Raw genomic sequence first — 114280 nt, 5'->3', positions numbered from 1 at the left:
TCAAATCAGATCGGGCGGCCACCGTCTCGTGGATGCCGACGTTCACCGAACTCGGACGGGCGGCGTACTGCCCGCGGCAACTGTACTACGCCCGTCGGGACGGCGACGACGGGCCGCCCGCGGCGGCGCGCGCTCGCCAGCGACTCGCGTTTCGCTACGCCGAACTGCGCGACGCGAGCGATGCTGCGCTCCGTGCCGAACCCATCGAGCCGTCGCCCGCGGCGTACCGGGACGCGCTCGACCGACTGGCCGACCGGGACGACTGGGCCGCGCTCACCGACCCACGCGCCACGGACGTCCCGCTCACCGGGAAGGACTGCCGGGGGCGCGTCCACAAGCTCCTCGCGACCGACGAGGGGCCGACGCCGAGCCTGGTCTCGCCTGGGAGCCCGCCCGAACGGGGGGTGTGGGAGCCCCAGCGGGTCAAGGCGGTCGCGGCCGCGAAAGCGCTGTCGTGGGAGCGGAGCGAGCCGATCCCGACGGCGCGAGTCGAGTATCCGGCCCACGGGGTCGTCCGAACCGTGCGGTTGACGACGCGTGCCAAGGCGGCGTACCGACGCGCGCTCCGGGCCGTCCGGTCGCTCGACGGGCCGCCGCCGCGGCTCCGCGACACGGCGAAGTGTCGCGAGTGCGCCTACCGGGAACGCTGCGGCGTCCGAACGCGGTCGATGCGCTCGCTGCTCGGGCTGTGACTGTCCTACTCGCCGGCGGCGTCCTCGGCCAGCCACGCCTCGACCACGTCGCCCAGCGCGCCCCGGCGGTGGATCACCCCTCGTTCGGGGTCGACGACGGTGCTCCCGCCCCCGGGCGTCTCGCCGCCGTCGACGACGACGGCACACGCGTCGCGAACGCGTGCGGAGAGGTCCGCGACGCGGCGGACGCTCCCGGTCCCAGAGACGTTCGCGCTCGTCGCCGTCACGGGCGTCGGTGCGACCCGGCGCAGGAGGGCGAGCGCGAGGTCGTGATCGGGGATCCGGACGCCGACGCGGTCGCGGCCCGCGGTGAGGGCGTCGGGAAGCGACGGGTCGGCGGCGACGACGACCGTCACCGGCCCGGGGAGGAAGGCACGCATGAACCGCTCGTCGCGCGGCGTCAAGCGCGTGTACCGACGAGCGGTGTCTATGTCGGGGACACCGAGAGAGAGCGGCTTGTCGCGGTCGCGCCCCTTGCAGTCGAAGACGCGCTCGATCGCGTCGGCGCTCGACGCATCCGCGCCGAGGCCGTAGACGGTTTCGGTGGGGTAGACGACGAGGTCGCCGGCGGCGATGGCGCTCGCCGCGGCGTTGAGTCGGTCGGTGTCGTCGGCGTGGGTGTCGGTCACGGGTGTCTCCTCGGCGTCGGGCCGGCTCAGACGAGCGCCTCGATGGCGTCCTCGACCGCGTCGTAGTCGGGGAAGTCGGGCCACTCGCTGGCGACCCAGGCGTACGTCACGGTGCGGTCGCCGTCGAGGAGGAACACCGCCGGGCGTGGCTCTTCGACGCCCGTCATTCCGTCGAGCGGGTTGGGGATGCCGTACTCCCCGCCCACGCCGTTGGCGGGGTCGGAGAAGAGCCGGTAGTCCATCCCGCGTTCGTGGATGAACGTCTTGTGTTCGTACGGCGTGGAGATGGAGACGCCGACGACCGTCAGCGAATCGCCCCACGCGCGGTCGCGGATCTCGTTCCAGATGTACGTCGCCGGGAACGCGCCGTCCATCGGGTAGAAGACGAGACAGACCGGTCCCTCCTCGGTGAGGTCGGCGAGGGAGACGTCCTCCCAGTACTCGTCGGTCACCAGCGGCCGGGTGAAGTCGGGCGCGACCTCGCCCACGCCGACGTGGTCCGTCTCGGGGAGTGAGACGACCTCGAAGTCGACCATCCTACGATCCCTCCCCGTACGTCTTCTCGATGTAGTCGACGATGTTGGCGGACTCGGACATCGTCACGCCGGTGTTCTCGTCGACGAGGGCGGGAACGGTGCGCTTGCCCGAGATCCGTTTGACGACGTTCCGGTCGGCGTGCATCGGCTCGACGAACCGCGAGCGGTAGTCCAGGCCGTGTTCGTCGAGCGTGCGGACGACGCGCTCGCAGAACGGACACGCCTGCAGTCGGTACAGGGTGAGTGCCGGGTCGGTCATGCCCTCCGGTTGGACCGTCGCCGGCCTAAGCGTGTCGCCACCGGACGGTGTTGGGACGGCCGCGACACGACCGTCGATGGACAACTCTTAATTTCGCGCCCAGACAATGGGAGGTGTTGTATGGGTTTGTCGCTGCTCCAAACACCCACCGTCGTCCAGACCGCTCTCGGACAGTTGACCGACGTGGTGCCGCTCACCGACACGACCGTCACGGTCGCCGGAGCAGTGGCTATCGTCGTCCTGATCGGTCTCTCCGCGTTCTTCTCCTCCTCGGAGATCGCCATGTTCTCGCTCGCCAAACACCGCGTCGACAACATGGTCGAAGAGGGGGTTCCGGGTGCCGCGGCAGTCAAACAGCTGAAGGAGGACCCACACCGCCTCCTGGTGACGATCCTCGTCGGCAACAACCTCGTCAACATCGCGATGACCTCGATCGCCACGGGGCTGTTGGCGGTCCTCCTCGACAACCAGGGGCTGGCCGTCATCGCCTCGACGTTCGGGATCACCGCACTCGTCCTGCTGTTCGGTGAGAGCGCGCCCAAGTCGTACGCCGTCGAGAACACCGAGTCGTGGGCGCTCCGCATCGCGCGCCCCCTGAAGCTCTCGGAGTACCTCCTCTTTCCGCTCATCGTCGTCTTCGACTATCTCACCCGGCTCATCAACCGTGTCACCGGCGGGCGCTCCGCCATCGAGACGACGTACGTCACGCGGGACGAGATCCAGAACATGATCGAGACCGGGGAACGGGAGGGCGTCATCGAGGAGGACGAGCGCGAGATGCTCGACCGCATCTTCCGGTTCAACAACACCATCGCCAAGGAGGTGATGACGCCCAGACTCGACATGACCGCGGTCCCGAAGGACGCCACGCTCGACGAGGCCATCGAGACGTGCGTCCAGTCCGACCACGAGCGCGTGCCGGTGTACGACGGAAACCTCGACAACGTCATCGGCATCGTCAACATCCGCGACCTGGTCCGCGAGAAACATTACGGCGAGGGGACCGCGCGCCTGACCGACCTCGTCCACCCGACGCTGCACGTCCCCGAGTCGAAGAACGTCGACGAACTGCTCCAGGAGATCCAGAACGAGCGGATGCAGATGGTCGTCGTGATCGACGAGTTCGGCACGACCGAGGGGCTGATCACCATGGAGGACATGGTCGAGGAGATCGTCGGCGACATCCTGGAGGGCGACGAGGAGGAGCCGTTCGACTTCCGCGATGACGGCACGTGTCTCGTCCGCGGCGAGGTGAACATCGACGAGGTGAACGAGGTGCTCGACCTCGAACTCCCCGAGGGTGAGGAGTTCGAGACGCTCGCGGGCTTCATCTTCAACCGCGCCGGCCGCCTCGTCGAGGAGGGCGAGGAGATCGAGTACGACGGCGTCGTCATCCGCATCGAGCAGGTCGACAACACCCGCATCATGAAAGCGCGGGTCACGCAACTGCCCAACGACGACCCGGTCGAACGCGGTGACGACGAGACCGAAGCGGAAGTCGAGAGCTGAGCGCCGACCGAACGCGAACCGTTTTTGTGAGACCGCCGAGAGCCCCGAAGCGATGTCCGAGCCCTCCACCGACCCCGACGACCGCACCGAGCGACGGCTGAAACTCGCCGTCGTCGTGGTCGGGGCGTTCGTCCTCCTCTACGGCGTCGTCGTCACACAGCAGATACTCGCGGCGATCGTCCTCCTCGTCTGGCTGTTCGTCGTCTATCTCGTCTGGCGGTTCGTCCGCGCCCACGAACGGCTCGCCGACGCCGCCACCCGGGTGGCCGACGCCGAGACGGCGGACGCGCTGTCGACGAGGGGAGAGCGCGAGGAGACAGTCACGGCGGGGGACCCGACGGACGAGAGCGTCGACTCAGCCGAGGAGTGAGTCGATCGCGGTGAACGCACCGTAGCCGAGTCCGAACGCGAGCGCGAGCGAGCCGAGCCACGCCAAGACTGTGTACCCCATCTTCGACGCGCTGACGCCACCGCCGCCCTCGTTCGCGGCGGCGTAGCCCGATCCGATGATCGCGCTGACGATGATCTCGTTGAACGAGACGGGGATACCGAACGCGACGGCGGTCTGTGCGATCGCGAACGAGGGGATCATGGCGGCGATGGAGCGTCTGGGACCGAGCGAGGAGTAGTCCTGCGCGAGCGCCTTGATCATGCGCGGCGCGCCCGTCCACGATCCCGCGAGGAGGCCGAGCCCGCCACCGGCGAGCACCGCAGGAAGGGGAACAGCGAACTCGCCCAGCAGGGGGACGAGCGGCCCGATGGCGAGGCCGACCTGTGACCCCCCCGCCGAGAAGGCGACCAGCCCACCGAGCACGAGGAGGAACCGGCGCTGGCCGCGTGCGGCGTTGTTCCGCATCTCCGCGGCGAGCGCGGCCACGACGACCGCCGACAGCGCGACCGTCACGGCGAGTCGGGCGGCGAGCGGAGACGCCGGAACGACGCCGGTCCGGGCGACCGCGCCGGCGATCGACCCGCTCCCGTCGGGGCCCGGGAGAACCGCGAACTCGATGTTGGTGACGATCCCGCCGACGATGCCGGCGAGGAGGGGGACGGCGACCCGCTCGGGGACGCCCTCGTTCCGCAGGAGCCGGGCCGTGGCGTAGGCGATGCCGCCGCCGACGAACGGCGTGAGCACCCAGAGCGTCCCGATCTCGCGGTATTTCGCCCACGCGGGGTCGCCGCCGAGCGCGAGGCCGACGCCGACGACCGCGCCGGTGACGGTGAAGGCGGTCGCGATCGGATAACCGGCGAAGACGCCGATGGCGACCAGGACGGCGGCGACCAGTAGCGCGACGATGGCGGCGGTCGCCGTGAGCGTCGCGCCCGCGATGAGTTCGGTCCCGACCGCTTCGGTGACGTTTGCTCCCTGCAGGACGGCCCCGAGAAAGCCCAGCACGCCGACGACGAAGCCCGCCCGCATCACGGAGATGGCGTTCGCCCCGACCGCCGCGGCGAACGGTGTCGACCCCGACGAGCCCGCGCCGATGGACCACGCCATGAACAGCGAGGCGAGCGCGGCGACGACGAACGTCGCGATGGTCGCTGTCGCGACCATCTACTTCCCGCGGTAGGCGTCTTCGTAGCCGTCGCGAAGGTTCATGAGCGTCCGGCGGACGTAGAGGTAACCGAAGAACACGGTGAGGAGTAGCCCGAGCACGAGCGCGACCAGGATCGGGTCGTTCGTGAGCGTGTCGACGACTCCGATCGCGGGTGCGACGGGGAGCATGCACGGCGCTATCCGCGGCGCGGGTAAAGCCGTTTCGGGGTCGGCGTCCGGACGGCGCGGTGCGTCGGACGACGAGCGCGTCCACCAGTCCGCTAGCCGTGGAACACTCGTCAAAACTAACAGATGTAAATATATAACAGAATTCGTATTATTGGTCGTGGGGTGTGATCTCCCCGGCGTTCCGACACGGAGGAGTCGCACGCGATGGCCGGCGCGACGACGACAAGCCGGCGGCGGCGTCGGGAACCGATCCGCGGCGGTTCGGAGATCCACTCGTCCGTACCCTGTCGACCGTGATCCGGACCGAGGCGGCGACGCCCGATACTGGCGTCTCGGGGAGGGGAGACCGGCGACCGCCCGACCCGATCGCCATCCGACTCGGGAGACGGGACCGGATCACGTATTCCGACGGGACTTTAGTAATATTTCTTATATATTTTCATAAATAGCAGAAAAAATATATTTTTGGCGCTCGGCCGCACCGGGTGAGTGGGATCGTCGACCAGCGAGCCACGGAGGCGACCGGTGAGCGCCGTCGCTGACCCGCGCGTGAGAGCGGACGCAGGTCGGCGGGAGCAGGTCACCGTCGTCCGACAGCGACAGCGCGGTCAGTCGTTCGACTCGGGTTCGGCGATCGGGGACTCGCCGGCGGTCGGGTCGCCGAGGAGCGCGTGCGTCAGGACCGTCGTCGCGTCGCGGATGGCGTCGTCGGGCGTCGCCTCGTTCGGGTTGTGGCTGACGCCGTCGACGCTCGGCACGAACAGCATACCCGTCGGGATCCCCCGGTGCTGGAAGTTCATCGCGTCGTGGCCGCCCCCGCTGGGGAGCCGCCGGTACGGCACCGCGAGGTCGTCGGCGACGGACGCGAGCGTCCCGGTCGTCGACGGGTCCAGTTCCACCGGATCGGACCGATCGACGAGCGACAGGTCGAGGTCGAGGTCGCGGCGGTCGGCGACGGCTTCGAGCCGGTCGAGCAGGGTCGCTTCGACCTCGTCGCGGTGCGATCGGTCGGTGCTCCTGACGTCGATCGGAAAGGTGACCCGGCCACAGACCTTGTTGATCGCCCCGCCGTCGGCGGTGATGTCACCCACGGTCGCGACGAGGTCGCCCGACCCGGCGGCGGTGTCCCCGACGCGCTCGACGGTCGTGATCATCTCGGCCGCGCCGGCGATGGCGTCGCGGCGCATCCCCATCGGCGTTGCGCCCGAGTGGTCGGAGTCACCCTCGACGGTCACCCGGTAGCGGACCGGCGCCCGGATGCTCGTGACGACCCCGACGTGCTCGTCCTGTTCGTCGAGGACCCGTCCCTGTTCGATGTGCGTCTCGAGGAAACACGCGATCCGGTCGAGGTCGATCGTCGGCCGGTCGAGGTCCCGCGGCTGGAGGTTCTGGTCCTGCATCGCCTGCCACAGCGGGACGCTGCTCTGGTCGGTCGCCGAGAAGTCCTCGACCGTGAGTTGACCCAGCGCCCCCCGGCTCCCGATGGCCCACTGCCCGAACCGGGTCGACTCCTCCGCCCGGAGGACCGCGAGCGTCGGCGACACGGGCGGCTCGCCGACCGCCAGGGCGACCTCGATCGCTTCGAGCGCCATCACGACGCCGAGCGCGCCGTCGAGACGGCCGCCGTTGAACACGGAGTCGAGGTGGCTGCCGAGGTAGACGGCGCGGTCGGCCGCCGGGTCGGTGTCGGCGAAGACGTTCCCGATCGAGTCCGTCCGGACGGTGAACCGCTCGTCGAGTTCGCCCAGCACGTACTCGATGGCGGCGGTCTCCTCGTCGCTGTACGCGAGCCGTGTGACACCGCCGTCGTCGGTGCGGCCGATCTCCCAGATCGCGTCCAGGCGTCGCTGGATCCGGTCGAGACTCACCTCGGCGGCGACGTCCGCGTCACTCATGACCCCTCGCGGGCCCGGACCGTGATCTCGGCGCTGTGTGTACTGGTGGCACGATCATACGCACCGAACGACCCGGGGGTACAAAAACGATACGACGGCTCCGGATGCCGGAACGGCAAGCGCCCCGCCGGTGAAGCCACGTGCGCGCACCAGAACACTTTTTTGTTCCTGCCGGGTCGTAACCGCAATGTCCGACATCGCGACGCTCATCCAAGAGGTCGGGGCGGTAAAGAAGGGGAAGTTCAAGCTCTCGAACGGGTCGCTGACCGACTACTACGTCGACAAGTACGTCTTCGAGACCCATCCCGAGGTGCTGGACGTGATCGCCGAGGAGATCGCCGACCGACTCTCCTCGTCCGACATCGACGTGATCGCGGGCCCCGAACTCGGTGCCGTCCCGCTGGTGACGGCGGTGTCGCTCCGGACCGGGATCCCGAGTGCGTACATCCGAAAGGGCGAGAAACACTACGGGACACAGGCCCGGATCGAGGGAGACATCCAGAAGGGGATGACCGTCGCCGTCATCGAGGACGTCACCACGACCGGGGCGACCTGCCTCGAGACGATGTCGCTCATCGAGGAGGTCGGCGGCGTCGTCGAGCGGATCATCGTCGTGGTCGACCGCAACGCCGAGGCGATCGCGAACGTCGCCGACGCCGGCTACGAACTCGAGTACCTCACCCAGGTCGGCGAGGACCTCGACATCGGCTCCCCCTGAGCGACGTCACCCGGTCGGTCGTCGGCCCGTCGGTCGTCGCCAAGAGCGTCGTGTCGCCCCGACGATGCACACACCTTTTTATTCGCGCCCCCGACCGAACGGGCATGCCTGCGATCGATCTCCGCGTCGAAGGCGGCCGCGTCGTCCTCGACGGCGCGGTCCGCGCGGTAACGCTCGGCGTGACTGACGGCCGCGTGAGCCACGTCGTCGATCCGACCGCCGACCTGCCGGCCGAATCGGTGTGCTCGCTCGACGGCGAACTCGTCCTCCCGGGGCTCGTCGACGGCCACGTCCACTTCCGCGAACCGGGCTACGTCGAGAAGGAAGGGATCGCCTCCGGCACCGCGGCGGCCGTGGCCGGCGGCGTGACGACCGTCGTCGAGATGCCGAACACGACGCCCCCCGTACTGACCGTCGACGAGTACGAACGGAAGGCGGCGCTGTTCGACGAGAAGTCGCGGGTCGACTACGCGCTCTTCGGGGCGATCACGGACGAAAACCTCGGGACGGGCGACATCGCCGCGCTGGCTGATGCGGGCGTCACCGCGTTCAAGACGTTCATGGCGACGAGCTTCGGCCCGCTCCTCGTCGACGACAAGGGCGACCTCTACCGGGCGCTCGAGGAAGTCGCCGACACCGGCCTCCCGATCTACCTCCACGCCGAAGACCAGGAGTATCTCGACCTGTTCGGTCCCCGGGCGCCCGAGCGGAGCGAGGGGATGGCGGCCTTCTTCCACTCCCGGCCGCCGATCACGGAGACGACTGCCGTCGCCGACGTGGTCGACGTCGTCCGGGAGACGGGAGCCGAGACGGTCGTCGCGCACACGACGACTGCCGCGTCGCTCGACCGGATCGCCGCCGCGCGCGCCGATGGCCTCCCGATCCACGCGGAGGTGACCCCGTACCACCTCGCGTTCGACCGCGCGATCGTCGAGGAACTGGGGACCCACGCCATCGGGACTCCGCCGGTGAGAGACGCCGCGACCCGCGAAGCACTATGGGACCGGGTGGCCGCCGGCGACGTCCACCTGTTCGGGAGCGACCACGCGCCCCATCGGCTCGAAGAGAAGGACCGCGCGCCGCTCGACGTCGCCCCTGGCATGCCACAGCTCGAAACGGCGCTCCCCTCGTTGCTCGACGCGGTCGCCCGGGGGCGGCTCTCCCTGCCGCGGCTCGTCGACCGCTACGCCTCCCGGCCGGCGAAGATCCACGGTCTCTACCCCCGCAAGGGGACGCTACAGGTCGGTGCAGACGCCGACTTCGTCGTCGTCGACCCCGACGCGGAGTGGACAGTCGAGGCGGCGGCGTTCGAGTCGAGAGGGGCGTACAGTCCCTTCGACGGCCGAACCCTCCGCGGCCGGCCGGTCGCGACGTACCAGCGTGGCGTCCAGGTCGCCGCCGACGGCCGGGCGCTCGCCGACCCCGGCGACGGCCGGGGGTACGGACCCGCCGACGGGGACGCGTGACGGAGACGGAACCGTCGACCGTCCGCTCCTGTGAGAGACGGAGTCGTTCCGAGCGCACCCTGCCAGAACCTACCAAAGTTTGATAACTACGGGGGTGCAAGGAAGAGTCTCCATGGAAACGACGCTCACCGCGCGCGCGATCGACCGGCTGACCGAGGACGACCCCTCGTACCGAGAGCTCCTCGAACTCTACCGGAGCCTCCGGACGGAGCCGGGGACGACCCATCACGAGGACGTCGCACAGTTCGCCCTCGCACAGCTCGTCGGGGAGTTCGTCGACTACCTGGACCTCGTGGGGTCGGAGTTCGAGAAGACGATCGGACTCACCCGGGGCCAAGAGCGGAAACGTCTGCTCGGTGAGCTGTCCCCGCCGACCGGTGAGGAGCCGCTCGAACGCGTCGCCGACCTCGTCCAGCAGTGGCGAGAGGTCGAACGGTACACGCACGAAGAGATCGTCGAGAGCCTCGCGGTCGAGGTCCCGGAGTCACAGCTCGACGCCTGACGCGCGACTCGGGTCGCCTACGCGACGAGGTCGACGTCGAGGACGCCGACGCCGTCGGTGACGGTGATCGACGTGCCGAAGGGTTCCGACGCCGCCTCGATCTCGTCGATGATCTCGGCCGCCTCCGTGCCCGTCGCGACCACCGGGACGCCGCGCTGGGACCGGGGCTGGTTGCGCTGGAGGGTGACCGGGTGGAGTTCGACCCGGTCGAGGTCGCCGCCCGCGAACACGCACCGGGGGACGATCGTCTGCCAGAACCGGCGGTTGGCGAGGTCGCCGGTGGGCTGGCCCTGGTCGTCGTACAGCCGCTGGTCGAACACGTCCGAGACGCGCGTCGGGTCGTCGAGCCCGTAGCGCCGGTAGCTCTCGGGGGGGAGTCGGGAGACGGTCTCGTTCTGCACGACGAAGTTCCCCAGCGAATAAAACACCGGGGCGCCGCGGTACAGTTCGACGCCGCGGCAGACGTGTGGGCCGTGGCCGACGACGACGTCCGCTCCCGCGTCGACACACCGATGGGCGACGTCGACCAGGAAGTCGGGGGTTTCGACGGTCGTCTGCCGGCCGCCAGCACCTTGATGGGTGTGGATCGACGCGACGACCCAGTCGGCGTTCGCGTCCGCCTCGGCCACGTCAGCGGTCAACGACTCGACGTCGGCGTCGGAGACGACGTACGTCGGCCCTTCCGCCTCCCTGGAGCCGTCCGCCTCATCGGCGGGGACGAACTTCATATCGCCGAAGTGGAAGTAGGAGGGGTCGTTCCAGTCGTGGTTGTAGTAGATGCCGCGGTCGAGCCAGGCGCGCTTGATCGCCTCGATCCCGGCGGCCTCGCTCACCTCGCGTAGCGCGTCAAGGCGGTCGGGCGCGAGCCGATAGATACGCTCGACCCCCAGCGGGTTCAGCCCGGGGCGGCCGCGCATCGCGGCCGTCCGCTTGCCCGCGACGGCCGCCGGCTGGTAGCTGGTACAGACGCTCACCAGCCCCACCCGTCCACCCGGGGTGTCGAGATACCCCGGCTCGCGGGCCTCGAACCGGTTCCGTCCGATGCCGGCGTAGACCAGGTCCCGCTCTCTGAGCGCAGCGAGGGTCCGTTCGACCCCGCCCTCGCCGTAGTCGTAGGTGTGGTTCGTCGCCGCGGGAAAGAGGTCGACGCCAGCGGCGGCGAGGTCGTCCAGCACCGCCGGCGGCGCTCGCATGTACGTCCCGCCGCTCGCGGCCGCCGGTGCTGGCTCGTAGTCGTGGACGATGACTTCGAGGTTCGTCGCCGTCGCGTCCGCCTCCCGGAGCAGCGCGAGGAGGTCGTCGAACCGGTCCGTGGTCCCCTCGTAGGGTGCCAGTCGGCGGGTCAGGATGGCGTCGCCGGTCGCCACGAACGAGAAGGTGTCGTCGACGTGGACCGGTCGGCCCTCGTCGGGCGTCGCTGCGTCCGGCATCTCACTCGTTCTCCTCGAGCGCGAGGTACATCCGCATGAGGTCTTCCTCTCCCCGGAGGTCGCCCGGGGTGCCGTCGAAGACGGTCGTCCCGCCCTCGATGACGTACACGTAGTCGCAGTTGTCCAGCAACGCGCGAACCGACTGTTCGACGACGAGGAACGGCATGCCGGTGTCGCGGAGCCGTTTGATCTGTGCGAAGAGTTCGTCCACCAGATCGGGTGCCAGACCGGCAGAGGGTTCGTCGAGCAGGATGAGCTGTGGCTGGTTCGCCAGCGCCATCCCGAAGCTCAACATCGTCTGCTGGCCGCCGCTCAGCGTGCTCGCCTTCTGGTCCTGTTTCTCCTCCAAGACGGGGTAGAGGTCGTACACGTCGGCGAGTGCCTCCTGGAAGCGGTCGTCGTCGACGACGTAGCCGCCGACGCGGAGGTTGTCCTTGACCGTCATGTCCGGAAATACCCGGTCACCCTGGGGCATGTACGCGATCCCCCGTTCGATCAGGTTGTGCGGGGCGACCGCTTCGAGCGGGCCGCCGTCGTACCGGATCTCGCCGGCCTGCTTGTCGGCGATTCCGATGATCGTCTTGAGCAGCGTCGACTTGCCCGTCCCGTTCGGGCCGATGATGCCGACTATCTTCCCGGCCGGGACGTCGAGGTTGACGTCCTGCAGTACGTCGACCGGGCCGTAGCCCGCCGCCAGGCCTCTGACTTCGAGGACCGCGTCGGTCATGCGCCACCCCCGAGATACGCCTGTCTGACCTCCGGATCGTTCTTGATCTCGTTGATGTCGCCGTCGGCGATGAGCCGTCCCTCGTTCAGCACGAGCACCCGGTCGCAGAGCCGCGAGATAAGCGTGACGTCGTGCTCGACGATGACGAACGTCCGGTCGCCGCGACTCGTCTCGATGAGCGACGCGATCCGGTCGACGAGCTTCGGGTTGACCCCCGCCGCGGGTTCGTCGAGGAGGATGAGATCGGGGTCGAGCATCAGCACGCGCCCGATCTCCAGGAGCGTCTGCTGGCCGCCCGAGAGGTTCTCTCCCTCGGTGTCGCGCTGGTGCGTCAGATCGAGCAGGTCGAGCGTCTCGTCGACCCGCGCGGATCGCTCCTCCGCCGGGAGGTCGTAGTTGGCGACCAGCAGGTTCTCCTCGACGGTCATCTCGCCGAACGGTCGAGGGATCTGGAACGTCCGCCCGATGCCGCGCTTTGCGATCTCGTTCGCGGGGAGACCGGCGACGTCCTCGCCGTGGAGCCGGATCGACCCCTCCGTCGGGGTGTACGTGCCAGCGATGAGGTTGAACAGCGTCGTCTTCCCCGCGCCGTTCGGGCCGATGATCCCCGTGATCGGTCCGGCGTCGATGTCGACGCTGACGCCGTCGATCGCGACGATCCCACCGAACCGTTTCGTCACGTTGTCTATTTCGAGTAACATGGTGTATGAGAGTGCGTGCGTAGCCGTGGCACCCCGATAAGTTATCTGATCCGCTCGGTTCCTGCCGGCTTACTGCGTGTAGTCCGGGCGTGGGATCGACGTCGTCTCCGTGTAGCCGACTTTGGCCTCGTCCGGATAGACGCCGTACACGTCCAGCGTCCCGTCGCTCTGCTCGGGGTGGTGGGTGTCCTCGGTGAACGTGTCCGGCTGCCACTGCATCCCGGCGACGCGCACCCGCTCGTTGCGGTGGTACTCCTCGTCGTAGCTCGCGCCGAAGCCGTTTGCGAGTTCGCCGAAGGGGATGTCGAGATCGAGCACCGCCGACTCGACGTCCGCGGGCGAGAACGACGCGGTGTCCCGCGCGACCTCGGCCAGGATCTCCATACACGAGTACGTCGTGTTGGGGAGCTGTGAGATCGGGGTCTCGCCGTACTCGTCGGTGTACTGCGAGAGGATGTCGGCGACGCCGGGGGCGTACGACTCGTTGAGGTTGTAGTGGGGCTGGCTGGAGTTGATGATCCCCTCGGCGGTCGTCGAGCCGACGGCGTCAACGAAGCTTCCCAGCACGTACGCGGTCCCGTTGCCGAGACACGCCGGGACGTAGAAGTCGAGGTCCGCGGCCTGTTGCCAGAAGAGGTTCGTGTCCGCGTTGTAGCCCGAGTGGTAGACCACGTCGGGTTCGGCCTGTTTGAACCGTTCGATCGCCGACGAGAGGTCGCTCGTCTCGAACGCCGGGTAGCCGATCTCCTCGGCGACCTCGTAGCCGTACTCCTCCTGCTGGGCGTTCACTTCGTCGCGGGTCGCGCTCCCGAACTCGCCGTTCTCGTAGAGGATGACGAGCGAGAGGTCCTCGGTCGGCTTCTCCAGCGCGGGTGCGATCACGTTGTCGAGGAGTCGCCCGGCCAACTGCCCGTACGTCGTCGTCCGGGCGTTGCTGTGGAAGACGTTCTGGTAGCCCGGCTCGCTGATCGACGGCGCGAAGCCCGTGGTCTCCCAGTACACCTTGTCGTAGCGGGCCGCGGCCTCAGAGGAGGCCTTGGCGATACTGCTCGAGAACGAGCCGATGATCACGTCGACGTCGTCGGACGTGGCGAACGCCTGGACGTTGCTCACGCCCGCGTCGGAGTTCTGGGCGTCCCGCTTGATGATCTCGAACTCCCGACCGTTGACGCCACCGTTGGCGTTGATCGTCTGCACGGCCAGTTCGACGCCGCGCGCCGACTCGGTGCCCGACAGGGCGAGTCCGCCCGAGAGCGGGAAGTTCAGCCCGAGCGTGATCGGTCCCTCGCCTCCGGTAGAGCCCGTCGCGGTTCCCGTCGATTCGTCGGAGCCGCCGTCGGAGGAACCGCCGTCGGACGAGCCACCGTCCGACGAACCGCCGTCGCCACCGTCGCCACCGGCGCAGCCGGCGAGCCCGGCGACACCGCCTGCACCGATCGTCTGCAACACTCTCCTGCGGTTGATAGTATTTGTCATAGCTACGTAACACGTAATCTGTCACCCTTATTTAAATCTTTTCCTACGGCGGTCATCGAGAATGCATCGGATGAAAACTCCTTACCCACATAGGTTGTGTATGTAGATGCTAAGGGGCATAAGAGACTGAACTTCGGAACCCACTCGCGGTCGTCGTATCGGCATACCGAGGGTGACACTGGCCGTCGACAACAGCTTTAATTATCACGGGCATCCCTGACAAGGTATGATAGACCTCGGGTTATGGGCACAGCTCGTGACCAATGGCCTCCTTACCGGTGGTATCCTCGCACTGATGGCGATGGGGCTCACGCTGGTGTTCGGCGTGATGGACATCGTCAACGTCGCACACGGCACGTACGTGTTGCTCGCGATGTATCTCGCACACGTCCTGTGGGCCTTCTTCGGGATCGACCCGTTCGTGGCGACGCTCGTCGTCGGTCCGGTGTTCTTCCTGTTCGGTGTCGTCAGCGAGCAGGTAGTCATCAAGCGCGTCATCGACGAGTCGATCGCCGCACAGGTGTTCGCCACCCTCGGCCTGCTGTGGATCTTCCAGAACTTCGCGCAACTGCTGTTCGGCTCCGCACCGCGGAGCGCCGGTGCCGGCTACGGCGGGATCTCGGTGCTCGGTGTCGACATCCAGGAGGTCCGTCTCTACGGTTTCGTCGTCGCGATCGTCCTGACTGGGATCCTCTACCTGTTCTTGTACCGGACGAAGATCGGCCTGGCGATCCGGGCGACCGCGCAGTCCCCGACGCTCGCCCGGCCGTTCGGCGTCAACATCGACCGCATCTACACCCTCACGTTCGGGCTGGGGATCGGCCTCGCCGGCGTGGGCGGAAGCGTCCTCATCGCGACGCGCTCGGTCGTGCCGATCAGCGCGAACTTTCTCCTCCTCGTGGCGTTCGTCATCGTGACGCTCGGGGGGCTCGGGAGCATCACCGGCGCGCTCACCGCCGGACTCGGGATCGGCGTCATCGACTCGTTCATCAGCTACTACATCTCGCCGTCGCTCGCGCCGCCGATCTACTTCGCCCTCTTCATCGCCGTGTTGATCCTCCGGTCGACCGGTCGGGGGACGATGATCCGCTATCGGATCAATCAGCTGTTCGCCGGTCGAACCGGGGGGATGAGCCATTAGCACTCTGCAAGGTGGCGTGCGAGACGTCGCCTCGGCGCTGGCCCGGCCGCCCGTCTACCTGGGGATCGCGCTGGTGATCGCCGCGGCGTTCCTGCCCGGCGTCCTCGCCACGAAGTGGGTCCACCTCCTGATCCTGACGTACATCATCACGGTCGCGGCGATCTCGTGGAACCTCATCGGTGGGTTCGGCGGGCAAATCTCGCTCGGGAACTCGGTGTTCTTCGGGCTCACCGGCTACAGCATCGGGATCCTCATGGTGACGTTCGAGCTCCCGTACATCGTCGCGTTCGCCGTCGGGATGGTCCTGACCGTCATGGCGGCGCTCGTCATCGGCTACCCGTCGTTCAAGCTGACGGGCCACTACTTCGCGCTCGCGACGATCACGGTCGTCGAAGGGATGCGCTTTCTCGCCCGTTACTTCAGGGACTTCACTGGCGGTGAGCGGGGCTTCTCGCTGGTCCCCGCGACAGTCACCGGCGATCCCCTCCTGAACCTCTCGCAGACCGGCCACTACCGCCTCGCCCTCGGCCTTTTGGTCGTCGCGTTCTTGATGTCGGTCTGGTTCCGCTACTCGAAGATCGGCTACTACATGATGGCGATCCGCGACGACCAGGTGGCGGCCTCGTCGCTCGGGATCGACGTCCCACGGTACAAGATGTACACCTGGCTGCTCTGTGCGGTGCTCACGGGGCTGGCCGGTGCGATGTACGCGACGTACATCCAGTACCTCGACCCGCAGTACATGTTCTCCGTGAACCAGTCCGTGCTGTACGCCATCACCCCGGTGATCGGCGGCGCCGGGACGCTGCTCGGTCCGATCATCGGGACGTTCCTCGTCTTCCCGATGCAGCACATGGCGATCACCGAGTTCGGCGGGGCGTACGGGTCGGCGACCTACATGGTCTACGGGGCACTCCTCATCGTGCTCATCGTCTACGCGCCCGACGGCGTCCTCCCGAAGCTCCGGTTCATCGGCGAGTGGGTCAACCGCCACGCCCCCCGGCGTGCCCCCGCAGAGTCCGAGGCGAGTTCGACGGAGTCACCGCCCGACCCCTGACCGCCGCCCGTCCGTTCCTCCTCGCTTCCTTTTCACACGCTGATCCGACGCCCGGACCGACGACCGAGCCTCGCGTGCCTCCCTGACCGACGTGTCCGAGGGATTCCGCGGTGTTAAGTGGCGCGTCGGTCAACACCGCACCGGAGCCTGAAACAGTGGTTGACATACTCATACGTGGCGGGACCGTCGTCACGATGGATCCCAGTCGGACGGTAGTGAAAGACGGCGCGGTGGCGATCGACGGCGGCACGATTCGCGCCGTCGGGCCCGTCGACGAACTCACCGCGGCACACGACGCCGACCGCGTCGTCGACGCGCGTGGACACGTCGTGCTCCCGGGCTTTATCAACGCACACGTCCACGTGGCCGATATTCTGTCCCGCGGGTTCGGAAAGCGGAGACGGCTGTACGACTGGCTGTTCAACGCGAAGCGGCCGTTCGTGGCGGCAATGGACGCCGACGACCACGCGGTGGCCGCGGCGTTGTACTGCGCGGAGTCGCTGCAGGGCGGCATCACGACCTTCGTCGAGAACGCCGGGGGGACGGGAACGGGGTACGACGACGACGTCATCGCTCGGAAGCTGGCCGTCTACGAGGCGGCCGGCGTGCGCAACATCTACGCCCACGGCTTCCTCGACGAGGCGTCCGACGACGCGCTCGACGCGTACGTCCGGACGCAGCTCCGGAAAGAGTCGGACGTCGTCCACCCCGAGAGCGAGCCCGTCGATACCGACGAGGCGATCAGCCGAACCGAGTCCCTGATCGAGCGGTACCACGGCACGAGCGACGGGCGTCAATCGGTCTGGCCCGCGCCGTACCTCGCCTGGGGCGTCTCGGCGGAGGGTCTCGAACGGGCGTACGACCTCGCCGAGCGGTACGACGTGATGACGACGACCCACGCCGCGGAGACGCCGGAGCAGGAGCGACACCTCGCCTCGAGCATCGAGCACCTCGACGCCGCCGGCTACCTGGGCGAGCGGACGCTGCTCGGCCACTGCGTGCAGGTGTCCGAGCGTGACATCGGACTGCTCGCGCGGTCGAACACGAGCGTCTCACACAACATCGCGACGAACCTCGCGCTCGGCTCCGGCGTCGCACCGGTGCCGTCGCTCCTCTCCTCGGGAGTCGCGGTCGGTCTCGGCACCGACAACTCGTGTCAGAACGACACGACGAGCGTGATCGCCGACATGCGGCTGGCGGCACTGTCACACCAGGGGAAGACCGGGGACCCCGCCGCCGTGACCGCAGAACGGGTCCTCGAGATGGCGACGATCCGGGGAGCGCGGGCGATCGGCCGGGGCGACGACCTCGGCTCCCTGGAGGCCGGGAAGCGAGCGGACGTCGTCTGTCTCGACACGTCGTTCGCACACCTCCGCGCGGAGCCGAACCCCGCGGCGTGCGTCGTCTATCAGGCGCTCGGCCACGAGGTCGACACCGTCGTCTGTGACGGCCGCGTCGTCTACGAGGACGGACGGGCCCCGGGCGTCGTCGACCGCTACCCGGAGCTGGCGGCCGAAGCCGACCGCCGGGCGTCGACTATCGCCGACCGGGCCGGGCTCGACGCGCTCGGCGACGCGGAGTGGTCCCCCTCGCTCTCGCCCTCGGGGTCGTCGTAATCCGTCGGGCGAGCAGGCCACAGGAACGGGCGGCGAGAGCCGGGGACCCGCGTCGCCCCCGAAGGTTATAGTACTCCGCGGGGATGGTCCGGCATGGACGAACTCGACAGTCTGTTCGTAAACGGGAGAGTCATCACGCCCGATGGACCCCTCGACGGGGACGTCGCGGTCGGCGTCACCGATGGAACCATCGCGGCCATCGGCACACCGGCGTCCCTGCCGAGCGCCGATCGCGTCGTCGACCTCGACGGGCAGTATCTGCTCCCGGGGGTCGTCGACTGTCACGTGCACACCCGGTCGCCGGGCGACGAGCACAAGGAGGACTGGACGACCATCACGCGGGCGGCGGCCGCGGGTGGCGTCACGACGCTCATCGCGATGCCGAACACCGACCCGATCGTCTCGACGCCCGACCGACTCCGCCGGGTGTACGAGATTGCCGACCGGGACGCGCTCGTCGACTTCCAGTCGTACGGCGTGCTCACGGCGGAGAACACGGCCCAGGTGACGCCGCTGGCGGAGGCCGGCGCGGCCGGCTACAAGGTGTTCCTCGGGACGACGTTCGGCGAGATCGAGCCGCCGAACGACGGCCAGCTGTTCGACGCGATGAAGGAGATCGCCGAGACGGGCCTCCGGGTGGGCTTTCACGAGGAGAACGACGACATCCTCTCGTTTTACGAGGCCGAGACCAAGGCGGCGGGGCGGAACCGGGCGCTCGACCACGCGCGGTCGCGCCCCGTCGTCGCGGAGGCCGAGGCGGTCCAGCGCACCACGCTCTTCTCGGAGCACACGGGCTGTCCCGTCCACATGTTCCACCTCTCGTCGGGGACCGCCGCGGAGATCGTCGCCAGGGGGAAGGCCCGCGGCGTGAACGTCAGCGCGGAGACGTGCCCGCACTACCTCTGGTTCGACGAGGACGTCTACGCCGAGAAGGGCAACGCCGCCCGCGTCCAGCCGCCGATCCGGTCGACTGCGGAGCGCGACCGGCTCTGGGAGGTGGGAATCGACGGCGACGGTGTCGACTGCGTCGCGACCGACCACGCCCCCCACACCGACGAGGAGAAGGGGCTCTCCGACCCGTTCGGGAACACCTGGGAGTCCATCTCGGGGTTCGTGGGCGTCGAGACCGAGGTCCCGGCGATGGCGACGTTCGTCGACGAGGGGCGGCTCTCGCTCGGCGAGTGGATCCGGCTTCACTGTGTCCGCCCGGCCAAGCTCTGGGGGCTCTACCCGCAGAAAGGCTCGCTGCAAGTGGGAACCGACGCGGACTTCACCGTCGTCGATCCGGCGGTCGAGTGGACGCTCGATCGGCGGTCCCTGCACTCGAAGAGCACGGCGACGCCGTTCGACGGCGCACGGTTCCGCGGGCGGGCGACGATGACCGTCGTCCGCGGGTCGGTCGTCTACGCCGAGGGCGAGGTGCTGGCCAGCCCCGGCGACGGCGAGCGGGTGCCCGTCGGCGAGACCGTCGACGCGAGCGCCCTCGAGTAGTCCGTCGCCGTCGTGTCGAACGCGAGTCGGCCGCGGCGACACCGCGCCGGAACCCCTTTTAACTCCCCCGACGCAGGGGTGGACATGCGTGGCGCACTCTACCTCAGCAGCGAGGACGTCGCCGGACTGGCGACGACGACCGACTTCGTCGACGCGGTGAGACGGGCGTACCGCGAGCGGGGCGACGGCGCCCCGACGCACCCCCGGGTGACGCTCCGGCGCGACGAGCCGGCCGGGCTCCTCAACAGTTACACGGCGATCCTCCCCGACACCGGCGTCGCGGGCGGCTACGTCTACACGGCGGGCTTCGCCGACGGCGAGGCCCGCTTGACGACGCCCCTCTTCGACGCCGAGACGGGCGCGGTGCTCGCGATCGTCGACGGCGCGTACCTCAACACCTACAAGACGGGGGCGGCGGGTGCGGTCGCCGTCGACGCGCTCGCCCGGCCGGACGCCACGACGGTCGCCGTCGTCGGCAGCGGGGCGCAGGCGCGCGGCCAGCTGCGGGCCGTCGCGACGGTCCGGGAGTTCGAGGCGGCCCGGGTGTTCTCGCCGACGCCGGCCCACCGCGAGCAGTTCGCCGACGAGATGACCGACGTGACCGGGCTCCCGGTCGAGGCGTGCGACTCGGCGGCCGCCGCCGTCGACGGGGCCGACGTGGTCGTCACCGCGACGAACGCGAGCGAGCCGGTGGTCGCGAGCGACGACCTCGCCGACGGCGCACACGTCAACGCCATCGGACAGTACGACCCCGAAAAGCGCGAACTCGACGCCGAGACGATCCGTCGCGCGACGTACGTGCCGGACCTGCGCGAGCGGGTCTTCCAGGACGCCGGCGCGTTTCTCCAGGCGCGCGAGGCCGGTGTCGTCGACGACGATCACATCCACGCGGAACTGGGCGCGGTCGTCGCCGGGCACGCTCCCGGCCGAACGTCGCCGGACAAACTCACCGTCTTCGACAGCGGCGGGACGGCGCTGGAGACGCTCGCGGCCGCCGCGCTCTGTTACCGGAAGGCCGAGGCGGCCGGCCGTGGCCGCCGGATCGAGTTCGCCGACGCCTCCGAGGTGTACGAGGGCAAACACGGCGACACCTCCGAGGAGCTGTAGTCACGGCCCCGCGCCCACTCGCAGAGTCGGAGCCGAACGCAGCGGACAGTGAGAAAACCGCGTTAGGGTTACGCCAGCACGGGCGCGAGCAGCGTCGAGACGTCAGCGACCGAGCGAACGTCGAGGAGTCGGTCGCGGAGCCGGTCGACGTCCCGGTCGGGGAGAACGTCGCCCGCGAGGCGATCGAACTTCGCCAGCACCTCCTCGCGCGTGAACGGGCTGTCGCCGCCCCCGCGGGCGTCGCGGACGGTCTCGGTCAGCGTCGTCCCGTCCGCGAGGTCGATCGTGAGGCGGGCACCCCACTCGCCGTCGGCGCTGCGCGCCTCGAACGCCTCGTCCGCGACGACGTCGACCCGCTCGGCTAGCGACCGAACGCGGTCGTCGGCGACGAGCGCCTCGGTGAACGCGTCGACGCCCGATCCACCGGTGACGAGCGACGCGGCCAGGGCGTACGGCGTCGAGAACTTCGCCGCGAGGACGTTCTCCGGGCGCGTCGAGTCGAGACGGAGCCCGAGTTCGAACGTCTCAACCGCGATCCGCTCGACGTCGGCGGGGTCGACCGTCGTCCGCTGGCGGATCCGATCGAGCGCGTCGAGTGGGGCGTGGGCGTACCGGCAGGCCGCGTGCTGTTTCACGTAGCTGTCGGCGAGGTAGTAGCGTTCGCCGAGCGTTTCGAAGGGCGCGAGGAGCGCCGGCGTCACGGGTCGCGCGGCGGTGTAGGGCAGGAGACACCCCTCGATCGCCCCCTCGACGCCCGTGAGGCCGGCGTCGGCCAGGCCGGCCGCCGTGATCCCGTGGTGACAGCAGGCACCGGTGTAGACGTCGCGGACGGTCGCGCCGGTCAGCGCCGCGTCCCAGTGTCCGACGACGAAGGGCGTGACAGCCATCCGGATGGCCGCCGTCATCGCCCGTTCGTCCAGCCCGAGCAGTCGGCCCGCCGCGACCGTCCCGCTGACGGGTGCCCACCCCCCGTGTGGGTGGAGGCCGTCGCGCATCGGGCGGATAACGTCGCCGAGCCGAGCACCGACCTCGTAGCCGGCTACGAGCGCGCCGAACAGCGCGTCCCCCGAGGCACCGACCGACTCGGCGACCGCGAGCGCCGGCGGCACCGTGTGGATTCCCGGGTGGGCCGAGCGCTGGTTCCCCTCGTCGAGTTCGAGCGTCGTCCCGCCGGCGGCGTTGAGGTAGGCGGCGACCGCCGGGGACCGGCGGTCCGCGGTCGCGAACGTCGTCGCTCCGTCCGCCTGGGTGCCACCCCAGAGCCGCGCGAGCGCCCCCGCGGCGTCGACGACGTGCGGCGTCGTGCTCCCCCGGAGCGAGACGCCGACGGTGTCGAGCAATACCAGTGCGGCGCGGTCGCAGATCGCCTGTGGGGCGTCGTCGGGGTCGAACGAGACGGCGTACGCGGCGGCGCGTCGGGCGATATCCGGTCCGTCCTCGTCGGTCGTGGCTGTCGGTGACATGCCCCACCTTCCGGCCCGCGGTATATATACTGTCGGGGCGGGTCGATCCGACTCACGCGCCGGGCGACGCGAACAGCTCGTCGAGGGCCATCCCAGCGGCGAGCCCCACGAGGAGTTTGATCCGCGCCTTCGACGCCGAGAGCGCGCCGGCGAACAGCGCGCCGTGGTCGGCGAGCACCTGCCCGCCGCCGCCGCCGTACACCGGCGCGACCGACCCCGCGTGACACCGGCTCGCCACGACGACCGGGACGCCCGCGTCGACCGCGTCCGCGACCGCGTCCGCGACCGGTTCGGGCGCGTTCCCCAGCCCGGTGCACTCAAGGACGACCCCGTCGACGCCCGCGTCGACCGCCCGCCTGAGTTGGCGGTCGGTGACGCCGATGCCGGTCGAAACGACGGCGACGGTCCCGGTCGGTGGCTCCGCCAGCGGGACCGTGGGCGTCCGGCTTCCGAACGCGCGGTGTCGCTCGACGCCGGCGGGGCCGAACGAGGCGACCGGCCCCGCGTCGGGCGAGGCAAAGGCGTCCGGCCGCCAGGTGTGGGCTTTCACCACGTCGGCGGCGGCGTGGAGCTCGCCGTTGAGCAGCACGTAGCTCCCGCCGCCCGCGACGACGTCCGGCGTCGCGGCGGCCGCGACCGCGTCGCGAATGTTCGCCGGTCCGTCGGCACCCGGCTGGTCGGGCCGACGCTGGGCCCCCGTGAACACGACCGGCGGCCCGTCGTCGACGGTCAGGTCGAGGTAGTACGCGCTCTCCTCGACGGTGTCGGTGCCGTGGAGGACGACGACGCCCGACCCGCTCCCCCAGTCGCGGACGCGCCGGCGGACGCCGGCGAGCGTCTCGAACGTCATGTCCACGCTCGGGCACCGGGCGACGTCCTCGACCACGACCCGTCCGTCGAGCGCCGGCACCGCGGCGACGAGTTCGTCGCCCCTCTCCGTGGGGCGGGCACCCGCCCCGTCTCCGGCCGTGCTTGCGATCGTTCCGCCCGTCGCGAGAACCAGTACGCGGTCGTTCATACGCTGAGATACCCACGAGGGTACAAAACGTCTCCCCAGGGTTGGCTCGGCCGTCGAGGTCGGGCCGGCCGACAGGCCGGAGCGGCTGACAGGTGCAGGAAGGTTTAAGCCCTCCCCGTCCAGCGGTTCAGCCGTTCGAGACCTATGCGATCACACAGCTACGACGTCGTCGTCATCGGCTGCGGCATGGCCGGGCTCTCGGCCGGCCTCCGCGCGGCGGAGCTCGGTCGGTCGGTCGCCGTGTTGGAGAAGGCACCGAAGGAGGATCGTGGCGGGCAGACGGGGTACAGCGAGTCGTTCCGCGTCCCCTCGGCGGACTGTGACCTGTCGCCGTGGGGGTACGAGTTCGACGTCCCGGACTACACCGCCGACGAGTTCTACCAGGACATCATGGACCGGACGAGCGGCCACGCCGACCCGGAGTTGGCCCGGACGCTGGTCGACGACGCCGCGGAGACGGTCGAGTGGCTGACCGGCCACGGCGTCGACTGGGACATGGAGCCCCTGGCCGTCGGCTACACCGTCGGGCGGACCTGGTTCGACAACGATCAACTGCTCGCGGCGCTCCTCGACGCCATCGCGGACCACGGGGGCGACGTGTTCTACCGCACGGGAATGCGATCGATCGAACTCGCCGACGACGGGAGCGTCGCGGCCGTCGAGGCGAGGGACCCGAAGGGACGGCTCCGGTTCGACTGCGGCGCGGCGGTGTTGGCCTGCGGCGCGTACGAGTCCAGCCCCGAGAAGCGGACGCGGTACTACGGGCCCGGCTTCGACGACATGAAGGTCCGTGGGAGCGGCTACAACACCGGCGAGGCGATCGAGGCGGCGATCGACGCGGGGGCGAACGCGGTCGGACAGTGGAGCGGCGCGCACATGGCGATCATCGACGCGAACGCGCCCGACACCGGCGGCGGTGCCAACCGGGTCGACGGCTACCAGTACGGCGTCATCCTGAACGTGGACGGACGGCGGTTCGTCGACGAGGGGGAGAACGCCCGAGCACACACGTACGCGAAGTTCGGCCGGAAGATCTTCCAGCAGCCGGAGCATCTCGCGTACATCCTGCTGGACGCGAAGACACACGACCTCGTCCGGGCGACGGGGCCGTCGGAACCGCACGTCGCTGAGTCGCTGCCGGAGCTCTGTGCGACGATCGACGTCGACAAAGAGGTCGCACTGGAGACGCTCGTGGCGTTCAACGAGGCGTGTGATCCCGGCGAGTTCGACCCACACACCCTCGACGGGAACGACGCGGACTGTCGACCGCCGAAGTCGAACTGGGCGCTCCCGCTGGACGAGCCACCCTTCTACGCGTACGCGGTGACCGGCGGGATCACGTTCGGCTTCGGCGGCGTCGAGATCACGACCGACGCGGCGGTGATCGACGACCGTGGGGAGCCCATCCCGGGCTTCTTCGCCGCCGGAAACGCCACCGGGCAGTTGTTCTACGACAACTACCCGGGGGGCACCGGACTCACCAACGCCGCGGTGTACGGGCGGCGAGCCGCCGAGTCGGTCGACGACTACCTCGCGACGCCCCGTTCGGCCGAACAGTAGCCGCCGGCGTCGGGCCGGCCGCCGCCTCACTCGGCGAAGTGAGGCATGACTTCGTCGGCGATGATCCGCATCGACTTCGCGGCCTTGTCGGTGTCGAGCCCCGGGAAGTGCATCCGCAGGAGCACCTCGTCCATCTCGACTGCGTCCTCGTACCGTTCGAGTTCCTCGATGGCGGTTTCGGGCCCGCCGATGATGAACCGCCCGTCGGCGTGCTCGCGAAGCTCCTCGACGGCCTCCTCGCGGTTCTCGGGGTCGAACGAGTGGCCGATGTCCTCGTAGTCGCCGTAGACGTCGGCGTACTCGTACAGGAGCGCGTCGCCGACCTCCTCCCACGCCGTCTCGTCGTCCTCGGCGACGTACGCCTCCCGCCGGAGCGGCTTGCGGACCTCGTCGAACGAGCGGCCGGCGTCGTCGAGCGCTTCGCGGTAGACGTCGGTGCTATCGGCCAGTTCGGCGCGCGACTCGATCGGGCTCATGCTCCAGACGTCCGCCCGGTGGGCCGCCCGCTTGATCGCCAGTTCCGACTGCCCGCCGTACCACAGCGGGATCGGCTGCTGGACGGGCCGCGGCATCAGCGTCACGTCCTCGACGTCGAACACCTTGCCGTCGAACGTGACGGACTCCTCGGTGGTGAGCCGCCGGATGAGCTTCATTCCCTCGATCGTGCGACCCGCGCGCTCGCTCTTGTCGACCCCGAAGACGCGGAACTCCTCGTCCCGCCAGCCGACAGCGACCCCGAGTTTGAACCGCCCGCCGGAGAGGAGGTCGAGCACCACCGCCCGCTCGGCGACCTTCACCGGGTTGTGGAGCGGGAGGATGACGATGTTGGTCACCAGATCGACCTCGTCCGTGACCGCCGCGAGCCCGCCGAGCAAAACGAACGGCTCGGGAACCCACCCGTCGGGGAGGAAGTGGTGTTCGGCGACTGAGAGGGTGCTGTAGCCGAGGGATTCGGCCTCGGCCGCCTGGTTCAGCGTCTCTCGGTAGACCCGCTCCCACTCGCCCTCCGGGGATTGACAGCTGTAGTGAATACCGAATTCGAGCGCCATGTCACGGCAACGCGCCCGCCAGTCAAAAAACTCCCGACAGTAGCATGGGTTCCGTCGCCCGTCCGGAACCGGCGACGCGCGTCGGGATCGTCGGGGGGCGTCGTCCGCCCGAACCCACACGCCGACGGCGGCCACGGGATGTGAGCCATTCGAGAAACCCGAACGAAATCCGATCGGGTATCGTCGGCCTCGTGTCCCCCATTGACGGCCCGAATCCCGGGTCTAGATCGGGTGAAAGTCTTTCGGCAATACCGAATTATATACAAGAGCGGCCTAAAGGCGTGGTATGACACCCGGTACAGACGGCGACTCGCTCAAGACCCTCTCGACGGCGTTCGAGATCGTAGACGCCATCCAGGAACTCGACGGGGCGCGGGTCACCGAACTCGCCTCGCACCTCGACCTCCCGCCGAGCACCGTCCACGGCTACCTCTCGACGCTCCGTTACAACTCGTATCTGGTGAAGGAGGGCGACAGCTACTACGTCGGGCTGGAGTTCCTCAACAAGGGAGGGTACGCGCGCTCCCGGAAACAGGGGTACGCGCTCGTCGAGGACAAGGTGGAGCAGTTGGCCGAGCGGACGGGCGAGCGGGTCCAGTTCGTCGTCGAGGAGAACGGGCGCGGCTACTACATCTACACCGCGATCGGGGAGAACGCGGTCGAGGCGGACGCGCGGGCGGGCAAACGGATCTTCCTCCACGACAGCTCCGCCGGCAAGTCGATCCTCGCACACCTGCCCGAGGCGCGGGTCGACGAGATCATCGACCGCTGGGGGCTGCCCGAGTTCACCGCGGAGACGATCACGGACCGCGCGGAGCTGTACGACGAACTCGCCACCGTGCGCGAGCGCGGGTTCGCCCTCAACCGCGAGGAGTCACACGCCGGCCTCCGGGCGGTCGGTGCGCCGGTCCGACACCCCGCCAGACACGTCCTCGGCGCGTTCAGCCTCTCCGGACCCAGCAACCGCCTGAAAGGCGAGTACTTCGAACGGGAACTCCCCGACATGATCCTCGGGCTGACGAACGAGATCGAACTCAACATGAGCTACCTGTGAACTGACCGGCCAGGGTCTCCGCTTCGACGGCATCATATTACAGCAGTATGAGTGTAACAGCAGCCGGCCACAGTGTCTCGCCGTCGGGACGGTGTGTGCGTCGTGGCGCATCAAATAGTTCGATATTTTCGAACCGTATTGGTTCGATAAACGACACGTTTCGACGTATACAATTAAATCGTTGTTTTTGTGGCACTCAGTATTTCAACTTTATTTTTGTTTTTGTCCCTATTAACCATTTATATTCGTATTATATCTAGTATTTAAGATTGTTTTCTTCTTTTTACCTCGTATTATATTTGTTCCTCCTGGCAGTAGTGCAAATAGATATATTTGCTACGACGAGTGCCGGTCAACGGAACCACACCCAGCAGCGACCGGTCGGAACCGGGAAACGTCGGGAGTTCCGCGGTTTCGACGCTCACGGCGGCGACAAAGCGTATTGAACGAGCCCATGACTCCGTCGTCAAGCGCTCTTCGACATTGTCGAATAGGCCGACTGGGTGGTTCCAGGGGAACCGCGAATCGCGCGTGCAGCCACGCGACGGCGGTCCCGTGTGTCCTGCGCGGGGTTGCCGCGACGGTCGGTCGAGGACGACTCGTGAAGCAACACTGATACGCGCGGCGCGAAAACGCCCGACCGATGGCCGGTCTGCTGCCCTCCAAACCCGATATCGACCCGAGCGACGAACCGCGGGTCGTCGGCCTCGACTCGGACGCCGCCGACGAACTCATCGACGCCCTCTCGTCGACCACCACGCGAGAAGTGCTCGCCGCCCTCCACGAAGAGCCCGCTGCCGCCTCGGCGCTCGCCGAGCGCGTCGACACCTCGTTGCAGAACGTGCAGTACCACCTCCGCAAGCTAGAGGACGCGGGTCTCGTGGAGGTGGGCGACACGGTGTACTCCGAGAAGGGCCGGGAGATGAACGTCTACGTCCCCGCCGACCGCGCCCTCGTCGTCGTCGCCGGACGCGAGGAGGAGACGACGGGGGTGAAAGCGGCGCTCTCGCGCCTCCTCGGCGGGGTCGGCGTCCTCGGCGTCGCCAGCGTCCTCGTCGACCGGCTCGCCCGACGCGGCCTCTCGGTCGGCCTCGGTTCGGCCGGTGGCGGAGGTGGTGCCGACGGCGGTGCCGCACCAGCGCAAGCGCCCGAAACCGAAGCCGCAGGGGACGCGGGGACGAGCGCGAGCGTGGGTGACGCGGCGACGGAGACCGAGACGCCGACGGCGACCGAAATCACGACCCAGCCCCCGACCGACGGCGGCGGCTTCAACATCGCCGAGGCGACGACGACCACGACCGGGCCGACCGAGGCGTCGACTCCAGCGGGCACGGCCGCCGAGACGGTCTCGACCGCCGAGCCCGCGACGGCCGCGACCCAGACCCCGACCGAACTGGCGGGGACGGCAGGGACGACGACCCCGCTGCCGACCGCGGGATCGACGCCGACCCCGGCACCGATCGCGACGCGGACGGCCACCGAGATCCCGCAGGCCGATCTGACCACGACGGTCGAGACGGCCGCCGCGGCCCAGCCGTCAGTCGTCGACGGCCTCGCGGCGTCGCCCGGACTGGTCTTCTTTCTGGGCGGGGCGACCGTGCTGTTCGGGGGCTTCGCCCTCTGGTGGGTGACGCGATGAGATGACGCGGCTCGCGGCGCGTGGGAGATAGGTAAAACCGCTATTTGACTCTTAGGTGACCTCTTGAGTCCGAACGTCGTACGTCCGAGTGCGCCCGGTTCGGTCCCCCTGACGCATCGGCCCTCCATCCATCGCTGCCCTCCCACGCTCCCACCCAGACCGACCGGGTGCGGTTCAGTTCCTGTTCCTCACCGCCGACGCGTGAGCGTCGTCCGCTCGAACGCCTCGCCGTCGGGCGTCACCAGTCGACAGCGGACGCCGTCGGTGACGGCGTCGAGTTCGGCGTGTCCGGACCGGTTGCCCCGTGGCTGGGCGTGGCTTCCCGGATTGAGCAGCGCAACCGGACCGGATCGGTCGAGCATCGGCCGGTGGGAGTGCCCGAAAACGACCACGTCCGCGTCGCGCTCGCGGCCGAACAGCGATAGCGCCGTCGGTCCCCCTCGTCGGGTGTGAGTGACGGCAAACGTCAGCCCGCCGTATTCGAAGTTCCTCGCGCGCGGGAGCCGGTCGCGGACGGCGTCGTCGTCTGTGTTGCCGTAGACGCCGAGCAGCTCCGTCGAGACGTCGTGGAAGGCGTCGAGCACTGGTTCGCGGTTGAAGTCGCCCGCGTGGACGACCAGGTCGGCCTCGCGGACGGCGTCGAGCGTGCGGCCCGCGAGTCGATGGTCGGTTCGGGCGTGCGTGTCGGAGACGACGACGAGCATACCGGGGGGAAGCGGCGACGGTACAGGAAGGTACCGGCGCGGACCGGACGAAAGACCCAAACAGGTAACACGGGTCCGCGACTCCGGGGCGTATGGGCAGTAGTACCTCCGTCGTCCTCGCCGCGCTCGTGGCCAACGGGGCCATCGCGATCCTGAAGTTCGGCGGCTTCCTCCTCACCGGCAGTCCCTCGATGCTCTCGGAGACGTACCACTCGATCTCCGACACCGGCAACCAGGTGTTCCTGCTCGTCGGCATCCGCTACAGCGGCCGGAAAGCCGACCGCAAGCACCCGTTCGGCTACGGCAAGGCGCAGTTCTTCTACGCGTTTCTCGTCTCCGTCCTCCTGTTCGGCATCGCCGGCTGGGAGTCGCTGAAACACGGCTACGACGCCGTCCTCCACCCCGGTCACGGCGGTGGCGGAAGCACCTTCACCCTGTTCGGGACGACGATCGATCCCTTCTTCGTGAACGTCGTCGTCCTCGTCGGCGCGATCGCCTTCGAGACGTACGCGTTCGCGAAGGCGAACGCGGAGATGAACCGGCAGATCACGGCGTACGGCTGGTCGGGGATCGTCGAGGCGTTCAAGAAGACCAGCGACGTCACCACCCTGACGGCGTACACCGAGGACGCGATCGCCCTCGCCGGCGCGGCCATCGCCCTCGTCGGTATCGTCCTCACGCGGGTGACGGGCAACCCGATCTACGACTCGTTCGCCGCCGTGATCATCGGCCTCTTGCTGATGGGGTTCGCCGTGGCGCTCGCGTGGGAGAACAAGCGGCTCCTCCTCGGCGAGTCGCTCCCGAAGGACGTCGAAGACCGCCTCCGGGAGACCATCGCCGCCCACGACGGCGTCGTCCACATCGATCGCTTCCGGACCGTCTTCTTCGGCCCGGGGGACGTGCTTGTCGCCGCCGACGTGAGCTTCGACGGTGACCGCGACACGGGCGATATCGACGACGAGGTCACGGCGATCGAGGACGAACTCCGCGGGCTCGACGACCGGATCGGGATGGTCTACATCGAACCCGAGGTGTGAGCGACTCTCCCCCGTCGATCGGGGTGGCGGCCTTCCGAGTAGTGGTGAGGCCTCCCGTGTCAGAGGCTACGTACGGGACAGTGTACCATGTGTGTATGAGGAGTACATCAGTGGACTGCGGTGTGCTCTGATGAACCAGTTCGCTGTTGACGGCTACAACGACCTCAAAACTATTCTATATCTGAAAATATAATATGATGAACAGAAATAACTCGGTCGGCCGAAACCGTCGCGTGTGAGAGATTCACAGCGACTCACACGGTTCGGACGCCGGGGCTTTCTCGGCCTCTCCGGAAGTACTGCACTCGCACTGCTGGCCGCGCCGGCGGCCGCGGACAGCGACGTGACGGCGGCTGACGGACAGGCGGTGTTCCAGGCCGAAGGCGGTGCGGTCCCACAGCGCGGGACCGTCCGCCTCGAATCGATCGGCCGGTACGAGTCGGGGCTGTTCGACGAGGGCGGTGCCGAAATCGTCGACTACCACCCGCCCACGCAGCGACTGTTCGTGATCAACGCCGACCTCGGCGGCGTCGACGTGCTCGACGTCTCGGACCCGACGGACCCGGCGAAAGTCGCCGCGCTCGACGTGGCGGGCGAACTCGCCGGCGTGAGCAGCGCCAACAGCGTCTCGGTTTCTACCGACGCCGTCGCCGTCGCGATCGAGGCCGAGAACGCACAGGACCCGGGACAGGTCGGCTTCTACGACCCCAGCACGCTCGAACTGCTCGGGACGGCGACGGTCGGCGCGTTGCCCGACAAGGTGACGTTCACGCCCGACGGACAGACGGCGCTCGTCGCCAACGAAGGGGAACCGAGCGACGACTACTCCGTCGACCCCCAGGGATCGGTCAGCGTCATCGACGTCTCGGCGGGCGCGGACGCGGCCACCGTCAGTACGGCGGATTTCAGCCGGTTCGACGGCATGGAGGACGAACTGCGGGAGCGGGGGATCAGAGTATTCGGGCCGGGCGCGAGCGCCTCGCAGGACTTCGAGCCCGAGTACGTCACGGTGAGCGACGACTCGGCGACCGCGTGGGTCTCGCTGCAGGAGAACAACGCGATCGCCGAGATCGACGTCGAGAGCGCGACGGTGACAGAACTCCTGCCGCTTGGATTCAAAGACTACAGCCTCGCGGGGAACGAACTCGACGCCAGCAACGAGGACGGCGGCGTCAATATCCGGAACTGGCCGATCAACGGCATCCTCCAGCCCGACTCGATCGGCGCGTACAGTCCCGACGGGGAGACGTATCTCGTCACGGCCAACGAGGGCGACAGCCGCGACTACGACGGGTTCAGCGAAGAGAGCGAGGTCGCCGATCTCGACCTCGACCCCGACGCGTTCGACTTCGACGCGATCGAGGGGATCGACAGCGTCGAGGAACTCCAACGGCCAGAGAACCTCGGTGCGAAGGGCGTGACGACGACGCTCGGCGACACCGACGGCGACGGCCGCTACGAGGAGATCTACGTCTTCGGCGGACGCTCGTTCAGCATCTTCAGCACCGACGGCGAGCGGGTGTTCGACAGCGGGAGCGACTTCGAGCGCATCACCGCCGAACGGTTCCCCGAGCAGTTCAACAACGACAACAACGAGAGCGACCCCGACGGCCGCAGCGATAACAAGGGCCCCGAGCCCGAGGGGCTCACGCTCGGCCAGGTCGGCGACCACCACTACGCGTTCATCGGTCTCGAACGCATCGGCGGGGTGATGGTGTACGAGATCACCGATCCCGAGTCGCCCTCGTTCGTCCAGTACATCAACGAGCGGGACTTCTCAGTCGACATCGAGGCGGAGATCGAAGACGGTGACGCCCCCGCGGGTGCTGCCGGCGACCTCGGCCCGGAAGGGCTGGCCTTCGCGACCGCAGCGGAGAGCCCGATCGACGAGCCGCTCGTCTTCGTGGGCCACGAGATAAGCGGGACCACGGTGGTCTTCCGAGTGGCGACCAGCGTCCTCGGTGTCGGGTCGGTAGCTGTTCGGCCCGAGAAGGCCGCGACCGTCGACCTGGACCTCCTCTCCGCGCGCTCGGGCCTGTCCGGGGGGCGACTGAGCGTCACCGTCTACCACCCCGAAGTCGCCCGGATCAGGGGGGCGACGTACGGCGACGCGCTCGGCCTCACCGCCGAGCCCGAGGTCGCCGCCGACGGCGCGTCGGTCACGCTGGAACTGTCCGACGTCGACCGATCAATCGAGCCCGGGACCGACGGCGTCACCCTGGCGTCGATCACGCTCGAAGGCGTCAGCGCCGGGACGGCCGACATCGGCGTCGAGGTCGAGGCGTTCGACGACGACGCGGGCAACCGGATCGACCCGACCGTCGATCGGGGACTCGTCGTCACGGGCCCGCCGGTGGTCACGGGGACCGAACCGCCGGTCGACGTCGACGGCGACGGCGCGTACGAGGACGTCAACGGGAACGGCCGGCTGGACTACGACGACGTGGTCGCGCTGTTCGGAAACATCGAGAGCGACGCGGTACAGCTGAACAAGGAGGCGTACGACTTCAACGAGAACGGTCGGCTGGACTACGCCGACATCGTCACTCTCTACGACGAGGTCTGAAGGTCAGCAGCCGGCCGACCACGCATCGATTCTCCCGTCCGCAGCGGAACGCCGAGGTGTCTCCGCGGGCGACGTCTCCCGTCGGGGTCAGGCGCGTCGTTCCGAGACGGCCGCGGCGATCTGCTCGACCGCCTCGTCGACGTCGGCGCGGGAGACGTCGAGGTGGGTGCACAGCCGGGCCGAGTGCGCGTCCCGCGCATTGAACGCGACGCCGCGGTCCGCGGCCGCCTCGACGAGATCCGGGGCCGAGACCGATCCCGTCTCGACCGAGAGCATCACGATGTTCGTGTCCGGCTCGGGCGCCGCGAGCCCCGGGACGTCGTCGAGCCCCGCGGCGAGCGCGCGGGCGTTCGCGTGGTCGTCCGCGAGACGAGCGACGTTCTCCAACGCGAGCAGGCCCGGTGCGGCGATGATCCCCGCTTGCCGCATCCCCCCGCCGAACAGTTTGCGAACCCTGCGAGCGCGGTCGACGAACGCCTCGGAACCCGCGAGGATCGACCCGACGGGCGCGCCAAGGCCCTTCGACAGGCAGAAGTTGATCGTATCGACGGGTGCAGCCAGTTCCTCGGGGGGCGTGTCGAGCGCGACGCTCGCGTTGAAGAGGCGGGCTCCGTCGAGGTGGACGGGGACGCCGAGGTCGTGAGCGGCGTCGGCCGCGACCGCGGTCTCGTCGGCCGAGACGGCGACGCCGCCGCGGCTGTTGTGGGTGTTCTCCAAGCAGAGGAGCCCCGTCCCGGGGCGGTGCAGTGACTCCGCGACGTACGCGTCGTGGACCTGTTCGGCCGTCGGAACCGCGCGGGGGCCGCAGTCGGTCATCCGCGCCTGCACGCCGGAGAGATCCGCGACGCCGCCGAGTTCCCACTTGACCACGTGGGCCTCGTCGTCGACGACGATCTCCTGGCCGCGATCGGTGTGTGTGCGGACGGCGATCTGGTTCCCCATCGTCCCCGAGGGGACGAACAGCGCCGCGTCCATCCCGACCGCGTCCGCCGCGCGGCGTTCGAGTTCGGCCACGGTGGGGTCGTCGCGGTAGACGTCGTCGCCCACCTCGGCGTCGCGGGCGGCCGCGCGCATCTCCTCGGAGGGACGAGTGACGGTGTCCGAGCGGAGGTCGATCATGGCTGTCGGGAGTCGACCGAGCGTCAAAGCGGTGTTGGTCGGACGTCGAAGCGATGTGGTTCTCGGGTCGGAGGAGCCCCGACGCCACGCGGTACCGGGGTGCAGTGGCGGTTGGCGCGTGGGACAGTCCCCTGGCACGGTCCGATCCCGTCGGTCGGTGTCGGCCCCCGGTCTCGGTCCCGTCGCTCGATCCTGATTCGATTCGCCCCGTAGTCCGTAACCTTTTAAAAAAACCCACCACGGCCGCGACGGCGCGGCTGTCCCGGCTCAGAGCGCGTCGCAGACGTCGCGGTACTCGCCTTCGGTGAACGCCCGTAGCGTCTCCGTCCGGACGGCCCCGCCCTGTGCGATGGTGAGCATCGTCTTCGCGTACGACTCGTCGTCCGGAAACGTCGAGACGACGACGGCGTCGTACTCGCCCATCGTGAGGAAGAACTGGCTCAGTTCGCCGCCGTGTTCGGCGGCGATCTCCCGCGCCCGCTGGAGCCGCTCGGGGCTTTCGTTCATGTGTGCGATTCCCTGCTCCGTGTACTCGATCAGCGTGAGATACGTCGGCATGGTTTCTCCCCGATCGTGAGATGCGTGCTCGAGTGGCATGGTCTTTTTTCGACGGAGAGCGGAGTGTCAGGTCGACCGTAACGCGGATACCGGCAGCGTCCAAGCCGTACCCGTGGCGGGTCACGACTCACTGACACGGCGGGCGATGCTCGCGACCGGGGTGACGGCGCTCGTCGGCGTCGCCGGCTGTGGCGCGCAGTCGGGGACGACCGACAGCCCGACAGCGGCCGAGACCGACACCGCGACCGCGGCGGCGACCGACACACCGACCGACACGGCAACCGTGACCGACACGCCGGCCGACACCACGACGCCCGGTGCAGGAGCCGACGTCCTCGTTTCGGTGCCCGGCGAACGGGTCCCGGAGAATCTGGGGTTCGACGCCGACGGGAACCTCCTGTTCGGGATCACCGCCGGGGAGGTACGACGGCTCTCGAGTGAGCGTCTCGGCGAGACGGACCTGACGCTCGACGACACCGAACAGGTCGCGACGCTCCCGGGTGCGATCGGCGTGGAGGCCGGCCCGGCCGGGTCGGTGTACGTCGCCGTTCCGGGCGAGCAGAGCGGCGTCTGGCGCGTCCCCAGCGGGGGTGAGCCGTCGCTGCTCGGCGCGATCGACGGCTTCCCGAACGATCTGGTGTTCGACGCGGCCCGGGACCGCGTGCTCGTCACCGAGTCGCAGAACGGCACCGTCTCGGCAGTGTCGACCGGTGGGGAGGTGACGACGTGGCTCGACGACGACCGCCTCGACACCGAGGGGTTCGGCGCGAACGGGCTCACCGTGGGCGCGGACGGCAGCGTCTTCGTCGCGGTGACCCAGGCACCGGACGAGACCGGCCGGCTCGTCGAGGTCCCGACGAACGGCGACGGGACGGCGGGCGAGCCGACGACGTTCTACGAGGGCGGGGAGCTGTTCGGTGCCGACGGTATCACGGCCCGCGGCGACGACGTGTACGTCGCCGTCAACAGACAGAACCGGGTCGTGACGGTGTCGCCCGACGGGGCGGTCGAGGCGGTCGCTGACGCCGACGATGGGCTGGTCTTCCCCTCCGACGTGCTGTTCGGCACGACCGAGCCGTACGAGGAGACGCTGTTCGTCTGCAACTTCGCCAACCAGAGCCCCGAGGAGGGCGGGGTACTCCGGACGCGGCCCTGATCGAGAGCGTCAACCACCCGATGTGACGCCGAAAGACCGATGGGCCGGGGGCGGAACGGTGGAGTATGGACCCACGCGTTCGCGAACACGCGGAGATCATCGCCGACCACTCGACCGGCATCGAGGCGGGCGAGAACGTCGTCATCTCGATGCCGCGAGAGGCCGAAGCGCTCGCCGTCGCGCTCCACGAGATCGTCGGGGATCGGGGGGCGAACCCGATCTACCTGAACAACTCCGAGCGGGCCTCGCGGGCGTTCATGCGGGCACGCGCCGACGACGAGAGCGACGGCGGCGAGTTCGAGACACCCGCCCATCAGTTGGCGCTGTACGAGGAGAGCGACGTCGTCGTCGTGGCCCGTGGCGGGGCCAACGTGAGCGAACAGTCGGACGTCGCACCGGAGACGACGGCGGCGTACCGCCGGGCGATGCAGCCGGTGTTGAAAGAGCGGCTCTCGAAGCGGTGGTGTCTCACGCAGTTCCCCACTTCCGGCCACGCCCAGCTCGCGGGGATGAGCACCGAGGCGTACGAGAACTTCGTCTGGGACGCCGTCACGCTCGACTGGGACGCCCAGCGCGACCACCAAGCGGCGATGGTCGAACTCCTCGACGACGCCGACGAGGTGCGCATCAGGTCGGGTGAGGGGACGGATGTGACGATGTCGGTCGCGGGGAACACCACGCTGAACGACTACGGCGAGAAGAACCTCCCCGGAGGAGAGGTGTTCACCGCCCCCGTGCGCGACTCCGTCGAGGGCGAGGTCCACTTCGACATGCCGCTGTACCGCCAGGGGCGCGAGATCGAGGGCGTGCGCGTCAGGTTCGAGGACGGCCGCGTCGAGTCGTACTCGGCGGAACGGAACGAGGCAGTGCTCGACGGCGTCTTCGATACGGACGAGGGCGCGCGGTATCTCGGCGAGTTGGGCATCGGCATGAACCGGAACATCGACCAGTTCACCTACAACATGCTGTTCGACGAGAAGATGGGCGACACGGTCCACATGGCCGTCGGCGCGGCGTACGAGGAGTGCGTCGGCGACGAGAACGAGGCGAACGAGTCGGCCGAACACGTCGACATGATCGTCGACATGTCCGAGGATTCGATCATCGAAGTCGACGGGGAGGTCGTCCAGCGCAACGGTACGTTCGTGTTCGAAGACGGGTTCGAGTAGCCCGAGAGGGGTACTTTTGATCCTGGTTTTGCCGAGCGACCGAGTGGACGAGCGGCTCGTTTAAGTATAAACTTCAATATTCAAAGTAAAATCGACGAATAGCGACCGTGACCGTCCCGAACGGGGAAACCACCCGACAGTGGGCCGATTCGCGGCGAAGGTTTATGTCGGTACAGTGGTGTCTGTCGACCATGGCGAAGGTCACCTGTGCACGGTGCGGCCGCGACATCGCGATGCACGAACTCGAGGCGAAGACCGTCGCACGGCGCGGCGGCTTCGACACCCGATACCGGTGCCCGTTCTGTCACGAAGACGTCAAGGACGTCACTGACAGCTTGGCGTAACGTCGCGATCGGAGCGACGGACGTTACTCGTCTTGGATGTCCAACTCGAACTGTTCGTTTTCGACCACGGCGTTGAGGACGACCGACGTGTTCGACTCGCGGATATCCGCGTCGGTCAGCAGCGCCTTGATCTGTCTGTTCATGCCGTCCGTGTCGGTGAACTTGCCGATGGCGATGATGTCGTAGTCGCCCGTGACCTCGTAGACGGAGATCATCTGGCGCTGGTCCTTCAGCCGCTCCGTGATCTCGGGGAGCGCGCTTCCCTCCACTTTCAGTTGGATGATGGCGGTGACGTCGTAGCCGAGCGCGTCGTAGTTGACGATCGGTGTGTAGCCTTCGACGACCCCCTCGTCTTCGAGGTCGCGGAGGTGGTTCGAGACGGTCGTCACGGAGACGTCGAGATCTTCCGCGAGGCTTCGGAGGCTGGCGCGACCGTCGCCGAGCAGCGCGTTGATGAGCTTGGCGTCGAGGTTTTCGTACGTCATTACAGTTCAAAACACGTCGGGGGGTTTAGAACTTTACGAATGACCAGTTCTCTGAACGCCACTGGTGACCTTGCACTAAGCGACAAGGTCTTTATACTGGCTGTATAGGCGTAGAGTGTCCAGAAGATGACGGACGAACATACAGCACCAGACGGCGGTTTGACTGACGAAGCACAGGCTGTCCTGGACGAGATCGACGAGAAAGACGTCGACTTCCTTCGCCTCCAGTTCACGGACATCCTCGGAACGATCAAGAACGTTGCAGTACCTGCATCGCAGGCAGAGAAAGCGTTCACGGAGGGAATCTACTTCGACGGCTCCTCCATCGAAGGGTTCGTCCGTATCCAGGAGTCGGACATGCGGCTCAAGCCCGATCCGGAGACGTTCGCGGTTCTGCCGTGGCGCACCGACGAGTCGGGCTCCTCCGCGCGACTCATCTGTGACGTCATCGACACCTCGACCGGCGAGCCGTTCACGGGCGACCCGCGATACGTCCTGAAGCAGGCGCTCGCCCGGGCGGAGGAGATGGGCTACGAAGTGAACGCCGCGCCCGAACCGGAGTTCTTCCTCTTCGAGGAGGACGAAAACGGCCGTGCGACGACCAACACCGCGGACCAGGGCGGCTACTTCGACGTCGCCCCCAAGGACCTCGCGTCGGACGTTCGCCGTGACATCATCTACGGCCTCGAGAGCATGGGCTTCGAGATGGAGGCCAGCCACCACGAGGTCGCCCGTGGTCAGCACGAGATCAACTTCGAGTACGACGACGCGCTCACGACCGCGGACAACGTCGCGACCTTCCGGATGGTCGTCCGCGCCATCGCGGCCGAACACGACCTCCACGCGACGTTCATGCCGAAGCCCATCCCGCGTATCAACGGCTCCGGGATGCACACGCACATCTCGCTGTTCACGGACGGCGAGAACGCGTTCCACGACGACGACGACGAGTTCAACCTGAGCGAGACGGCCCACGCGTTCCTCGCGGGCATCCTCGAACACGCCCCGGCGCTCGCCGCCGTCACCAACCCGACGGTCAACAGCTACAAGCGACTCGTCCCCGGCTACGAGGCACCCGTCTACGTCGCGTGGTCCGACCGGAACCGCTCGGCGCTCATCCGCAAGCCGGCCGCACGCGTCCCGGCCGCCTCGCGTATCGAGGCACGCTTCCCCGACCCGTCGTGCAACCCGTACCTCGCGCTCGCCGCGCTCATCCACGCCGGCCTGGACGGCATCGAGCAGGACCTCGACGCCCCCGACCCGATCCGCGAGAACATCTACGAGTTCGACGAGGCCAAGCGCGAGGAGTACGGCATCACTACCCTGCCGTCGAACCTCGGCGAGGCGCTCGACGCGCTGGAGGCCGACGAGGTCGTCCAGAGCGCGCTCGGGTCGCACGTCACCGAGAAGTTCATCGAGGCCAAGACGCACGAGTACGACGAGTTCCGCGTCGACGTCTCCCAGTGGGAGCTCGACCAGTACCTCGAGAAGTTCTGACCGCGACGCCACACCCACGACCGCGTTTTTTATACTGACTACGGAGCCGACGGCGTCCGCGTCGGCCGTCCCCGGGGCGTGAACGCCGTGGCAGTCCCGAGAGTTCACTCGACGAGCCGTGCGGCTACGCGCGGTAGCACGAACAGCAGCCCGACGCACCCGCCGGCGAGCCCCATCGTCAGCAGGTCGGGGATGGCCGACGCCTCCGCGGCGGCACCGACCGAGAGGAGGCCCCCGAGGACGACCGGGAGGCCGACGGTCGCGACCGCCGTCCCGCGCGGGGAGAGCGACGGGCCGACGGACGCGACCGTCGGTTCGACGGCGCGCCAGCCGACCCACCCGCCGAGCGCTCCGCCGACGGTCAGGAGCGTGTTCACGGAGCCCGACAGGAAGAGGGCGACGAGGGCGGCAGCGGCGGCGATGGCGAACACCCGGTCGACGGCGGCGTGGGTGGGTGGCTGGCCGCGGTCGCGCCACGTGGCCGCGAGGACGACGCCGACGAGGGCGAGTCCCACGGCGGTGCCGACGACGACGTCGACGAGGTAGTGGACGCCGATGACGACGCGGGAGGCGGCGACGACGGGGACCACGCTCGCCGCGAGGGCGAGACGGCGGCGACGACGCCCGACGTCGAGCGCGACCGCGGCCGTCCCCCACACGACGGTCGCCCCGAGAGCGTGGCCGCTCGGGAAGCCGTAGCCGTCTTCGAGCGCGCCGGGGGGACGCGGGAGCGCGAAGGTGGACTTCAGCGCGAGCGTCACCCCGAGGGCGACGAAGGCGGTGGCGAAGACGAACCCGACGCGACGCCGGTCGAGCCCGATCCGGTCGGCGACGGCGTACAGCAGGGCGAGGCCGCCGAGGAGCGCCCACGGGTCGCCGAGGCGGGTGAGGAGGCCGAACAGTTCGACGACGACAGGGGGGAACTCAGCAACGACTGCGAGTTCACCGAGTCCGCGCATGGAAGAGAAGACGAGACAAGAGACATATACTGCGGTGGTTCCTACCCGGTGATGTGGTCACGGTCCAGGCGCTCACCGACGGGATCATCGCCTTCGTCGAGGCGTACGGCTACCTCGCGCTGTTCGTCTTCATCGTGCTCGAGACGGCGTGGATCATCCACTTCGCCCCCTCGGAGGTCGTCATCCCGTTCGCCGCGGCGTATCTGGTCTCGACCCCGACGGAGTTCGCGCTGTTCGTCGTCGTCGGGACCGTCGGGGCCGTGATCGGGAGCCTGCTGGCGTACTACCTCTTCGGCGTCAACGGCGACCGGATCCTCCAGCGGTACGGCCACGTTCTCAGAGTCCCCGAGTCGGAGGTCGAACGGAGCAAGGCGTGGTTCCGTCGCTGGGGCGAGGGACTCATGTTCTGGGGACGGGTCGTCCCCGTCCTCCGGACGCCGATCTCGGTGCCCGCCGGCTTCGCCCGCATGGACCTCCAGCGGTTCACCGTCTACTCCTTCGGTGGCTGGGCGATCTACAACGCGGCGCTGGTGTGGCTCGTCTACTCGGGCAGCGGCGAGCGCGCGCCCATCGACTACGTCCTCGGGCCGCTGTCGCGGACGGTGGAGTCGAACCCCGCGGTCGTCGCCGCCCTCGCGGTCGTCGCGAGCGCGGGCGCGGTCGCGTGGTGGCTCCGACGCGAGCGGGCCGTCTGAGACGGCGAGACGCCGGCCCGGCGGGTCGTGTCCGGCGGACTGTCGGGGATGACGGCGTCCGGACGGCCGCGCCCGCGCCGCGTGATCGGGCGTCCCCCTCGTCGGTTGTATCGTCGCCCCGGCGGTGGCGTCTGGCGGCCCGCCACGAGTCGTCGGTCACGGTCACCGGCGGGCTGCCTTCGCGCGGCGGGAACGACGAGAGCGTGTTCTTCGCGAGCGTCCGCCGCAACGGCTCCCGAGGGACGCGGGAGTCGAGTCGAATTTGGGAGAGAGTCCCCCCGAAGTCGAGGGTCATTGTATAAGAAGTTTGAAAAATTTTCATGCGGAGACGTCGCCACGTCCGGATCGTGAGTCAACGATGACCGACGACGGTACCAGTGCCCCGAACAGGCGACGCTTCTTACGACTCGGTGGCGGCGCGCTACTGGCCGGCCTGGCCGGCTGTGCCGGCGGGAGCGGTGGCGACACCACCCCGACGGAGTCGGCGATGACCGAGTCAGGAACGAGCGGCACCGAGATGAGCGACGGGCAGATGACCGAGTCGGAGATGACCGACGCCGACATGGACGGCGAGGGGATGACCGAGTCCGGGATGGACGACCAAGAGATGACCGAGTCGGAGATGACCGACGGGCCGATGGACGGCTCGGCCGTCCAGCGTTTCCGGGTTCGGATCGAGAACGTCTCGACGGGGAGTACGATCCGGACGATGGAGGCGAGCGTGGCCGTCCCCCTCTCGCCGGGGCTGTTCGCGGTCCACACGGAGCCGGGCGTCCTTTTCGAGCGAGGCGGGGCCGCGAGCGAGGGGCTCGAACGGCTCGCCGAGGACGGGATGCCCGGCAGGCTGGCCGAGTCGCTCGGCGGGATGGAGACGGCGGCGGCCAGCGCGGCGTTCGACACACCCGCGGGGGCCGCCTCGGCCGGTCCACTCGCACCCGGCGACGCCTACGAGTTCGAGATCGAGGGCGGGCACGACGCACGGCTCTCGTTCGCGACGATGTTCGTCCAGTCGAACGACCTCTTCTACGCGCCCGATCCGGCGGGGATCGCGCTCTTCGCGGACGGCGAGCCGATCGACGGCGACGTGACCGAGCGGGTGACGCTGTGGGACGCCGGAACGGAAGTCAACGAGGAGCCGGGGACGGGCCCGAACCAGGCACCGCGACAGTCCGGCCCCGACACGGGCGACGAGGAAATGGCCGGCGTCAGACCGATCGCCGAGGTGGACGACGGCTTCAGCTACCCCGCAGTCGCGGACGTGATCGACGTAACCGTGACGCCGCAGGGCTGAGACCGGGCCGGCCACGCCGGTCGGTCACGTCGATCGAACGAGACGAGGAAGCAGCGCCGCGGGGCGCGGGCGAGACGAGCGGTGATCGAAGGGGAGACTCAGCTCCGGCGGTCACGCACCGCGTCGGCGGCCTTGCCGGGGACAGAGAGGACGTTGAACCCGATCCCGACGATGAGAAAGAGGGTGTACAGTCCCAGCGTGGAGAGGAAGAGGACGAGCATGGCGACGATGGCCCAGACCCCGTCGAGGAAGAAGAAGGCCCCGAGCGTCATCACCGTTCCGTAGAGGAGCACGAGGTACGGCCCCCAACCGCGGGCCTTGCCGCGGCGCATCCGACGGCGGACGTAGCGTTTCAGCTCCGCCTCGACGTCCGCCTTCGGGAGCGTCCGGTCGTCGACGTCCCGTTCGAAGTCGTCGAGGTCGGCTCGCAACTCCTCGACCCGATCTTCGAGTTCGGAGATGTCGGGTGCGCCGCGCGGTTCGATGGTCTCGTGCCGTTCTGTCTCGCCCTCGCTCATTTCCGTCGATCTGTCACGTCGGTCTCCCGGGTGTTGTACCTGCCGGTCCCGGTTCTCGTCTCCCCCGCCCGTCCGGCCGCCCGTGACGGCGTTGATGACCGCACCGGTGAGGATGAGGATGCCCGAGAGATAAAACCACGTCATCAGGAGGAGCAGCGCGCCGAGCGCGCCGGCGACGCTCCCGCCGACCTCCTGGGCGTAGATGCCGAACCCCGTGCCGAGGACCGACCAGCCCACCGCGGCGAACACCGTCCCCGGGAGCACCTCACGGACGGTGACGTCGGCGTCCGGGAGGATGTAGTAGAGTGGGAGGAAGGCGACGACGAGCGTTCCCAGGAGGAGGAACGGCCCGAGCAGTCCGACGACGACGGAGTCGATCACCGCGATGAGGCTCCCCAGCACCAACACCCCGGCGACCCCGACCCCGATCGACGCGAGTGCGGCCGCGCCGTCTTTCAGCTGGTCGACGATCCCGCGCGCGGCGACGGCGTAGATCCGACCGAACGCCGTGTCGAGTCCGCGGAACACTTTGAGCGCCCCCCAGACGGTCAGCAGCAGGCTCAACAGACCGAGCCCACCCTGTGAGGTCTGGTTGCCGAGCGCCTGGGAGACGAGCCCCTCACCCGCCGGCAGGTTGGCGCGGACGAAGGCCATGACCCGTGCGCTGAACGTCTCCCCGCCGACGAGCGCGGCGGCGACGAGCGCCAACACCAACAGGGGGACGAGCGAGACGAGGATGTAGTAGGAGATGCTCGCCGCGAGGAACGTCACCTCCTTGTCGCGGACCGTGTTCACGACGGCCCGTGCGGTCTGCGTCCGAGAGAGCGTGGACATCGTCGGGCGAGCTTTCAATCCGCCGATACAAGAAGACGACGCCTCCGGCCACCGACGCACCGGGAGAGACGCCCGCCGCGCTCAGAACAGCTCCGCCGTCGCCGCGCGGATCTCGGCGACCGTCGCGGGCGTCTTCAGCGCCGTCCCGTGGTAGTGGGCTCGGGAGGCGTCGTGGCCGGCGTGGTGAAGCGCGCCGACGAACTCGTCCATCCCGGGGGCAGGGACGCCCCACTGCTTGCACAGGCGATGTTGGTCGTAGTGGGTCGGTGCGTCGACCTCCGAAGCGAGCGTGTCGAGCAGCGACCGGGCCGCCTTCGCCTCGCCCATGTCGTCGGTCACGCGCTCGCGGACCGCGCGGGTGAACGCGGCGTCGCGGACCGCTCCGAGCCAGATGGGGCCGGCGGTCCGGACCGACGACCCACAGGCCGGGCAGTCGACCGGTGGGTGAGCGACGAGCCCGAACTCGTGAGTGCGGTGGAGGCAGTCGTCACAGTGGTGGACGTAGCCCAGCTCTTCGACGGCGGCGTCGGCGCTCGTCGCGCGGTGGTCGAGTTCGAGATACGTCCGCGCGTAGTGGCGCGTCACGTGCGAGAGGACGGGGACGGCAGCGGTGTCGTACCGCGCCGCGGTACGGACCAGCGCCGACAGGAGGACACGCAGCCCCATCTCGGCGTGGTACTCCGTGTTCTGCGGCACCGTGGCGTACTTCCGAACCCCGGAGTTGCGGTGTGCGCCACAGAGCGGCGCGGTGTCGGTGGCGGTGACGCAGACGAGGTCGCGCGTGGTCGAGAAGGCGCTGTCGACGAACGGCATCGGCGTGCCGAACGGGTCGATGTCGACGACGTCGAACGGCCCCTCCTCGTGCATGAGCGCGTTGACGTCGCGGTTTGCGACCCGCCCGTCGACGCCGTTGCGCGCGAGGTTCGCGTCGGCGAGCGCGACCGCGTCGGCGTCGACGTCCGCGCAGGTGACGTCGTACCCCTCGACCCCGGCGCGGACCCCCCTGATCCCCGAGGCGGCCATCGCGTCGAGATACGACGTCGCCCGGGGGTCGCGCTCGCGGTAGGCGCGCAAGACGGCGACGGTGACGTCGCGGTTGAGTTCCTGCGTGGGGTTGAAGAAGACGCCGTCGCCGCTGCCCTCCGACGCGCCGTCGCGTGCCTCGGGCACGTCGATCTCGACGCCTCCCTCGGTGACGAGCATACCATCACTCCCGCAAGCGGGCCGGAAAGCGGTTCTGATCCGCGGCCGGGGAGACTCGGACCCCTCGCGACAGGGGAGGCGGCCGCCGCCCGTCGCACGACCGATCACGGCGGACCGGGAGCTTCAAACGCCGCCCCCGCACACGACCGAACATGACCGACCACGCCGACGAGAGAGAGACGTTTCAGGAGGACCCGATCGGTCACACGCGCGTCCGGGCGGGGATGACGGTCGGCGAGCTGGTCGCCGAGTACGGCGAGGCGGGCATCGGTGCCGCCGACGTCGAGCGCGCGGTCGACATCTACGCCGAGATGCTCGACGAGGACGTGACGAACTTCTTCGGCCTCGCCGGCGCGATGGTGCCGACGGGGATGCGGCAGGTCGTCACCGACCTGGTCCGCGACGGACACATCGACGCGCTGGTGACGACGGGGGCGAACCTCACCCACGACGCCATCGAGGCGGTGGGAGGCAAACACCACCACGGGAGCGTCGGTCCGCACGACCACCGCGTCGAGGAACGGACCGACGCTCCGACCGAACGGGACCACGACGAGCGGCTGCGCGACGAGGGCGTCGACCGCATCTACAACGTCTACCTCCCCCAGGAGCATTTCACGCTGTTCGAGAACCACCTCCGGGCGAACGTCTTCCCCGCGGTGGAGCGCACCGTCACCATCCAGGAGTTCACGCACGAACTCGGCCGAGCGAACCTCGAACAGAACCGCGAGCGAGACGTGGACGAGGACCCCGGCATCGCCGCCGCCGCATACGACTGCGACGTCCCGATCTACGTGCCCGCGATCCAGGACTCCGTGCTCGGTATTCAGGCGTGGATCTACGGCCAGACCTCGGAGTTCGCCCTCGACGCGCTCGGCGACATGACCCACCTCTCGGATCTCGCGTTCGCGGCCGACTCCGCGGGCGCGATGGTCGTCGGCGGCGGCGTCCCGAAGAACTACGTGCTCCAGACGATGCTCACCGTCCCCGACGCGTACGATTACGCCGTCCAGCTGACGATGGACGCCAGTAGTACAGGAGGGCTGTCGGGCGCGACACTCGACGAGGCGCGGTCGTGGGGGAAACTGGAGAAGTCCGCGCGCAACGTCACCGTCGTCGCGGACGCGACGATCACCCTCCCGCTCGTGGTGGCCGCCGCGCGCGAACGGACCGGAGAGTAGCCGCGACCCGACCGCTCAGAGCGCGTCCGCGACGACGGGGGCGACGCTGACCGCGCTGACGTCGCGTTCGAGGGTGTCGGTGCCGTACACCCGTTCGACGCCCGCGGCTTCGAGCCGCGTCCGCGCGCTGCGCGCCAACAGCGGGTGGACGCAGGCGGTGAAGATACGCGCCGCGTCGCGCTCGCGGAGGACGGCCACGGACTCCGCCATCGTCGACCCCGTCGCGACGATGTCGTCGGTGACCACGACGTCGCGGCCGGCGACGTCGGCGTCGGAGGGTTCGACGGTCACCTCGGTGCCCGAGTGACGGGTCTTCTCGAAGTAGTCGGTCTCGCCGCCGCCGTAGGCGTCGCGGACCGCGTCCGCGATCTCGGTCGCGCCGTCGTCGGGCGCGAGAAACAGCGGCTCGCGGAGCGCCGCGTCGAGCGCGTGCAGGGGGACAGCGAGGCGTCCAGCGGCCTCGACCACGTCACAGGGAACGTCGAAGAAGTCGCGGATCGACGCCTCGTGAGGCGTGACGAGGACGACCCGGTCGGTGCCGGTCGAGACGGCGCGGGCGACCGCCCGCGCGGAGACCGGGTGGCCCGGCTCGAACGCGCGGTCCTGCCGCCCGTACCCCATGTACGGGACGACGGTCACGACCTCGTCGACGCCGGCCTCGCGGAGGGCGTCCTGGAGCTGGAGCAGTTCGACGTACGCGTCGTTCGAGGGCGTCGCGGCGACGACCACCGCCCGGTCCGGCGATGCTTCGGCGACGGGGGGCACCGCGGCGAACGTCTCACCGTCCGGGAACCGGTCGAACTCCGGGACGGCGAGGGGTTCGTCGAGGAGGGTCGCGAGCGACGCCGAAAGCGCCTGCGACCACGAGCCTGGCACGATCATGTGCGTTGTGACTCCGCGGTGGCTTAAACCCGTTTTCGTCTCCCGGCCACCGGAGTCGGCCCGCTCGGAGGGTCAGGGGACGGCGACGCCGCCGACGTCGCGGAGCCCGAGCGCCTGCGTCCGCGGGCCGTCGCCGGCGTCGACGAAGAACTCCCCGTCGGCGGTCACGGCGCAGACGAAGCCGTCGCCGTAGGCGAAGCCCACCGGCTCGCCGTCGGGCGCGATATCGTCCTCGGCGGCCTCCCACGCCCCTCGGTCGGTGCCTACCTGCCGGAGGACACCCGAGACGCCGGCGGCGTGCGCGCGATCGCCGTCGACCGCGGCGTCGACGACGCTCCACGGGCCGTCGTCGATCGTCATCCAGCCGTTGCCGAGGTAGAACAGGCCGTCGTCCGTCGCGGCGAACGGTCCCGCGGCGGCCACGTCGGTGACCGCCGAGAGGCCGGCGGGGCGGAGGCCGTCGCCGCCGAGGCGGACGACGCCCCCGTCGGTCGCGACGAGGCGACCGTCGACGGCGCGGCCCCCCGCGACGGTTCCGACCGTGCGCCACGGCGTCGCGTCCCCGTCGAGGGGAGCTTCGAAGGAGAGCGTGCCGACGCGGCCGTCCTCGCCGAGGGCGACGACGCGGTCGTCGGTGAGGCCGACACACGCGGCGGGGCCGAACCCCGTCGGCTCGTATCCCGGCGCGAGCAGGACGTCCTCGTCGGTCGCGACGGCGATCCGCCCGTCCCGTCCCGCGACGTCCCGCGCGGTGCAGCGGTGGTCGATGCGGAACCCCCCGATGCGGTCCCCCGAGACGTCGACCGCCACGACGCCGACCCCGGTGGCGACGAACACCTCCGTCTTGCCGGCTTTCGATGAAAAGACGCGCTTTTCGTCGATGGAGATGTCGTCGTCGGTCATACCTGGGCATCGGCTGTCGGGTCTCAAAGGGTTTCCGCCCGGACCGCGCGGGCCTCGCGGTAACCGCGGCTCCCGTGGTCGGTCAGCCGAACCCCGCGGTTCGTTCCGGCGCGGCTTGCCGCCGACCGCGCCGGCTCACAGGAACTCCCGGACCTCCGAGTACCACATGTCGTGGTGGTCGACCCGCCCGACGCCCTCGGCGACGTCGACCGCGAGCGAGTGCCAGCAGCGCTGGTCGGGGTCGTCCGGCGCGAGGTTGTACTCGGCGTCCTTGCAGGTGCACTGGCCGTCCTCGACGATGTACTCGTCGTCGTGGCCGACGACGACCGTGAAGTCCTTGTACTGCTTGACGCGCCCCTCGGAGACGGCCTCGATGGCCTGCTGTCCGCGACTTCCGTGCGTGGAGACGATAGCGTCGACGATGGCGGGCGTGAGCCGCCCCGTCGCGGCGAGTGCAGCGCGCCAGTCCGTGGCCGGGTCGGGTGTGGCGTCGCTCTCGTCGCCGTCCCCACGGTCGTCGTCGACGCCTGTCACGGCACGCGGTTTGCCCGATGCGAACAAAAGGTGTTCGGTCAGTTCGACGTGAGAGGTGGCGTCGAGACACCGCGGCCCTCCGAAACGCGGCGAACCGACCACCCCCTGCGTTCAGGACGCGGCGCGAACAGACCGCCGGGTCCCGTTCAGTCGGCGTGGGACGTGCGTCCGTCGAGCCGAACGGCCTCCAGCGCGTCGAGCGCGCGGTCGCCGTTGACCGCCATGACGACGAAGCCGACCTTGCTGATGAAGTCGAGGTAGACGACGACGACGTTCTCGGTCGCCGGGAGGAGGAGTCCGAACCCCGACCCCGAGAGGAGCCAGACGACGGGGTAGAGGCTCCAGAGGACGACCGTGAGGTTCCGGAGTTTGGTGAACGTGACGACGCACTCCTCACGGAGTGCGACCCGTCGCGGGACCGTGACGAGCAGGAGGTAGACGAGCGCACAGAACGCGAGCGTCGCGACGCCGAAGGCGGCCGCCGCGGCCAAGCCGTCGAGGACGTCGGCCGCGACACCGCCGAGGATGACCACGACGTCCGCCCCGACGAGCGCCGCGTACAGCCGGGTCCCACACCGTCCCAGGAGGCCGAGGTACAGCACCATCAGCGGCGTCGTCAGGAGCCAGTCGACGTACCGGGCGGCGACCAGCTCCGTCCCGCCGACGCGCAGGCTCCCGAGGCCGAGCGCCATCACGACGTACGCGACGGCCGCGATCCCGGTAATGGCCGCCAGGAGCGCGTAGTACGAGCGGTTCTCCGGATCCGTGACGAGCCGCCACAGCGGCGGGAGCGTTCCGACCACCATGCCCACCGCACCGACCCAGAGCCAGATCGTGTGGTTCATCGCCCGTCACCCCCCGTCTCGCGGTCGTCCGTCCGGGACCAACCGACCCCGCTGTCGCCGTCGTCGGTCGTCGCCCCACCGTCGGCGGCCGCGACGGATCCCGGGTCGGCCCCGTCGCGAACCGGCAGCGCGGACGTGTCGGTGGTCGCGCCGTCGCTCACCGTGAAGTCGTCGAGGACGCTTCCGAGGGAGGTCGCCCGGCGGGCGAGATCCTCGGCAGCGTCGTTGACGGCCGTGAGCGTCGCCGTCTGTTGTTCGGCCGCGGCCGCCACCCGCTCGGCCTCGGCGGACGTCTGCTGACCGATGCCGGCCACCTCGTCGACCATCTCCGTGGCCGAACTCGCCGAACTGGCCTGCGAGTCGGTGGCGTGGTTGATCTCGCGGATGCTCGAATCCGTCTCGTCGACGTGTTCGACGATGCGTTCGAGCGCGTCGATCGCCTCCTCGACCGTCTCGACGCCCGCCGAGAGCCGTTCGGTCGTGTCGTGCATCCCCTCGACGGTCGCGGCGGTCCGCGCCTGGATCTCCTCGATCCGGCCTTCGATCTCCGTCGCCGACGCCTGCGTCTCCTCGGCGAGGTTCTTGATCTCGTCGGCGACCACGGCGAAGCCGTCGCCGCCCTCTCCCGTTCGTGCGGCCTCGATCGACGCGTTCAGCGCCAGCAGGTTCGTCTGCCTCGCGACGTTCGTGATCACCTCGACGATCTCGCCGATCGCCTCCATCTCGCGGTCGAGCGCCTCCAGTTCCGTTCGAGTCTGGGCGGTCTCGCGTTCGACCGCGTCCATCTCCTCGATAGCGTCCTCGGCGGCGTCGCGGCCGTCCGCGCCGGCGCTTGCGGCCCGTCTCGAGGTCTCGGCCGCGCTCTCGACCGTGGCGGCGATCTCCTCGGCGCTCGCAGACAGCGTGTTCATTTCCCCGGCGACCTCCTGTAAGCGGTCGGACTGCCGGGCGGTGCCGTCGGAGATCTCCGCGACGGAGTCGGTCACCTCGGCGCTGGCCTCGATCACCTCGTCGGCGCTGGCGTCGACCTCCTCGCTGGCGGTCGAGACGTGGGCGGCGAAGTGTTTGACGTCGCCGAGCGTCGCTTCGAGTTCGTCGAGCATCCCGTTGAACGCCGTGCCGATCTCCGTCATCGCCCGGTTCTCGCTCTCTGGGTCGACCCGGCGGGTCAGGTCCCCCTCTGCGACCGTCCGCATCACCGAGCCGTAGGCGGTCGCCTTCGACTCGATGTGGTCGTTTCTCGCCTGCGTCTCCTCGATCGTCTCCCGGAGCGAGTCGCGCATCTCCCCGAACGTCCGGTAGAGCGTCCCGAGTTCGTCGCGGCGGTCCGTCTCCATCGAGACGCTCAGATCGCCCTCCGCCATCGCCGTCGCCTTGCCGGAGAGTTCGCGCAGAGAGATGACCGTGTTCGACCCGACCGTGACGCCGACGAGCGCGAGCGAGACGACCGTCAGGAGGATGAGTCCGAGGATCTGTGAGGTGACCTGCGTCCCGAGCGCGAGCGCCTCGTCCTCGGGAGCCATCACCAACACGGTCCAGTCGACCGACTCCATCGGGGCCGCCGCGACCAGCGTGTCGCCGTGGTCGGCGTACGTCCGCTCCCCGACGACCTCGTCGGCGCGCCCGTACTCCGTCATGATCCGGTCGCCGTCGGGGTGGGCGATGAACTGTCCCTCCGGGTCGAGGACGACCGTGCGCCCGCCGTCAACGGCGGTGGTAAACGACTCGGTCCGCTGGGCGAAGTTCACCATGTAGACGACCGCCCGGTCCGGACGGTCGGGGACCGGCGAGACGACCGCGACCACGGGGAAATCGACGACGGGCACGCGGAACGGGGCCGAGACGAACGCGTCGTTCGGCCCGTCGAACGCCATCGCGCCCGCTCCCTGGGCGAACGGTGCGCCCATCTCACGGGGGCTGACCCCGATCAGTTGCTCGTTCGAGGACGTGACGATCCGGCCCGTGTCGACGTCGTAGTAGTGGATCGCCACGACGCCGTCGGGGGCCTTCCCTTCGCTCACGATGTCATCGACGTGCGACCGGATCCGGGCCTCGTCGCCGCTGCGGAACACCGGGTGGTCCGACGTCACCGCGGTCTGTTTCTTCACCGCGGACAGCCACGTGTCGAGGTCGGCGCTCCTGACTTCGGCGGTCGTCGTCAGTTCCCCCTCGACGTCTTCCCGTAGCTCTTCGGCCGTCTGGACGTGGACGATCGCCCCGAATCCGACGGTGAGCCCCACGACGGCGAGGAGCGCGACTGCGAGCTTCGCCGCGTAGCTCCCACGGATCCGGTCGACGAGTTCGGACGCTCCGTTCATTGAGTGCTGTCGGATCCAAGCGAACGGCTCGTATAACAGTTCACCCCCGAGTATCGGACGCGAGAATCGATGGCGGAGATGGACGGTCCGGCGGGGACGGCGACGGGGTCGGTCGTCCGTCACGGCTGCCGTCGGCCACGCTCGCCACCCGCAACGGCCGCGCCGGGCGGAGCCGACTACCGAGCGTGTCGACGCGGGGCGCTCACAGCCCGGTTGGGTGTTCGACGTACGTCGTCTCTAGCCCCCAGTCCGCGGCGAGCCCTTCCAGCGCCTGCACGCCGAACGTCTCCGTCGCGTAGTGGCCCGCGAGGAAGACGTTGCACTTCGCCTCGCGCGCCTGGTGGTACGCCTGCTGTTTCCCCTCGCCGGTGACGAGCGTGTCGACGCCGGCCGCGACCGCCTCGTCGAGGAAGTCGACGCCACTCCCGGTGACGATAGCGACCTCCTCGACCTCCGGGGGCCCGAACGACAGCAACCGGGTTTTCGTGCCCCCCTGTGGCAACTCGTCGAGGCGCGCTCGCAGGTCGGGCGCCGACGTCGGCGCCGAGAGAGTTCCCCGCTGACCGACCGGTTCACCGCCGATCGTCGCGAACGGCTCGCGGTCGGTCACGCCGAGGAAGTCCGCGAGGCCGGCCGCGTTGCCCAACTGCGGGTGGCCGTCGAGCGGGAGGTGCGAGACGTACAGCGCGAGATCGGCCTCGACGAGGCGGGCGATGCGGTCGTACGTCGGCCCGGTCACCCGTTCGATCCCGCCCCACGAGAGCCCGTGGTGAGTGACGAGCACGTCCGCACCCGCCTCGGCCGCGGCGTCGATCGTCGCCGTCGCCGCGTCGACCGCCACCGCGACGTGTTCGATCTCCCGTGCCGCGTCGGGGCCGACCTGCAGTCCGTTGGCGCTGGCGTCGACGTCGGCGTACGCGTCGGTCCGAAGCCGCTCGTCGTACCGCGCGACCAGTTCGGTGAGTTCCATACCTCGCCCGTCGGCGGGCAGGCGTTTGTATCTGTATCTCTCACGGGGAACCGATTCACACGCCGAGCAACCGCGCGAGGCCGCCGACGAGGGCCACGAGCGTGCCGCCGACGAACGTGCCGGGGATCGGGAGGGCGAACAGGACGACGCCGAGCGCGAGGACGAGTGTCGATGTGCGCATACGTTTCGTGAGGAACCAACGAAAGGGAAGGCTTCTGCTTGCAGTCGCGCCCGGCTCGCCGCCGCGGTCAGCCGTCGGCGGTCGCCCAGTCGCGCCCGGCCCGCCGCCGCGGTCAGTCGTCCGCGGTCGCCCCGTCGCGCGCGGCGTGCTCGTAGACGAACTCGCGGAGGAGCTTCCCGCCGAGCGCCGCGGCCTGGCCGTCGTCGCGGTCGTTCACCTCGACCACGTCGCAGCCGACGGCGAACGGGGCGACCGCTCGCACGACGTCGCGCATCGTCGTCGCGGAGAGCCCGAACGGCTCCATCGTTCCCGTTCCGGGGGCGACGCTCGGGTCCGCGCCGTCGATGTCGACGCTGAGGTACGCCGCGCCGTCGACGCCGTCGAAGTCGGCGACCCACGCGGGCACGTCCTCGGGCGGAACGACGGTCACGTCGTCGGCCTCGGCGCGCTCCCACTCCTCGGGGGAGCCGGTCCGTGCGCCGAGGATCACGGCCTCGTCGGCCACGTCGAGGACGTGCCGCGTGACGCAGGCGTGACTCCACTCGTTGCCGTCGTACTCGCGTCGGAGGTCGAGGTGGGCGTCGAGGCAGACGAAGACGTCGGGGTCGGTCGCCCGCACGCAGGCGTCGCTCACCGTGTGTTCGCCGCCGAGCAACAGCGGGACGGCGTCGTCGCGGACGACGTCGCCGAGTTCCCCCGAGAGGAAAGAGAGATACTCCTCGGCGTCGTCCCACGCGTGGACGTCGCCCGCGTCGGCGACCCCGAGCTCGGTGAAGCGCTGGCCCGTCCGGTGGTCGTAGTCGTCGTACGTCCGGGCGAACGTTCGCACGCGGTCGGGGCCGAACCGCGTCCCCGGCTGGAACGTCGTCGAGACGTCGAGCGGCGCGCCGACGACGACGTAGTCGGCGTCGTCCCGGGCCGTGGTTGCGCCGGGGAACATGCGTCTCGAACCGCTAGGACCGGACGATCTTCCGCTGTCCCTCGTACTCGAGGAACTCGATCTCGTCGTCGGAGCTGACACTGACGCCGTCGGGGATGCGCATCGTGAACGTGTCGTAGGTGTCGAGGTCCATCACCTGCATCTCGCCGCTCGAGACGGAGAGGACCTGGCCGCCCTTGCGCTCGATGATCGGCACCCACACCTTCGCGTCGACGGGCTGGGATAGCGATCGCTTCTTGCTGTCGAAGACGCCCTTGCCCTCGATTCGTGCCTTGGCGCTCCCGTGCTTGCCGGGCTTGGCGGTCGAGTACGCGTTGATCTTACAGGGCGAATCCTCCATCATCACGTAGCTTCCTTCCTGGAGTTCCCGGACCTGCTTCTGCTCTTTCGCCATACTCGTGCGTTCTTTCGAGGGCAGTATAAACCGTTTGGAACACCGCCGTGGCGTCGGTGTCGCTCGCGGCCCGGACCGAACAGGCTCCCGTCGGGTCGTTCGACGGTGTCCGTCCGGATCGCTCGCCAGTCACCTCGCGTTCTCGACGACCCGTCCGACGCGCGTGAGTCCCTCGCGGAGTTCCGCCGTGGGGAGGCCGAAACCGATGCGGAAGTAGCCGGGGAAACCGAAGGTGTTCCCGGGTGCGAGCACGACCGACGCCTCCTCGACGACGGCTCGACAGAACGCCTCGCCGTCCGCGAACGCCGCTGGAACCTCGACGAAGCCGTTGACGCCGACTGGGTCGTGCCACGACAGGCCGTGGTCGGCGAGCCAGTCGGCGACGATCGCGTGGTGCTCGCGGACGAGCGCGCGGTTCTCGCGGAGGATCGCCGCCTCGCGGCGGCCGAGCGCCTGCCGCGCGACGTGCTGGCCGAACGACGACGGCGAGATGGTCGTGTAATCCTTCCACCGCCAGGCGTCGTCGACCACCGTCTCCTCGCCCGCGAGCCAGCCGAACCGGGTGCCTGCGAGCCCGTACGCCTTCGTGAGCGACGTCGTCGACAGGCCGTGTGGCCCCATCGACGCGACGGGCGGGAGCGGCTCCTCGGCCAAGAGTCGGTACACCTCGTCACAGAGGAGGTACGCGTCGTTGTCGGCCGCGAGGTCGTACAGCGCGCGGACGGTCTCCGCGGAGTGGTACCGCCCCGTCGGGTTGTTCGGGTTGTTGAGCACGATCAGCCGGGTGTTCGGTTCGACGGCATCGGCGACGGCGTCGACGTCGAGTCGCCAGTGAGGCGGGTCGAGGTCGACCGTGGTCACGGAGCCGACCGCGCGCGGGACCGCGTGGAGCGCCTGGTACGTCGGCGTGACGCAGACCGCGTGGGAGTCCTCGTCCACGAGCGCGAGGAACGCGAGGAAGTTGGCCTCCTGGGTGCCACAGGTACAGAGCACCTCGTCGGCCGTGCGGTCGTAGCGTTCGGCGATGGTCTCGCGCAGCGCGGGGTCGCCGTTCGTCGGGATGACGTAGCCGAGGTCCCCGGGGTCGGTGTCGAACCGGTCGGCGGGAAGCGACCGGATGCCGGACTCGGCGAGCATGATGTCGGCGTCGTGTTCGTACTCGGCGAACCAGCGTTCGAGGGCGAAGGGCGCGATCTCCATGGCCCTGAGTCCGAGCGGGGCGTGCAAAACCCTTCGCGTGGCCGCGGACGCGACAGCGCCGGCCCGAGCACGGCGGGACGCCCGCGCGCCTCAGTCGCCCGTCGTGACTGCCTCGCCCGAGACGCTCGCGCGCCGCGAGCGCCAGTAGCCCTGGGCGTACGCGCCGAGGAACATCCCCGCGATGGCCCAGAGGATGGGGAGGTTGCCGATGCCGACGCTGGCGTACGCCGCGCCCGGACAGATCCCCGAGACGCCCCAGCCGACCCCGAAGACGACGCCGCCGACGGCGACGTTGCGGTCCATCGACTTCACCCGACGGCCGTACGTGTCGCCGGTCAGCGGCGCGCGGTCGAGGAAGCGCGTGGCGGCGAAGAAGGTGATCCCCGAGACGACGGCCGCACCGCCCATGACGAAGACGAGACCGAAGTCGTCGAACTGGAGGAAGTCGAGGACGACCTCGGGCCGGGCCATGCCGCTGTACGCGAGGCCGAACCCCTGGATCAGCCCCCCGAGGACGACGAGCGGCATGAACAGCGGGTGGCGGTCGGTCGAGTCGGCGCTCATGGGGTCACCCCCAGCGCCGCAACGACCGCTGCGGTGACGATCGCGACGCCGACGAACAGCACGACGTTCACGAGCGACGTGCGGGAGGCCGATCCGAGCCCGCAGACGCCGTGCCCGGCGGTACAGCCCTTCCCGATGCGCGTGCCGATCCCGACGAGGATGCCCCCGCCGAACAGCCGCCACGGCTGGACCTGGGTCGTGAAGACGCCGGGATCGAGGAGCAGCCCCCACACGGCCGCGCCCGCGACGATGCTGAGCGCGAAGACGACGCGCCAGTCGCGGGAGGCGACGAACCGGGGCTGGTTCAGCCGGGAGAGGTTCGAGACGTACGAGAGCGTCGTCTCGAGGAACGTGCTGTTGCCCGGGATGATGGCGGTCCCGAGGTAGATGACCGCGATCCCCGCCGCGACCATGACCCCGCCGACGAGGTACTGGGTTACGCCACGGGGGAACAGTTCGGCCGCCAACTGGAGGGCGAGCCCGTTCATCGTGGCCCCTCCTGGGTCGGCGTTCGGTACCCACCGGTTCGCGTCGACACGGCGTGCATCATTCGAGCAAGTCTTGTACACGTGTTACAATAAGAGTTCGGATGTCGGACGCACCGGTGGCGAGCCGTTCACCGCCCCTTTATCGGCCTTTTGACGCCTATGATGGCGTCTTTGTCGGCAGAGGTGGACCAGGCATCGGCTCTCTTCTCGTGTTTTCCAGGAATTAGTTGTGTATATATTGGGCACTACAAGCGATAGACTTTTTATCCTCGCTCCGGTACGAACGGTGAGGAACACTACAGATGAGCTCGAACATCGACGTGACCGAGACGCTCGACGTGACGGGACAGAACTGCCCGATGCCGGTGATCAAGACGAAACAGGCGGCGGACGAACTGGCCGCCGGCGACGTCCTCGAAGTGGTCGCGACCGACTCCGGGAGCATGAGCGACATCGCCGGGTGGGCCGGCTCGACCGACGGCGTCGAACTCGTCGACCAAGTCGAAGGCGACGGCGTCTACACGCACTACGTCCGCAAGACGGAGTGAGTGATCCGAGATGAGCACTGACACACCACCACAGGCGGACGACACCACGAACGCCGACCTTCGGGCGCGGATCGACGAGCTCGAAGGGGAGCTCGCGGAGCTCAAGACCGCGGTCGAAGAGGGCCCCAAGAAGATGGTCATCATCGCGACGAAAGGGACGCTCGACATGGCGTACCCGCCGCTCATCCTCGCGTCGACCGCGGCGGCGTTCGGCTACGACGTCACCGTCTTCCACACGTTCTGGGGGCTGGAGATCCTCCACGAAGAGCACGCCTCGAAGCTGAAGCTGAGTTCGGTCGGCAACCCCAACACCCCGATGCCGAACGCCATCGCGGCGCTCCCGGGGATGGACGAGGTGACGTCGCGGATGATGCGCAAGCGCATCGCCGACAACGACGTCGCCACCGTCGAGGAACTCGTCCAGCTGTCGCTCGACAGCGGCGTCGACCTGCAGGCGTGTCAGATGACCATCGACCTCCTCGACTACGACGAGGACGACTTCTTTAGCGGCGTCACCGTCGGCGTCGGCGCGGCCACCGCCTTCCAGGAGATGGTCGAAGCCGACATCCAACTGCTGGTCTGACCGCCGCTCCGGGAGTCGCTCACCGACGGTTTCGTCGGTCGTGAACACGCCGCACGCGGACCCGAAAACGGCCGTTTTCGCCCCACCAGCCGTCGCTTCCGCCGAGGAGCCGCAGGCCTTGCCGTAACTACGGGTTATAAGATAATCGAGAAATATGCGTACTATACATGACCCGTGGCTTCCACACCCGGAGCCTCCACGCCGGCCAGGATCCGGACCCGGCGACGGGTGCCCGCGCACCACCGATCTACCAGACCACCTCGTACGTCTTCGACGACGCCGACCACGCGGCCGACCTGTACGCGCTCGACGCGGAGGGATACGTCTACTCGCGCATCGCGAACCCGACGACGCGCGTCCTCGAACGCCGACTGGCCGCGCTCGAAGGCGGGAGCGACGCCGTCGCGACTTCGGCGGGAATGGCCGCGCTCGACTCGGCGACGAGCGTCCTCGCCGAGAGCGGTGACAACGTCGTCGCCTCCGCCGACATGTACGGCGGCACCGCCACGTACCTCTCGAAGATGGCCTCGCGGAGAGGGATCGAGACCCGCGTCGTCGACACGCTCGACGTCCGGGCGTACGAGGAAGCGATCGACGACGGCACCGCGTACGTCCACGTCGAGACGGTCGCAAACCCCTCGCTCCGGACGCCCGACTTCGAGGCCGTCGCCGACGTCGCCCACGACCACGAGACGCCGCTCGTCGTCGACAACACGTTCGCCACCCCCTATCTGTGCCGGCCGATCGAACACGGCGCGGACGTCGTCTGGGAGTCGACGACCAAGTGGCTCCACGGATCGGGCACGACCGTGGGAGGCGTCCTCGTCGACGGCGGCACGTTCCCGTGGGGGGCCACCGACAAATACCCCGAGCTCTCCGGGGAGAACCCCGCCTTCGGCATCGACTTCTCCGACCGGTTCGGCGACCGCGCGCTCGCCGCGTGTGCCCGCCAGCGCGCCGTCCGCTCGCTGGGGAACCAGCAGTCGCCGTTCGACGCCTGGATCACGCTGCAGGGAATCGAGACCCTCCCGCTGCGGATGGAACGGCACTGCGAGAACGCGGCGCAGGTCGCCGACTTCTTGACCACGTGCCCGGAGGTCGCGTGGGTGTCGTACCCCGGCCTGGAGAGCCACGAGACGCACGAACTGGCCTCGAAGTATCTCGACGGCGGCTACGGCGGGATGGTCACCTTCGGACTAGAGGGCGGGTTCGAGGCGGCCAAGACCCTCTGTGAGTCGGTCGATCTCGCGTCGTTCCTCGCGAACATCGGCGACGCGAAGACCCTGATCATCCACCCCGCGTCGACGACGCACGCCCAGTTGAGCGCCGACGAACAGCGCGCCGCGGGCGTCGCGCCCGACATGCTCCGGCTCTCGGTCGGCATCGAAGACGCCGAGGACATCGTCGCGGATCTCGAATGGGGGATCGACCGGGCGGTGACGGCCACGTGACCACCCGCGACCGCACCTCGGTCGGCCGATTCGAGTTCCAGTGCGGCGACGTCGTCGACGACCTCACGGTCGCCTACGAGACGTACGGGGATTTTTCCGGCTCGAACGCCGTGCTCGTCTGTCACGCGCTCACCGGGAGCCAGCACGTCTCCGGCCGCCACACCGCGGGGACCGCGGGCCAGGCCCGCGCGTGGTGGGACGACATCGTCGGCCCCGGCAAGGCCGTCGACACGAAGGAGTACTACGTGGTGTGTGCGAACGTCCCCGGCTCCTGCTACGGGACCGACGGCCCACCGAGCGGGGGCCCCGACGGCGAGCCGTGGGGCACCGATTTCCCCCCCGTGACCGTCAGGGATTGGACGCGAGCCCAGCGCGCGCTGCTGGACGAACTCGGCGTCGGCCGCCTGCACGCGGTCGTCGGGGGGTCGGTCGGCGGCATGAACGTCCTCGACTGGGCCGTGGCGTATCCCGACGACGTCGAGCGGATCGTCCCCGTCGCGGCCGCGGGGCGGCTCGACGCGCAGTGTCTCGCGCTCGATGCCATCGCGCGGCGGGCCATCACGACCGATCCGAACTGGAACGGCGGCGACTACTACGGGGGAGAACCCCCGCGGGATGGGCTCGCGCTCGCCCGACAGATCGGCCACGTGATGTATCTCTCGAAGGACTCCATGGCCCAGAAGTTCGATCGCCGGTCGGCGGGCAGGGACGCGATCCGCGACACGTTCCCCACCGACCCCGCCGCGGCCTTTTTTCCATACAGAGACGTCGAGTCGTACCTCGACTACCAGGCCGAGAAGTTCACCGAGCGGTTCGACGCGAACTCGTACCTCTACCTGACGCGCGCGATGGACGACTACGACCTCTCCGAGGGGTACGAGTCCGACGCCGCCGCCGTCGCCGCCTTCGAGGGCGAGGCGCTCTTGCTCTCGTTTACTGGCGACTGGCACTTCACCGTCGAACAGAGCGAGGACGTGGCGGCGGCGTTCCGCTCGGCAGACGTACCGGTCGCTCACCACGTCGTCGAGTCTGATCACGGCCACGACGCCTTCCTGGTGGAACCCGAGAAGGTCGGCCCGCCGGTTCGGGATTTCCTGAACGAGGGCGTCGACGGGACCGCGATCCACGACACCGTACCCGAAGAAGAAGACACCGGCGGGAACTACGCGCCCGTCCACAACTCGCTGTTCTCGGGATAAGCGCGAGTCGACCGGTGGTGGGCGCTTCCGCCGGATCAGGGCACGTACCAGATGCCGCGCTCTCTGTCGAGCACCGACCCCACGACGACGTGTGGCAGGGCGACGATGCTGATGAAGACGCTCCAGAACGCGACGGCACCGGGGAGGAGCGACGACCCGGCCAGTGGGTTCGGGAACGCCCAGTACACAACGGCCAGCACCGAGAACGTGGCCAGCGCGCCCGCGACGAGGACCAGCCACGCCCGGAGCGCGACGGTCGAAGCCTTCTCGCCGCCGAGGAGGTCCCAGCCATCGTCGCCCCCGTCGAACTCGTCGACCGTCCGCGTCCGAGCCACCTGTCGCGCCGAGTACCAGAACGGGAAGTAAAGCCCGACCGCGACGAGGACGGGCACGAGCGCGAAGAACGCGGTCAGGAGGAGGGACTCACCGGCGTCGATGAGCCACGACCGGCCGCCGCCTCGGAGGAGACCGAGGCCGACGTGCGCGAAGAGCGCGAGTCCGTACCCGCCAGCGACGAGCGAACGGGTCAACTCGAAGTACCGCGCGTATGGCGCGAGACCGCCGGGGTCGACGAGGCCAATCATCAGCACGCTGAAGGCGTGGAACGTCTCCGGCCAGAAGACGATGGGGACGAGCATCACCGCGCCACCCCGCACCGCGACCGCAAGCGTCCGCTGGAGTCGTGTCCGGAGGTGGTCGGTCCCCGTCGTCGCCTCCATGACGTGGAGGCCGCCGATGCCGCCTTTCGCCATCGCCACGGCGAGTGCGAGTCCGAGGCCGGCGACGGGTGCGACGAGAAACAGGCCGACGAACGCCGCGATACCGCCGAGGTAGGCGACGACGTACCGCCAGCGGACCGTCAGCCGACGCCGCCGGAGGTTCTCGAAGTGTTCGTAGCCGCCGTGCGGAAGGTTGAGCGCCACCATTCCGACGAGGTAGACGACCATCTGCGCCTTCAGCGGGACGGTGACCCCCGCGGCACCCGCGAGGCCGAAGCCGACTGCGAGCGCGAGCAGGGCCACCCTCGACAGCGCGAGGGACGGGTGCGTGTCGGCGCGCCGGTGCCACCGTCGGACGGAACCGAGGCCTGGCGTGTGCATCGTTCGGGGCTAGGGAAAAGTCGATAATAAACGACCGTCGGCGTTCCAAGGATCTGAAAACGTGTGTCCGACCCTTGTGTCACGGGTCACTAGCCCCGCCCATGCAAGCGGCCTTTGATGACGACACGCGGGTCACGGTCGTCGGCGGCGGGTTCGGCGGACTGTCGGCGGCAGCGTATCTGGCCCGCGCCGGGGCCGACGTTCGACTGCTCGAGCGGCACGACCGACTCGGCGGGCACGCGGGTATGCTCGAACGCGATGGGTTCCGGTTCGATACCGGGCCATCGTGGTATCTGATGCCGGACGTGTTCGAGCGGTTCTTCGGCCACTTCGGCCGCGAGCCGAGCGACTACTACCGCCTCGAACGGCTCGACCCGCAGTACCGGGTGTTCTGGAAGGACGGCGACCGGGTGACCGTCCAGCCCCGCCGGCGGAACGTCCACGACCTGTTCGAGTCGTACGAGGCGGGGGCCGGCGACGCCCTCTCGGAGTACCTCTCGCGGGCCGAACGCGACTACGAACTCGCGATGGATCGGGTGGTGTACGAGGACCGTGACCGCCTCCGTGACTACGTCGACACCGACCTGTTGCCGATGGCCACCCGCGCCCGCCTGTTCGGCACCATGGACGACTACGTCTCGCGGTACGTCGAGCACCCGAAGCTCCGGCAACTGCTCGAGTACACCCTCGTCTTCCTCGGCGGTGCGCCGCACAACACGCCGGCGCTGTACAGCATCATGAACCACGTCGACCTGACCCTGAACGTGTTCTACCCCGAGGGTGGCATCGCGGGCGTCGTCGACGCGCTCGGCGACCTCGCGCGCGAGCAGGGCGCGGAGATACGGACGGGTGTCGAGGTGCAGTCCATCCGTGGCGAGCGCAGGTCGTTCGAACTCGAGACGGAGGCGGGCGTCGAACGCGCCGACCTGATCGTCAGCAACGCCAACCCGGCCTACACCGAGCGCGAACTCCTCTCGTCCGCGGCGCGCGAACACGACCCGAGCGCATGGGACGACCGGACGTACGCGCCCTCGGCGTTCATGCTCTACCTCGGCGTCGAGGGCGACGTCGACCCCCTCGCGCACCACTCACTCGTGCTCCCGGTCGACTGGGACGGCCACTTCGAGCGCATATTCGACCGCCCGGAGTGGCCTGACGACCCCGCGTACTACCTCTCGGTCGCCTCGAAGACCGACGAGACCGTCGCCCCCGACGGCCACCAATCGGTAGTCGTCCTCGTGCCCATCGCCCCCGGCCTCGACGATGGCCCGGAGCGACGCGAAACGTATCGGGAGTTCGTCCTCTCCGACCTCGCCGAGCAGACGGGCGTCGATCTCCGTGACCGCATCGTGGTCAAGGAGTCCGCCTGTGTCAGCGAGTTCGCCGAGCGCTACGGCGACCCACAGGGAACGGCGCTCGGCCTCGCGCACACGCTCTCGCAGACCGGCCCGTTCCGTCCCGGTCGCCGGGACGGCCCCGACGGTCTCTACTACGCCGGCGCGTACACGACCCCCGGTATCGGGATGCCGATGTGTCTCGTCAGCGGCGAGCGCACCGCCCGGGCCGTCGTCGAGGACATGCCCAACGCTCGACTGGCCGACTGACGGGCAGCGCGCTCGCTCAGTGGTCCCCGAGCGCCGACGACTGGGCCCTCGTCCTCTCACTCACCGCCGGACAGCAGTTCACGGACGTCCGCGTCGGGTCGTCGAACGCGGTGTCCACCGTCTCCCGGTCGACCCCACCGACCGGTCCGATCGCGCCAGGATGGTGGACGAGGAACGCACCGGTCGAGTCGCCCCGGTTCGGTCCGCGTTGTCGATCTCCGAGCCCGTACTCGTACTCGGCGGATGCTGTCCGAACCCCGCGCTTCACCCTACCACCGCCGACTCCGGCTCCCGAAAGACGAACCGCGCGACCCGGTCGGACTCGCCCATCAACACGGTGCCGAGGGTGCTCATCACGAGCACGTACCCCACCGCGAACGCCGGGATGATCTCGGTCATCACGCGGCCCAAGACGACCGTGGCGTGCCGGTGCCACGCTCGACACAGGCGGTTGTACGGTGGCACATCGAACTGGAAAATATTTATAATTAGTTTCTCATTAGTTGAATCAATAACTTCCGTCCGGGCCACGGCGTCGCTTCGATCAGCGAGGACTGTACGCACGAGACCAGTCGGGCGTGACGCCGATTGGGTCGTGTATACGGTCCGACGGCGACGCAGTCCGGCGTTCGGCAGCGGCGGTCCGACGACGTTTGGCCGCCCTCTAGTCGGCGCACGCGATCAGACACTGGCAGCCCCAAACACCTCGTCTCCCGGCGGTCACCGACCATCTCGCACCGAAGTGTGCGTCAACGGCGGGAGTCCGGGCGACTCTCAGCGCTACCCGTGACGAGGACTCCTACGCGTTCGCGTCGTTCCGTCGTCGATGGCGGCTCGTCGTGGATTATCGTCCGTTGACCGCCACTCGACGCGGCCGCGGCGGGATCCGGTCGTACGGCACGGGGTCGGTCGGACGTCGTCTCGACGGGCGACGGCCGCCTCCCCTCACGTTCGGCGACGGATCTGCGGTCCTCGGCTGTGACCCCGTCAGTCTAAAGAATATTCCGTGTCACAGGCGTGCAAATATTTCTGATCAATTCTCGGGCCCAGCCACACGAATACGGTCGACCACGCGGCGTCCGGGACGGAGCCACCACTCGTCGAGGGGCAGCCACGAGACGGCCGGGCGGTCGGTGGACGCGCCCGGAGCGCGCGCCGGCGTGAGACCCGCGGTACGGGGCGTCGCGAGCGGAACGGCTCCGGTCACGTAAGCAACGAGACGCGCGTTGGCGGAGGCACTCGGCCACCCATTACATCTTTACTGTTGTCATCTACCGCATACCGTCACGCCGAACCGGCCGCGACCACGGCCACACCGGTCCCGGGGCTGCGGACGGAACCCCGACCGTCCGTGGCTGACTGGGAACAACGGACATCGTATCGCGTTTCCCACGGAGAAATATTAAATAGACCCCTGTTGATATGGGTGTATGGTCAGTATTTCCGACGATACCAAAACGATACGCGCCGTCGAGCGCTCGCTGGCAATCGTCGAGACGCTCCGTGAACTAGAGGCGGCGACCGTCGGCGAGGTCGCGGCGGAACTGGGGATCTCGAAGAGTTCGGCCCACAGCCACCTGGCGACGCTACAGCGGGAAGGGTACGTTGTCAGACGGGGCGACCGTCACGAGTTGAGCCTGACTTTCCTCTCTCACGGCGAGTTCGTTCGGGGCCAGGTCCCCCTGTTCGATGTCATTAAGCGATACGCGCGCATGCTGGCCGACGAGACCGGCGAGAACGTCTCGTTCATCGTCGAGGAGCAGGGCGAGTGCGTCTTCGTCTACTGCGACAACCGGAACCACGAACTGCCGGACGCCCGAGCGGGCACGCGCGTCCCGATCCACTGCATGTCGGCGGGGAAGGCGATTCTGGCGGAGCTTCCGGACGAGCGCATCCAGCAGATCCTGCGGGCCACCTCCCTGGACGAGTTCACCGACAACACGATCGTCGACGAGGCCGAGCTGTTCGACGAGATCAACGAGATCAGGGAGCGGGGCTTCGCCATCAACAGGGGAGAGCGTATCGAACGGCAGCAGTCGGTCGCCGTCGCAGTGACCGACGGTGACTCCCGGTTGATCGGCGCGCTCGCCGTCGTCGGCCCGAAACACCGGCTGAAGGAAGACCGGCTCTCCTCGGAGATACCGGACGCCCTCCTCGTGGCCGCGGAGAAGATCGAGCTGAAGTCGCTGTCCGGGTAGTCACGGGAAGTCAGTCCCGCGGACTCGGTTCGGTGTCTCTCTTTTTTCGGACGACGATATTCGTTTTTCATTGAGTTTCCCACTGCAAAACGCCAGGAAGATCAAATATTAATGGAAATACAAATGGTTGAACCGGAGAAAGATATTCGAAATTGTGAATCAGATTCTATAGGCGTCTCAGAACTGTAGGTGTTCAGAGGCACCGACCGATACAGAGCGCACTTTTGGCTCGATCTCGTTCGCTACCGAAGAACCGGTCCGATCGGGGAGCGCTCCCCCGTAGTCCGGTCATGCGTGGGTGGCGGGTGCGACATCTCGTCGATTGGGGAAGCGACCGGTCGACGGGCGCGTCACGCGAGTTCTCCAGCGACGAACGGTGTCTCGGACAGGACGACCACCGAGAGACGAGACGTGGCCTCTCTGCGCGGGTTCGGGACAGACCAGGGCCCGCTGGCGACGGCATCGGCAGGGCTCCCGCCTTCCTCACGAACGCCGACCCCATCGCTCCTTCGCGGGAAACAGTTTAGTCCGCGGCGGTCGCTCCTCAGACGTGGACGAAACTGCACATCTCGCCGCACACGCGGCCACCCTCGCGTTCGATTCGATCCCCGACGATGCGGTGGCGCACGCGAAGCGCTCGATCCGTGACTACGTCGGCCTCTGCCTGTACGGGTCACAGCATCCGGTCGGGGAGACGGCGACTCGATACGTCGATCTCTACTCGGATGGGTCCGACGCGACGATCCTCGGCCACGGTACGACGAGTGGCCCACACGCAGCGTTCGTCAACGGGGCCACCGGTCACGCCGTCGACTACGACGACACGTTCGAGGCGGTCGTCATTCACCCCTCCTGTACCGCGTTCCCCGCAGCTCTCGCAGCGGCGGAACTCGAAGGGAGGTCCGGCCGTGACCTCCTCTGTGGGTACGTGGCCGGCTTGGACGTGCTCTTCCGAGTCGGTGAGAGCCTCGCACCGTCGCACTGGCACCGCGGATGGCACAGCACGGCGACGGTCGGTGTCTTCGGCGCCGCCGCCGCCGCGGGATCCGTCCTCAAGTTGGCCCCGAGCACCCTCGAACAGGCGTTCGGGCTGGCCGCGTCGTTCGCATCGGGCCTGAAGAAGAACTCCGGAACCATGGGTAACCCGCTCCACTGTGCTCACGCAGCCCAGATGGGAACCGTCGCCGCACTGTTGGCGGCGAACGGGGCGACTGCCGACAGGGCGATCCTTGAGGGTCGCTTCGGGTACGGCGAACTCGTGACGACCGAAGGCGGGTACACACCGGAACGGATCACCGATCCGACGGTCGAATGGGCGGTCCTCGACAACGGATTCAAGCCGTATCCGTCCGGGGTCGTGACCCACTCCGCCATGGAGGCGCTCCGTCTCATCGTCGAGCGGAACACACTCGCCGCCGACGACGTCGTCTCCATCACCGTCACCGTCGACGAGGGGGTCACGGACACCATCGACGAATCCGATCCACAGACCGCGCTCGAAGCGATGGGTTCGTACGAGTTTTGTCTGGCGGCGATCCTCCGAGAAGGGACGGTCGGCGTCCGGGAGTTCTCCGACGAGTACGTCCGTGAGGAGCGGACGCGCGAACAGATGGCGAAAGTGTATGTCGAAGCCGAGACCGATCCGTTCGACTCCGCGACCGCCGAAGCGTCGTACGGGAGCCGGGTCGAAGTCGTCACGGCGGACGGCGCGTCGTTCGTCGAGTCGGTCTTAGACGCACCCGGGAGCCCGAGTAACCCGCTGAGCGAGGACAGACTCCGGCGCAAGTTCTTCGAGTGTGCCGAGTACCGGCTCGCGCGCGAGCGTGCCGAAGCGGTCGAGGCCGCCGTCCTGTCGCTCGAAGAACCGGGCATGCTCGATCGGTTGACCGAGTTGGCCGTCCCGACTGAATAGCTCCGGGCAGGCGCGTCGACTCCCCGCGAGTGCGATCCCGTGCCGCGTGGAACGATCGGTGGTGCTGTTCGGTGGAAGTGGCTCACTCGGCGGGGTGTCCAGACAGTGACGCTCTCACGAGAGGTAGTCGCGCCGTCTCGTCGACGGATGCGGCCGCGACGCCGCGTCGAACCCTGACGGAGTCCGATTCGATCGAGATACCGAGCACGACGCAAGAAGATTAAAACAAGGGCAGTGCGGGACCGTACAGCCCCTCGTACATCCGCAACGACAGGAGTTCGACGAACGCGACGTAGATGAAGACGGTCGCTACGACGGTGAACAGGAGCGCGTGTTCAGTCGACATGTCGGCCTCCGATTGCACGAAAGTAAAGATGAACACGGCGGTCGCGATGACGAACCCGAACAGGTAGATCAGGCTAACCGCGACGACGACCCATGCGAGCACTCGCACCTGTCGGGTCACGCTCACAGAGATCTCTTCGTCTCCGACGTCGAACGTTCCGGAGGTGTCGTCAAGCCGCTCGAAGACGTCCGTGTACTTACCGAGCAGGATGAACGCCAGTTTGAGCGCGATCAGTACGTTGAGCACGGCGATGACCATCAGCGGAACCCGTCTGACACGCGGTCGGTAGGTGAGTGTCTCGATCGTGAGCGCCCCGGCTACCAAGAGGAGACAGAAAAAAAAATCAGGTCGGTATCGACGAGCCGGTCTCTGTGATCGGTCATGAGGCCCTCAGTAGAGTTCGCTCAGCAGGTCTTCGTACTGTGACCACAGCTCGACGTTGTCCGAGACGATCTGTTCGGTCGCTTCCCGCCCCCGAAAGGTCAAGTTACGGTTGGCGTCCTCGGCGCGCTGTTGCATTTCCTCCGTCTGGAGCGCCTCTTCGACCGCCGTGACGAACGTATCGACGATGCTGTCGGGCGTTCCCGGCGGGAAGGAGTAGGGTCGGGCGAGCGCGAACGGCGCGACGACCTCCTCGCCATCGAATGGCGTCTCCCATTCCGTCAGCGCCGTATCCTCGTCGGACACCGGCTGGTTCGAGACCGACATCAGCTGCTGTATCCCGTCCGGTTCGACGAAGCCCGTGATCGACGAAGCGGTCGTCGTTCCGATGTCGACCTCCCCTCGATCCATCGCGGCCATCAGCTCGTTCGTGCCGCCGTAGTGCACGAAGTCGAGGTCCTCACGATTCCATGCACCAGTCTGGTCGCCGAGGACGATCGCGATGATCGTCGCGGTGTTCGTCGCGCCGGGTGTCCCGACCCGCGTGGACGTGACGGTGTCGGCGAACGTCTCCCAGTCGGTGATGGGATCGATGTTCTGGTTCTGCGCGAACCCGATCTTTGTCTCCGCGATCGTACACGCGTTGACGAACTCCGTGTTACTGAACTGGGCTGCGTCGGGTTGGACGATCTCCTGAATCACGTTCGAGGAGACGATCCGCAACAGGAACGTACTCCCGTCGGGCTCAGCGTTCCAGAGCCTGTTCGCGGCGTTCATTCCCGTCCCACCGGTCACGTTCTCAACGACGATCGTCGGGTCGTTCGGGAGGGTCTCTTCGATGAGTTCCGACGTGTTACGGACGTACCAGTCGTAGCCACCGCCCGTGGAAAACGGCACCCAGGCGCTCAGTTCCTGGCCGGAACTCGGCCAGGAGGCATCGCTGTCGCCATCGCCACTGCTCTCGGTACTGCCGCTGCCACCACTGCTCCCGCCACTATCGGAATCATCACTGCTTCCGCCACTCCCGCCGTCACCACTACCACCGTCACCACTGCCGCTGCAACCGGCGAGGCCAGCCACACCCACAGTGCCGAGGAGACCCATGCTCCGCAGGAACTTCCGTCTGGACTTTGCTTCCTTCACGCCTGGTATGTGGTCACGTATCTAATTTAAAACTTGGGTCAGCGGCGGGATTTAGATGAGAGACGGTGAGATTAAGACGGAATCAACAAACGTATATAACATAGTTCGAATTTTCTCGGCATATCTGTCGTTATTTCTCGCTCGGACATCGATACAACAGCTCGGGCAGGGACGACACCGCAAACCACGAGGTGTTCGTTTGTCTCCGTGCCGTGTGAAGAGTGGCAATATTTGGGAATGTCAGAGAACGAATTAAATAGTTATGGACAGAGATGACCATTAGATGGCAGATCTGTTAGTTAAGAACGGCATCGTACTGACTGTCAACGAGACGTTTGAGGTGATTCCCGACGGGGCGATCGCGATCACGGACGCTCGGATCGAGGCCGTCGGCGAGACCGACGAGGTCGTCGACCGAACCGACACCGACCGGATAGTCGACGCCGCGGGCAAGCTCGTCTTCCCCGGCCTCATCACGTCTCACGTCCACGTCTCGGACATCCTGCTCCGGGGCGTCTGTAGCGACCGTGACGACTGGCTCTACAACGTCAAGATCCCCGGCGTCGGCGCGATGGAACCCGACGATCACGCGCTCGGATCGGCCCTCTACTGCACCGAAGCCGTCCGCTCTGGAATCACCACGTTCGTCGAGAACGCCGTCGCGACCGGATCGGGGTACAGCGACGAGGTCATCGAGGCGAAACTGGACGTGTACGAGACGGCCGGGATCCGGAACGTCTACGCCCAGGCGTTCAGGGATCGGCTCCCGAGTCAGGCGTTCTTGGATTCGGTCGAGTCGGTCACGTCAAGGGCGCCGTCGGTCAACCACGTTCCGATCGAGACGACGGTCAAAGATACGGACGAGGCACTCTCGAACATCGAGGACCTCATCCGATCGTATCACGGGACTGCGGACGGTCGGCAGTCGATCTGGCCGACACCGTACATCACATGGTCGACGACCAAGGAGGGGTTCCGTGGGGCCTATGAACTCGCCGACAAGTACGACGTGATGACGACGACCCACGTCTCACAGGCCCCACAGGAGGACGAGGGGTATCTGACCAGCGTCGAGCACCTGCGAAACGTGGGATATCTCGGCGAGCGGACCCTGTTGGGGCACTGTATTCACCTGAGTGAACGAGACATCCGGATCCTTTCGGAGACGGACACACGGGTCGCGCACAACCCGTTGACGAATCTCTACATCGGTCGGGGATTTGCTCCCGTCCCGACGATGCTCCGCTACGGGGTGACCGTCGGACTCGGAACCGACAATACGAGCGCGAGTAACACGGTCAACATGATCAACGACCTCCGGTACGGTGCGTTGATCCACAAGGCGAGCTACGAGGATCCCGGTGCGACGACGGCCCGGAAGGCGCTGGAGATGGCAACGATCGACAACGCACGGGCGATCGGCCGCGAAGAGGATCTCGGGTCGATCGAACCGGGGAAACTGGCGGATATCGTCGTGATGGATCTCGACTACCCCCACCTCACCCCTCATCACCACGACGTCGTCTCGGCGCTCGTGTATCAGGCACAGGGGTTCGAGGTCGAAACCGTGATCTGTAACGGCGAAGTCGTTCTGGAACACGGCCGGATGGCCGGGCTCGACGACGAGTTCCCCGACCTGCGACCGGCCGCCGCTGCGTCCGCCGAGCGGGTCATCGACCGCGCGGGACTCGAGGAGTACCGTGCCGAGAGCCGACCCTACGACATCGACATCACACCCGCCGAGTGAGTGCTCTCTCGGGATCGTGAGGGTCCGCCAGTCATCCATCGGGGTCCGGCTTCCCGAGTAGCCCGGTAGTCAACCGATCCCATGAAGCGCTGTTGCGTTCATCAGGTGAGCACACGACTCGGACGGATTTGCCGACTCGGCATCGCGGAGGTGCGGTCCGCTACTCGTTCGGATCGAACGGTCTACGACGAGTGGTCTTCAGCGTGCTCTCTGACGTTCTCGAAGTAGGTGTCGATGTCGGACTTGACTTTGCGTTTGACGAGACGGGAGCCGAGAGTGGCTAGTTTCCCCGTGAACTCCACAGTCACACCGTACTGAAGGGTCAGCTCGTCGCCGTCGTCCCTGAGGTCCATCTCTGCCTGCGCGTCCATCTGGCTGTTCGTCTTCGAGTCCGTGCCACTCGCGATGGCCCGCATGGAGGTCGGCTCGTTCAGTTCGACGATCTCTACTTCGCCGTCCAACGTGATCGTGACGCCCGCAACCCCGCGCTCGATGAGGCCCGTGTACCTGGTCGCCGACTGCTTGTGGACCTCTTTTGCTCCAGGCACACACGTGACTAGCGCTTCGGGGTCTGAAATCAGCCGCCACAGGTCGGTCTTCGTGGTCTCGATCTCGACCTCGCCTTCGAACTCCATGCCCGGTATCCTCGGAGGTGGAATATATAACCCGCCGGTACAGGCTGTTCTGGGTGGTGAGCTGACACCCGGCTCGTCGCCGTCAAGATTCGAACGCCACTGCCTCTCGTCCGGGCCACGGGTCAGTGCTGATCCCTTCGTGGACCCTCGATCGCGGTCGTGACGACTCGCGTCGTGGCTCTGGCCGACACGTCCGTTTAGAGCCTATCGGCGTCGGGATGGGTGTCGGTGTCGTCCCTGGTCACGGCTTCGATGGCATCGACGATCTTCGCGTACCCGGTACAGCGGCAGACGTTCCCCTTGATCGCATCGCGCGTCGACATGCTGTCCCGCCTCGGCGAGTCGACGTACTCGACGGCAGCCATGACGAATCCAGGTGTGCAGTAGCCACACTGTGAGGCGAACTGATCGACGAACGCCTCCTGAACAGGGTGGGGGTCGTCTTCGTCTCCGACCCCTTCGATCGTCGTTACCTCGGCGCCGTCGACCTTCCCAGAGATGACGAGACAGGACTTCACCGCCCGTCCGTCCAGCAGGACCGTGCAGACGCCACACCGACCTGACGAACAGCCGGATTTCACGCCGGTCTTGTCGAACTCCTCGCGAAGGACGTCACGGAGCGGGGTCGTTGGTGAAACGTCAGCTTCGACCCGTTCACCGTCTAGCTCGAATTGGATCTTCATCGGGTGTCGCTCCTGAGTTCGTCGACGATGTCGGTCAGCGTCCGGCGGGTCAGCTCTTCGCTCAGCATCCGCTTGTACCGTTCGCTCCCGGAGACGTCGCTGACGGGATCGATCTCCTCTCGGACCGTCTCAGCCGCGAGATCGATTCGTTCTTCGGACGGGGGATGCCCGATCAACGTCGCTTCGGCGGCCGGGATCCGCACGGCACTGTCGTCGACCGCAGTGAGTGCGATGTGTGCGGTGTTGACCGACTCTCCGTCGTCCGAGAGAGACACACGGGCGGCGACGCCTACGATCGCCCAGCCACCCTTTATTTTCGAGTGCTTCCGGTAGCTCCCACGACCGGGCTGTGGGTGTTCCACTTCGATCGCCTCAACCAGTTCGCTGTCCCGTAGCTCAGTCTGCATGAAGCCGCTGAAGAAGTCACTTAAGCGGACCGTTCGCCTGCCGTCGATCCCCCCGATCTGCACGCTGGCGTCCAGACAGAGGAGCGGGGCGATGATGTCCAGTGCCGGATCGGCGTGGCTCACTGCCCCGCCGAGCGTCCCGAGGTTTCGCACCTGTGGATCGGCGATCAAGTCGATCGCCGCGCCGAGTTCCTCGTACATCTCGGCGATTTCGTGGTCGCGAACGGCCGCGTACGTGGTCGCCGCACCGATGCGGAGGGTTTCGCCGGCTCTGGACACGCCGGTTAGTTCTGCCGTGTCGGAGATGTCGACGACAACGTCCGGATCGACCAGCCCCTCCCGCAGCAACAGACTCAGCGACTGGCCCCCCGCGGTCAGTTTCACGTCGGCGTCGCGCGCCAGCAGGGCGTACACCTCTTCGAGCGTGGTCGGACGTTCGTACTCCGTTGGTGATGAGCTCATTATGTGTCAGCCTCTAATTTGAAACGTCGTTTATCCCGAAGTAGATGGCTTCGCTGTCGACCGGTGGCTCCGTGAACCGAATGCCGGTCGCGTCACGGATAGCGTTCAGGATGGCCGGTGCGACGGGTGGCAGCGACGGTGTTCCGACTCCCTTCGCACCGAAGGGCCCGGTACGCTCGTTCGACTCGATCAGTTCACAGGCGAGCGTGTCGGGCATCTCCCAGGGGGAGATGACGGGATAGTCGGCGAGGTTTGCGTTCTTCGGGACTCCCTGTTCGATCCGGAGTTCCGACGAGAGCGCGAACTCGATGCCGTGAGAGACCGCCCCCTCTAGCTGGCCCTCGACCAGCTTCGGATTGATCGCGAATCCGACGTCCTGTGCGGCGACGTAGGTGAGAACGTCTACGGCACCGGTCCGCCTGTCGACTTCGACCGCTGCGAAGTGGATCCCATAACCCGGCGGTGTGTGCGCTGTGGTCACCCGCTCGCGTGCGACCAGCCGGTCGTCCTCCGCTCGTCGGACCACTTCCGTCAGCGGAATCGACGCACCGGTCGCCGAAACCACCACGTCGTCCTGCAACTGGACGGAGCGTGGCTCTACCCCGAGCTCGACGGCGGCCCGTTCTTCCAGGAGGGCCCTCATCGATTTGGCCGTCTTCAGGGCGGCCATCCCGATCACGTACGTGGTACGAGACGCGACCGATCCCAGGTCGTCGTCGAACGCCGCATCCGGTGAAAACCGCTCACTGTGAATCCGAGCAGGTGGCACGTTCAACCCCTCGGCGACGATCTGTGTGAGCACCGTATCCGACCCTTGACCGAGATCAACCGCGGGTGTCTCCACGGTGAACCGGCCCGTCTCGTCGAGTTGGATCCGTGCCTCGGACGACTCCTTGTCGGCGGAACCTGACCCCGTCGTGTGAGCACCCGCCGCGATCCCGGTTCCCCGGAGGACGTCCCGGTCCGTCGAGGACCCCTCTCGAGCGTGGCTGAACGTCTTCATTCCACGAGCCAGACACTCTTCGAGGCCGCAGCTCTCGATCGGGACGCCGGTGTGTGGGCGTTCGTCTCCTTCGGAGACGAAGTTCTGCCGTCGGAACTGGTCTGGAGCCATGCCGATCTCCCGGGCGACTTCGTCGACGTGTGACTCAAGCGCGAAGGTCATCTGTGTCACTCCAATCCCTCGGTACTCCCCCGCTGGCGGGTTGTTCGTGTACACCGAAACTCCCTCGAACCGGTAGTTCGAGACGTCGTACAGGTCGAGCGGCCGCTCCATACTGTTCGTGAGCACGATATGGCCGACCCCGTTCGGATAGCCACCGGTGTCGGCTAGCATCTCGATCTCGAGAGCCTCGAGCTTCCCCTCGGCGGAGACGCCTGTCTTGATTCGACATCGGGTCCAGTGCCTCGACTCTCCGACAACGAACTCCTCTTCCCTGTCGAACTGTAGCTGAACGGGTCGCTCGGTCACCTTTGCGAGTGTCGCCGCGACCGGTTCTACCGTGAGCTTCGGGAGGGATCGACCGCCGAAACTCGACCCCGACGTCGCCGGCGTATCGACGCTGATCCGCTCCTCGTCCACGTCCAGAAGCTTCGACAGTTTTCGCTCCGCGGCCCGCGGGGCGCCGATAGTCTCGAACAGTTCGAGTGTCCCCTGGTTCCAAGTAGCGAGACAGAAGTGCGTGTCGAGGTTACAGTGGGCGACTCTCGGCGTCCGGTACTCCCCCTCGTGAACGAAGCTGGCGGCTTCGAAGCCTGCGTCGACGTCGCCGAGTTCCAGCCTGTGGTAGTCGTCGACGTTCCGTGCGTAGGCAGGGTTCTCCACGTTGACGGCGTGTCGGCGACCGAACTTGCTGAACCCGGTGTCCGATTGGTGTAGCTGTGGCGCTTCCTCGTCGAACGCCGTTTCGGGGTCGTGTATCGGATCGAGCCGCTCGACACGGTACTCGATCCGTCTGATCGCTTCCGCGGCCGCCTCCGGCGTTTTCGCGGCGATCGCGGCGACGACATCTCCGTGGTGTCTGATGAGTGGATCGAAGCCGCCGAGCAACTCCTCACGGCTGACAACGGCCTCAACCTCCGGCATGCTGCGGGCGCCTTCCGCACGGAACTCGACGAGACGGCCGTGGCTGACGTTCGACCGGAGGACCGCAGCGTGGAGTCGTTCTCCGTCATCGACATCAGACGGGTATTCGGCGAGACCTGCTACTTTTCTCCCCCCGTCCTTCCGTTTCGTACTCTCTCCGACCCGCATACCGTCCGTTTGGGGTCGAGTCGGCTCGGCTTGTTGACCGCTCATATACCTCGGGAGACTCCGCAGATATATATTATACGGGGCCTCCGGCAAGGCCGGGTCGGCGATCGTGGAGCCGCCCAGACGCGGGGTTTCATCATACCACCGCCGGTCGTCAAGTGTCACGGGTGGCCGTCGTTCAGGACGGGTTCACGGCTACCGGTGCTCGCCATACACCGGCGACCGAATCGCGTGAGACCGAGCGGACGTTGTGGTATCTCTGGCGTCTGATCAGCCCCCCGCCCGCCGTGTCCAGCGCGCAGACCGGATCGATTCGACCGCTGGTTCCGGTCGTTCAATTCGCGTTCGTCACTCGGCCGTGCCGCACATCTCCAGCGCGACGTACGCGTAGAGCTTCGCCGCCGCCGCGAGATCGTCGACGTGCATACAGCGGTGTTTCGTCCCCGAATACTCCTCGGTCGTCCTGGCCGGGCCGAACGTCACCGCGGGAACGCCGACTTCGTTGAACAGGTTGATGTCCCGCCACATGCTGACGACTGCCGAATCGGGCAGAGGCGTCGCGTCTCCTCGAACGGTCCCGTGTGCCGCGTCGATCGTGTCCACGAGGGGGGCGACGGCCTGGTCGTCCGCGACGTAGCCCCTGCCGAAGTTGTACAGTTCGATGTCGGGCTCGAACCCGGCGTTCGTGAGTAGTTCACGGACCTCGTCGCGAACGAACTCCGGCCGTCTGTTCGGGGGGAGGAACACCGTGAGATACACTGCTGCTTTCCCCGGCGCGTGTCCTGGACTGTACGGAACGCCAGAGCGCATCCCTCCCACGCCGGCACTCGGTCTGTTCACCCCATGGCCGAAATCTTGGCTGTTCGTCTGCCGGTAGTCGGCCGCCCATTCGTCCAAGAGGAGGACAGCACGACACGCGTCGTGGAGCGCCCCAGGGAACGTCCCGTTGTGGCCTCCGTCTTCGCCCTGGTTCTCGCTCTCGTCCCCCGACGGATACTCGAGGCGGGGCCAGTATTCGACGTCGTCAGTGAAGACGAGCTTGAACTGTGCGAGCCCGCACTCCATCCGTCCGATCGCGTAGTCCGTTGTCTCGGCAACGACGGCGTACTCCCCCGTGATCCCCCCCTGAGTGAGTAGGTGGCGCGTCCCGAACCCAGTCCCGAAGAACTCGGGTCCCTGAAACTCGTCGACCGGCGACGACTGGATCTCGCCGGCGACCGCCGTGAGGTGGAGTTCCTCACCGAGCTCGATCCCGCTCTCGCCGATAGCCAGTGCGGCCCACAGAAACGCGCTCATCGGGCCCTTGTCGTTCGCGATGTCGTCGCCGTACAGGTGGTCGCCATCCCGCCACGATTCGTAGTAGACGCGGTGGGGTTCAGCGGTAATCCACTCGTCTTTGGACTCGTTACCGAACGCGGTGTCGATGTGCGCGTTGTATATCAACGAGTGGCCCGCCGCCGGATCGTGGCCTCCGATGGAACCAACCACGTTCGCACGGTGCTCCGAGAGGAACTGCTGGCGGGCGCCGAACCGCTGGTCCATCCACTCGGCGAGGAAGTCGCTTGCATCCCGCTCGTGGCCGCTCGGGCTCTGTTTGTTCGCGAACTTCAACAGGAACTCGACTAACTCCTCCGTGGTCTCGTCGATATACTCACAGACGCTCCGCCACTCGGACTCGGTAACCGTGCTAGTCATCGGCTCACATCATACGAGAACTGTAATAAAATCCCGTGTTTCCGTGGATTTTGTGTCCCTACTGGGACGATCGCTGAACGATCACCGGACGGTCGAGGACCAACCGACACCGCAAAACTCGACTCGGTCACTGAATGGACCTCGCTCTCGCTTTCGCTCCCGTGCGGACGTGCGCTGTCTGGCACCGTCGGAATAGAAGTGACCGCTTCGCCACAAATAGATGGCTGAGTTGGATTGTGTCAACCATCTGTGTCTGTTCGGTTGAATCTCGTCCGCCAGCAAGGCATTAGAGTTATGTTTGTCGCTACTGTTCGGGCGCTCATGATAGTTGACGTGGCTGTATCGGCGTTCAAACTGTTCCTCGATCCGACTATCCTCCTTTTCGTCCTGTTCGGGACCGTCATGGGACTCGCGTTCGGTGCTCTCCCCGGGTTAGGAGGGGCGACAGCCATCGCGTTGCTGATCCCCTTGACGTTCAACATGGACCCGTTCTTGGCGTTTGCGGTGATGGTCTCCGCGCAGGGTGGCGCGACGTTCGGCGGGTCGCTCTCGGCGATTCTGATAAACGTCCCCGGCACCGCCCCGAACGCGGCCACGATCCTCGACGGGCACCCCTTGGCGAAACAAGGGAAAGCGAATGTCGCGATCGGCGCGAGCGCGGCCTCGAGCGCCATCGGTGCGCTGGTGGGCGTCGCGTTCCTTGTCGTGTCCCTCCCGGTCGTCCGACCGATGCTCCGCCTGTTCGGGTCGCCGGAGTTCTTTCTCATGGCCGTGTTCGGACTGGTCGTCCTCGCGGTCGTGACCCGGGGACCGCTCATCAACGGGCTGATCGCTGGGGGACTGGGGCTGATGCTGTCGTTCGTCGGTCAGAACCCGGTCGTCGGAGGGATCCGATACACGTACGATCTCCCGTACCTCCTCGACGGCGTCCCACTCATCCCTGTCATCATCGGCGTGTTCGCGATCGGCGAACTCCTCCGCCTGCTCGCAGAGGACCGCTCGATCACGCACGAAGCCGCCGAAAGCGGCGGGAGCATCATAGCCGGCATCAAAGAGGTGTTCGGGCACCCGGTGCTACTCATCAAGTCGTCGTTGATCGGCACGTTCATCGGACTCGTTCCCGCGGTCGGTGGGACCGTGGCGAACTTCGTCTCGTACATGAACGCCTCCCAGTCCGCAGAGAACAACGAGAAGTTCGGGAAGGGTGATATCCGGGGATTGATCGCGTCCGAAAGCGCGAACGACGCGAAAGACGGTGGTGCCATGATTCCCACGATCGCGTTCGGCATTCCGGGGAGTGCGGTCTGGGCCGTCATCTTGGGTGCGCTCATCGTCCACGGGTTGGTCCCGGGCCCACGGTTACTCGACGAGAACCTGGATCTGATCTTCGTCATGATCTTCGCGCTCATCATCTCGAACCTCGTCACGTCCCTCATCGGGATCTCCATCGCGGGGCAGATTTCACGGATCACGACGATGGACGTCGGAGTCATCGCACCGCCGATCATCCTCGTGTCGCTGTTGGGTGCGTACATCGTCAGGCTCCTGTTCGCTGACGTCGTTCTGGCGGCAGTCTTCGGTGTGCTCGGCTACCTGATGATCCAGTACTCGATCTCGCGCGTGTCGCTTCTAATCGGGATCGTCCTCGGGCCGATCGCCGAAACCTCGTACGCGCAATCGATGCAGCTCTCGGACGGCTCCTGGGGCATCTTCGTCAGCGACATCGTCTCGATCGTCTTGGTCGTCTCGATCGTCCTGGCGCTCCTGTACGCCGTCTCGGACCTCGTCTCCGACTGGAAGCATCTCCTCACCGATCGATGACCACCTGGCCGCGCACACGGCCCGTCTGGGCTCGCCGGCGATCGTCGCAAGCACGGCAAGCTTTAGTAACGCAAGTCGTCACTTCACGGTATGGAACACGGAGCGCTGGGTTCGTCTGTCTCTGAGACGGCTTTCCGGTTCGAGTTGACGCCGGAGACGGACCAGTCGTTCGAGAACGCTCTCTCGAAAGCCCGTAACGGCGATCGACTCACTGTCGACGACGGTGTCGAACTCCTCACGACCGGGACCGACCGGGAGGGGATCGACCCCCATCGCAAAGAGTCGGTGTTGGAGGCCGCCGACCGCCGACGCGCCGAGCGTGTCGGTGACGAGGTGACGTTCGTCGCGAACCTCAACAACAACGTCACCACCGCGTGTAACACGGGCTGTCTATTCTGCAACTTCAAGGACACCGCCGCGAGCTTCGAGCGATCGGCCGACACCGACCACGGTGGATTCACCAAACCCCCCGCGGAGTCACGACGGATCGTCCGGGACGCGCTCGCGCGTGGCATCTACGAGGTGACCTCGGTGTCGGGACTTCATCCCGCCTTCGCGCTTGACGCCGAACACCACGAGATACTGCTGAGCTACGAGAACCCTGCGAGCGACGTCAACTACAAACCACCGGCAGCGTACGACACCGACCCGGGGACCTACCTCGAACAGATGCGAGCAATGAGTGCGGACGGTGCGCATCTGCACTCGATGACTCCGGAAGAGGCGTATCATGCCCGTCGCGGCACTGAGTGGTCGTACGAGGAGGTCTATCGGCGGCTCAAACAGGCCGGACTCGCGAGCGTTCCCGGCACCGCGGCCGAGATCCTCGTCGACGAGGTGCGTGAGGTCATCTGTCCCGGCAAGATCGACACCGGTGAGTGGCTCGACGCGATGCGTGCCGTGGCCAGCGTCGGATTGCCGATGACTGCGACGATCATGTACGGTCACGTGGAAAACGAGATGCACCGGGTGATCCATCTCAAGCGGATCCGAGATCTCCAAGACCGGACCGGAAACATCACCGAGTTCGTTCCGCTGTCGTTCGTTCATCAGACGACGCCGCTGTACGAGCGTGGCCTCGTCGACGGTGGGGCCTCGCACGCAGAGGACGAACTGATGATCGCGGTCTCTCGGCTGTTCCTCGACAACGTCGAGCACATCCAGTCGTCGTGGGTGAAGTACGGCGACGAGCGAGGGCTGAAGCTGTTGTCGTGTGGTGCGGACGACTTCATGGGCACCGTCCTCTCCGAGGAGATAACCAAACGAGCCGGCGGCGGTCACGGGGAGTTCCGATCTTTCGACGACTACGTCGAGATGATCCGTTCGATCGGTCGGACTCCGGTGGAACGATCGACCGACTACGAGATGCGACGCGTCGTCGACGAGGAACCGCCCTGTGGGCCGACGCTCGGTCCACAGGCCGACGGAACGTCGTTGCTCGACGAACCGCTCTAGTCGACGTGACTACCGGACACGTGACGGATTAATAATAATAATTAAACGGTGCTGGACACCGTGATGCGGGTTCGTGCCAGCAGTAAACCGCGGCCCGTTGAGTCCGATCCCAGACCGAGTAACTCCTTGCTCGTTCAGTCGGAGCCGACCAGCACGGCGAGCAAGAGCGTCGCAACGACGAGACCCGCGAGGAGGCCGAACGCCACCTCGAACCGACCGCGGTTGGCGAACGCCCCGAAAACGAGCGGACCGGTCGCCCCGCCGAGGAAGTACACCGTTCGCAACAGTCCCAGCCCGGTTCCGTTCATATCGGCCGGGAGGCCGCGTACCAGCCGTGCCAGTGCGACGGGGGTTACCCCAAGCAGGGCTCCAGCGGCGAGCGTCAGCCCCGCGACTGGGTAGAGGCCGTCCACGAACGGAAACGCGACCATCGGGATGAGTCCGATTGCGAGCGCGACGCACATCACGCGGGTCGCGGAGAACCGATCCCCACCCGCGCCAGCCACGGGCTGGACGACCGTGCCCGACGCGTAGAACAGCCCGAACAGTGCTGCCGCCGTTGCGGGTCGGAATTCCTTGATTTCGGTGAGATACGTGGTGTAAAACCCGGTGAACGCCTGGATGACGAACATGACCAAGAGCAGCACCACGGTCAATCCCGCGACCCGTGGATCAACCAACTGTCTACAGACGTAGCGTGGGGACGGGAGAACGGCCTCGTCGGTTGCGTCCGCTCCCGTTCTCGTCGGGATAACGAGCCAGAGACCGACCGCCGTGAGCAAGAACGCAGGGATCGTGTAAACGAAGCCGGCACGCCACGAGACCGCCGCGGCGATCGTCCCGGCGACGACGGGCACCACGGCGTTACCCACGTGGCCGGCCGACTGTGTGAGACCCATGGCGACCCCGTCACGTCGGTCGTAGATGTCCGAGAGAATGGTGAACCGCGTCGGGCCGTACAGCGCGGTCGTCAGTCCCAATCCGACGATCGCGACCAGTACCGTCACCGGGGTCACCGCGGCGGCGACGACGACGGCAGCGACGGCACCGAGCGCGGTGCTAGTGACGAGGACGGTCCGTTCGCCCGCCCAGTCGGCGAGGATGCCGCCCGGAAACTGTCCGAGCGCGTACGCCGACCACAACAGGGTGAGGAGGAGTCCCGCCGTCGTGAGGTCGAAACCGAACTCCGCGCGGATGTACGGTAACAGCGCCGGCACGGTCACACGGATACCCATCGAGAGGAACCACCCGAACGCCAGTGTCACGAGAATCCGGCCTCGGCCCTCGCTCCACAGTTCGAGGCCGACGCTCCTCACACTACGTAGAGGCGAACTCATCACCAGCAGATCTGCGGTGGCGATGTATAAACAACCTCCGGAGTACGTTCCGACTCGGCTGGAAAAAACAGCGCGCGGTCGCGGTCGGAGGGGCGCTCGCCGGGACAGTCTCGTGCTCCGCCCTCAGACACGACCCAGGTCGTCGAGCGCTTCGTCGAGGATCGACCGGTCGAAGACGTCTTCGGTCGGCACCCGCGATTCGGTGACGCCGGAGGTCGCCGCGAGGTCGAGCATGAAGTCCATCGCCTCTTCGTCCAGCCCGCCGTTCACCGGGTAGAGTCCCTTCTCCTCGATGAACGAGTACGTCTCCCTGAGGTTCGACTCCTCGGGGCCGCCCCCAGGCGCGAACTTCTGGATGACGTCGACGTACAAGTCCTCGTTGCCCTCGCTCAGTTCGCGGGACGCCTGCACGAGCGCCTTCGCCCATCGAACGTACTTCTCCCGGTGCCGCTCGATGTTGTCCGGCGTGGCCATGAACTTGATCGTCCCCCACGCCGGGAGCGTGTCGATGAAGTACCCGAGGCTCGTGAGGTTCGGGTTGTCGTCCTTGATGCGGAGCCACTGCCCGTGGTGGAGCGCCCCAGCGGCGATGTCTCCCGTCTGAACAGCGGCGGTCCGGGCGCTGGAGTAGCCGATCTGGACGAGGTTCATCAGATCCGTATAGTCGTCGTCGGGCGAGAGGATCCCCTTGTCCAGTAGCGTTCCGACGATCTGGAGCACGTCGGTGTTCCGCGGGTTGTTCATCCCGATCTTCGGTCCGTTACCGTCCGCGGAGAGAAGGTCTTCCCACGTCTCGATCTGGGTACTGTCGACGACGAGGAGGTAGTCCGACCCGGAGTTGATCCCGAACAGCGATTTGAACGACTTCCCCTGCTCGATGATCGGAGCCGCGTTCATGAGCCCGGCCCGCGACAGTTCGGCCTCTCCCGCTACTTGTGACTGGAGCGAGATGTCGCTGCCGTCGGTGACGGTGATCGTCGCGTCGATGTCGAACTGGTTCAGCCCCACGTCTCTCGCGTGGTACGCGTTAGCCTCCTCGATACCGAACCCGGCCTCGTACGAGACCGACAGGTCCAATGGCCCGGTCGACGTGCTGGTAGCGGTGCTCGTGGCGGTCGATTCGCCACCGCCGGACCCGGCTGATCCGTCGTCGCTCGACTCAGTCGACCCGCCACCGCCCGAACCGCCGGTGCACCCGGCCAATCCGGCCAGCATGGCCACACCGCTTCCTTTCAGTACGTCTCTCCGTCCGAACGATCTCAGACCAGTCTCGTCTGGCATGAGCAAGGAATACAGCCAATATGGTATAGTATTTTCGAAGTAAACGGATATTTCCAGATATACGTCTTTCTACGCAGAGATAGAGTGGACATACGCGGTTCGTATGAACCGACCACGCGAGCGGGGCGAGATCCACTCCCCCGCCTGGGCCACCCCGTCTCCCTCTCGACGGGGTACACCAGAGGCTGACTTTCTCGATCGTGCCGAGATGATTCGGAGTATCTCCCGATAAACGACTCGTCGGTCCCGAGTCGTCAAGATAAATCGGCAGTCATACAAAGGTATTTCAATCTGGATCGAGACGTGACTATCGATGCCAGACACGACAGGGCTGGGCCCGATCAAAACGATCAGGCGCCGGCTCACGGGGTTTCGACTCGGCCACCTGGCCGACGAGTGGGGAATTCAGGCACTCTCGGTGGCTCTGGTCTTGGGCGCGTGGAACTTCGGCCTCTCGTCGATCGATTCGTTTCTGTTCCCGACGCCCGTCAGGGTGCTCGAGAGCATGATCCAGCACCTGTTCGTCGAACCCGTCCTCCTGTGGGCCATCGTCGACGCACTGCTCTTCGCCGGTGTCGGCTACCTCGCTGCCGCCGTCCTCGGCGTGTCGACGGGCGTCCTGATCGGGCTCTGGACGCCAGCACGGAACACGCTCAATCCGATTCTGGACGCGCTGTACATCACGCCCATCATCGCGTTGATCCCGCTCGTCATTCTGGTGTTCGGCCTCTCCATAGTCGCGAAGGTGTTCATCGTCTTCCTGATGTCGGTGTTCGTCATCGCGTTCAACACGATCACCGGAATCGAAGAGACGCCCGACGAACTCGTCGCGGCCGCGAGCGTGTTCGGTGCAAGCGACCTGCAAGTCTTCCGTGAAGTGTACATCAACGCCGCGCTCCCGAACATCCTGGCCGGTCTCCGACTCGGGTCCGGACGGGCGGTCAGAGGGATGGTGATCGCGGAACTGTTCATTTTCGCCGACGAACTCGGCGAGTTCCTCGTCGGTGCGGGACAGACGTTCAACATGCCGCGTCTCTACGCGACGATCTTCTCCCTGTCGCTCGCCGGGCTCGTCGTCGTGAAGCTCGCTCGAGCGATCGAACTGAGCCTGCTGTCGTACAGAGCGACCGAGGCGTAAGACGAGGGAGGTCTCCGTCTTCGTCCTCCGTTTCCTTCCGCGGCCGTCCATCTGAGCCGCTTGAGCGACTTCCTGGGGCGCGTCCGATCGTTCTGCACGCTGGCTCCCCGTTGCGACCGTCGGTCGCTCGACGAGCACGCCCGGACACGGTCGTCGGAGCGGACTGTCGGAGCCCTCTGCCATCGAGTCGGGAGATCGGATCAGCAGGTACCGGATTCCACTCCGACCACTGGCGGGGGAGCCACGGGCGCGTCGAGCGAGTCATCGCTCCACTCGGCGGGCACGACTCCCCGCGTGAATTCGACACGCGTACTCTTGACACGCTCCCGGTCGAGAGCACGCGGTCCATGTGACCCCGGCAGGTATCCCCCGGCGACGAACCGCGCCGCTTCGACGAGTCACAGGCTATGGCGAAGGCAACGAGTGAACACCGATCACGGGCCACTGTGACCGTGTGAGGACCGCGACAACGACGAATGGAGGAACGAAAAAGGAAAGAAGGAACAAGAGACTCGCCACAGCGCGAGGGGGACGACAGACGCGGTCGGTGGCCGTTCGGCGCTTAGCCCGCTCAGTGGTCGGATGCGCCACGCCACGGCGCGACCCGTTTCTCGACCCAGTAGAGTCCCTTGACGCTGAGGATCGCCAAGATCATGAGCGAGAGGATCGCCGCGAAGAGGCGGTCTACCTGCTGGTAGAGCTGGTAGGCGTTCAAGAGTTGCCCGACACCCGCCAGGATCCACAGCTCCGCGAGGACCATGCCTTTGAACGCGCGACCGATCCCGAGGCGCACCCCGGTGATGATCTCGGGGAGGGCCGCGGGGAAGATGACGTGTCGGAACATACCGACACCGTTCGCTTCGTACGCTCTGCCGGCCCTGATAAGTTCCACGTCGATGTCCTCAACGCCCGCCTGGAACGTGAGGAGCATGTGGAACACACAAAAGAGGAACACGACCGCGACACGAAAGTTCAGCTGGGTCCCGAAGACGATGATCAACAGCGGCAGCATGCTCGACACCGACGTGACGAACATGAAGTTGATGTACGGCTCGAACGCCTTCTTGGCCACCCTGCTCCGGGCGATCACCATCCCCAGCGGGAGCGACACGGCCAAGGCTAAAAAGAAGCCGAGCAGGAGCTGCTGGAGGCTGTTATACAGGGGCGCGAGAATCTCGCCAGAGGCGTAGATGTCAACGAACGCGAGGACGGTCGCCGAGAACGACGGCAGGAAGAAGTCACCGACCGAGCGCCCGACGAGTTCCCACACGCAGAGGATCCCTCCCCACACCACGAGTTGCTGGACCCGTGGGTGACGGAGAGGCTCGGCCGAGACGACGTCGAGTCCCGTACGGGTGCGCAGGCTCATGCCGTCTTGTTCCGCGGCTCGTTCTGCATCGTGTTCCAGATGTCGCGGCGCAGCCGGATAAACTCCGCTTGCTCTTCGATGTCGTGCCCGTAGCGTGGCCGGTCGAACGGCACGTCGACCTCGCGACGGACGTTGCTCGGGTCGTTGCCCATCACTAGAATGCGGTCCGACAGAAGGAGCGCCTCCTCGATGTCGTGAGTGACGAACAGGATCGTCTTTCGGTCCTGTTCCCAGATTCGGAGGAGTTCCGTCTGCATTACCTGTCTCGTCTGCGCGTCGAGAGCACCGAACGGCTCGTCCATCAGCAGTACCGTCGGGTCGACTGCCAGCGCCCGTGCGAGCCCAACTCGCTGTTGCATCCCGCCGGAGAGTTCACGCGGATAGCTCTCCTCAAACCCCTTTAGTCCGACCATCTCGATGTACTTCGCGGCTCGTTCCTTCCGGTCCGCCTTCGGGTGTCCCGTCATCTCCAAGCCGAACGCGACGTTCGAGAGCGTCGTCCGCCACGGAAAGAGGTTGAAGTGCTGAAACACTACGGCACGGTCGGTGCTCGGGCGTTCGATCGGCTCTCCCTGGTACAGCACGCGACCCTCGGTCTGGTTGGTCAGCCCGGCGAAGATGTGCAGTAGCGTCGTCTTCCCACACCCGCTCGGCCCGAGCAACGAGACGAACTCGTTCCGTTCGATCCGAAACGACGCGTGCTCGACCGCCCGCACCACCTCCTTCGACGGGTCGTCATCGTTGTACAGTTTGAGTACGTTGTCCGCTTCCAGAACGGGAGTCGATCGGCTCCTCCGGTGAGCGGTTGCCGTATCGGCCATGCCACCAACTCCAGCCATGATAGTAAGTAATTTGCTGTTCCACTCGTTTTCTCGGACGAGTGTTTGGTGATATTCGTTGAAGATCCGACATAGGGTTGACAAACCTCAATACAGTGCCGGACTTCGTCCAAGGGGACGGAGTTACGACTCGTGCCCCGACGTGACGTACCCATCCCGGATCCCCGTCAGGGTCAGGTCGTAGGTCGGGAGATCGATCCGTCCGCCCGTCACCGCAGGAGCGGAATGATCTCGTCGGCGGTCAGTTCCATCTGTAGCCCGATGTCGTCGAACGAGTGTCGGTAGTCGAAGATCACGTAGTCCATGCCGTTGTCGATGTATCCCTGCAACTGTTCTGCGCACTCAGTGGCCGTGCCCGCGATGAAGTAGCCGCGGATCTCCTCCTTGTCGGTGTATCCTCTGTTCGTGTACTTGTTGACGTCCTGAATGAGGAGCGGGAAGTTCAACCGGTCTTCGGCGGCCTCTGTCGTCTCGTCGACGCTGACAAGCGGGACGAACCCGACTGAGATGTCACTCCCGTGTTTCTCCTCTTCGTCCCGAAGGAGCCGCATCTTCTTTTTGAAGTCCTCCAGAAGCAGGCGTCCCGGGAGCCAGCCCTCGGCGATCCGCGCCGACCGTCGAACGGACGTCACCGATCCACCCCCGTACCAGAGCGGAACCTCCTCGGTGGGTCGTGGGTTGATCGTCACGTTCTCGAACTCGTAGAGTTCGCCCTCGTGGGAGACATCTACCTCCGTGAGCAGGCGGTGGACGACCTCGAAGTTCTCCTCGATCAACTGCGGGCGTTTCTCGTACGGGATATCGAGCGCGTCGAACTCGTGTTTGTGCCGGCCGGGTCCGAAGCCGATGTGAACCCGCCCGTCGGAGAGGTAGCTCAGCGTTCCGATGTTCTGCGCCAATTTGATCGGGTGACGACACGGCCAGAGGATCGCCGTCCCGAGATCTATCTCCTCGGTGACCGAGCTCAAGGCCGCGTGGGTCAACAGTGGCTCCAGGAACGTATCCTCCGTGATGCCGCCGTGTTCTTTGTCCTCCGGGGGGATGAACACGTGATCTCGAACCCACACCGAGTCGAACCCGAGTTGCTCTGCCTTGACCCCGACGTCCATCACTCGCTGTCGTGTACACTCACTGGAAAAATGGGGGAGAAGTACCCCAAATTTGGTATTGTCTGGCACAAACGTTGAATATGGTGACGTGCACTTAGCTATTCCGCACGCACTGAATCCCGCCGTGTGCCCGGACCCGACGCGAGGCAGCCGACGCCCGGCCAACCACGACGCTCGTCCGAACACCCGTGAGGCGTCGTGCAGCCGTCAACGGCCGACGTTGGTGGGATACGCATCCGAGTCGGCTCCGCACTCGGTCGTCCGCGATCCGTTCCCACCCGTCGTGTCCGTCGCCCCGTCCCCCCGCGCCGTCTCGCTCCCGACGGACAGACGGGGGGAGGGCGCGAAACATTGAAGCACACGCCGGATGAGCCACAGTCGATGGACAACGGCGACGGCTACGCGTTCGAAGCGCACATCGACGACGAGTATATGATCGAGACGCTAGTCGAACTCTTGCAGGAGGACACGGCGGTTCCACTCGGACCGGAGACGCTGATGGAACCGGACCACGAGAAACTCGTCCACTTCGTTCAGGAGGTGTTCCGGCCGAAGTTACGGGAGATTGGCGTTCACGAGATCATCGAGTTGCCGAAGAACCAGCTCGCGGTTCGGATGGGCTCCGGTGATACCGACGAGAGTCTGCTCGTCATGGCGTACACGCCCGCACAGCACCACAACTGGATGGAAAACCCCTTTTCGGGGAAGATCGGTATCCCGGACGATCCGGCGATCGACGAGCCCTGTGCGTTCGGGCAGGGTGCCGAGCAGAACAAAGCACACCTCGCGGCGATCCTCACCCTCCTGAAGGCGTTCGTCGACGGGGAGACGACGATCGACGGCACGGTGTACTTCGTGGTGAACAACGAGGCGCGGAGCACGCACGAGTGTTCACGGGCGATGCTCCCGGAGTTAGATCCCACCCCCGATCAGGGGCTCCTCCTCATCGGGGGCGGGAACGCAGTCCAGGTCGCGAACCGTGGTCGTGTGGACGTGCTCGTCCACGTCGAGGGGCAGGTCACGCACTCGAGCGATCCCGACGGGGGTCTGAACGCGATCATGGGGGCGACCGAGGTGATCGACCGCATCGACGCGATCGAGTTCACGGCCGAACACCCGACACTGGGACGGCCACACGCGCTTCCCTACCAACTCTCGTTCGACCCGGTGGCACCACACACACTCCCGGAGTACGCACGGCTCAAGATCGACCGTCGACTGCTCCCGGGCGAGGACGTCGACGCGGCTGTCGACGGGATTCGCGAGGCGATCGGCGACATGTCTCCCTACGAGGTGACCGTCGAGAAGGATGTCGTCATGGAACCGTCAGTGGTCGACCCCGACGAGCCGGTCGTGCGGCGACTCCAGCGATCGATCGAGTCGCTCGACAGCGAACCGGCCGAACTATACCACGCGAAGGGCGCGTTCGATGCCGGGGGGCTGACGAACCGGGGGATCCCGACAGTCATGTGGGGTCGCCCCGAGCGGGGGGAGACGATCATGGGCGACGACTACGTCACGCTCCGTGGCGTCCGTGAGGAGGTGCGGATCGTCGGACGGACGATCGTCGACGGACTCTCGTTACCGCCGTCGGCGAGCGACTGATCTCGTGGCGTGTGCGGAGTCGTCAGTGAACCTCTCGATCACACGAACGAGTTCAAGACATCCGCGTTGCTCAGGTAGTAGTCGATGGACTTCTCCATCTTGGCCTCGTCCCAGACGAACTCGACGTTCTGTTCGATGACGTGTTCGGGGAGATACCACGGTTCGCCGATGGCCGCCTGGTGGTAGATCAGCATGGCGTTGTACTCGAGCTTGATGCTCCCCAGCACGGCCTCCGTGACGGTCGCTCCCGCCACGACGGCACCATGGCCCTTCAGCATCAGTGCCCGGTCGTCGCCGAGCAACGCCGCCACGTCCTTCGCCTCGCTATCCGTCGTGATCAGCGTTCCGCCGCGTTCGTCGTACTCATCGTACACGGCGACGGAGTTCTTCTGGATCGTCCCGACCTGATGGACGGGTCGCAACTCCAGACCCGCGCTCGCGACGATGACTGCGTAGGGGGAGTGGTTGTGACAGATCGCCCCGACATCGTCACGTGCTCGATAGATCTGCGAGTGGATCGGCGTCTCGCCGGGGACCGAGTCAGGGTAGCCCGAGCGCGTCAGGTCGTACGTCTCGAACTCCTGTATCCCCGCCGTCCCGGGGCTCGTATTCCCGTTGATGCAGATCAGGTCGGATCCGTCTCCGACTCGACTGCTCAGGTGTCCCTGCTCGTCAAAGATCCCGAAGCTGTCCAGAACTCTACATCCGGTCATCAACTGTTTTTTCAGTTCGAGGGAATCTACAGACACAGCTCACAGACCCATTCGTTTGTCATAATATTTTCGACAGAGACCGACGTTCCGACAGAGCTGACGATCATCGAAGAGGACGTAACGCCGGCCGTGTGCTGTTCTCATGATATGATCGGTGGCGATGAACTGATACCGGATCAAGCGTCCGAAGAGATATATCTTTAATTCGCATCCATGTCCTTCCGGGGCAGAAGATTGTCGGCTCTCGTCGGGTGACCGAAGGGCCGCTCGACACCACCGGAAGCCCGCTCGTGACGGAGACGAGGCAAGCGACCACGCGTATCAGGACCGGAATTCAGGGATTCAACCCGTTCGACCTGATCTATCCTTTATCACTGTTCACACTGCGGTTTCGGGCGCGAAGCCGCGATCTGTACGCAATCCTGCAGGGTCGATCGAACGGGATCGAGTCCGTCGATCCGGTTTCCCCCGTCGATCTACCGAGAGCCCTCGTGGAGACGCACGGGCTTCGACGCACCGAAGTACCGAGTCGAAGGTGGGACCACCGGAGAGCACCCGTAGGCGCGTCGACACAGGAATTGTGTGCAGAGGTAGTTGGATTAGTCGGCCGACCATTGCGCGCGACGAACGTGTCGAAGGGTCGGGGAACGAGACCGGATCCCGGCGGTCGTGATTCGACCGGACGGTTTGTCGTATCCCGCGGTCATATCAACTTTTATTACTAATACGTAGTTCGATAGTTTTGGTGGCAATCTGGATCGAACAGCGAGACGACCGCAGGCGACAGGCTAGATGCTGGCCCGGTGACGACATAGATCCGAGCACGCTCGTGAGCGATGTGAGGTACGTCGATCGGACGCGTCACGGATTGTCTGCGGTGGTCCACCGGTCTCGGATCGTTCCCTCGTCTCCGGTCCGGGAGCCACGAGCGAGAACGCTCCGTCGCGTCCGGCCCACGACGTCGCCGAAAGTCGGAGGGTTCCGACGGTGCGTATCGCGTCGATGGTAGATACGTTCGCACGGCCACGCTCGCACGCCGGCCCCGATATGGAGCGGGTCGGGGTCGAGACGAGAGACGGAAAAGCACAAAAACATGTATGTTTCTTGTATTGATCTCGTATAGTTCCGTGTTTTGAGGTGTTAGACAATGGATTCCACCCAGTCGCAGAAGGATCGACCGAGCCCTCACCGTCCAGTGAGTTCGGGTCCGAAGCCGAGACGGTTCAGGCCGGGGAATCGAGAGCGGTGCTCGACGCGTCAGTGGAATCGACTGTCTCAGCCCGGTCGACGCTGTCGCGTCCTCTGCTGCGCTGGACTCACGTGCGGTCGCCCCGTTCACCCTCTGGGGCGGCTGCGACGCCTTCGCGCGGTCCCGTCACCGTCGCGACGGCGCTACCCGTCGGCCACCTGTTCGGCCGTCCCCTGACTGAATACCAGCCGTTCGAGCCGGTCGGACTCTCCCATCAACACGGTGCCGAGGGTGCTCATCACGAGCACGTACCCCACCGCGAACGCCGGGATGATCTCGGTCATCACGCGGCCGGTACCGCCCGCGGCGAGCGCCGCGATGACGAGCGAGAACTCGCCGCGGGAGACCATGCCGAGGCCGACCCGGAGCGACCGCTTCGGCGGGAGGTCGTAGACGCGGCCGCCGTAGTAGCCCGAGACGATCTTCGTGGGGGTGGTCACGACGACCGTGATAGCGAGCGGGACCGCCACCGCGACGACGAGCCGCGGGTCGGTGTTGACGCCGATCCAGAAGAAGAAGACGGCGGCGAACACGTCGCGGATGCCGAGGAGCCGGCGCTCGATGCGCTCGCGGTGTTCGGTCGTCGAGAAGCCCATCCCGATGAAAAAGGCCGCGACCGCCTCGCTCACGCCGAGCGAGAGCGCGAAGCCCGCGATCGGGACGAGGACGCCGAGCGTCCGGAGGACGAACGGTTCGGGCGCGTCGACGTCGAGCACGTCGGTGAAAAAACGTGTGCCGTACTGGACGGCCACGAGGAGCGCCCCGAGGAAGCCGAAGGCGACCGCGAGGCTCTGTGCCACCTGTCCGATGCCGTCGCCGCCGATGACGAGCGAGGTGACGACCGCGAGGTAGACGGCGATGACGAGGTCCTCGAAGACGAGCGTCCCCAGGATCGGTTCGGACTCCGCGTTGGCGATCCAGCCGAGGTCGATCAGCGACTTGGTGATGATCGCACTAGAGGAGATGTAGACGATCCCGCCCAACAGAAGCGCCTCGACGAGCGACCACCCGAGCGCGAGGCCGATGACGACGCCGATGGGGAGGTTGATGCTGATGTCGATGAGCCCCGATCGGGTGATGTTCGTCCGCGCCGCGAGCAGGCGGTCGAGGCTGAACTCTAAGCCGAGGAAGAACAGCAGGAGGACGATCCCGAGCTCCGCGAGCAGAGTCAGCGCCTCGCCCGTCTCGACGTACGGCATGCCGAGGCGACCGGCGACGAACGGGCTGGCGAGGGTTCCGCCGACGACGTACAGCGGGATGACCGAGAGACCGAGGCGCGCGCCGACCGCCCCCGCGATGGCGACCACGACGAACAGTTCTCCGAGTTCGAGAAGCGAGAACTCGACCATCTCACTCGTCCGTTACGAGCGACTGGAACGTCCGACAGGCGTCCCTCGGCCCGACGGCGAGGAGGGTGTCACCCGCCCGGATCTCGGTGTCGCCGCCCGGGTTGGTGATGGTGACATCGCCCCGCTGGACGACGATGACGTTCGCGCCGGTCTCCTGGCGGAGGTCCGCGTCGCCGAGCGTCGTTCCGGCGAGGGGGGAGTCGTCAGGCACGTCGACCCACTCGATGAGCGTGTCGCCGCCCAAGAGCGTCTCGATGTCGCCCGTGCGAACCGGCTGGAAGTACGCCCCCTCCAAGATCGTGCCGACCTGCCGGGCGAGCTGGTCGGGAAGCTCGAAGAGCTTCTCCGAGTCGGCCTCGGCGTCGGGACGGCGGAACACCTCGCGCTTGCCCGTGTTGTGGGTCACGACGACGAGCCGGGAGCCGTCGCCGAGTTCGATCTCGTGTTTCTTCCCCACGCCGGGAAGGTCGCTCTCGTAGACGGTCACAACCGGAGTTCGAGCGAGCGGCTAATAAACCTCACCGCAACAGCCACAGCACCACCCACATCGCCCCGCACGCGACCGGGGGGATCGAGAGGTTGTCGTCGACGACGTAGCCCGCGACGACCGGCTTGACGCCGTCGGCGACCGTCGCGCCCGCGGCCCCGGCGAGCCCCGCCGCGACCACCGTCGTGGACGGGTCGAACCCCTCGGCGACGAACGTCCCGACAGCGAGCGCGAGGCAGACGCCGAACATCGCCACGAGCGTCGTGACGCCCTTGATTTCGCCGACGTCAGCCGAGCCCAGCAGTCCGGAGATGGGGTCGCCGACCGCGAGCATGAGCATGCCCGAGGCGGCGACGGGCGGCGCGAAGACGAGCGCGACGGCGCTCATGCTGTAGGTGTACAGCGCGTAGCCCGCGGGGTTGTCCTGTTCGTACTCGCGGGTGAGCCGGTCGTAGATGGCCCAGTCAAGGCCGACGCCGAGCCGGAGCGTCTCGAGTACCGTGGCGACGACGGCGCTGACGACGAACAGCCCGGCGACCGCGGCCCAGGGGACGAGCCCGGCGAGGTAGCCGAGCGGCACGAGCCCGCCGCTGGCGTGGACGAGTCGCCGCTGGAGTTCGCTCACGCACTCACGCCTCTGCGCCGGGCGAGACGGGGTCGTACGCGTCGAGCACGTCGTCGAAGGTGCGGACGCCCGCCCGGAGGTCGAGGAGCACGGAGACGAGGTCGTCGATCGGGACGCGGACCTGCGCCGCGGAGTCCCGCTCGCGAACGGTGACCGAGTCCGGACCGTCGCCTTCGAGCCCGTCGCGGTCGACCGTCACGCAAAAGGGCGTGCCGACCTCGTCCTGTCGGCGGTAGCGCCGCCCGATGCTCCCCGAGTCGTCGTGGACGACGCTGAAGCCGGCCGCGCGGAGGTCGGCGACGAGTTCGTCGGCGCGCTCCGTGAGGTCCTCGACGTTCGACACCAGCGGGAAGACGCCGACGTCCGTCGGTGCGACGGTCGGTGAGAGGTCGAGGTACGTCCGCGTCTCGCCGTCGACCTCGTCGGTGCGCATGGCGTGGGCGACGAGCGTGTACACCGTGCGGTCGACGCCGAAGGAGGGTTCGACGACGTGCGGCGTGACGTGTTCGCCGGACTCGGTCTGCTCCTCGACGCGGAAGTTCGCCACGTCGGTCGGGACGGCGTACTCCGTGTCGCCGGCCTCGACCGTGACCTCGCTCCCCTCGAACGCCGACGGGTCGCGCTCGGCGAGGTCCTGGAGGGCGTCGGCGACGTCCGCGGCGGCACCGCCGAACTCGGGGCCGAGCACGCTCATGTCGGGATCGACGACGGCCGTCTCGACCGTCTTGGGCTCGTCGTACTGTCTGAAGACGGTGAAGTCGTCGGCGGCGTGCTCGGCGTGTTTCGAGAGGTCGTAGCTCCCCCGATAGGCGAAGCCAGCGATCTCGATCCAGTCGCCGTCGACCTCCGCCTCCGCGTCCCAGCAGTCGGCGGCGTAGTGGGCGCGCTCGCCCGCGAGGTGCTGGCGGAAGCGGAACCGGTCCATGTCCACGCCCACGGAGTCGTACCACTCGGAGGCGACCCCGAGGAAGTAGCCGACCCACGCGTCGCCGATCACCCCGTCGGCGACGGCCTCGCCGATGGTGGTGTCGACGATCGACCCGTCGTCGTCGGTCTGCTCGGTCGCGGGGTAGAGGCGGACCGCGACGTCCGCGACCGCGGAGAGGTCCGGCTCGTCCCGCTCGGGGTCGACGAACTGCTCTAACTCCGCCTGCGTGAACTCCCGCGTGCGGACGAGGCTCTTCCGGGGTGAGATCTCGTTGCGGTACGCCCGACCGATCTGCGTGACGCCGAAGGGGAGCCGGTTGCGGGCGTACTCCTTGAGTCGGGGGAACTCGACGAAGATGCCCTGCGCCGTCTCCGGTCGCAAGTAACCTGGCGTCGACGACCCCGGGCCGATGGTGGTGCCGAACATGAGGTTGAACTCCTTGACCGCCTCGCCCGCTAACGGAGCCCCGCAGTTCGGACACGCGAGGTCGTGCTCTTCGATGAGCGCCTCGACCTCGGGGATCGGGAGCGACTCCGCCTCCTCGACCCCCGTGGCGTCCTCGATGAGGTGGTCCGCGCGGTGGGACTCGCCACACTGGGGACACTCGACGAGCATGTCGTCGAAGCCGTCGAGGTGGCCCGACGCCTCGAAGACGGGTTCGGGCATCACCGTTGGGCCGTCGATCTCGAGGTTGCCTTCCTCGATGGCGAAGCGCTCGCGCCAGGCGTCCTCGACGTTGCGCTTCAGCGACGCCCCCTGTGGTCCATAGGTGTAAAAACCGCCGACGCCGCCGTACGCGCCGGCCGCGCCGAAGAAGAAGCCACGGCGTTTTGCGAGTTCGGCGACGGCTTCGCCTTCGGACCGTTCCGGCATCGTCAGAGCGCCTCCAGCAGGTTGATGTCCCGCACCACGCCTACCAGTTCGTCACCGCTCACGAGCGGGATCTGCTCGATATCGTTCGAGATCATCATCTGGGCGGCGTCCTTCGCCGTGCGGGTGCGCGAGACCGTCACGAGGTCGGTCGTCATGAACGTCTCGACCGGCTCGGTGGGGATCTCGACGTTCCGGGTGGGGATGTAGCGGTTCCCGACCGCCTTGATCCCCTCCCACATCCAGTCGTTGTCCTGGTTGGCGATCGAGTCGCCCGTGCCGTCTTCGCCCTCGACCACGCGCGCCACCTCGATGATGTCGACCTCGGTGAGGATGCCGCTCATCCGGCCGTCATCGTCGAGCACCACGGCGTACGGCACGTTGGCGTAGTAGATCTCCCGCTCGGCCACCGTCAGGGGGGTCCCGACGTACGTCGTGTTGATGTCGTGTGCGGCGAGGTCGCCGATCGCGGCGTCGCCGTCTGCCTCGCCGCTGGCGATGGCGTGGACGACGTCGGTCACGGTGACGATGCCGACGAGGCCGCCGTCGACGACGGGAACCCGGCGCGTCCCGGTGTCGACCATCAGTTCGGCGACCGCCTCGACGGTGGCGTCCGGGGCGGTCGTCGGTACCTCCCGCAGGAGGAGCGCGAGTTGGTCCTCGTCGGGCTGCTCGATGAGGTCCTCCCGGGAGACGAGCCCGCGGTACTCCTCACCGTCGTCGGTCTGTTTGACGACGGGAACCGAGGAGAAGCCCCGCTCCTGAAGGTACGTCAGGACGTCGTCACGGGTGCCCGGCAGTTCCACCGTGACTACCTCCGCTCGTGGAGTCATCGCGTCGGCTACGTTCATACCCCCGCTTACATGCCCCCTCCTCTTGTACTCTGCGAAGCGCGGTATCAGCCTGATCGGAAGACACCGGCGGGATGCTCCGGGGTTCGGCCGCGCCGCGGTGGCACGCCCGACGCCGCGTGTGCGAAGGTCTGCGTCTTCCCGGAGCCGAAACGGCCAAACACACGATTCTAGAAGGTGACCCACACTGTTTGCACAGAAATACGTGGTGAACGCGCGCGATTGGCCGTAACTACCGGGGCGATTGGGCAATTCACAAGCGATGCATCGACGCGTTTATATTAGAGTGCTACATTGTACCAAACATGACGGATGCGACCACTCCCGTCGACGCTTCGAGCACCGAGGTCATGGCCTCGGTGGACTCCGCCCCCGGCCGGTCGCAGTTTATCATCGCGGACGTAACATGCGACGACGCCTGGATGGCGGTCCGGCTCGAGGAGGCATCGGCGCTTCCGGAGTGGCGCTAGACCACCTTTTTCTGGAGCGACCGCGCACCGACAGGTGCGCGTGTCGCTCCCCGAAAAAGCTGGAACAAAAACTTCCGACCCGAGTCGAGGCTGTGGTCGGACGTCGGTAGTGTGGGCTGTCTGTGGGAGTCGGTGGTGTAGACTGTCTGTGGGAGTCGGTGGTGTAGACTGTCTGTGGGAGTCGGTGGTGTAGACTGTCTGTGGGAGTCGATGGTGTAGACTGTCTGTAGAGTTCTGTATTGTAGACTATCGGTGGGGAGTCGGTAGCGTAGCCAAGCGCCGAGTCACCGTGGAGTCGCCTGTCGGCGGTGGCTGAGAGGGTGGCCGACTGTCGACGACCGGCCGTCGACGGACGACTGGAACTTTTTTGTCGGGTACCGCCGTGGTGTGGAGCATGAACTACCGGGAGGTCACGCCGACCCGCGAGTTCCTCTGCTCGCTCGAACACGGGACGGACTGGCGCGAGGAGATCGAGGAGTTCGCCGCGCGGGAAGGGATCGAGTCGGCGTGGTTCAACGCGATGGGTGCGGTGCAAGACGCCGAGGTGTGGTTCTACGACCAGGAGGACACGGAGTACCAGTCCGTGCAGTTCGACGAACCGCTCGAAGTGGCCGCCTGCGTCGGCAACGTCGCGCTGCTGGACGGCGAGCCGTTCGCTCACACCCACGCGGTGCTCTCGCGGCGCTCGGGGCAGTCGCTCGCGGGCCACCTCAACGCTGGTACTGTCTTCGCCGGCGAGGTCTACCTCAGAGCGTTCGAGGAGCCGCTCGAACGCGAACACGACGCGGTGACCGACCTGGACCTCTGGCTGTGAGCGGAGGCGACGCGTGAGACCCGCGGACGAGCGCTACTTCGAGCGGATGGAGTCGCGGCTCGACGAGGCGTTCGAGCGCGCGGAGGCGGCCAAAGCGCAGGGGTGGGACCCCAAGCCCGAGGTCGAGATCCCCGTCGCGAAGGACATGGCCGACCGCGTCGAGAACATCCTCGAGATCCCCGGCGTGGCCGAGCGCGTCCGTGACCTCGAAGGGCGGATGTCCCGCGAGGAGGCCGCGCTTGCACTCGTCACCGACTTCGTCGAGGGCTCCGTCGGGGAGTACGAGTCGAAGGCCGGGAAGATCGAGGGCGCGGTCCGGACCGCGGTGGCGCTGCTCACGGAGGGCGTCGTCGCCGCCCCGATCGAGGGGATCGACCGCGTCGAGGTACTGGAGAACGACGACGGCACCGAATTCGTCAACGTCTACTACGCCGGCCCCATCCGCTCGGCGGGCGGGACCGCACAGGCGCTGTCGGTGCTCGTGGCCGACTACGCCCGGACGCTCCTCGACATCGACGAGTACAAACCTCGCACGGACGAGGTCGAGCGCTACGTCGAGGAGGTCACCCTCTACGACAAGGACACCGGTCTGCAGTACTCGCCGAAGGACAAGGAGACGCGCTTCATCGCCCGGAACATGCCGATCATGCTCGACGGCGAGGCGACGGGCGACGAGGAGGTGTCGGGCTACCGCGACCTCGAACGGGTCGACACGAACAATTCCCGCGGCGGCATGTGTCTGGTGCTCGCCGAGGGGATCGCGCTGAAAGCCCCGAAGATCCAGCGCTACACCCGCAAGCTCGACGAGGTCGACTGGCCGTGGCTACAGGACCTCATCGACGGCACCATCGGCGACGACACGGCCGACGCGGAGGCGGGAGAGGAGACGGACGAGTCGGCGGCGGCGGACCGCACCTCGGACGAACTCGAGGACGACTCCCCCGACGAACCGGCGGGCCCGCCGCGGGTCGAGCCCGCGACCAAGTTCCTCCGCGACCTCATCGCCGGCCGTCCCGTCTTCGGCCACCCGTCGACTCCCGGTGGCTTCAGGCTCAGGTACGGGCGCGCGCGCAACCACGGCTTCGCCACGGCGGGCGTCCACCCTGCGACGATGCACCTGGTCGACGACTTCCTCGCGACCGGGACGCAGATCAAGACCGAACGGCCGGGCAAGGCCGCCGGCGTCGTCCCCGTCGACTCGATCGAGGGGCCCACCATCCGGCTGGCGAACGGCGACGTCCGCCGGATCGACGACCCCGCGGAGGCGCTCGAACTCAGAAACGGTGTCGAGGCCATCCTCGACCTCGGCGAGTACCTCGTCAACTACGGCGAGTTCGTCGAGAACAACCACCCGCTCGCGCCGTCGTCGTACACCGTCGAGTGGTGGCGGCAGGACCTCGAACACGCGGGCGGCGACGTGCAGGCGCTGTCGGACGACCCCCACGTCGACCTCGCCGACCCGACCCCGGCGGAGGCGTTCAGGTGGGCCACGGAGTACGACTGCCCTCTCCACCCGGCATACACGTACCTGTGGCACGACCTCTCCGTTCCCGACTTCGAGGCGCTCGCCGACGCGGTCGAGGCTGGGAGTGTCGAGGCGGCGACGGCCGACGGCGGCGTCGCGCTCGACCGCCCGGCCGACGAACTCGACGGGGTGCTCGTCCTGCCCCGGACCGAGACGACGACCCACGCGCTGGAAACCCTGCTCGTCGAACACCGACAGACCGCCGACGAGCTCCGCGTGCCCGAGTGGGGGCCGTTCGTCCGCTCGCTCGGTTTTACGCTCGACCTCGACCGCACCTGGGAGCGCCTCTCCGAAGACGCGCGGACGTGGGGAGGGGGAGAAAACGCCGTCGCGGCCGTCAACGAAGTCGCCCCGTTTCGGGTCCGAGAGCGGGCACCCACTCGGATCGGCGCGCGGATGGGTCGCCCCGAGAAGAGCGAGAGCCGCGACCTCTCCCCGGCGGTCCACACCCTGTTCCCCATCAGCGAGGCGGGCGGCAGCCAGCGCGACGTGAGCGCCGCGGCCAAGGCGCGGGGTGACGACGGCCACCGTGGCCACTTCGACGTGCAGATGGGTCGTCGGCTGTGTCCCGACTGCGGGACGGAAACCTACAAGTCGCGCTGTCCGGAGTGTGCGGGCCACACGGAGCCACACTACGAGTGCGACGACTGCGGGACGGTCGTCGAGCCCGACGACGCCGGACGCGTCTACTGCGACCGCTGCGAGCGCGACGTCTCGTCGGTCGCGTGGCAGCCGGTCGACCTCAACACGGAACTCCGGGCGGCGCTCGACGACGTCGGCGAGCGCGAGGCCTCCTTCGACATCCTCAAAGGAGTCAAGGGACTGATGTCGTCGAACAAGACGCCCGAGCCGATCCAGAAAGGCGTCTTACGGGCGAAACACGGCGTCAGTTCGTTCAAGGACGGCACCGTCCGCTACGACATGACCGACCTGCCGGTGACGTCGATCCGACCGTCGGAGCTGGACGTCTCCGCCGCCGACTTTCGCGAATTGGGGTACGACACCGACGTCGATGGCGACCCGCTCCGGTTCGACGACCAGCTGGTCGAACTGAAGGTACAGGACATCGTTCTTTCGGACGGGGCGGCGGAGCACATGCTCAAAACCGCCGACTTCGTCGACGACCTACTCACGCGCTTTTACGACCTGCCGCCGTTTTACGAGGTCGACGAACGGCAGGACCTCGTCGGCGAACTCGTCTTCGGAATGGCCCCGCACACGTCGGCGGCGGTCGTCGGCCGGGTCGTCGGCTTCACGTCCGCGGCGGTGGGGTACGCTCACCCGTACTTCCACGCGGCCAAGCGACGGAACTGCTTCCACCCGGACACGAAACTGTGGTTCCGAGACGAGGACGGACAGTGGCGTCACGAGCGGATCGAGGCGTTCGTCGAGGACCGACTCGACGACCCCGATCAAGACGACTTCGGAACGCTCGTGCAGGACCTCGAAACCGAGGTGTTTGTCCCCTCGCTCGACGAGACTGGCACGCAGGTGGTGAAACCAGTTCAGGCGGTCTCGAAGCATCGGGCACCTGAACACCTGGTTCACGTCGAGACGAGAAGCGGCCGTGAACTCACGGTGACCCCGGATCACGAGATGCAGGTGTTCGACGGCGAGAACGTCGTTTCGAGGTTAGCTGCGGAACTGACCACGGACGACCACGCGATCACGCCAGCCGAGCTGGAAAGCGTTCGGCCCGACATCGAGTGTCCGCGATTCGACCTTCTGGCGGAGTTCCTCTCGCTCGACGACTTCCCGCTGGAGCGGTTGACAATCCGTGGGCTGGACAGGGACCGTCTCTACGCGCTCTTCGAGTCGACGCTCGCCGACGAGTGGGTAGGACCGTTCTATCCGTTGCAGAGCACGGCGGAGTATCTCGGTCTCTCGAAGAAACGGCTCGGCAACTATCTCTACAGAGAGAGTCTCCCGGTCACGCTCCTCCGCGAACTCTTCGAGTCCGACTCGGAACTCTGCGCACGGCTCCCCGACGACGTGCAGCTCGGTCTCACGCGCGATAGAACGTCTATCGACCGAACCGTCGAGGTCGACGAACGGCTCGCGACTTTGCTCGGCTACTACGCCGCGGAGGGATTCACCCGTGCACAGGAGACGTCAAAAGGGACCGTTCACCAGACGACGATCTGTGGCACGGAGCCGGAAGCACGCGACTTCTTCGTCGAGACGCTCCGCGACTCGTTCGGAGTCCACCCGTGCGCAGAGAACGACGCCGAGGTGACCGCCTCGGGGCGACTACTTCAGACGTTCTTCGATACGGTCCTCGATTCCGGTCCCACCGCGGCTGAGAAGCGGACCCCACAGTGCATCTTCGACGCCCCCGACGCCACCGTCGAATCGTATCTCCGTGGCTACTTCAGCGGTGACGGCACCGTCGAATCGGGTGCACTGGTTGTCTCGGCAACGACGGTCAGTCCGGAACTCAAAGAGGACCTCGTTGCACTCCTCAAGCGTCTCGGCATCGCCTCTCACGTCAACGCCCACGAGCCCGCTCCGCTGTGCGAGCAGTTCCCCGACTCCGCCGACATCGACGACGACGAGTCGATATCCACCCCCTCGTACGTGCTCCGGATCACGTCTTCGGACGCGGTCCGGTTCTCTCGGCGCGTCGGACTCCACCTCTCTCGAAAAGACGAGCAACTTCGTCGCCGGGTCGGGGAGACCCCCGTCGCCGGACGCCGCGTGTTCGACGGGGGGACGGGAGAGTATCTGGTCGAGTCCATCGTATCCGTCGAATATGTCGCCGCCACCGGCGACCACACGTACTGTCTGACTGTCGAAGATACGCACTCGCTGGTCGCGAACGACCTGTACACGAAGCAGTGCGACGGCGACGAAGACTGCGTCATGCTCCTCATGGACGGCCTGTTGAACTTCTCGAAGGAGTTCCTTCCCGACAAGCGGGGCGGGCAGATGGACGCCCCGCTGGTGATGTCCTCGCGAATCGACCCCTCGGAGATCGACGACGAGGCGCACAACGTCGACATCGTCCGCGAGTACCCCCGCGAGTTCTACGAGGCCACCCTGGAGATGGCCGATCCCGAATCGGTCGACATCACGATCGCCGAGGAGACGCTCGACACCGACCACGAGTACCACGGCTTCGAGCACAGCCACGACACCTCGAACATCGCGCTCGGCCCGGATCTGTCGGCGTACAAGACGCTCGGATCGATGATGGAGAAGATGGACGCCCAACTCGAACTCGCGCGGAAGCTCCGGGCCGTCGACGAGACCGACGTCGCCGAACGCGTCATCGAGTACCACTTCTTACCCGATCTCATCGGCAACCTTCGGGCGTTTTCGAGGCAGGAGACGCGGTGTCTCGACTGTGGCGCGAAGTACCGCCGCGTCCCGTTGACGGGCGAGTGCAGAGAGTGCGGCGGCCGGGTGAACCTCACCGTCCACCGCGGCTCCGTCAACAAGTACATGGAGACAGCGATCAGGGTCGCCGACGAGTACGACTGCCGCGACTACACCAAACAGCGGCTCGAAGTGCTGGAGAAATCCCTGGAATCGGTGTTCGAGAACGACAAGAACAAACAGAGCGGGATCGCGGATTTCATGTGACGCGTGCGGTCACCGCGTGAGTGACGGGTCGATCGAGGGCCGATACCGGTCAGCGTGTGAGAACATACCACGCTTTTTTGTCGTCAGCGGTGTTACAGCTACGCATGTCGGAGAAGACATCCACCGCCGCAGCCGACACCGAGAGCGTCGTCGACGTGGAGATCGGCACCACGGTGTACGACGCCGACGGCACCGAACTGGGGACCGTCCGCGGACTGGACGACGTCGGCTTCTACGTCCGCTCCGTCGGGGGAACGGGGAAGGTGGGCCTCGGCGAGGCTCGTGACGTCTTCGGGAAGGCGTACGTGATGTGGCGCTGCTGGGAGTGCGGCGAGATGGGCCGCATCGAGGGCGACCTCCCAGCGTCGTGTCCGGCGTGCGGTGCCGCGCGCGAGGATCTGTACTACTGGGCCGAGGACTGATACGGACGGTTGCGAGCCATCACCGGTGTCTCGCCGAACCGGGTGGAGAGCCACGACACGCGGCACGACAGTCCCGATGAGCGCCCGTTCGCCCGGTCACTCCTCGCGGCGCGTCGCCCCGGTGTCGGCCTCCGTCTCGTCCCACGACGCGAGCGCCCCCTCGACGAGATGGAAGTCCCGGCCGTCGTGCTCGGTGTAGACGAGGTAGACGTTCTCTTCGGGGAGCCCCCAGCGGTCGGCGAGGCGTTCGACGATCGACACGGCTAGCTCGCGGCGCTGTTCGTCGGTCCGACCCGCGCGGACGTCGGCGTCGACGAGAGCGACATCCTCGTCCGGTCCCGCGCGACCGAGCGCGAGGTCCCGCCCGTCGCGGATCCGGAGGGAGACGCCGACGTGACTTGTTCCCGTCTCCATGATCTCGGCGAACCGCTCCGTGACCCACTCGGTGAACGCTCTCCTGTCGTGCGGCGTCGCCGTCGTCTCGAACCGGAGGTGTGGCATACGCGTCCCGAGACGGGGCGGCGGGAAAGCGTTACTCCAGGTAGCCCAGGTCGCGCAGTCGCTCCTGGGCCTCGTCGTCCATCTCTGAGACCGTGTCGTCGCTCACCTCGTCGTCGAGCGCGTCGGTCCACGCGCCGCCGACGTTCGCCTCGAACTCGCTCAGCGCCGCTTCGGTCGCGGCGACCGCCTCGTCGTCGGTCGTGATGTTGTCGGTTTCGCCGGGGTCGCGGTCGAGGCGGTAAGCCTCGTCGGCGATGCGGTCGATGCGGACGTACTTCGCGTCCGGGCGGCGCGCCGCACGCATCCGCGAGTAGAAGCGAGAATCGCGTGGGAGCGTGATACCGCCCTGCTTGGCCTTCTCTTCGAGCTGTTTGAGTTCGACGACCGGTCGCGAGTACTCGACGAACGCGTAGTCGCCGGCGGGGGCGGCGCGCTGACCGGGGTCGGGGGCAGTATCCCCGTCGAACCGCCGGTACGAGTCGGAGAGAAGCGACCGCGTCGGGTCGAGCGCAACCGCCTCCTCACCCGCGCTGGCAGGCGAACCGCCCTCGACGCCGAAGCTGTCGAGGACGGTGTGGTACAGGTCGACCAGTTCCACCTGGTCGTCGCGGCGGTCGGCGTCGAGCGCCGGGTGTTTGATGATGAGCGGGACGTTGATCAGGGGGTCGTAGAGGCAGAACTCGTGGCCGTAGAGGTCGTGTTCGCCGTGGAGTTCGCCGTGATCCGCGCAGACGACGACCATCGTGTCCTCCCACTCGCCCTCACGTTTGAGGAAGTCGAACAGGCGCGTGATTTCCGCGTCGATGTGGGCGATCTCGGCGTCGTACAGCCCTCGGATGTCCGTCCACTCCTCGTCGGAGATGTCGCGCGCGCCGGAGTTGTACTCCTTCGAGTTCTGACACACCCCGGTGGAGTCGACGCCCGGCGCGAACTCCTCGCGGAACTCGGCGGGCGGGTGGTACGGGAGGTGGGCGTCCATCAAGTTGATGAACGCGAACCACTCTTCCTCCGACTCCGAGACGAACTCTTGGGTGCGGTCGACGACGGCGGGGGTCTTCGAGTCCGCGCCCTCGCCACCGGCGAGATACTCGTGGGCGGAGTTGCCGAGGCTGACGAGTTTGTCGGCGACCGCGCGCAGGCGCTCGTTGTCGTTGAGCGTCCGCCACGCCTTCGCGAGTGGCCCAGAGAGGAACTCGCCCGGCATCACCTCGAAGAAGTTGTCCTGGTCGGTGAACCCGTCGGTCAGACGGGTGTACGGCGTGATCCACGCGTTCGACGAGTAACAGGCGGTGTCGTAGCCCGCGGTCGAGAGCGTCTCCGCCAGCGTGGTCGCGCCGTCGAGGTAGGGGTTCTCCTGGTCGGCCCCGTGTTGGCTCGGGTACATCCCGGTAAAGAGCGACGCGTGGACCGGGAGCGTCCACGGGGCGGGGGCGACCGCCTGGTCGAAGACGGTCGCCTCTGCCGCGAACGCCTCTAACCCCGGCGTCGTCGGCCGGTCGTAGCCGTATGGCGTGAGGTGGTCCTTCCGGACCGTGTCCATCACCACGAAGAGGACGTTCGTGGGCGACTCGGTTGCCATGCGTCAGTCTTGCGTGTTGAGCCGAATAAACCCCTCTGTTCACGGGTCCGAGCCAGGATTCGATATCGCGAGATACGCTTTACGAGCGAGAACGCGGCGTGCCCCCTCTCGGTCGAGAAGCGGCGGGCTCGGCGTCGAAGCGACGGAACTCGCTGAAAAGAAACGGGACGGCTGCTACTGGAGCGACGGGACTATCGGACGGACGAGCCGGCTCAGAACGGTGCCTGCGGCCCCTCGTCGCGGTCCGAGTCCTCCGTCGTGTCGCCGGGGAACGACGGCGACATGCCGCCGCCGCCGCCGTCGTGGCCACCGCCCATGCCGGTGTCGGCGTGGACGATCTCGATCTCGGGGATCTCTTTGACCATGCGGCTCTTGATCGCCTGGATCGTCATCGGGGAGATCCCACAGCCGGAGCAGGCACCGCCGAGCTGGATGGTGACCTCGCCCGTCTCGCGGTCGAGCCCCTGAATCGCGGCGCTCCCACCGTGCATCTGGATCTGGGGGAAGTTCCGGCGCAGGAAGTTCGAGACCCGCTCTTTCAGGTCGTCGTCGGCCTCTTGGGCGTCCGTACTCATGCACGTTGCTTGGAAACGGCGGGGCTTATGCCTTTGGTTCACCCGTCGAGCGGCCCTCGTCGGCGCGGCCGCGGCTCCGGAAACTCAGAGCAGAGCGAGGACGAACGCGAAGTAGATCAGGATGCTGATGACGTCATGGAGCGCGGTCGCCAGCGGACCGCTGCCGAGTGCGGGATCCACGTCCAACAGGACGAACCCGATCGGGATGAGCGAGGCGAGGACGGTCGCGACGGCGCTGGAGACGAACAGCGAGAGCCCGACCACGAGCCCGATCCCCGGCGACGAGGCGATGAGCGCCGCCCCCAGGCCGCCGATGCCGCCGATCACGAGGCCGATGACGAGGCCGACGAGGAGTTCACGCCGGAGGTACGAGCCGTAGTCGACCTCCGTGACGGCGAACGCCCTGACGGCGATCGCCTCCGACTGCGTCCCGACCGAGTCGGCGATGTACGCGACGACCGGCGCGAAGAACGCGAGCGCGATGTTGCCGCGTAGGATCGCCTCGAACCGACTGGAGATCACGCTGAGAAACAGCCCGACCAGGAGACCGAAGAGGAGCCACGGGGCTCGGCTCCGAACGGCGACACGAACGCCCGCCCCGGCGAGGTCCGCGAACCGCGGCCCCGTCTGTTGGATCCCGGCACCGACGAGCGCGTCCTCCAGCTGCTCTCGGTGCATGGTGTCGATGATTGCCTGGGAAGTAACTGCCCCGAGAAGTCGATTCCGACCGTCGACCACTGGGATCTCGTCCTTGTCCTTCTCGATGGCGAGGAAGACGGCGCGCTCCCGGCCGGCGTCGGGGTGCAAACGGGCCGTCGCCGGCTTCATCAGCCGCGACGCGGGGACGTCGTTCGCCGCCCGCAAGAGCTCGGCGATGTCGACCCGGCCGACGAGCCGTCGATCGTCGAGGATGTAAACCGTGTCGGCACTGTCCCACGTCCGACCGACGAGCCCGTCGAGGACGGCTTCCGTGGTGTCCGCCGGCCGGTACGTCGGGATCTCGGTGGACGTGATGCTCCGGATCGTGCCGTTCGCCACGCCGAGCGCCATGGGAGACGTACAGGAGCGGTCCCGAAAACACTCACCGCCGGGTGGGACGGGCGATCGACCCTGGACCGCGGGTCGGTCAACCCATCGAAGGGGACTATATTCGGCCGGGCGCACGTCCTGCGATTCAGCTGTCCCCGAGCGCTCACTCGTCGCGTTCGACGCCGAGCACGCGGTGGAGTTCGGCTTCGATCTCCGCGACGTAGTCGTCGAGCGCCGCGTCCAGCGTCTCCGCGTCGACCGCGACACCGCTTCCCGCCATCCGGTCGGCGGGGTCGTCCGGAAGTTCGACGCGGAAGGTACCGTCCTCGTAGAACGGTTCGGACTCGTTGAGCACGAGTTGGTCGATCGCGTGGATCAGATCCGAGTCGTACGGCTCCCGCATCGTCTCGAAGGCGTTTTTGTACGCTCGCTGGAGTTCGGCGAAGTAGTGCACGTACTTGTCCTCGAACTTCTCGGGGTCGAACGCGGCCATACCTGGCGTTTCCACGGCACGGCAAAAAGTGAGACGGTACGTCGGACGGCCGGAGCGTCGACTCCCGCGATCGCTCACGACGCGTCGATAAACCGAATACTGCGATATCGAATCGGCGTGGCCGGGTCAGACGGTGGCTTGAGGAAACGTGGGTGGGTCGCGATGCGAGCGGTTACCGTTCGGCGGCGTCGTCCGCCCCGTCCAGCACGTGGACCGCCTCGGGCGGGAGACGCATCCGGACCGCCGACCCCGGCCCGACGCCCAGCCGCTCGAACCGGGTCGCCCGCACGCGCGCGATCAGTTCGAGGTCAGCTCCGTCGATGGCGACGCGGATGCGGTACTCGTCCCCCTCGTTCAACTGTCGACGGATCGTCCCGGACAGGGAATCGCGCCCGGACGCGCCCTCGGACGCCGGGCGCACCAGCACTCGGGACGGGCGGACGCACACCGAGACCGTCGAGCCGGTGGGGTGGTCGGTGCGGACGCCGAGCGTCGCCCCGCCGACCCGGAGGTGTGTGTCGTCGCCGTCCCGCGCGACGCTCGCCTCGAACACGTTCTCGGTCCCGGTGAACCGGGCGACGAACTCGGTGGCCGGGCGGGAGATGACGGTAGCGGGTGGACCGATCTGGTCGACCGTCCCCTCGCGGAGGATCGCGAGTCGGTCGCCGAGGACGGTCGCCGAGCGCTGGTCGTGGGTGACGTAGACGATCGGGATCGCGATCGACCGGAACAGGTCGTGGAGTTCGTCGCGCAGCCGGCGGCGGATCGGCGTGTCCAGGCTCGACAGCGGCTCGTCGAGCAACAGCGCGTCGGGCTCGGCCGCGAGCGTCCGGGCCAGCGCCACCCGTTGCCGTTCGCCGCCCGAGAGCGACGCCGGGCGGCGGTCGAGCACGGAGCCGATCTCCAGCATCGACGCGAGTTCGTCGACTCGCTCGGGAGTCGTGGCGGCGTAGCCGACGTTCTCGCGGGCGGTCAAGTGCGGAAACAGCGCCCCGTCCTGGAACACCATCCCGACCCGACGACGTTCGAGCGGGCGACCGACCAGGTCGCGGCCGTCGAGCGTGATCGAGCCGCCGTCGGGACGGACAATCCCCGCGATCGTCGACAGGAGCGTGCTCTTGCCGCTCCCGGACGGGCCGAGCACCGCGAGCACCTCGTCGCCGACGGTGAGATCGAGCGGCCCGAACGAGAACTCGCCGTACGACTTCACCACGCCGTCGAGTTCGAGCGTCATTCCCACGGGTTCGACGCGACGGTGTTGAGGATCACGAGCGCGACGACGGCGATGATCACGAGGAGGATCGCCACCGGATAGGCGTTGTCGAGCCCGAGCGAGACGAACGACACCCAGATCTGCACCGGCATCGTCCGCGGGTAGTACGCCAACATCATCGTCGCGCCGAACTCGCCCATCGCGCGGGCGAACGCGAGCGTCACGCCGGCGAGGATGCCCGGCCCGGCCAGCGGGAGAGTGATCCGGCGGGCAGTCCCCCACCGGCTCTCGCCGAGCGACCGCGAGGCGTGTTCGAGCGTCCGATCGACCCCCTCGAAGGCCGCCTTCGCCGTGACGACCACGAACGGCGACGCGACGAACAGTTGGGCGAGCACTACCCCGGCGAGCGAGCGGGTCAGCGGCACGCCCGCGGCGGCGGCCGCCCCGCCGAGGGCCGTGTTCGGCCCCACCACCGTGAGCAGCACGACCCCACCGACGGTCGGAGGCACCACCAACGGCAGGACCACGACCGCGAGGACGGCGTTCTTCCACGGCGTCGCCGCGCGCGCGAGCCAGTACGCCAGCGGGAGGCCGAACGCGGTGGCGACGACCGTGGTGATCGACGCGGACAACAGCGACGTCGTCGCGGCGTTCACGACGGTCGGATCGGCCATGCGGCCGGCGACCTCCCCCGGCGGAACCGAGAGGAACAGTGAGACCATCGGGACGAGGTAGTAGACGAGCAACAGTCCACCGAGGACGAACGCGACGGTGAACCAGTCGGGGCGTGCGGTCCGTGAGTGCGTCGGGTGTGTCGAGTGTGTCGCCATCGCGTCAGTGAAGAACCGTGATGTCAGAGACAGTCGCCGCGAGCGTCGAGCGGTCGAGCGGCCGCCGGCGGTCACGCTCGGTCGATCCGTCCGTCGTCCGCGCCACCACGTCCGGTACCGGGCCCTCGTACGTCGGGAAGCCGTCGCGGAGGAGAAAACCCGAGTCGGCGAGGTAGTCGCCAGTGGTGTGAACGTCGAACACGGCGAGTGCGGCGTCGCTCATCTTCCGGATCGTCGAGCCGTAGCTAATCACCCCACCCCGGATCTCCTGTCCGTTCGGCAGCGTGTACGAGACCGTCGAGTACCACTCGTCGACGTGCGCCGGACTGCTGAGGTCGATCCGGTCCGGGAGCGCGATGTACTCGTAGTCACGTTCGACGGCCATGTTCCGGTACGCGATCGCCGCGTCGATCGACCCGGTCTCGAACTGGCTGATCAGCCCCGTCTCCGGGTAGACCTGCTCCCGGCGCAAGATCTTCTCGCCGAGGTTCGGGACGTCGTAGTACCGCGAGGCGAGTTCGAGCGTGAAGAGCGTCCGGTACCCCAGCGGGTCCTGGTCGGGGTCGGTCCGACCGAGACGGGTCTCACCGGCGATCATCGGTTCGTACCACCGCTCCGCGCCCGCTTCGGCGAGGCGCTGTCCGCCCTCGGTGTCGGGGTTGTACGCGACGACGACCGCGTTGCTCGTGAACACGGAGTGCCACGCCGGCGAGAGCGGTTCCTCGAAGAGCGCCGTGTCGGCCACGGTGACGACGTCGGGGTCGCGCTGGCCCTCGGCGATCATCCGGGCGACCGTCGCCGAGCCGTGCGCTTCGATCTCGACGGGGACGTCGACGGCGGGTTTGAGACCGTTTTCGAGCGAGTGCTGGAGGCTGCCGGCCGCGAGGATGGCGACCGTCATCGACTGTCCGCCGTCACGATCGCTCGTCTGCCCGGCAGGGGCAGGCGTCCCGCCGCCGCCGGTACAGCCTGCCACCCCCGTGACCCCGACCAGGCCCGCGGCTCGGAGGAAGCCGCGGCGCGTCCTGCTGGCTCGCTCGTTCGGCATACACGGTAGATTATCGTTTGGAAGAAAAGTATATCTCAAAGAGATCTGTTTTACCCGTATGGTCTCGGCCGAGTCGACAACACTGACAGCTCGACAGGTGGAGGTGCTCGAACTCCGGGAGGCGGGACACACACAACAGGAGGTCGCCGAGCGGCTCGGAACGACCGACTCGAACGTGAGCGCGATCGAGCGGGCCGCGGAGGCGAACGTCGAGAAGGCACAGCAGACGCTGAAACTGATCCGGACGCTCCGCGCGCCGGTCCGGTTCACCGTCGACGCCGGCACGTCGTTCGACGAACTGGTCGACGCGGTGTACAGCCGGGGCGACGACGCGGGGACGAGCGTGACGTACTGCCGGCCGGAGCTGTACACCCACCTCTTCGGGCAGCTCGAACCGTACACGACCAGAAACCGACTGGAGACCGACATCGAGGTCGGACTGACTCGCGACGGTGAGGTGAAGGTGTTCGCGCCCGAGTGACGGCGCCCGGCTCGACCGGTCACGAGGGGAGAGGTACGGACGGTCAGAGCTGTTCGCCGACGATTCGGTCGGCGTGGTCGACGAACTCGTCGCGCGCGTCGGCCGGGATCGTCGCCCCGGCGGCCACGTCGTGTCCGCCGCCGTCGCCGCCGACGGCGCAGGACGCCTCGCGCATCACGGCCGAGAGGTCCAGCCCCCGGCGGACGAGCGCGTGCGAGCCGCGTGCGGAGACCTTGATCTCGCCGTCGCCGGCGTCGGCAAAGGCGACGATGGGGAGGTCGTGGCGCACACCGCTGGAACCGACGGCCATCCCGGCGACGATGCCGACGATCGTCTCGCGGATCCGGCTCTCGGCGTCGAACCACTGGACGTTCTCCTCGGCGGTGACGCCCTCGGTCTTCACCCACTGCAACCCCTCAGAGAGGTTCCGACGGTGGTTCCGGAGGAGGTGCCGCGCGCGGTCGAGCGCCGGCCCTCTGTCGCCGAGACAGACCGCGAGGCCGACGTCGGCCCGCTCGTACCGGGCGGTCGCGTTCAACAGCGTCGAGAACTCGCTGACGTCCCTGAGTTCGGTCCCCGGTTCCTCGTCGGTGAGGACGTACGTCGTCCCAACCAGGGCGTTGACGCGGTCGGCCGGGACGCCCCGCGAGATGGCGTGCCTGAGCAGCGCGTTCACGAGCGTTCGCCGCTCGTCCCCGGTGAGATCGACCCAGCGCCGCCACTCACCCCCGGATTTGAGGTCGAGATCAAGGTCGGTCAGGAACGAAACCGCCCCCGACTCGTCGTTCGAGATGCCGGGGATGCGCGCCTCGCTCGCGTACTCGAGGAGTTTCGGAAGCGGGCGCGTCTGCCGACCGTACAGCAGGATGTCGGTCTCCTCGGACAGCACGCCGGCGGCGACCCCCTCCGCCACGAGCGCCTCGTTCGCCCCCGACAGCCCGCCGTCGCCGTCCTGCATGTCGCCGACCGCACCGACGACCGCCAGCCCCGCCAGGTCGCGGTTCGCCTCCCCACCCAGCGCCCGCGCGAGGACGTAGCTCGCCCCCGCACCCGACAGCTCCGAAGCGCCGTCGATCCCCTCCAGCAGGGGGTTGAGGTGGTACTCCGTCTCGGCGTCGGCGGGCTGGTGGTGGTCGGCGATCACCGGGGTGAAGCCGTCGAACTCAGTGATGACGTCCAGCTGTCCGCTCCCGAAGTCGGTGAACAGGACGGTGTCGAACGACGAGCGGGCGATGCGTTCGATCGCGGCCCGGTCGAGCTGTTTCTCGAAGGTCGTCTCGAACGGAACGCCCGCGCGTTCAAGCGCGCTCGACGCGACGGCGGCACTCGTCAATCCATCCGCATCGATGTGCGACGCGAGAAGCACCCGATCGGCGGCCCGGAGACGGTCCGCGCAGGCCACGGCCCGGTCGTGGAGCGCCGGAACCGGTCCCGTCCCCGTCTCGACGTCTGCGTCGGCGTTCATGAACGCCTCTTAGCGCGGTCTCACGTATAAATTGCCGTGCGATTCACCCGGGGCTTCGGGGCGGCGACCGCCGTGTCGGCGATCAGTCCGAATCGGTCCGCTCGAACGGTGACGCCGCCCCGTCGGGCACCTCGTCGGGGTGTGCGATGAGGTTCTCCCGGCCGATGGTAATCTTCTCGATCGCCCCCTCGTCGGCCATTCGCGACAGCACCCGGCTCACCTTCGACTTCGACCAGCCGGTCTCCTCGACGATGACCGACTGCCGGATCCGGCCGCCGCGCTCGCCGATGAGACCGAGCACGCGCTCCTCGTCGGTCAACGCGTCCGTCGGCATCCGGACGGACTCCGGCTTCGTGGTGCCGTCCCCGCTCTCGGCCGTGGATGCGTCGCTCTCCGACCCGTCGTCGGAACGGAGCGTCTGCAACAGTCCGGTGCGCCGGTGGACGAACACCGCACCGAGGGCGAGCGAGATTCCGACGACCGCCGCGATCACGACCGTGGGGTCGACGTCGACCGCCGCGAGCAGCCCGGCCCCGTCGGCGGACGGATCACTCCCGTTCGCGACCTCCGCGCTGTCGCTCCGACCGTCGCCGTCCGTGTCGGCTCTCGTCGGATCGGTCCCGTACCGGCTCACTTCGGCCCCGTCGTCCAGCCCGTCGCCGTCCGTGTCGTTCTCCGTCGGGTTGGTTCCGTATCGTTCGACCTCCGCCGCGTCGTCCAGCCCGTCGCCGTCCGTGTCGACCTTCGTCGGCTCCGTCTCGTGGACGTTCACCTCCGGGCCGTCCTCGAGCCCGTCGTCGTCCGTGTCGGCCTTCGTCGGATCCGTCTCGTGGATCCGTACCTCGGCGCCGTCTCCGAGGCCGTCACCGTCCGTGTCGGCGCTCGTCGGGTTCGTTCCGTGTTTCGTCACCTCGACGCCGTCCGCGAGGCCGTCACCGTCGGTGTCCGTCTCCGTCGGGTTGCTCCCCAGATCGTTCACCTCGACGCCGTCCGCGAGGCCGTCGCCGTCGGTGTCGGCCGTCAACGGGTCAGTCTCGTGCGTGTTGACTTCCGGCCCGTCAGCGAGGCCGTCCCCGTCCGTGTCGGCCGTGTCGAGTTCCGTGCCGACCTCGGTCTCGCGCCGGTTGGTGAGCCCGTCGTCGTCGAGGTCGCCGGCGGCGGCGAGTATCCGCACCGACCGGGTACCCCGAGCGAGCGGTCCGGTGCTCGTGTCGACCTCCGCCAGCTCAACGGTCGTGACCAGCCGCTGATTCCCGGTGACGTTCTCCGGCAGGCTGTCGACAGACAGCGTCACGTTCTCCTGCGCGTTCGTCCCCAGGAGGCGCTGACAGTCGAGCGTCCGCAACGAGTCCCCGTCGGTCACGCCGACGCAGACGTCGTACGCGTCGGTCCCGGTCTGAAGCGAGACGGAGACACTGACCGCTCGCCAGCCGGCGATCGACGGCCGCTCACCGTCGGTGACGACGGCCGGCCCCGACAGCGAGATCCCGTCGATAGCCACGGTACTAGCACCCATGACGGGGACACTACCGACCAACACGAGCGCAGCGACGGCTGTCGCCACTACCCCCCACGGAACGGTTCGCGTTCTCATACGACTCCCCCTGACACGAATACCACGACCCGAGGTTTAATGCTTCGTTTATCGACTGGTTGACTCGATCGCTCCGTCGAAACAGTCGGCAACAGTCCGGGGAGCTGAAACGAACGATCGGGAACGGTCTGCGCTGTTTTTGCATCCGTCGCTCATCGGAGATAACTGCGACATGACCGAAAAAATCCTCTCTCGACGAACGTTCGCTGCCGGCGTAGCGACAACACTCGTCGCCGCCGTGGCCGGCTGTGCGGGCGGCGACGGCGGTGCGGGAACTGGTGAGGCGACCGGGGAGGCGACTCCGGCAGGAACCGGCACACCCGCGGGTGATGGGGCGACCGAAACCGAGGTGGCGACCGAAGAGGCGACCGAGACCGAGGTCGCAACCGAGACCGAGGCCGCAACCGAGACCGAGGTTCCGACCGACGAAGAGACAGAAACCGACGAGGCCGGAACCGACGAAGAGACAGAAACCGACGAGGCCGGAACCGACGAAGAGACAGAAACCGACGAGGCCGGAACCGACGAAGAAACCGCAACCGAGACCGCAACGGACGAACCGGCCTGACGACGTCCAACGGTCCCCGACTGACGTCCCTGAAGCCCTCCGACCACGCCGTTTCTATCGAGTGCCGCTCAGTCGTGATACGTCGGTGCCGCACGTTCGACGACGAGACACGCGAGCGCCTCGAACGTCGCCCGGTCGGGGACGGCATCGACGTCGATCCCGTGAGATTCGGCGGTCGCTCGCGTCGGCTCGCCGATCGCACCGACGACGGCGTCGTTCAACCCGACGACGGCCTCGTCGCGGATCCCACGCTCGGTCGCGGCCGTCAGGAAGTTCTCGACCGTGAGCGACGAGGTGAAACAGACGCCCTCCAGCTCCCCGCCGGCAGCCGAAACAGTCGACCCCCCGGCTCCCTCGGGCAGCGTCAGCCGGTAGAGCACCGTCTCGGAGACGTCCGCGCCGGCCTCGCGGAGCCCATCGAGGAGGACGTCGCTCCCGTGGTCCGACCGCGCGACGGCGACGCGTTCGCCCGCGACTTCGTCGCGTAACAGCTCGACGAGCCCCGCCGAGGAGTACTCGTCGGGGACGCGGTCGACCGACCAGCCCGCGGCGCGGGCGGCGTCGGCCGTCGCGGGACCGATGCAGACGAGCGTCGTCCCGCCGGGTGACCAGCCGGCCGTCGACAGGAGTTCCGCGCCGGTCTTGCTCGTGAGCACGACGTACGCCGCGCCGCCGGGCAGGTTCCCGGTCGGCTCGACCGCGAGCATCGGATCCGGGA

General features: G+C 67.3%; 103 protein-coding genes and 1 pseudogene (1 of these 104 running past the window's edge). 41 read left to right on the top strand and 63 right to left on the bottom strand.

Translation table 11 applies throughout. The annotated features are described in order from the left end of the window. The first annotated feature begins 32 nt into the window (after positions 1 to 32). A complete protein-coding gene (locus NKJ07_RS17280) occupies positions 33 to 692 on the top strand; it encodes a CRISPR-associated protein Cas4 (RefSeq protein WP_318568033.1) in 660 nt (219 codons plus the stop codon). 5 nt (positions 693 to 697) lie between these two features. Here NKJ07_RS17280 and NKJ07_RS17275 read toward each other — a convergent pair whose 3' ends face one another. Genes NKJ07_RS17275 through NKJ07_RS17265 form a run of 3 tightly spaced genes read right to left on the bottom strand, consistent with a single transcriptional unit; the run spans position 698 to position 2116 of the window. Continuing rightward, complete coding sequence (locus NKJ07_RS17275) at positions 698 to 1321, bottom strand: L-threonylcarbamoyladenylate synthase (protein ID WP_318568032.1); 624 nt, start codon at positions 1319 to 1321, stop codon at positions 698 to 700. A 26-nt stretch (positions 1322 to 1347) separates the two neighbouring features. Then, a complete protein-coding gene (locus tag NKJ07_RS17270; protein WP_318568031.1) occupies positions 1348 to 1857 on the bottom strand; it encodes a redoxin domain-containing protein in 510 nt (169 codons plus the stop codon). 1 nt (position 1858) lies between these two features. Next, positions 1859 to 2116 (bottom strand): glutathione S-transferase N-terminal domain-containing protein, encoded by a 258-nt coding sequence (locus NKJ07_RS17265; protein WP_318568030.1) that lies wholly within the window; start codon positions 2114 to 2116, stop codon positions 1859 to 1861. Between the two features lie 120 nt (positions 2117 to 2236). Here NKJ07_RS17265 and NKJ07_RS17260 point away from each other — a divergent pair, with 120 nt between their 5' ends. Continuing rightward, entirely contained in the window at positions 2237 to 3625 is a 1389-nt protein-coding gene (locus NKJ07_RS17260; RefSeq protein ID WP_318568029.1) for a hemolysin family protein, read from the top strand. Positions 3626 to 3677: 52 nt separating this feature from the next. Next, positions 3678 to 3995: a DUF8066 domain-containing protein gene (locus NKJ07_RS17255; protein ID WP_318568028.1), complete on the top strand. Its 318-nt coding sequence runs from the start codon at positions 3678 to 3680 to the stop codon at positions 3993 to 3995. Here NKJ07_RS17255 and NKJ07_RS17250 read toward each other — a convergent pair. From NKJ07_RS17250 to NKJ07_RS17240, 3 genes are all read right to left on the bottom strand, one after another. After that, entirely contained in the window at positions 3981 to 5180 is a 1200-nt protein-coding gene (locus NKJ07_RS17250; protein WP_318568027.1) for an inorganic phosphate transporter, read from the bottom strand. The genes NKJ07_RS17255 and NKJ07_RS17250 overlap by 15 nt on opposite strands. Then, positions 5181 to 5351, bottom strand: a complete 171-nt coding sequence (locus NKJ07_RS17245; protein ID WP_318568026.1) for a DUF7859 family protein — start codon at positions 5349 to 5351, stop codon at positions 5181 to 5183. A gap of 608 nt (positions 5352 to 5959) precedes the next feature. Next, a complete protein-coding gene (locus NKJ07_RS17240) occupies positions 5960 to 7246 on the bottom strand; it encodes a Zn-dependent hydrolase (RefSeq protein WP_318568025.1) in 1287 nt (428 codons plus the stop codon). 187 nt (positions 7247 to 7433) lie between these two features. Here NKJ07_RS17240 and pyrE point away from each other — a divergent pair, with 187 nt between their 5' ends. From pyrE to NKJ07_RS17225, 3 genes are all read left to right on the top strand, one after another. Continuing rightward, positions 7434 to 7964, top strand: coding sequence for an orotate phosphoribosyltransferase (pyrE, locus tag NKJ07_RS17235; RefSeq protein ID WP_318568024.1), 531 nt, complete (start codon positions 7434 to 7436; stop codon positions 7962 to 7964). Between the two features lie 104 nt (positions 7965 to 8068). Further along, on the top strand, positions 8069 to 9430 hold the full coding sequence (locus NKJ07_RS17230; protein ID WP_318568023.1) for a dihydroorotase: 1362 nt from the start codon (positions 8069 to 8071) through the stop codon (positions 9428 to 9430). Between the two features lie 112 nt (positions 9431 to 9542). Then, complete coding sequence (locus NKJ07_RS17225) at positions 9543 to 9932, top strand: hypothetical protein (RefSeq protein ID WP_318568022.1); 390 nt, start codon at positions 9543 to 9545, stop codon at positions 9930 to 9932. 17 nt (positions 9933 to 9949) lie between these two features. On the opposite strand, the gene NKJ07_RS17220 is transcribed toward NKJ07_RS17225, so the two are convergent. From NKJ07_RS17220 to NKJ07_RS17205, 4 genes are all read right to left on the bottom strand, one after another. Then, the gene (locus NKJ07_RS17220; protein ID WP_318568021.1) at positions 9950 to 11362 is read right to left on the bottom strand and encodes a CapA family protein; all 1413 of its coding nucleotides are present in this window, start codon (positions 11360 to 11362) and stop codon (positions 9950 to 9952) included. 1 nt (position 11363) lies between these two features. Next, the gene (locus NKJ07_RS17215; RefSeq protein ID WP_318568020.1) at positions 11364 to 12089 is read right to left on the bottom strand and encodes an ABC transporter ATP-binding protein; all 726 of its coding nucleotides are present in this window, start codon (positions 12087 to 12089) and stop codon (positions 11364 to 11366) included. Further along, positions 12086 to 12769: an ABC transporter ATP-binding protein gene (locus NKJ07_RS17210; protein WP_318568019.1), complete on the bottom strand. Its 684-nt coding sequence runs from the start codon at positions 12767 to 12769 to the stop codon at positions 12086 to 12088. Before NKJ07_RS17210 ends, NKJ07_RS17215 begins: the two co-directional genes overlap by 4 nt. A 90-nt stretch (positions 12770 to 12859) precedes the next feature. Continuing rightward, the gene (locus NKJ07_RS17205; RefSeq protein ID WP_318568018.1) at positions 12860 to 14266 is read right to left on the bottom strand and encodes an ABC transporter substrate-binding protein; all 1407 of its coding nucleotides are present in this window, start codon (positions 14264 to 14266) and stop codon (positions 12860 to 12862) included. A 226-nt stretch (positions 14267 to 14492) separates the two neighbouring features. Here NKJ07_RS17205 and NKJ07_RS17200 point away from each other — a divergent pair, with 226 nt between their 5' ends. The 5 genes from NKJ07_RS17200 (at position 14493) to NKJ07_RS17180 (ending at position 20678) form a co-directional block, all read left to right on the top strand. Continuing rightward, a complete protein-coding gene (locus NKJ07_RS17200; RefSeq protein WP_318568017.1) occupies positions 14493 to 15407 on the top strand; it encodes a branched-chain amino acid ABC transporter permease in 915 nt (304 codons plus the stop codon). Positions 15408 to 15423: 16 nt separating this feature from the next. Continuing rightward, on the top strand, positions 15424 to 16464 hold the full coding sequence (locus tag NKJ07_RS17195; RefSeq protein WP_318568016.1) for a branched-chain amino acid ABC transporter permease: 1041 nt from the start codon (positions 15424 to 15426) through the stop codon (positions 16462 to 16464). Positions 16465 to 16658: 194 nt separating this feature from the next. Continuing rightward, entirely contained in the window at positions 16659 to 18080 is a 1422-nt protein-coding gene (locus tag NKJ07_RS17190; RefSeq protein WP_318568015.1) for an amidohydrolase family protein, read from the top strand. Positions 18081 to 18173: 93 nt separating this feature from the next. Continuing rightward, complete coding sequence (locus NKJ07_RS17185; RefSeq protein ID WP_318568014.1) at positions 18174 to 19571, top strand: dihydroorotase; 1398 nt, start codon at positions 18174 to 18176, stop codon at positions 19569 to 19571. A gap of 84 nt (positions 19572 to 19655) precedes the next feature. After that, positions 19656 to 20678, top strand: a complete 1023-nt coding sequence (locus NKJ07_RS17180; protein ID WP_318568013.1) for an ornithine cyclodeaminase family protein — start codon at positions 19656 to 19658, stop codon at positions 20676 to 20678. A gap of 68 nt (positions 20679 to 20746) precedes the next feature. Here the strand turns inward: NKJ07_RS17180 and NKJ07_RS17175 are convergent, their stop codons facing one another. Further along, entirely contained in the window at positions 20747 to 22141 is a 1395-nt protein-coding gene (locus NKJ07_RS17175) for an MmgE/PrpD family protein (protein ID WP_318568012.1), read from the bottom strand. A 52-nt stretch (positions 22142 to 22193) separates the two neighbouring features. Further along, positions 22194 to 23159 carry an asparaginase gene (locus tag NKJ07_RS17170; RefSeq protein WP_318568011.1) on the bottom strand — a complete coding sequence of 322 codons (966 nt, stop codon included), beginning with the start codon at positions 23157 to 23159 and terminating at the stop codon, positions 22194 to 22196. 144 nt (positions 23160 to 23303) lie between these two features. Here NKJ07_RS17170 and tcuA point away from each other — a divergent pair, with 144 nt between their 5' ends. Then, the gene (tcuA, locus tag NKJ07_RS17165) at positions 23304 to 24719 is read left to right on the top strand and encodes an FAD-dependent tricarballylate dehydrogenase TcuA (RefSeq protein WP_318568010.1); all 1416 of its coding nucleotides are present in this window, start codon (positions 23304 to 23306) and stop codon (positions 24717 to 24719) included. A gap of 26 nt (positions 24720 to 24745) precedes the next feature. On the opposite strand, the gene NKJ07_RS17160 is transcribed toward tcuA, so the two are convergent. Then, the gene (locus tag NKJ07_RS17160) at positions 24746 to 25768 is read right to left on the bottom strand and encodes an LLM class flavin-dependent oxidoreductase (protein WP_318568009.1); all 1023 of its coding nucleotides are present in this window, start codon (positions 25766 to 25768) and stop codon (positions 24746 to 24748) included. 286 nt (positions 25769 to 26054) lie between these two features. On the opposite strand from NKJ07_RS17160, the gene NKJ07_RS17155 reads away from it, so the two are divergent. Beyond that, the gene (locus NKJ07_RS17155) at positions 26055 to 26822 is read left to right on the top strand and encodes an IclR family transcriptional regulator (protein ID WP_318568008.1); all 768 of its coding nucleotides are present in this window, start codon (positions 26055 to 26057) and stop codon (positions 26820 to 26822) included. Between the two features lie 643 nt (positions 26823 to 27465). Beyond that, complete coding sequence (locus tag NKJ07_RS17150) at positions 27466 to 28461, top strand: ArsR/SmtB family transcription factor (protein ID WP_318568007.1); 996 nt, start codon at positions 27466 to 27468, stop codon at positions 28459 to 28461. A 188-nt stretch (positions 28462 to 28649) separates the two neighbouring features. On the opposite strand, the gene NKJ07_RS17145 is transcribed toward NKJ07_RS17150, so the two are convergent. Beyond that, positions 28650 to 29165 carry a metallophosphoesterase gene (locus NKJ07_RS17145; protein ID WP_318568006.1) on the bottom strand — a complete coding sequence of 172 codons (516 nt, stop codon included), beginning with the start codon at positions 29163 to 29165 and terminating at the stop codon, positions 28650 to 28652. A 92-nt stretch (positions 29166 to 29257) separates the two neighbouring features. On the opposite strand from NKJ07_RS17145, the gene NKJ07_RS17140 reads away from it, so the two are divergent. Both NKJ07_RS17140 and NKJ07_RS17135 read left to right on the top strand, forming a co-directional pair. Continuing rightward, the gene (locus NKJ07_RS17140) at positions 29258 to 30202 is read left to right on the top strand and encodes a cation diffusion facilitator family transporter (RefSeq protein WP_318568005.1); all 945 of its coding nucleotides are present in this window, start codon (positions 29258 to 29260) and stop codon (positions 30200 to 30202) included. A 235-nt stretch (positions 30203 to 30437) separates the two neighbouring features. After that, entirely contained in the window at positions 30438 to 32768 is a 2331-nt protein-coding gene (locus NKJ07_RS17135) for a choice-of-anchor I family protein (RefSeq protein ID WP_318568004.1), read from the top strand. Positions 32769 to 32855: 87 nt separating this feature from the next. Here the strand turns inward: NKJ07_RS17135 and NKJ07_RS17130 are convergent, their stop codons facing one another. After that, complete coding sequence (locus NKJ07_RS17130) at positions 32856 to 33887, bottom strand: threonine aldolase family protein (protein ID WP_318568003.1); 1032 nt, start codon at positions 33885 to 33887, stop codon at positions 32856 to 32858. Positions 33888 to 34154: 267 nt separating this feature from the next. Beyond that, positions 34155 to 34445 (bottom strand): GYD domain-containing protein, encoded by a 291-nt coding sequence (locus NKJ07_RS17125; protein WP_318568002.1) that lies wholly within the window; start codon positions 34443 to 34445, stop codon positions 34155 to 34157. Positions 34446 to 34557: 112 nt separating this feature from the next. On the opposite strand from NKJ07_RS17125, the gene NKJ07_RS17120 reads away from it, so the two are divergent. The 3 genes from NKJ07_RS17120 (at position 34558) to NKJ07_RS17110 (ending at position 37114) form a co-directional block, all read left to right on the top strand. Beyond that, on the top strand, positions 34558 to 35601 hold the full coding sequence (locus NKJ07_RS17120) for an SMP-30/gluconolactonase/LRE family protein (protein WP_318568001.1): 1044 nt from the start codon (positions 34558 to 34560) through the stop codon (positions 35599 to 35601). 65 nt (positions 35602 to 35666) lie between these two features. Beyond that, positions 35667 to 36770: an aminopeptidase gene (locus tag NKJ07_RS17115; protein ID WP_318568000.1), complete on the top strand. Its 1104-nt coding sequence runs from the start codon at positions 35667 to 35669 to the stop codon at positions 36768 to 36770. A 191-nt stretch (positions 36771 to 36961) separates the two neighbouring features. Continuing rightward, positions 36962 to 37114 carry a hypothetical protein gene (locus NKJ07_RS17110; RefSeq protein ID WP_318567999.1) on the top strand — a complete coding sequence of 51 codons (153 nt, stop codon included), beginning with the start codon at positions 36962 to 36964 and terminating at the stop codon, positions 37112 to 37114. Between the two features lie 23 nt (positions 37115 to 37137). On the opposite strand, the gene lrp is transcribed toward NKJ07_RS17110, so the two are convergent. Next, the gene (gene lrp / locus NKJ07_RS17105; RefSeq protein ID WP_318567998.1) at positions 37138 to 37599 is read right to left on the bottom strand and encodes an HTH-type transcriptional regulator Lrp; all 462 of its coding nucleotides are present in this window, start codon (positions 37597 to 37599) and stop codon (positions 37138 to 37140) included. A gap of 126 nt (positions 37600 to 37725) precedes the next feature. Between lrp and glnA the strand changes: the two genes are divergently transcribed. Beyond that, positions 37726 to 39096, top strand: a complete 1371-nt coding sequence (gene glnA / locus NKJ07_RS17100; RefSeq protein ID WP_318567997.1) for a type I glutamate--ammonia ligase — start codon at positions 37726 to 37728, stop codon at positions 39094 to 39096. A 104-nt stretch (positions 39097 to 39200) separates the two neighbouring features. Here the strand turns inward: glnA and NKJ07_RS17095 are convergent, their stop codons facing one another. Next, entirely contained in the window at positions 39201 to 40055 is an 855-nt protein-coding gene (locus NKJ07_RS17095) for a phosphatase PAP2 family protein (protein ID WP_318567996.1), read from the bottom strand. 53 nt (positions 40056 to 40108) lie between these two features. Here NKJ07_RS17095 and NKJ07_RS17090 point away from each other — a divergent pair, with 53 nt between their 5' ends. Then, entirely contained in the window at positions 40109 to 40750 is a 642-nt protein-coding gene (locus tag NKJ07_RS17090; protein ID WP_318567995.1) for a DedA family protein, read from the top strand. A gap of 358 nt (positions 40751 to 41108) precedes the next feature. Further along, a complete protein-coding gene (locus tag NKJ07_RS17085) occupies positions 41109 to 42041 on the top strand; it encodes a spondin domain-containing protein (protein ID WP_318567994.1) in 933 nt (310 codons plus the stop codon). 98 nt (positions 42042 to 42139) lie between these two features. Here NKJ07_RS17085 and NKJ07_RS17080 read toward each other — a convergent pair whose 3' ends face one another. Together NKJ07_RS17080 and NKJ07_RS17075 are read right to left on the bottom strand one after the other, a co-directional pair. Continuing rightward, complete coding sequence (locus tag NKJ07_RS17080; protein ID WP_318567993.1) at positions 42140 to 43393, bottom strand: YihY/virulence factor BrkB family protein; 1254 nt, start codon at positions 43391 to 43393, stop codon at positions 42140 to 42142. A gap of 81 nt (positions 43394 to 43474) precedes the next feature. Continuing rightward, positions 43475 to 44596 (bottom strand): tRNA (guanine(26)-N(2))-dimethyltransferase, encoded by a 1122-nt coding sequence (locus tag NKJ07_RS17075; RefSeq protein ID WP_318567992.1) that lies wholly within the window; start codon positions 44594 to 44596, stop codon positions 43475 to 43477. 152 nt (positions 44597 to 44748) lie between these two features. On the opposite strand from NKJ07_RS17075, the gene NKJ07_RS17070 reads away from it, so the two are divergent. Continuing rightward, on the top strand, positions 44749 to 45777 hold the full coding sequence (locus NKJ07_RS17070; protein WP_318567991.1) for a deoxyhypusine synthase: 1029 nt from the start codon (positions 44749 to 44751) through the stop codon (positions 45775 to 45777). A gap of 15 nt (positions 45778 to 45792) precedes the next feature. Here the strand turns inward: NKJ07_RS17070 and prs are convergent, their stop codons facing one another. The 12 genes from prs to NKJ07_RS17010 form a co-directional block, all read right to left on the bottom strand. Continuing rightward, on the bottom strand, positions 45793 to 46659 hold the full coding sequence (gene prs, locus NKJ07_RS17065; RefSeq protein WP_318567990.1) for a ribose-phosphate diphosphokinase: 867 nt from the start codon (positions 46657 to 46659) through the stop codon (positions 45793 to 45795). 72 nt (positions 46660 to 46731) lie between these two features. Further along, the gene (locus tag NKJ07_RS17060) at positions 46732 to 47562 is read right to left on the bottom strand and encodes an HVO_0234 family beta-propeller protein (RefSeq protein WP_318567989.1); all 831 of its coding nucleotides are present in this window, start codon (positions 47560 to 47562) and stop codon (positions 46732 to 46734) included. Positions 47563 to 47697: 135 nt separating this feature from the next. Further along, positions 47698 to 48096 carry a hypothetical protein gene (locus NKJ07_RS17055; protein WP_318567988.1) on the bottom strand — a complete coding sequence of 133 codons (399 nt, stop codon included), beginning with the start codon at positions 48094 to 48096 and terminating at the stop codon, positions 47698 to 47700. A 146-nt stretch (positions 48097 to 48242) separates the two neighbouring features. Next, positions 48243 to 48941, bottom strand: a complete 699-nt coding sequence (locus NKJ07_RS17050) for a bacteriorhodopsin (RefSeq protein ID WP_318567987.1) — start codon at positions 48939 to 48941, stop codon at positions 48243 to 48245. Next, a complete protein-coding gene (locus tag NKJ07_RS17045) occupies positions 48938 to 51259 on the bottom strand; it encodes a methyl-accepting chemotaxis protein (RefSeq protein ID WP_318567986.1) in 2322 nt (773 codons plus the stop codon). Before NKJ07_RS17045 ends, NKJ07_RS17050 begins: the two co-directional genes overlap by 4 nt. A gap of 202 nt (positions 51260 to 51461) precedes the next feature. Beyond that, positions 51462 to 52229, bottom strand: coding sequence for a Nif3-like dinuclear metal center hexameric protein (locus NKJ07_RS17040; RefSeq protein WP_318567985.1), 768 nt, complete (start codon positions 52227 to 52229; stop codon positions 51462 to 51464). Between the two features lie 55 nt (positions 52230 to 52284). Next, positions 52285 to 52410 (bottom strand): hypothetical protein, encoded by a 126-nt coding sequence (locus tag NKJ07_RS17035; protein WP_318567984.1) that lies wholly within the window; start codon positions 52408 to 52410, stop codon positions 52285 to 52287. A 112-nt stretch (positions 52411 to 52522) separates the two neighbouring features. Next, entirely contained in the window at positions 52523 to 53350 is an 828-nt protein-coding gene (locus tag NKJ07_RS17030) for an arginase family protein (protein WP_318567983.1), read from the bottom strand. 13 nt (positions 53351 to 53363) lie between these two features. Then, the gene (locus NKJ07_RS17025; protein WP_318567982.1) at positions 53364 to 53744 is read right to left on the bottom strand and encodes a translation initiation factor IF-5A; all 381 of its coding nucleotides are present in this window, start codon (positions 53742 to 53744) and stop codon (positions 53364 to 53366) included. 129 nt (positions 53745 to 53873) lie between these two features. Continuing rightward, positions 53874 to 54944 (bottom strand): aminotransferase class I/II-fold pyridoxal phosphate-dependent enzyme, encoded by a 1071-nt coding sequence (locus tag NKJ07_RS17020; protein ID WP_318567981.1) that lies wholly within the window; start codon positions 54942 to 54944, stop codon positions 53874 to 53876. Between the two features lie 90 nt (positions 54945 to 55034). After that, entirely contained in the window at positions 55035 to 55508 is a 474-nt protein-coding gene (locus NKJ07_RS17015) for a DUF6691 family protein (RefSeq protein ID WP_318567980.1), read from the bottom strand. Further along, positions 55505 to 55996, bottom strand: coding sequence for a YeeE/YedE family protein (locus tag NKJ07_RS17010; protein ID WP_318567979.1), 492 nt, complete (start codon positions 55994 to 55996; stop codon positions 55505 to 55507). The genes NKJ07_RS17015 and NKJ07_RS17010 overlap by 4 nt, the downstream gene beginning before the upstream one ends. 302 nt (positions 55997 to 56298) lie before the next feature. Here NKJ07_RS17010 and NKJ07_RS17005 point away from each other — a divergent pair, with 302 nt between their 5' ends. From NKJ07_RS17005 to metX, 4 genes are all read left to right on the top strand, one after another. Beyond that, positions 56299 to 56544, top strand: a complete 246-nt coding sequence (locus NKJ07_RS17005; protein WP_318567978.1) for a sulfurtransferase TusA family protein — start codon at positions 56299 to 56301, stop codon at positions 56542 to 56544. A gap of 10 nt (positions 56545 to 56554) precedes the next feature. Then, on the top strand, positions 56555 to 57127 hold the full coding sequence (locus tag NKJ07_RS17000) for a DsrE/DsrF/DrsH-like family protein (protein ID WP_318567977.1): 573 nt from the start codon (positions 56555 to 56557) through the stop codon (positions 57125 to 57127). Positions 57128 to 57294: 167 nt separating this feature from the next. Then, positions 57295 to 58578: an O-acetylhomoserine aminocarboxypropyltransferase/cysteine synthase family protein gene (locus NKJ07_RS16995; protein WP_318567976.1), complete on the top strand. Its 1284-nt coding sequence runs from the start codon at positions 57295 to 57297 to the stop codon at positions 58576 to 58578. After that, entirely contained in the window at positions 58575 to 59777 is a 1203-nt protein-coding gene (metX, locus tag NKJ07_RS16990; RefSeq protein ID WP_318567975.1) for a homoserine O-acetyltransferase MetX, read from the top strand. The genes NKJ07_RS16995 and metX overlap by 4 nt, the downstream gene beginning before the upstream one ends. Positions 59778 to 59812: 35 nt before the next feature. On the opposite strand, the gene NKJ07_RS16985 is transcribed toward metX, so the two are convergent. Beyond that, positions 59813 to 60877, bottom strand: a complete 1065-nt coding sequence (locus NKJ07_RS16985) for a Brp/Blh family beta-carotene 15,15'-dioxygenase (protein ID WP_318567974.1) — start codon at positions 60875 to 60877, stop codon at positions 59813 to 59815. A 101-nt stretch (positions 60878 to 60978) separates the two neighbouring features. On the opposite strand from NKJ07_RS16985, the gene NKJ07_RS16980 reads away from it, so the two are divergent. Then, entirely contained in the window at positions 60979 to 62481 is a 1503-nt protein-coding gene (locus NKJ07_RS16980) for a phytoene desaturase family protein (RefSeq protein WP_318567973.1), read from the top strand. Between the two features lie 264 nt (positions 62482 to 62745). Here NKJ07_RS16980 and NKJ07_RS16975 read toward each other — a convergent pair. Then, positions 62746 to 62883: pseudogene (locus tag NKJ07_RS16975) on the bottom strand (cation:proton antiporter); the annotation flags it as partial. 1028 nt (positions 62884 to 63911) lie between these two features. On the opposite strand from NKJ07_RS16975, the gene NKJ07_RS16970 reads away from it, so the two are divergent. Together NKJ07_RS16970 and NKJ07_RS16965 are read left to right on the top strand one after the other, a co-directional pair. Beyond that, positions 63912 to 64679, top strand: a complete 768-nt coding sequence (locus NKJ07_RS16970) for an IclR family transcriptional regulator (RefSeq protein WP_318567971.1) — start codon at positions 63912 to 63914, stop codon at positions 64677 to 64679. 550 nt (positions 64680 to 65229) lie between these two features. Then, complete coding sequence (locus tag NKJ07_RS16965) at positions 65230 to 66591, top strand: MmgE/PrpD family protein (protein ID WP_318567970.1); 1362 nt, start codon at positions 65230 to 65232, stop codon at positions 66589 to 66591. 220 nt (positions 66592 to 66811) lie between these two features. Here the strand turns inward: NKJ07_RS16965 and NKJ07_RS16960 are convergent, their stop codons facing one another. Further along, entirely contained in the window at positions 66812 to 67261 is a 450-nt protein-coding gene (locus tag NKJ07_RS16960) for a tripartite tricarboxylate transporter TctB family protein (protein WP_318567969.1), read from the bottom strand. A 66-nt stretch (positions 67262 to 67327) separates the two neighbouring features. Then, on the bottom strand, positions 67328 to 68461 hold the full coding sequence (locus NKJ07_RS16955; RefSeq protein WP_318567968.1) for a Bug family tripartite tricarboxylate transporter substrate binding protein: 1134 nt from the start codon (positions 68459 to 68461) through the stop codon (positions 67328 to 67330). Between the two features lie 283 nt (positions 68462 to 68744). Here NKJ07_RS16955 and NKJ07_RS16950 point away from each other — a divergent pair, with 283 nt between their 5' ends. Continuing rightward, positions 68745 to 70208, top strand: coding sequence for an amidohydrolase family protein (locus tag NKJ07_RS16950; RefSeq protein WP_318567967.1), 1464 nt, complete (start codon positions 68745 to 68747; stop codon positions 70206 to 70208). Between the two features lie 182 nt (positions 70209 to 70390). On the opposite strand, the gene NKJ07_RS16945 is transcribed toward NKJ07_RS16950, so the two are convergent. From NKJ07_RS16945 to NKJ07_RS16925, 5 genes are all read right to left on the bottom strand, one after another. Further along, positions 70391 to 70843, bottom strand: a complete 453-nt coding sequence (locus tag NKJ07_RS16945) for an SRPBCC family protein (protein WP_318567966.1) — start codon at positions 70841 to 70843, stop codon at positions 70391 to 70393. A 197-nt stretch (positions 70844 to 71040) separates the two neighbouring features. Then, positions 71041 to 71526: a (2Fe-2S)-binding protein gene (locus NKJ07_RS16940; RefSeq protein ID WP_318567965.1), complete on the bottom strand. Its 486-nt coding sequence runs from the start codon at positions 71524 to 71526 to the stop codon at positions 71041 to 71043. Further along, entirely contained in the window at positions 71523 to 72395 is an 873-nt protein-coding gene (locus NKJ07_RS16935) for an FAD binding domain-containing protein (protein ID WP_318567964.1), read from the bottom strand. The genes NKJ07_RS16940 and NKJ07_RS16935 overlap by 4 nt, the downstream gene beginning before the upstream one ends. Before the next feature lie 13 nt (positions 72396 to 72408). Beyond that, positions 72409 to 74649, bottom strand: coding sequence for a xanthine dehydrogenase family protein molybdopterin-binding subunit (locus NKJ07_RS16930; protein ID WP_318567963.1), 2241 nt, complete (start codon positions 74647 to 74649; stop codon positions 72409 to 72411). Positions 74650 to 74997: 348 nt separating this feature from the next. Further along, positions 74998 to 76344, bottom strand: a complete 1347-nt coding sequence (locus NKJ07_RS16925) for a M20/M25/M40 family metallo-hydrolase (RefSeq protein WP_318567962.1) — start codon at positions 76342 to 76344, stop codon at positions 74998 to 75000. Positions 76345 to 76665: 321 nt separating this feature from the next. Here NKJ07_RS16925 and NKJ07_RS16920 point away from each other — a divergent pair, with 321 nt between their 5' ends. Both NKJ07_RS16920 and cofH read left to right on the top strand, forming a co-directional pair. After that, positions 76666 to 78165: a tripartite tricarboxylate transporter permease gene (locus tag NKJ07_RS16920; RefSeq protein WP_318567961.1), complete on the top strand. Its 1500-nt coding sequence runs from the start codon at positions 76666 to 76668 to the stop codon at positions 78163 to 78165. A 90-nt stretch (positions 78166 to 78255) separates the two neighbouring features. Continuing rightward, the gene (gene cofH, locus NKJ07_RS16915) at positions 78256 to 79620 is read left to right on the top strand and encodes a 7,8-didemethyl-8-hydroxy-5-deazariboflavin synthase subunit CofH (protein WP_318567960.1); all 1365 of its coding nucleotides are present in this window, start codon (positions 78256 to 78258) and stop codon (positions 79618 to 79620) included. Positions 79621 to 79754: 134 nt separating this feature from the next. On the opposite strand, the gene NKJ07_RS16910 is transcribed toward cofH, so the two are convergent. Both NKJ07_RS16910 and NKJ07_RS16905 read right to left on the bottom strand, forming a co-directional pair. Next, entirely contained in the window at positions 79755 to 80885 is a 1131-nt protein-coding gene (locus NKJ07_RS16910) for an MFS transporter (RefSeq protein WP_318567959.1), read from the bottom strand. Between the two features lie 195 nt (positions 80886 to 81080). Further along, positions 81081 to 82034, bottom strand: a complete 954-nt coding sequence (locus NKJ07_RS16905; RefSeq protein ID WP_318567958.1) for an ABC transporter substrate-binding protein — start codon at positions 82032 to 82034, stop codon at positions 81081 to 81083. A gap of 517 nt (positions 82035 to 82551) precedes the next feature. Here NKJ07_RS16905 and NKJ07_RS16900 point away from each other — a divergent pair. Beyond that, the gene (locus NKJ07_RS16900; protein WP_318567957.1) at positions 82552 to 83376 is read left to right on the top strand and encodes an ABC transporter permease; all 825 of its coding nucleotides are present in this window, start codon (positions 82552 to 82554) and stop codon (positions 83374 to 83376) included. A gap of 571 nt (positions 83377 to 83947) precedes the next feature. Here NKJ07_RS16900 and NKJ07_RS16895 read toward each other — a convergent pair. From NKJ07_RS16895 to NKJ07_RS16885, 3 genes are all read right to left on the bottom strand, one after another. Further along, positions 83948 to 84745, bottom strand: coding sequence for an ABC transporter permease (locus NKJ07_RS16895; protein ID WP_318567956.1), 798 nt, complete (start codon positions 84743 to 84745; stop codon positions 83948 to 83950). Further along, a complete protein-coding gene (locus tag NKJ07_RS16890; protein ID WP_318567955.1) occupies positions 84742 to 85566 on the bottom strand; it encodes an ABC transporter ATP-binding protein in 825 nt (274 codons plus the stop codon). The genes NKJ07_RS16895 and NKJ07_RS16890 overlap by 4 nt, the downstream gene beginning before the upstream one ends. Positions 85567 to 85793: 227 nt before the next feature. Next, positions 85794 to 86693 (bottom strand): LLM class flavin-dependent oxidoreductase, encoded by a 900-nt coding sequence (locus tag NKJ07_RS16885; protein WP_318567954.1) that lies wholly within the window; start codon positions 86691 to 86693, stop codon positions 85794 to 85796. Between the two features lie 381 nt (positions 86694 to 87074). Here NKJ07_RS16885 and NKJ07_RS16880 point away from each other — a divergent pair, with 381 nt between their 5' ends. Then, positions 87075 to 88298 carry a M20 family metallopeptidase gene (locus tag NKJ07_RS16880; protein WP_318567953.1) on the top strand — a complete coding sequence of 408 codons (1224 nt, stop codon included), beginning with the start codon at positions 87075 to 87077 and terminating at the stop codon, positions 88296 to 88298. 38 nt (positions 88299 to 88336) lie between these two features. Here the strand turns inward: NKJ07_RS16880 and NKJ07_RS16875 are convergent, their stop codons facing one another. The 6 genes from NKJ07_RS16875 to NKJ07_RS16850 form a co-directional block, all read right to left on the bottom strand. Further along, positions 88337 to 89047: a class II aldolase/adducin family protein gene (locus NKJ07_RS16875; protein ID WP_318567952.1), complete on the bottom strand. Its 711-nt coding sequence runs from the start codon at positions 89045 to 89047 to the stop codon at positions 88337 to 88339. A 1356-nt stretch (positions 89048 to 90403) separates the two neighbouring features. Then, positions 90404 to 91609, bottom strand: a complete 1206-nt coding sequence (locus tag NKJ07_RS16870; protein ID WP_318567951.1) for a cation:proton antiporter — start codon at positions 91607 to 91609, stop codon at positions 90404 to 90406. Between the two features lies 1 nt (position 91610). Next, positions 91611 to 92096, bottom strand: coding sequence for a cation:proton antiporter regulatory subunit (locus NKJ07_RS16865; protein WP_318567950.1), 486 nt, complete (start codon positions 92094 to 92096; stop codon positions 91611 to 91613). Between the two features lie 31 nt (positions 92097 to 92127). Next, positions 92128 to 92721 carry a dolichol kinase gene (locus NKJ07_RS16860; protein ID WP_318567949.1) on the bottom strand — a complete coding sequence of 198 codons (594 nt, stop codon included), beginning with the start codon at positions 92719 to 92721 and terminating at the stop codon, positions 92128 to 92130. Positions 92722 to 92725: 4 nt separating this feature from the next. After that, positions 92726 to 94522: a glycine--tRNA ligase gene (gene glyS, locus NKJ07_RS16855; protein WP_318567948.1), complete on the bottom strand. Its 1797-nt coding sequence runs from the start codon at positions 94520 to 94522 to the stop codon at positions 92726 to 92728. 2 nt (positions 94523 to 94524) lie between these two features. Continuing rightward, the gene (locus NKJ07_RS16850) at positions 94525 to 95370 is read right to left on the bottom strand and encodes a CBS domain-containing protein (protein ID WP_318567947.1); all 846 of its coding nucleotides are present in this window, start codon (positions 95368 to 95370) and stop codon (positions 94525 to 94527) included. Positions 95371 to 95675: 305 nt separating this feature from the next. On the opposite strand from NKJ07_RS16850, the gene NKJ07_RS16845 reads away from it, so the two are divergent. From NKJ07_RS16845 to NKJ07_RS16830, 4 genes are all read left to right on the top strand, one after another. After that, positions 95676 to 95840 (top strand): DUF7556 family protein, encoded by a 165-nt coding sequence (locus NKJ07_RS16845; RefSeq protein WP_192918403.1) that lies wholly within the window; start codon positions 95676 to 95678, stop codon positions 95838 to 95840. 394 nt (positions 95841 to 96234) lie between these two features. Then, the gene (locus NKJ07_RS16840) at positions 96235 to 96654 is read left to right on the top strand and encodes a PPC domain-containing DNA-binding protein (protein WP_318567946.1); all 420 of its coding nucleotides are present in this window, start codon (positions 96235 to 96237) and stop codon (positions 96652 to 96654) included. Between the two features lie 13 nt (positions 96655 to 96667). Continuing rightward, on the top strand, positions 96668 to 101764 hold the full coding sequence (gene polC / locus NKJ07_RS16835) for a DNA polymerase II large subunit (RefSeq protein ID WP_318567945.1): 5097 nt from the start codon (positions 96668 to 96670) through the stop codon (positions 101762 to 101764). 104 nt (positions 101765 to 101868) lie between these two features. Beyond that, complete coding sequence (locus tag NKJ07_RS16830) at positions 101869 to 102186, top strand: DUF7130 family rubredoxin-like protein (RefSeq protein WP_318567944.1); 318 nt, start codon at positions 101869 to 101871, stop codon at positions 102184 to 102186. Positions 102187 to 102282: 96 nt separating this feature from the next. Here the strand turns inward: NKJ07_RS16830 and NKJ07_RS16825 are convergent, their stop codons facing one another. The 8 genes from NKJ07_RS16825 to NKJ07_RS16790 all read right to left on the bottom strand — a co-directional run bounded on the left by NKJ07_RS16825 (position 102283) and on the right by NKJ07_RS16790 (position 109454). Next, positions 102283 to 102687 carry a tautomerase family protein gene (locus NKJ07_RS16825; RefSeq protein ID WP_318567943.1) on the bottom strand — a complete coding sequence of 135 codons (405 nt, stop codon included), beginning with the start codon at positions 102685 to 102687 and terminating at the stop codon, positions 102283 to 102285. 31 nt (positions 102688 to 102718) lie between these two features. Then, entirely contained in the window at positions 102719 to 104266 is a 1548-nt protein-coding gene (locus NKJ07_RS16820; RefSeq protein WP_318567942.1) for a sulfatase, read from the bottom strand. A 212-nt stretch (positions 104267 to 104478) separates the two neighbouring features. After that, positions 104479 to 104841 carry a NifU family protein gene (locus tag NKJ07_RS16815; protein ID WP_318567941.1) on the bottom strand — a complete coding sequence of 121 codons (363 nt, stop codon included), beginning with the start codon at positions 104839 to 104841 and terminating at the stop codon, positions 104479 to 104481. 84 nt (positions 104842 to 104925) lie between these two features. Continuing rightward, complete coding sequence (locus tag NKJ07_RS16810) at positions 104926 to 105891, bottom strand: magnesium transporter (protein WP_318567940.1); 966 nt, start codon at positions 105889 to 105891, stop codon at positions 104926 to 104928. Between the two features lie 142 nt (positions 105892 to 106033). Next, the gene (locus NKJ07_RS16805) at positions 106034 to 106363 is read right to left on the bottom strand and encodes a DUF5783 family protein (RefSeq protein ID WP_318567939.1); all 330 of its coding nucleotides are present in this window, start codon (positions 106361 to 106363) and stop codon (positions 106034 to 106036) included. Between the two features lie 172 nt (positions 106364 to 106535). Further along, positions 106536 to 107597 (bottom strand): ABC transporter ATP-binding protein, encoded by a 1062-nt coding sequence (locus tag NKJ07_RS16800; protein WP_318567938.1) that lies wholly within the window; start codon positions 107595 to 107597, stop codon positions 106536 to 106538. Continuing rightward, positions 107594 to 108406, bottom strand: coding sequence for an ABC transporter permease subunit (locus NKJ07_RS16795; protein ID WP_425504679.1), 813 nt, complete (start codon positions 108404 to 108406; stop codon positions 107594 to 107596). The genes NKJ07_RS16800 and NKJ07_RS16795 overlap by 4 nt, the downstream gene beginning before the upstream one ends. Before the next feature lie 4 nt (positions 108407 to 108410). Next, positions 108411 to 109454, bottom strand: a complete 1044-nt coding sequence (locus NKJ07_RS16790; RefSeq protein ID WP_318567937.1) for an extracellular solute-binding protein — start codon at positions 109452 to 109454, stop codon at positions 108411 to 108413. A gap of 58 nt (positions 109455 to 109512) precedes the next feature. On the opposite strand from NKJ07_RS16790, the gene NKJ07_RS16785 reads away from it, so the two are divergent. Next, the gene (locus NKJ07_RS16785) at positions 109513 to 109935 is read left to right on the top strand and encodes a Tfx family DNA-binding protein (RefSeq protein ID WP_318567936.1); all 423 of its coding nucleotides are present in this window, start codon (positions 109513 to 109515) and stop codon (positions 109933 to 109935) included. 43 nt (positions 109936 to 109978) lie between these two features. Here NKJ07_RS16785 and recJ read toward each other — a convergent pair whose 3' ends face one another. Together recJ and NKJ07_RS16775 are read right to left on the bottom strand one after the other, a co-directional pair. Beyond that, positions 109979 to 111400 (bottom strand): RecJ family nuclease, encoded by a 1422-nt coding sequence (recJ, locus tag NKJ07_RS16780; RefSeq protein ID WP_318567935.1) that lies wholly within the window; start codon positions 111398 to 111400, stop codon positions 109979 to 109981. An 82-nt stretch (positions 111401 to 111482) separates the two neighbouring features. Then, positions 111483 to 112994 (bottom strand): helix-turn-helix transcriptional regulator, encoded by a 1512-nt coding sequence (locus NKJ07_RS16775; RefSeq protein ID WP_318567934.1) that lies wholly within the window; start codon positions 112992 to 112994, stop codon positions 111483 to 111485. A 172-nt stretch (positions 112995 to 113166) separates the two neighbouring features. Between NKJ07_RS16775 and NKJ07_RS16770 the strand changes: the two genes are divergently transcribed. Further along, positions 113167 to 113562, top strand: a complete 396-nt coding sequence (locus NKJ07_RS16770; protein WP_318567933.1) for a hypothetical protein — start codon at positions 113167 to 113169, stop codon at positions 113560 to 113562. Between the two features lie 68 nt (positions 113563 to 113630). Here the strand turns inward: NKJ07_RS16770 and NKJ07_RS16765 are convergent, their stop codons facing one another. Next, positions 113631 to 114280 carry the 3' portion of a uroporphyrinogen-III synthase gene (locus tag NKJ07_RS16765; RefSeq protein ID WP_318567932.1) on the bottom strand. Its footprint extends 94 nt past the window's final position, so only the last 650 of its 744 coding nucleotides appear in the window; the start codon falls outside the window, past its right edge — the gene reads right to left on this strand; the stop codon is at positions 113631 to 113633.

This window comes from Salinigranum marinum, from assembly GCF_024228675.1.
GTDB classification, from domain to species: Archaea; Halobacteriota; Halobacteria; order Halobacteriales; family Haloferacaceae; genus Salinigranum; species Salinigranum marinum.
This window is presented reverse-complemented; position numbering and strand designations above follow the sequence as displayed.

Bases quoted from the DNA above. Each gene is read 5' to 3' on its own strand.
- NKJ07_RS17200 (WP_318568017.1), top strand. From the start codon at position 14,493: ATGATAGACCTCGGGTTATGGGCACAGCTCGTGACCAATGGCCTCCTT.
- NKJ07_RS17085 (WP_318567994.1), top strand. From the start codon at position 41,109: ATGACCGACGACGGTACCAGTGCCCCGAACAGGCGACGCTTCTTACGA.
- NKJ07_RS17250 (WP_318568027.1), bottom strand. From the start codon at position 5,180: ATGGTCGCGACAGCGACCATCGCGACGTTCGTCGTCGCCGCGCTCGCC.
- NKJ07_RS17040 (WP_318567985.1), bottom strand. From the start codon at position 52,229: ATGGAACTCACCGAACTGGTCGCGCGGTACGACGAGCGGCTTCGGACC.
- NKJ07_RS16925 (WP_318567962.1), bottom strand. From the start codon at position 76,344: ATGACTAGCACGGTTACCGAGTCCGAGTGGCGGAGCGTCTGTGAGTAT.
- NKJ07_RS17155 (WP_318568008.1), top strand. From the start codon at position 26,055: ATGACACCCGGTACAGACGGCGACTCGCTCAAGACCCTCTCGACGGCG.
- NKJ07_RS17000 (WP_318567977.1), top strand. From the start codon at position 56,555: ATGAGCACTGACACACCACCACAGGCGGACGACACCACGAACGCCGAC.
- NKJ07_RS16845 (WP_192918403.1), top strand. From the start codon at position 95,676: ATGACGGATGCGACCACTCCCGTCGACGCTTCGAGCACCGAGGTCATG.
- NKJ07_RS16770 (WP_318567933.1), top strand. From the start codon at position 113,167: ATGACCGAAAAAATCCTCTCTCGACGAACGTTCGCTGCCGGCGTAGCG.
- NKJ07_RS16775 (WP_318567934.1), bottom strand. From the start codon at position 112,994: ATGAGAACGCGAACCGTTCCGTGGGGGGTAGTGGCGACAGCCGTCGCT.
- NKJ07_RS16815 (WP_318567941.1), bottom strand. From the start codon at position 104,841: ATGAGTACGGACGCCCAAGAGGCCGACGACGACCTGAAAGAGCGGGTC.
- NKJ07_RS16820 (WP_318567942.1), bottom strand. From the start codon at position 104,266: ATGGCAACCGAGTCGCCCACGAACGTCCTCTTCGTGGTGATGGACACG.
- NKJ07_RS17185 (WP_318568014.1), top strand. From the start codon at position 18,174: ATGGACGAACTCGACAGTCTGTTCGTAAACGGGAGAGTCATCACGCCC.
- NKJ07_RS17115 (WP_318568000.1), top strand. From the start codon at position 35,667: ATGGACCCACGCGTTCGCGAACACGCGGAGATCATCGCCGACCACTCG.
- NKJ07_RS17240 (WP_318568025.1), bottom strand. From the start codon at position 7,246: ATGAGTGACGCGGACGTCGCCGCCGAGGTGAGTCTCGACCGGATCCAG.
- NKJ07_RS17095 (WP_318567996.1), bottom strand. From the start codon at position 40,055: ATGCGCGGACTCGGTGAACTCGCAGTCGTTGCTGAGTTCCCCCCTGTC.
- tcuA (WP_318568010.1), top strand. From the start codon at position 23,304: ATGCGATCACACAGCTACGACGTCGTCGTCATCGGCTGCGGCATGGCC.
- recJ (WP_318567935.1), bottom strand. From the start codon at position 111,400: ATGAACGCCGACGCAGACGTCGAGACGGGGACGGGACCGGTTCCGGCG.
- NKJ07_RS16985 (WP_318567974.1), bottom strand. From the start codon at position 60,877: ATGCACACGCCAGGCCTCGGTTCCGTCCGACGGTGGCACCGGCGCGCC.
- NKJ07_RS17110 (WP_318567999.1), top strand. From the start codon at position 36,962: ATGGCGAAGGTCACCTGTGCACGGTGCGGCCGCGACATCGCGATGCAC.
- NKJ07_RS17080 (WP_318567993.1), bottom strand. From the start codon at position 43,393: ATGTCCACGCTCTCTCGGACGCAGACCGCACGGGCCGTCGTGAACACG.
- NKJ07_RS16825 (WP_318567943.1), bottom strand. From the start codon at position 102,687: ATGCCACACCTCCGGTTCGAGACGACGGCGACGCCGCACGACAGGAGA.
- NKJ07_RS16870 (WP_318567951.1), bottom strand. From the start codon at position 91,609: ATGGTCGAGTTCTCGCTTCTCGAACTCGGAGAACTGTTCGTCGTGGTC.
- NKJ07_RS16880 (WP_318567953.1), top strand. From the start codon at position 87,075: ATGGACAACGGCGACGGCTACGCGTTCGAAGCGCACATCGACGACGAG.
- NKJ07_RS17005 (WP_318567978.1), top strand. From the start codon at position 56,299: ATGAGCTCGAACATCGACGTGACCGAGACGCTCGACGTGACGGGACAG.
- NKJ07_RS17145 (WP_318568006.1), bottom strand. From the start codon at position 29,165: ATGCTCGTCGTCGTCTCCGACACGCACGCCCGAACCGACCATCGACTC.
- NKJ07_RS17130 (WP_318568003.1), bottom strand. From the start codon at position 33,887: ATGATCGACCTCCGCTCGGACACCGTCACTCGTCCCTCCGAGGAGATG.
- NKJ07_RS17180 (WP_318568013.1), top strand. From the start codon at position 19,656: ATGCGTGGCGCACTCTACCTCAGCAGCGAGGACGTCGCCGGACTGGCG.
- NKJ07_RS17030 (WP_318567983.1), bottom strand. From the start codon at position 53,350: ATGTTCCCCGGCGCAACCACGGCCCGGGACGACGCCGACTACGTCGTC.
- NKJ07_RS16970 (WP_318567971.1), top strand. From the start codon at position 63,912: ATGGTCAGTATTTCCGACGATACCAAAACGATACGCGCCGTCGAGCGC.
- glyS (WP_318567948.1), bottom strand. From the start codon at position 94,522: ATGCCGGAACGGTCCGAAGGCGAAGCCGTCGCCGAACTCGCAAAACGC.
- NKJ07_RS16800 (WP_318567938.1), bottom strand. From the start codon at position 107,597: ATGACGCTCGAACTCGACGGCGTGGTGAAGTCGTACGGCGAGTTCTCG.
- NKJ07_RS16885 (WP_318567954.1), bottom strand. From the start codon at position 86,693: ATGGACGTCGGGGTCAAGGCAGAGCAACTCGGGTTCGACTCGGTGTGG.
- NKJ07_RS17215 (WP_318568020.1), bottom strand. From the start codon at position 12,089: ATGACCGACGCGGTCCTCGAAGTCAGAGGCCTGGCGGCGGGCTACGGC.
- NKJ07_RS17015 (WP_318567980.1), bottom strand. From the start codon at position 55,508: ATGAGCGCCGACTCGACCGACCGCCACCCGCTGTTCATGCCGCTCGTC.
- NKJ07_RS17230 (WP_318568023.1), top strand. From the start codon at position 8,069: ATGCCTGCGATCGATCTCCGCGTCGAAGGCGGCCGCGTCGTCCTCGAC.
- NKJ07_RS16890 (WP_318567955.1), bottom strand. From the start codon at position 85,566: ATGGCCGATACGGCAACCGCTCACCGGAGGAGCCGATCGACTCCCGTT.
- NKJ07_RS16785 (WP_318567936.1), top strand. From the start codon at position 109,513: ATGGTCTCGGCCGAGTCGACAACACTGACAGCTCGACAGGTGGAGGTG.
- NKJ07_RS16980 (WP_318567973.1), top strand. From the start codon at position 60,979: ATGCAAGCGGCCTTTGATGACGACACGCGGGTCACGGTCGTCGGCGGC.
- NKJ07_RS17205 (WP_318568018.1), bottom strand. From the start codon at position 14,266: ATGACAAATACTATCAACCGCAGGAGAGTGTTGCAGACGATCGGTGCA.
- NKJ07_RS17170 (WP_318568011.1), bottom strand. From the start codon at position 23,159: ATGAACGACCGCGTACTGGTTCTCGCGACGGGCGGAACGATCGCAAGC.
- NKJ07_RS17245 (WP_318568026.1), bottom strand. From the start codon at position 5,351: ATGCTCCCCGTCGCACCCGCGATCGGAGTCGTCGACACGCTCACGAAC.
- NKJ07_RS17175 (WP_318568012.1), bottom strand. From the start codon at position 22,141: ATGTCACCGACAGCCACGACCGACGAGGACGGACCGGATATCGCCCGA.
- NKJ07_RS17020 (WP_318567981.1), bottom strand. From the start codon at position 54,944: ATGGAGATCGCGCCCTTCGCCCTCGAACGCTGGTTCGCCGAGTACGAA.
- NKJ07_RS16895 (WP_318567956.1), bottom strand. From the start codon at position 84,745: ATGAGCCTGCGCACCCGTACGGGACTCGACGTCGTCTCGGCCGAGCCT.
- NKJ07_RS16810 (WP_318567940.1), bottom strand. From the start codon at position 105,891: ATGGCGCTCGGCGTGGCGAACGGCACGATCCGGAGCATCACGTCCACC.
- NKJ07_RS17045 (WP_318567986.1), bottom strand. From the start codon at position 51,259: ATGAACGGAGCGTCCGAACTCGTCGACCGGATCCGTGGGAGCTACGCG.
- pyrE (WP_318568024.1), top strand. From the start codon at position 7,434: ATGTCCGACATCGCGACGCTCATCCAAGAGGTCGGGGCGGTAAAGAAG.
- NKJ07_RS17280 (WP_318568033.1), top strand. From the start codon at position 33: ATGCCGACGTTCACCGAACTCGGACGGGCGGCGTACTGCCCGCGGCAA.
- NKJ07_RS16995 (WP_318567976.1), top strand. From the start codon at position 57,295: ATGACCCGTGGCTTCCACACCCGGAGCCTCCACGCCGGCCAGGATCCG.
- NKJ07_RS17060 (WP_318567989.1), bottom strand. From the start codon at position 47,562: ATGACCGACGACGACATCTCCATCGACGAAAAGCGCGTCTTTTCATCG.
- NKJ07_RS16840 (WP_318567946.1), top strand. From the start codon at position 96,235: ATGAACTACCGGGAGGTCACGCCGACCCGCGAGTTCCTCTGCTCGCTC.
- NKJ07_RS16920 (WP_318567961.1), top strand. From the start codon at position 76,666: ATGATAGTTGACGTGGCTGTATCGGCGTTCAAACTGTTCCTCGATCCG.
- NKJ07_RS16850 (WP_318567947.1), bottom strand. From the start codon at position 95,370: ATGAACGTAGCCGACGCGATGACTCCACGAGCGGAGGTAGTCACGGTG.
- NKJ07_RS16930 (WP_318567963.1), bottom strand. From the start codon at position 74,649: ATGCGGGTCGGAGAGAGTACGAAACGGAAGGACGGGGGGAGAAAAGTA.
- NKJ07_RS17190 (WP_318568015.1), top strand. From the start codon at position 16,659: ATGGATCCCAGTCGGACGGTAGTGAAAGACGGCGCGGTGGCGATCGAC.
- NKJ07_RS17070 (WP_318567991.1), top strand. From the start codon at position 44,749: ATGACCGACCACGCCGACGAGAGAGAGACGTTTCAGGAGGACCCGATC.
- NKJ07_RS17035 (WP_318567984.1), bottom strand. From the start codon at position 52,410: ATGCGCACATCGACACTCGTCCTCGCGCTCGGCGTCGTCCTGTTCGCC.
- NKJ07_RS16830 (WP_318567944.1), top strand. From the start codon at position 101,869: ATGTCGGAGAAGACATCCACCGCCGCAGCCGACACCGAGAGCGTCGTC.
- NKJ07_RS17025 (WP_318567982.1), bottom strand. From the start codon at position 53,744: ATGGCGAAAGAGCAGAAGCAGGTCCGGGAACTCCAGGAAGGAAGCTAC.
- NKJ07_RS17225 (WP_318568022.1), top strand. From the start codon at position 9,543: ATGGAAACGACGCTCACCGCGCGCGCGATCGACCGGCTGACCGAGGAC.
- prs (WP_318567990.1), bottom strand. From the start codon at position 46,659: ATGATCGTGCCAGGCTCGTGGTCGCAGGCGCTTTCGGCGTCGCTCGCG.
- NKJ07_RS16900 (WP_318567957.1), top strand. From the start codon at position 82,552: ATGCCAGACACGACAGGGCTGGGCCCGATCAAAACGATCAGGCGCCGG.
- NKJ07_RS16940 (WP_318567965.1), bottom strand. From the start codon at position 71,526: ATGAAGATCCAATTCGAGCTAGACGGTGAACGGGTCGAAGCTGACGTT.
- NKJ07_RS17270 (WP_318568031.1), bottom strand. From the start codon at position 1,857: ATGGTCGACTTCGAGGTCGTCTCACTCCCCGAGACGGACCACGTCGGC.
- NKJ07_RS17125 (WP_318568002.1), bottom strand. From the start codon at position 34,445: ATGCCGACGTATCTCACGCTGATCGAGTACACGGAGCAGGGAATCGCA.
- NKJ07_RS17140 (WP_318568005.1), top strand. From the start codon at position 29,258: ATGGGCAGTAGTACCTCCGTCGTCCTCGCCGCGCTCGTGGCCAACGGG.
- NKJ07_RS17160 (WP_318568009.1), bottom strand. From the start codon at position 25,768: ATGGCGCTCGAATTCGGTATTCACTACAGCTGTCAATCCCCGGAGGGC.
- NKJ07_RS17220 (WP_318568021.1), bottom strand. From the start codon at position 11,362: ATGCCGGACGCAGCGACGCCCGACGAGGGCCGACCGGTCCACGTCGAC.
- NKJ07_RS17260 (WP_318568029.1), top strand. From the start codon at position 2,237: ATGGGTTTGTCGCTGCTCCAAACACCCACCGTCGTCCAGACCGCTCTC.
- NKJ07_RS16950 (WP_318567967.1), top strand. From the start codon at position 68,745: ATGGCAGATCTGTTAGTTAAGAACGGCATCGTACTGACTGTCAACGAG.
- NKJ07_RS16945 (WP_318567966.1), bottom strand. From the start codon at position 70,843: ATGGAGTTCGAAGGCGAGGTCGAGATCGAGACCACGAAGACCGACCTG.
- NKJ07_RS17150 (WP_318568007.1), top strand. From the start codon at position 27,466: ATGGCCGGTCTGCTGCCCTCCAAACCCGATATCGACCCGAGCGACGAA.
- NKJ07_RS17255 (WP_318568028.1), top strand. From the start codon at position 3,678: ATGTCCGAGCCCTCCACCGACCCCGACGACCGCACCGAGCGACGGCTG.
- NKJ07_RS17075 (WP_318567992.1), bottom strand. From the start codon at position 44,596: ATGCTCGTCACCGAGGGAGGCGTCGAGATCGACGTGCCCGAGGCACGC.
- glnA (WP_318567997.1), top strand. From the start codon at position 37,726: ATGACGGACGAACATACAGCACCAGACGGCGGTTTGACTGACGAAGCA.
- NKJ07_RS16795 (WP_425504679.1), bottom strand. From the start codon at position 108,406: ATGGCGACACACTCGACACACCCGACGCACTCACGGACCGCACGCCCC.
- cofH (WP_318567960.1), top strand. From the start codon at position 78,256: ATGGAACACGGAGCGCTGGGTTCGTCTGTCTCTGAGACGGCTTTCCGG.
- NKJ07_RS17010 (WP_318567979.1), bottom strand. From the start codon at position 55,996: ATGAACGGGCTCGCCCTCCAGTTGGCGGCCGAACTGTTCCCCCGTGGC.
- NKJ07_RS16935 (WP_318567964.1), bottom strand. From the start codon at position 72,395: ATGAGCTCATCACCAACGGAGTACGAACGTCCGACCACGCTCGAAGAG.
- NKJ07_RS16790 (WP_318567937.1), bottom strand. From the start codon at position 109,454: ATGCCGAACGAGCGAGCCAGCAGGACGCGCCGCGGCTTCCTCCGAGCC.
- lrp (WP_318567998.1), bottom strand. From the start codon at position 37,599: ATGACGTACGAAAACCTCGACGCCAAGCTCATCAACGCGCTGCTCGGC.
- NKJ07_RS16805 (WP_318567939.1), bottom strand. From the start codon at position 106,363: ATGGCCGCGTTCGACCCCGAGAAGTTCGAGGACAAGTACGTGCACTAC.
- NKJ07_RS17265 (WP_318568030.1), bottom strand. From the start codon at position 2,116: ATGACCGACCCGGCACTCACCCTGTACCGACTGCAGGCGTGTCCGTTC.
- NKJ07_RS17050 (WP_318567987.1), bottom strand. From the start codon at position 48,941: ATGAACCACACGATCTGGCTCTGGGTCGGTGCGGTGGGCATGGTGGTC.